We start from the raw sequence: 115343 nt of genomic DNA, 5'->3' as shown, positions 1-115343 counted from the left end.
CGCAGAAATGTGGTGTGTCGACGCACAGCATTTAGCCAATCAGATGAGTGGTTTTGAAGTGGATGTGGCGTATTTAGATCCACCTTATAATCAGCATGCTTATAGCAGTAACTATCATGTATTGAATGCCTTGACCTTATGGGATCAAGTGGACTTGCCAAGCCCTGATACCAAAGGTTTTAAGAGTGGAATTGACCGCGCATGGCGTAAAGAGCGCCCGAGTCCGTACAATTCTTCTAAGTATGCCAAGGAAGCCTACGAAAAGTTATTGTCGACCATCAATGCACGCTATATTCTGACCAGCTATTCGACTGATGGTAATATTGAAGCCGCTGATTTGCTTAAAGCCAATCTTGAGCGTGGACGTGTCACGTTGTTAACCCAAGATGTCCCACGTTATCGCGTGAGTAAGCAACGCCAGTCGGAACGTGCACGTGTATTGGAGTTTATTGTGATTACCGATACTCATGCGAAGCCAGGTCCGCCATTACGTCAGTTACTCGGTCAACTGTATCATTTCGCAGAATTGGGTGGCGTCGATACCTCAGGTGTGAGTACCCAATTGGCATTGTGGTAAGTCCAAATTCAAAAAAAGAGAAAGATTATGTTTACAGGAATTATTGAAAGCCTTGGTCGAGTCGAAAGCTTGCAAAGTGTGGGTGGTGATGTACGTTTACGTATTCAAACGGATTTGGACATGTCAGATGTTCACTTAGGTGACTCAATTGCAACCAATGGGATTTGCTTAACAGTGATTGAATGGGGCGACAATTGGTACGCCGCAGATGTGTCACGTGAAAGTTTAAATCGAACGACGTTGGGTCACTGGAAGGTCGGACAACCTGTCAATGTAGAAAAAGCCATGTTGCCGACCACACGGTTTGGTGGACATATTGTTAGTGGTCATGTTGATGCTGTCGGTGAGATTACCTTGGTCCGTGAGGATGCGCGTTCACTTTATTTTGAAGTGACGGCACCTGTAGAAATTGCCAAATATTTGGCCGAGAAAGGGTCGGTGACAGTAGATGGTATCAGTTTAACGATTAACCATTTGCGCGGTAATATTATTAGCCTGAACTTAATTCCACATACGGCAGAACGTACCAATATTGGCACGTGGAAAGCGGGTTCGAAAGTGAATTTGGAAGTCGATGTTTTAGCACGTTATATAGAACGTTTATTGCTAGGTGATAAAGCAGCAGAGACCCAAGCACAGTCCAAAATCAGCATGGATTTCTTGGCGGAAAATGGCTTTTTAAAATAAAAAGTATATATCGCATTTGAAAACAGCCTAAAATATAAGGCTGTTTTCTTTTTATTCGAGTGAAATAAAGCACGTGATACTTAAATTGATTAGCCTAGACTTATGTAATGCTTGATTTTTTTCTGAATCTAGAACAAATGCTGCCGCTTTTACTGTCGCAGTATGGCATATGGATTTATGCCATTTTGTTTCTGGTGATTTTTGCAGAAACAGGCTTTGTCTTTATGTTTTTTCTGCCTGGCGATAGTTTATTGATCGCCGTAGGTGCTTTGTGCTCATCCTCTGCGATTATTCAGCTCCATAGTATGGGAATATTACTCATAATTGCCGCGATATTAGGTTATGCCGTAAATTATTATACGGGTAAAAAATTAGGCTTTAAGTATCTACATCGTCATTCACGTTGGATGAAGCCTGAATATCTGAGTAAAACCAATCATTACTTTGTTAAACATGGCGGCAAAACCATTATTCTGGCGCGTTTTATCCCTTTTGTGCGCTCATTTGCCCCTTTTGCGGCGGGTGCAGGAGAGATGAAGTTTTCTAGTTTTATGTGGTACAACACCATTGGAAGTTTAATCTGGATTGGCGTTTTACTCAGTATTGGTTATGGCGCGGGCAATATCTTTTTTGCAACCCTTGAGTTTATCGAGTGACTTGCTCAAACAAGTCACTCAACTTTGCGAAGCGAATATTTAAAGATTCATGGTCAATAATTAATGTTTAATAATCGTCACCACGGGTTCAGCATGGTAGCTTGCGTTGAGTCCTTGTGGGGAAATGCTGAAATGGCCTTTTTCTGACTCGCGGGAAAGAAAGATCGAAAGTGATTGAAAATCGGTGCGGCTGATCAGTAGTTTTTGAGCAGACACAATCCATTGTTCGCCTGAATCGAGAGCAGCAATGCGGTGAGAAACGTGGTTCAGTAGGTCCATTTTTTCTTCCTAATTTATTGATATGTCAATTTTTGGCGTCAACACTTTAAAGTGTTTATTTTAAAGTGATGACTATATTGTGACATTTATGTGTCATTTTCATGACACCCATCAAATTGAAGTAGAAAAATTAAACGGTTGGTTTTACATCAGAAAAATTAGAATTATGTAATATGTATTCAATTTCTTCTTGCGCTGCGGAACGTAATTTATTACGGAATTTACTCACAGCTTGTTCAATGTGAGCTTCGGCCTCGAGTTCTAAGCGTAAGCGCACAGTTTCTAATTCAGACAAAATTTGTTGATCTGAAACATGCACCATGCCTGGGGCAAAGTTCAGATTTTGGTGACTATCATTGACATGATAGCGTTCGGTATAGCGTAGCGTTTCTTGTTCAATATGCTGGCGCAAGCTGTCTAAAGTATGTGTTTGTTCAGCATATTGACGTTTTTCATCCTCAAATAACTGTTGGGCATATTGTTCAGTTGCAGCCCGCTTATTGGCTAAGGATTGTTCTAAAGCCAATTGACGACGAATTCGTGCTTCTTCTATCAGACGTGCTTTTAAATCTGCATAAGCTTGTTCTATAACCTGCTGTGCTCGTGCTTGAGCTTTCTGATCTGCTGCAAGCCAGAGTTGAGTCTGTGTCTCGGGTTGTAATAAATCACAAATATGATTCAGATCATCCATAAATGTCTGACGTACAGCTTCAGGCGCTTCTAGCCAGCGCTGTTTAAAATCTGGACCGACATTTAATGCCACCATATTTCTCCCTAAGGTTGAACAGTTAAAGCTTGAAAGTTTGAGGTTCAATGCCTAAACGTCGATATTGTTTAAATTTTTCACGACCGAGCTGTTTAGCAGAATCATTATTTTCAATAATTTCTATAATTTGGCTAAATTCATGAAATTGATCAAGTGCCTGATTGTTAAAATTAAACACAATCCAATCATTTTCTGTGGGTAAGCGTGCCGAGATGCAGACATTTGCATGTTCTTGGTCAATACCATGTCCAATAAAGCTGGTTGCATCGAAACTCCATAAACGTTCATCCAATTGCTGCTGTAATGCAGCATCGGGGCAATAGAGCCAAATCCGTTTGGGTTGACGCAGAATTTTACGACACAAACGGCAAGTACTTTCGACTTGCCGTTCTGGACTTTTTTCAAACAGATAAAAGCTAACTTTAGCCATTCGTATTAACACGGTTGGCTAAGAATTGCATTAACAACGGTACTGGACGGCCTGTTGCACCTTTGCTGCTGCCCGAAAGCCATGCAGTGCCTGCAATATCTAAATGTGCCCAACGGTATTCACGGGTAAAGCGTTGCAAGAAGCATGCAGCGGTTACTGCACCTGCTTTTGGACCACCAATGTTACCAATGTCAGCAAAAGGTGAATCAAGCTGCTCTTGATAATCATCAATCACAGGCATACGCCATACACGGTCAAAGCTGGTCTGACCTGCGGCATTTAATTCAGCAGCGAGTTCATCATCTGGGGTAAACATGCCTGTTAAGACAGAACCTAAAGCCACCACACATGCACCTGTTAAGGTCGCAATATCAATCACCAATTCAGGGTTAAAACGTTTGATGTAGGTTAGGGTATCACAGAGCACCAAACGGCCTTCAGCATCGGTATTCAAAATTTCAACCGTTTGACCACTCATACTGGTGACAATATCCCCTGGGCGGGTTGCATGACCAGAAGGCATATTTTCTGCGGCGGCAATTGCACCTACCACATGAATTGGTAACTTAGCTTCACATAAAGCACGTAAGGTGCCAAGTACAGAGGCGGCACCACACATATCGAATTTCATTTCGTCCATGCCTAGACCTGGTTTCAGTGAAATGCCACCTGTGTCGAAAGTGATGCCTTTGCCAACCAAAACGATAGGTGCTTGATCTGGCTGACCTTTATATTCGAGAGTAATAATACGACCTGGGCGGTCTGAACCACGGCTGACCGCTAAAAAGGCAAACATGCCCAGATCTGCCATTTCCTGTTCATTAATGATGGTGACTTTGAGTTGTTCTGGGTATTGTTGTGCCAAAGCCAAAGCTTGATCGGCTAAATATTCAGGGAAACAGATATTGCCCGGACGGTTGCCTAAGTCACGTGCATAATCCTGACCCGATTGAATGGCTTGAATCAGGCTTAATTGTGAATTATTTAAAGGACTTTGCGCAGCAATGAGTCCGATTTCATTGAGTAAAAATTCGTTCTTTTTCGATTTAAACTCATCATAACCATAAGCCGCTTGGGTCAGGCTTAAGGCAAATAAATAATGCAAGGCTTCAGGCAAAGCATTCAGATCAACTTGAATCTGCTGATATTTTTTTTGTGAAGATTTGATAATAGTTTGTGCAATTTTTGCTAATTTTGCAGGTTGCAAATCTTCAACTTTGTCGAGTCCAATCAGAGTGGCATGGGCAAATTCAGGAATCTTTGCCAAGAGTGGTAAAGTTTCGTTGAATCCAGCTTTAAATTGCGTAGCTTGTGCAATTTGCTCTAAGTCATTGATTTGATATGTTGATGCGATCTGAGCAAGCTGAGTATTGTCGGCTAAAATGAATAAAGCCTGATTGTTAGCGGGAGCGGGTAGAGCGGTATTCAAGCTGAGTTTCATAGGGGGTCTTCACGCCTTTGAGGGTTTTAAGTCATTCAGCCATTGAAACATTTTTATGGTTCGAGTTTCAATGCAGAAGCAGGGGAATAGGTTTTATATTTTTAACATTCGGGTAAACTAACGGTAGTTTTTACTCTTTTTGAAATTGGAAGAATCAATTTGATTATTCGGCGTTATTTAGTCAAGCAAGTGGTGTCTAATTCATTGGTTGTGATTGGCTTGTTGACCTTAATCATGATGGGTGGCCGATTAATCAAGTATTTCGGCGTAGCTGCTCAAGGTCGTTTAGATGCAGGCATTTTATTCAGCATCATCGGTTATCGTTTGCCTGAGTTTTTAACGCTGATTTTTCCCTTGGGTTTCTTCATTGGTCTCATGCTGGTGTTTGGTCGTTTATATGTCGACCATGAAATGGCTGTGCTAAATGGCAGTGGCGTTAGTAGACATCAATTGGCACGTATGCTTATTCCCTTGACCTTGGTGTTTATGCTGTTACAGGGTGTGTTAATGCTGTGGATGTCGCCTTGGGGCTTACGTCAATTTGAACAGCTCACCACCAGTCAGGCAGTTCGTACAGGTTTTGATTTGGTGCGCCCGAAAGAATTCATTTCTTCAGGCCCTTATACTATCTACGCTGGCGATTTATCAGAAGATCGGCGAAATCTAAAAGATATTTTCTTTTATCAGCGTGCAGAAAAAGAAGGTAAGCCTGATGTCATGATTTTGGCCAAAGAGGCAACACGGGTTGAAGTCGCGAATGACACTGCCAATGTGGTCGATTTGGTACAAGGTCGTCGTTATGAAATTTATCCAGGTCAGCCAAAATATACCCAAGCCGAATTTCAAAGTTATCGCTTACGTTTAGAAAATGATAAAGAAGCTAAATTCGAAAGCTCAGAAGTTGAGGCCTTAACCACGGGTAAGTTATGGCAAAACCGTAATGATCCAATTGTGGCCAGCGAGTTGGGTTGGCGGATGTTCGTTCCACTGGTCATGATTGTAGCATTAGGATTAGCCGTAGCTTTATCTGAAGTGAGTCCACGTCAGGGACGTTATTTAAAACTATTTCCTGCACTGTTAATTTTTGCCAGTTTAATTGTCGCGATGATGGCGATTAAAACGCGTGTCAGCAAACAGGAAATTGGAATTTGGGCCTACCCATTGGTGCTTTTTGTCTATGCAATTGCAGCCGCGATTTTCTCGCGTAAGCAAAAACTAGCTCCAAAAATTAAGAAGCAGATTCAGCGAGTGAGGTCTTAAAATGTTTGCACGTCGTATTGTCGCGAAACATGTGACTAAGACCACAGCCTATGCCATGTTGGGGGCGACAGCGGTCTTGTCGGTATTACAGATTCTATTTACCTATTTAGGCGAATTGAGTGAACTGAACGATACCTATACTGCTTGGCAGGCGCTGATTTATGTCTTATGGGGCGCACCACGGTACTTATATGAGATTTTGCCGATTGCTGCTTTGATTGGAGCAGTATTAGGTTTGGGAACAATGGCATCCAACAGTGAATTGATTGTGATGCGTTCCATCGGGATTAGCCTGTGGCGTATTGTCGGCTGGGTGATTCGTTCAGCTTTAATTTTAGTGATTTTATCCTTCGTCTTAAGTGAGTGGGTGATTCCTTATACCAATGAACAGGCCAAGAGTGTGAAAAGTCACCGTAGCGTTGCGGCGTTAGGTGAGGTCAAAGGCTATTGGACTCGAGAAGGGCAGCGCTTTATTTATATTGATTATGCCAACTCACAAGGTCAATTGCGGAATATTCAAGTGGTTGATTTTGACCAAGAATATCGTTTGAATAGCATACTGAATGCTGAACAGGGACAATTTGTTCAGGATGGTCGTTGGAATTTGCAAGATACCGAACAAATGGCAATTCAGGATGCGGGCAATGCAATCAAACGTGATGCAGCGCAACAACCTTTGGCTTTGGCATTGCAACCGAAATATGTCCACATGGTGACCATTGATCCTGAAGATTTATCACCAAGCCAACTGGTGAGTTTTATGCGGTATATGCATGAATATAGCCAAGTCCCAAAAACCTATCAGTTGGCATTCTGGCAAAAAGTCGGTTCGCCATTTGCTTTAATTGCACTGGTTTTAATCGCCTGTTCTTTTATTTTCGGACCTTTGCGCCAACAATCCATGGGTTTCCGTTTGGTGATTGCCTTATTTATTGGCTTAGGATTCTTCTATTTACAAGATTTTCTGGGTTATGCCAGTTTGGTCTATAGTCCATCGCCCGCTTGGTTCGTCTTTGTCCCGATTGTCATTATGTTTGTGGTTGGTGGTTATTTATTGCGCCGTGCTCGCTAGGAATTTGTACAGATTGACGAAAACAATCTGTACAAGTGAGTTTAAGCCTGTTGCATACATGGAGTCTTGCACGAAAATTCGGTAAGATATAGCGACCAATTTATAGACAAGAGTGTAAATCATGACGGATGCAATTGCTGGCAAAGTCCCCCACGTATTGGTAATTATGGATGGTATTGGACACCGTGAAGCGGTTAAAGATAATGCCTTCCTTGCAGCACAACGACCAAACTTGACTGCTATGCAACAAAAACATCCGCATGGATTAATCTCTGGTTCTGGTGAAGACGTTGGCTTGCCAGATGGACAAATGGGTAACTCTGAAGTCGGTCATATGAATTTGGGTGCTGGTCGTGTGTTGTATCAGGACTTTACTCGAATTACCAAAGATATTCGTACAGGCGCTTTCTTTGAACAGCAAGTTTTGATTGATGCGGTTGAAAAAGCCAAAGCCGCTCAAGGTGCAGTCCATATTATGGGTTTGCTCTCAGAAGGTGGTGTACATTCACACGAAGACCATATTGTCGCGATGGCAGAGCTTGCACTGAAACGTGGTGCGAAGGTGTATTTACACGCCTTCTTAGATGGTCGTGACACACCACCAAAAAGTGCACAACCTTCATTAGAAAAACTCGATGCTTTATTTGCGCAATATCCAAATCAAGGACGTATTGCCACCCTGATTGGTCGTTACTATGCCATGGACCGTGACAATCGCTGGGATCGCGTGGAACAAGCTTATCGTTTATTGACAGAAGGTGAGGCAGTTCGTACAGCAGCAACGGCAGTTGAAGGCTTAGAGCAAGCATATGCAGCCGATGAATCTGATGAATTTGTCAAAGCAACCCGCATTGGTGATGTGGCTAAAGTTCAAGACGGTGACAGCATTGTCTTTATGAATTTCCGTGCTGACCGTGCGCGTGAAATTACTAAAGCTTTTGTAGAGCAAGATTTTGCTGGTTTCGAACGTAAAGTTGTGCCGAACTTGTCAATGTTCGTCATGTTGACACGTTATCAAGCAACTATTGATGCCCCTGTGGCTTATATGCCTGAGGCATTACATAATTCATTGGGTGAATACCTTTCGACTTTAGGTAAAACACAGTTGCGTATTGCGGAAACTGAGAAATACGCGCATGTGACGTTCTTCTTTAGTGGTGGCCGTGAAGATGAATATCCAGGTGAAAAACGTATCCTAATTCCATCACCGAATGTGGCGACCTATGATTTAAAACCAGAAATGAGCGCTTATGAAGTGACTGATGAGCTGGTCGCAGCGATTAATTCGGGTGAATATGATCTGTTGGTAGTGAATTATGCCAATGGTGACATGGTCGGACATACAGGTGTATTCCAAGCAGCAGTGAAAGCTGTAGAAGCGGTGGATACCTGTTTAGGCCGTGTCTACGATGCAGTGATGGCCAAAAAAGGGCATATGTTGATTACTGCCGACCACGGTAATGTAGAGCAAATGCAGGATTACGTGAGCGGTCAAGTGCATACTCAACATACAACGGAATTGGTGCCGTTTATTTATGTGGGGCCAACGCAAGCTACAATCGCAGAAGGTGGTGTATTGGCTGACGTAGCACCAACCTTGTTAAACTTGATGCACTTACCCGTTCCAGCAGAAATGCAAGGTCGCAACCTTATTACCCTACAAGCCTAATTCGGCTTTTTATAGGTGAATCAATGACACAACACTTGAAATTTGCTATTTCCTTAACAGCGGTATTCATGTGTTGTGGACCTGCAATTGGGGCAGTGAATGAGACTGACACTGCTCCAGATTTTGATGAAGTCGAACAAAGTTATCCCGAAGTCCCTGTTGAATCGATTCAGCAATTTGTCCAGATTTATGGCATTGTCAAAGACAATTACGTCGATAATAAAAATGATGAACAACTTTTCCAGCAAGCCATTCAAGGTTTGGTGAGTGGTTTAGATCGCTATTCTCGTTATTTATCCCCCGAAGATTATAAGCAGTTGGTGCAATACACCGATGGTGACTTGGCTTCGGTTGATTTTAATTTAAGTTATGACAATCAGCGACAGTGGACCATTCAAGGACTCAAGCCAGAAGCCGATGCCTATAAGCAAGGCTTACGTAATGGCGTTTCCGTTTTCAAAATTGATGATCAAGAATTAAGAAAGTTGAACCGTGAACAGGTCAATGCGTTGTTGTATGGTTCGATTGGCTCGACTTTGAGTGTGCAATTGGGGCAGACCACCAAGCCAATTAGCTTGGTTCGGACCAAGAAAATTGAAACAGACATTGAGGCACAACTGCTACATAACCAAGTGCTACTGCTTAAAGTTCGGGTATTCCAACAAGATACAGCCAATGAAATTAAGCGTTTAATTGAAGAAAATAACCCATCTCGTCTTAAGGCCGTGCTAATTGATTTGCGAAATAACCCTGGTGGTTTATTGTCTGCAGCAGTGGAAACGGCAGACCTATTTTTAAATCAGGGCATTATTGTCACCACCAAAAGCCGTTCTGAAGGCAATCAACAATTTCAAGCCTTACCGAGTTCAGAATTCCAGAATTTAAAAGTGGGTGTGTTAATTAATGCCCGCTCAGCATCAGCAGCGGAAGTATTTACGGCGGCGATGAAAGAGCATCGTCGCGCGTGGGTGATTGGGGAAAAAAGTTATGGGAAAGGTGTGGTACAGAAACTGTTCCCATTGTCGAATGGTGCTGCGCTACAAATGACGGTATCGCATTATTACACCCCATCGGGCAAAATGATTGAAGGGATTGGCATTCAGCCCGATCAGCTATATCCCTTGCAACATGATATGAAAGAAGAGACTTATCTAGAGCATGTTGCAGAGATTATCGCGAATCGCCGTTAATTATTCATCTGTATCCAGCCCAAACTTTTTCAGGCGATAACGCAAAGAGCGGAAGGACATCCCTAGTTTTTTGGCTGCTAAAGTACGATTCCAATGGGTAATATTCAATGCATTGAGCAGAATCTCTTTCTCAATATTTTCTAGATAAAGTTCCAAACCTTCATCAGGCAGTTTCCGTGGCGCGAGCGTTAATTCTGAAGGTGCTGTCAACATTTGATCGATTGATAATACTGGGGTGTTGACGCTACGGCGCAACGGGGCACTTTGTAAATGCTGTACATCAATATAGTCATCATCACTTAAAGTAATGGCCCGCTCGATAATATTACGCAGTTCACGAACATTGCCTGGATAGTACTGTGCCAGTAAGAAATCTTTCGCACGTGTGGTGAGTGCTTTGACTTCAATTTCCCATTCACGGCAGACTTTCTGAATAAAATGCTGCGCGAGAATTAAAATATCCTGACCACGCTCGCGTAAAGGGGGTAGAACCAGATCCATCACATGGATGCGGAAAAACAGGTCTTGTCGGAATTTACCCTGTTGCACCAGTGATTCTAAGTCTTGATGGCTGGCACTGATCACTCGAAAATCGACATCAATTTCAGTATCTGAGCCAATTGGACGAATGGCTTTTTCTTGAACTGCACGGAGTAATTTGACCTGCATATTCAGTGGTAGTTCGGCAATTTCATCTAGAAATAAACTTCCGCCATGTGCCGATTGAATCAAACCTTGTTTGTCTTGAGTTGCACCTGTAAAGCTGCCTTTTTTGTGTCCAAACAACTCGCTTTCGAGTAGGTCAGAAGGAATCGCACCACAGTTAATGGCAATAAAAGGGCCTTCGTTGCGATTACTGAGGCGATGTACCAAGTTCGCCACAACTTCTTTGCCTGTACCAGATTCACCTGTAATAAACACGGGAGCTTGTGAGCGAGCGATTTTTTTTAAAGTCACGCGGAGTTGTTCGATGGGTGCAGACTGACCAATCAACATGCGTTGTTCAAGTGCATCTTCACTAGAAGCTTGTGGCTGTACAGGATTATTCAGAGCCTTTTGCAAGAGCTGTTCAAGATGAGTTTGTTTAATCGGCTTACTGACAAAGTCAAAAGCCCCCGCTTTGAGTGCGGCAATTGCAATATCCATATTGCCGTAGGCTGTCAGCACTGCGACAGGTAACTGTGGATATCGTTGAGAAATTTCTTCAACCAATTCCAAACCATTGCCGTCAGGAAGATTTAAATCCGTAAAACAAACATCATAATGATGTTCAGACAACATTTTTTTGGCCTGTGCTATACGATAAGCCACATGCGTTTCGATCCCCATACGGCTGAGCATCATTTGCATCAGTGTACATAGGTCTTCTTCGTCATCTACAAATAAAACGAGTGGTTGTTGCGCCACTATAACACCCCAGTAAAAATTGAATTATTAAGTCAGCTGTCGGCATTGAATGCGAAAGCAAGCTCCCTGTTGTTGTTCTACATAGCTTAAGAGGGCTTGATTAGCCTCACAAAAGCTATGTGATAGATATAATCCTAAACCTGTTCCTGTAATCGCAGTACTAAAGAACGGTTGAAACAGGTGGGCTTGATCCTGAATCGCCACGCCTTCCCCAAAATCACACACATCAATGTGAATGTTTTTATCCTGCGTATAGCAGTGGAGTTCTATTGTACTGCGTTCAGGTGAATTATGTCGGATTGCATTGCGAATTAAATTAATTAATACCTGTCTAAATTGTGCCTCATCAAAATTTAAGCTGAGTTGAGGAGCAATGTGACATAAAATTTTGGTTTTAAGATCCGGCAGATCTTCCTGAATAAAAAGAGGAATAAAATGATCAAGCTGAATGGTAATGGGTTGAGTGGCTTGATTACGCACCATACTTAAGGTGTCTTGCACAATTTTGTCAATGCGTTTGGTCTGCTTACTAATCATTTGGCTCAGCGTTTGCTGCTGATCAACCGTACTATGTGGCAAGAGCTCATTGGCCTGAACAATAGCGGCTAATGGATTACGAATTTCATGTGCAATACTGGCTGAGAGTTGTCCCAGTGCAGCCAATTTTAATTGTTGTACCTGCTGATTCATCTTCTGCCCATCTTGAATTACCAAAAGTGTCAGTATCTGCTGTGGGACAATCAGTTTCTGAACTTCAATATGCAAATGGTAGCGGCTAAGCTGAGATTCAAACTGAAATTTCTCCCCGTTTTGTACCTGAGCAAAATCCAGTAACTCAAACAAATCAGGTTGTAATTTATACAGTGGATATTTATCAAAGGCATAAAATGGTGCAATGCCCAATAAAGCACAGGCGGCAGGGTTACTTAAAACAATATGGCAGTTTTCATCTAAGACCAGATAGCCTGTTTCAATTTGTTCCAAGATATAACGATTAATATTTTGTAGGCGTTTTAATTCCTGTGATTGGGAAAAGTTGACATGATCGAGCAGTTGAAAACGTCGAACTGCAATTTGCCCACAAGCATAAAAGACAAAAAATAAAACCGCCAAGATCACACTATTCCCCAGATTCTGGAATGAGTGTTGGGTTAGAAAGCTGATCAAGAATTGTTGATAGATAACAGCAATCACCGCAATGAGGGTAATAATTAACGCTTTCTGTGTAGTGAGGAGTAATGACGCTGCAAAAATGGTGGTTAAGAACAGAATACTGATACTTAAACTTGGACCATTGGTGGCGATGGTGAGTAGACTTAAAGCTACAACATCGATAATGAAAATGAATGCAAACTGTTGTGGAATATGTTGTTTAAAATGTTTGAGATTAAAAAATTGTACGCAGTTAATGAAAAAATAGCCCCAGAGTACATAAAAATACAGTTGAGGAAATTCGTAGTTGGTTGCTAATTCATTTTGGGTCAGAATAAAAATCAGGACCAGACAACTGGTGATTAATAAGCGGTAAGCGGCATACCATAGCCCAAAAAAGTATTGATTTAATTCGAAATATTGGGAATTTTGCATGCTGCAAACCGATTATGAGATTGAAAGTTATAGTTTTATTTTAAGGTTTGATGAGACCGTAACGAATCGCTAGATGTGTGAGTTTTACATCGCTATCGATATTTAGTTTTTCAAAAATACGGTAACGATAGGTATTGACTGTTTTTACACTCACGAAAAGTTTATCTGCAATTTCTTGCGCGCTAATACAGTTTACCACCATCATGGCGACTTGCATTTCACGCTCAGACAGAGCGTCAAACGGTGATTGTTGCGTGTCGGATAAATAAGAGCTTGCGAGTTGCTCTGCAATATCGGCGCTGAAGTATTTGCCACCTTGCATGACTTTATTAATGGCACGGACCATTTCACTGACAGGAGCACCTTTGGTGATATAGCCTTTAGCACCCGCTTTAAGGAGTAAAGAAGGGTAAGGTTCTTCGGCTAGACCACTCACGGCCAAAACTTTAGTCTCAGGCGCAGTCTGTAACAAGCGGCGAGTAGTTTCTACGCCACCAATGCCAGGCATATTAACATCGAGTAAGACAACGTTGGGGTGATGTTGGCGAACCAGATTAATAGCTTCTTCACCAGATTCCGCCTGACCAATCACTTGTACATCGGCATGATCTTCTAGCATACGGCAAATACCAGTACGGACTAATTCATGGTCATCCACCACTAAAACTGTAATCACCGATTTCTCCCTCTGGCTAAAAAAATTACATCATTTTTGTTACATAAAGCAAAATAAGCTTGCAATGAAACGACAAAATTAGCAATCCTATTCTTATTCCGAAATTAAAAGTTTTGCACAATAGCGCGAACAGAAAATTCCCGTTGCTGTGTAAATGTAAGGCATATTTGAGGTAATACGCAAATGTATCTTACCTCCCTGAGTTGAGTAAACGATTGTGAAAAATTCTAAGAAGTCATTCATGCATGTGTTGAGTATGTCTATTCTACTCAGCCTGAGTTCAACCAGCTTTGCTGAACTCGTCATTAATCCTTCCTCGGGGAGTGTTGGTCAGGCTTCAATGAACTGGTCTTCAGAGGAAGCGAGTCAATTATTAAATAGTGATGTTTCTTCACTTGCTGAGGAAGTGTCTCCGCAAGGATCAACCAAAGTCACCACGACGGTTCGCAGCTCAAATGGGGTACCAACCTATTCTGCGCCGAAAACGGTTCATATTATTGATACCTCTGCGGGTTATAGCAGTCAACCTTCTGTAAGTGCCCGTGCAGCGCTGGTCATGGATGCGCAAACAGGTGAGGTGCTTTATAGTAAAAATACCAATGCTGCATTACCAATTGCTTCAATTACTAAATTAATGACAGCAGTTGTTATTGCTGATGCACGTTTAGACATGTCTGAGGAAATTACCTTACAGTCGGTCGATTTTGCAGGAGCAGGTGGTAAAAATTCGAGTTCAACGCTACGTGCAGGGGATAGCATGAACCGTGCAGAAGCGTTGCTTTTTGCTTTAATGAAATCGGAAAATCCAGCGGCAGCAGCGTTAGCGCGAACGTATCCAGGAGGACGTAGTGCTTTCATTGCGGCAATGAATGCCAAAGCGCGTGCATTGGGCATGAATTCAACCCATTATGTTGAATCTACAGGACTTGATCCACACAATGTCGCATCAGCACGTGATTTGGGAATTTTGGTGAGTACTGCATCGCAATATGGTTTAATTCGTCAGTTTTCAACCACGGCAAGTTACGATTTTAACTTGGGATATCGTGTCTTAAAATCAAACAATACCAATGCTTTAGTGCGTAACGGTGGTTGGAATATCAACCTGTCCAAAACAGGTTATATCAATGAGGCAGGGCGTTGTGTCGTGATGCATACCACCTTGAATTCTCGTCCAGCAGTTGTGGTGATTTTAGGCGCGAGTTCATCTCAAAGTCGAACTGAAGATGCAACCCGTTTAATGACGTGGGCAAGTCAGTTACCAAAACGAATTTAATTTCTATCTTTAAAAAGACTCTTCTTAATGAAGAGTTTTTTTATGCCTATGAACTGCGACACAGCTTGTCTTAAAGATGAGTTTTTGACTATTTTTTGTATGTAGAATGCGTATGATAGCGAAATAACAAGATCATGACTGAGTCTGACTATGAATGCGATGCAACATGCTCGAATTTCAGCGAAACGTTGGGGTGGTGAGCCAGAAGATTATTATGAATTACATGCATTTATTGATAGTACCAAAAGTTTATGTAGTGATGCTCGACATCGAATTTTACATACTCTGTGGGGAATAAATTCAGTTGTGATCCCGATATTTGGTCATAGTGTTCAGAACAGTGCGGGCAAATCGATTGATATAAAAGACCTATGTGAACGTGATCATTTATTGGTAGATTATCAGCAGCGCTTTATTCCTACTTTAAGTGACTTTGTTCACGCCATTGATACAAGCCGATTACCTCAAAATTTAGAACGACATTTAGAACAATTACATCAAGTCTACGCCCAAAACCCAATTGCATCCCAATTAATGCTTTCACCTTTGGCACAAACAGGGAAGTTGCATTCTTTACTTTTTACCCATAACAGTTGGTTTATTTACGATATTTTACCGCGAATAGGCGTATTACCGAATTTACAGAATATTGTCTATAGTCCAGATGACATCTTCCACGCGATGCACTTTGAACTGTGGATGGATAATGGCATGGCAATTCCGCAAAGTGCGCAAGCATTACATCAAAGAAAACAACAAAGCTTCGTTTAAGCGTAGCTAAAAAATCAGGAGATGGCTATGACCACCTACGTTATTCGTGCAAAATACTTCGGCTATAACGATGAAGTTTTTTATGTTGCAGGCAATCGTATTAGCAATGTTTTTCAAGATCAGGCTGAAGCCGAAGCGGCTTATCAGAAGCTGGAGGTTGAGGGTGCACGAGATTTTGCGCTATACGAAGTAGAATCTTTATTTGATGCAGATGAAGCCACGTTAAAACAATTGGATGAATTTGTTTTTTCACGTTGTGGTGAGCACATTTACCAAGATGGAGAGATTTCTCGAGATGTGCTACCAAGCAGTTTGAGTGATGCTGATACGTTTAGTTTTGTACAAATGGCTGAAATGCAAAAATTTCAATTGGTCCATTTTGATCATGAAGTGAAGTTTTATGGTTTGTGGTCGACCAAGAAACAGCAATGGCTTGAAGAGCATGACGAATTTTTTGCAGGGCTCATTTATGCTGAAAGCCCAGAATTACTCAAGGACAAAATTGAATCTATCTTTAAGGATTACGATTATTCAGATATTGAATTAGAGGGTTCATTGGAGTCCTTATCGGATCAGCCTATTTTGTTAAAAGCACTGATTCAGGCGGAGTATGCTTTAAGCTATGATGAAGATAAACAAATTTTGAATATCGGACTTTGGCAAAATGAGGCTTTATACGCAGTGAATGCATTGCTCAAACAACCTTTATTTGAGATTAAGCAAATTGAGTTAGAAGAAATTCAGCGTTTGGAAAAAGAACTCGCAAAAATGCATAGTTATGATGAAGATTATGAATATGATGAAGAATAATCTTTGACATGAAATAAAAAAACCAGTTGCGAGCAACTGGTTTTTTTAGTGCAAGTGGAAACTTACATATTTGAAAGAATCGAATCTTTTACTTGGCTCATTGTTGCATCAATTGACAACATAACTGCATCAGCACATTGTTTGATTGCAGTGTCAGGATCTTTCAAGCCATTACCCGTTACTGTACATACAATGACTGAACCTTCAGCAATTTTACCCGCTTTAATATCACGAATTGCACCACCGATAGAAGCAGCAGAAGCAGGCTCTACAAATACGCCCTCATACATAGAAAGCAAACGTTGTGCTTCTAGAATTTCAGCATCTTGTAGCTCATCGAACCAGCCTTTAGAGTCACGTACTACAGCTTTCGCATGGTTCCAGCTTTGTGGGTTACCAATACGAATTGCGGTTGCAACCGTTTCAGGATGTTCAACTGGCGCACCACGCAAGAATGGAGCAGCCCCCGCAGCTTGATAACCCACCATGGTTGGTAGGCCTTCAGGTTTCGGACCTGTGAATTGATCTGTCGCAGCATCATAAACCACTTGTTCAAACTGATCAGCAGGTTGGTTTGCTACGGCTTCGGTATAACCCATCCAGTGCGCAGTAATGTTGCCCGCGTTACCTACAGGTAAGCAGTGATAGTCTGGCGCACGGCCTAAAGCTTCAACGATTTCGTAAGCAATAGTTTTTTGACCTTGTAAACGATACGGGTTGATTGAGTTAACAATCGTCACAGGTGCTTGATCCGCAACTTCTTTCACTAGGCGCATACCATCGTCAAAGTTTCCGCGAATTTGCATGGTGATTGCACCATACATCATTGCTTGCGCCATTTTACCCATGGCAATTTTGCCTTCAGGAATTAACACAAATGCTTTGATGCCAGCACGCGCTGCATAGGCAGCAGCCGCAGCAGAAGTATTACCTGTAGATGCACAGATAATTGCTTTTGAACCGTCTTCAACCGCTTTGGTCACAGCCATAGTCATGCCGCGGTCTTTGAATGAGCCTGTCGGGTTCAAGCCTTCGTACTTCACATAAATTTCAACATCTTTACCAATAATACGTGGAATATTCTCCAACTTAATGAGCGGGGTATTACCTTCGCCTAAAGAGATTCCACGAGTAGTAGCAGACACTGGTAAACGGTCACGATAACGGTCAACTAAACCAGTATAACGATTGGCATTCGACATGATGATGTTCCAATTATGGGTAGAGCTTGGCAAGGGGGAATCGCCCCCTTGACCCGATTAATTATCAAGCGATTCTAAACGAATTCGCACAATTTCGCCATGAATAGCTGGCAAGGCTTGGATTTGCTTCAATGCTTCATCCATCTTCGATTCAACCACTGGATCGGTCAGAATCACGATTGGAATCAGGTCTTTTAAGCGTGATTGTTGCATGATGGCATCAATGCTGATACCTGCACGGCTTAAAATCGTGGTGACGTCAGCGAGCACACCAGTTTGATCTTCGGCATTCAAACGAATGTAGTATCCTGTGGTCATTTCTTCACGGCTTAAGATTGGCATATCGGTTAATGCTTCAAATGCCAATTGAGGAATAGTCCCTGCACCATCTTCGGTATAGGAAATATCGCGAACGATATCTACTACATCGGCAACAACAGCAGACGCTGTTGGACCTGCACCTGCACCCGCACCGTAATACAAGGTTGGACCTACGGCATTGGCTTGAACCAGAACGGCATTTTTTACACCATTCACATTGGCAATCAGTTCTTCGGCTGGAATAAGGGTCGGATGAACGCGTAGTTCAATGCCTTTTTCTGCACGACGTGCAATCCCCAAATGTTTGATGCGGAAACCGAGTTCTTCAGCATATTTGACATCTTGTGCGGTGACTTTACTGATGCCTTCGGTATAGACCTTGTCAAACTGTAAAGGAATACCAAATGCACAAGAAGCCAAAATCGTCAGTTTATGTGCGGCATCAATTCCTTCAACGTCGAAGGTTGGATCAGCTTCTGCATAACCTAATTCTTGCGCTTCTTGTAATACATCTTCAAAGGCACGACCTTTGTCACGCATTTCAGTCAGGATGAAGTTGCCTGTACCGTTAATGATGCCTGCCAACCAATCAATTTTATTGGCAGCCAAACCTTCACGAATAACTTTAATAATGGGAATACCGCCTGCAACGGCAGCTTCATAGGCGATTTGTACGGCATTGTCTTCTGCCGCTTTAAATAATTCATTGCCATGTTCAGCCAATAAAGCCTTGTTGGCGGTTACGACTTGTTTGCCATGCTTGATGGCTTCCATGATGACTTCATAGGCAGGATGAATCCCGCCCATAACCTCTACAACAACATCGACATCGGGTTGACGTACGATGTCCATCAGGTCTGCACTTTGTTTTACAGAAGCTGGAAGATCAAGGTCTGGACGCGGACGACGAGTACCGACATGGGTAATTTCAATTCCTCGACCGGTGCGACGTTTAATTTCAGCAGCGTTTTCTTTTAGTAGTTTAAGGGCACCACCACCCACAGTTCCAAGACCGAGGATTGCCAGACGAACTGGTTTCACGTCACACTCCATTTATTTCTTCAATTTTACGCGAATCTAGATCATAGCTAAAAAAACGCTCAGACTCTAGGGTGGAGAGAAGATAATCTCCACCTATAACTAATAGTAAAATAACAAATAAAAATTAGTTATTTAAACGCTGCTCTAATTCTTCAGGACTGAGGTATCCGCCTAAATAAACACCTTCGGTATTATAGATCGCAGGTGTACCATTCACGCCCATATTCAAGCCCAGTTGATATTGATCGCGGACAGGGTTTTTACAGGTAGCAGCAGGTAATTGAGCACCTGCAATCGCTTGGTCAAATGCTGCACGACGATCTGCACTACACCATACGCTTTCCATGGCAGGCATAAACTGTTCGCCACGTGGCCAAGCAATGTAACGGACTTCGATACCCTTAGCGGTAATTTCAGGAATATGTTCGTGCAATTTGTGGCAATACGGGCAGCTTGCATCGGTAAACACATAAACTACATGTTTCGTTTTACCTTGCGCTGGATAAACCAAGAGATCTTCTGTTTTTAAGCTGGCTAAATGCTTTTTATTGGCTGCGGCTTGCAAGTTCTCACTGACATTATGTAGCTTTTTATCACCTAAGCGAATGACATCGCCTTGAATTAAGAATTTACCGTCACTGGTGGCATAGACTGAACTCATACCTTCCAAGTTCACCCAATATAGATTAGGGACTTCGGTGGGTTTGATATCAATAATTTTGGCCTGAATACCCGCAGTTTTAAAATGTTGCTCTAAAGTTTTAATCAGGCGTTGTTGTGCATTGCGTTCAGAGAGATTTGATGCTTCTCCAGTGGCAGGTGCACTCGCTGTGAGCGTATTTTGCTTTTTGTCATCATTATTTGAATTTGAACATGCCGTGAGAGCTAAACTGCCTGCCAAGGTACATGCAATAAATAATTTTGTGCGGGTAAATGACATATAAAACCCTTTCTTTTAGGTATAAAAACAGGAAGCTAGCATAACAAAAAAATCTTTGTAGCGTGGTATTTCTTGGTGTGGACTCTGTGAGCGTATTTAATTTATGGTCTAGGCTCGTGGATGGAACTCGGCATGTAGTTGCTGCATACGAACTTGTGCCACATGGGTATAAATTTGTGTGGTCGATAAATCACTATGTCCCAATAATACTTGTACCACACGTAAATCCGCACCATGGTTGAGTAAATGGGTGGCAAATGCATGACGCATGGTATGCGGTGAAAGTTCTGCTTGAATGCCAGCCTGTAGGGCATAGCGCTTAATGGCATACCAGAAATTTTGCCGACTCATAATCCCACCTTGTTGGGTGAGGAACACATAGTCAGTTGCCGATTTATACAGACTTGGTCGGGCTTGTGCCAGATAGCGTTCAATCCATTCAGAAGCCACTTGTCCTAAAGGCACCAAACGTTCTTTGTTGCCTTTACCGACAATCCGTAGATAACCTTGTTTTAAATTGATCAGTTCTAAACGTAAATTTAACAATTCTGATACACGTAAGCCACAGGCGTATAAGACTTCAAACATAGCACGGTCGCGTAAGCCCAATGCAGTACTGGTATCTGGTGCAAGAATTAGGGCTTCTACGTCTTGTTCTGAAAGATCTTTAGGTAAGGCACGTCCAATTTTCGGGGTGCGATGACTAGCAACAGGGTTGTCACTTCGTAGTTTTTGTTCTCTTAAAAATTTAAAAAAAGAACGTAGGGCTGAAAGGCAACGGGCGATAGAACGCGGGCTTTTTCCTTGTTGAGTGAGGCTCAGCAATACATCTGCAATGTCTTCACTTTGCCAATCAATCAAGGCTTTGTTGTGGCATTCGCTGCATTGAATCAGGTCGGAAAGATAGGCATTGCGTGTATGGGGGCTAACGGTTTGTGCAATTAAATAGTCACGGAAACCCTGAAGAAAGCTGAGTTTTTCTGGAATTTGGATAGGTGTAGGTATTCTAGGTTTTTTATTTAACATTCGTGCTTAGAATTCAGGAAACCGATTTAGATTGTTTATCTTAACTAATTTTACAACATTTTTCTGAGTGGACCTTGTGGTATAAAGTGAATGCGAATAGGAATCTAACCTTATTTGGTAATTATTCTCATTTGCGTGTATACTACAGTAAAATATTTTAGGGTTTAGTGCGGTGCTTTTATCTGATTTGAAAGTCAAGCAAACGGCCATCATCCGGAATGTTAAACGTCATGTGGATGGCGATGCAGTTCAGACTGACCTGATAGCAAGTCGTTTAGAGACTTTAGGTTTTGTGCCTGGTACTTCCGTTCAGGTGGTGACAAAAGGTATTTTTGGTGGCGATCCGATTTTAATTCAGGTTGGATTTACCCGTTTCGCACTAAGAAAAGTTGAAGCTGCAAAAATTGAAGTTGAAATGGAAGGAGCACCTGCATGAGTGATGCGTTGCGTATTGCCCTTGTCGGGAATCCTAACTGTGGTAAAACCTCATTATTTAACCATTTAACAGGAACTCGTCAAAAGGTCGCGAACTATGCGGGCGTGACGGTTGAACGTAAAATGGGTCAGTTCTCTTTACCTTCAGGGAAAGCCGTTCGAGTCTTGGACTTGCCTGGAACTTACAGCTTAGATGCAACTAGCCCCGACGAAGCCATCACCCGTGATGTAGTACAAGGTAAAATTGTAGAAGAAGGGCATCAGGATGCATTTTTATGTGTGGTAGATGCCACCAACTTAAAACTGCATTTAGGTCTAGTTCTAGAAATGATTGAATTGGGCCGTCCAATTCTACTAGTTCTAAACATGATGGATGAAGCACGCCGTCGTGGCATGCAGATCAATACCCAGAAATTGTCTGAACGTTTGGGGATTCCTGTTGCTGAAACCGTTGCGGTGCGTAATGCAGGCATCGAAAACTTATTGAATGCTTTAGATCAGGCCAAATATGCCGTACCTCATACAGAATTGAGTGGTCTAAAAGGTTCACATCACCAAAAAATCGCCACAATTTTGCATGACGTCGTTCAGTATGCGGACCAAGAAGATAAACGTTCTGATTTCCTTGATCGTATTTTTTTACATCCCGTACTTGGCTTAGTCACACTTGCGGTGATGATGTTTGTGGTTTTCCAAGCGGTTTTTGCTTGGGCCGCTCCGTTTATGGATGGGATTGAAAGTTTATTTGGCTGGCTGGGTGAAGTGATTGGCGCATCCATCTCGCAACCTTTATTGCATAGTTTGGTGGTTGACGGAATTATTGCGGGTGCGGGCGGTGTCGTAGTGTTTTTGCCTCAGATTATTATTCTGTTCTTCTTTATTTTGGTCTTGGAAGAATCGGGCTATCTACCGCGTGCTGCATTTTTACTGGATAAATTAATGTTTAAAGCAGGCTTGAGTGGACGTGCATTTATTCCATTGCTGTCTAGCTTTGCCTGTGCAGTTCCTGGAATTATGGCAACCCGTAGTATCAGTGACCCACGTGATCGTTTAACCACAATTTTTGTGGCCCCACTAATGACCTGTTCGGCACGTCTACCTGTATATGCTTTATTAATTGCGGCATTTATTCCTGCGCAAACCGTGTGGGGAATTTTTAATTTGCAAGGCTTGGTGCTATTTGCTTTGTATATGGCGGGTATTTTCAGTGCGTTGGTTGTTTCATTTGTATTGAAATTTTTCCAAAAAGATAAATCGCAACATGCGTTGCTGATGGAGCTGCCAAGTTACCGTTTTCCTGACCTAAAAAGTGTCGGTATTGGTTTGTTGGATCGTACCAAAATCTTTATGAAACGTGTTGGTGGCATTATTTTCGCGCTTTCTATTTTGCTGTGGTTCTTGTGTACTTTCCCTCAGCCGCCTGCGGGCGCGACTCTGCCGGATATCGATTATTCCTTCGCAGGAATGTTGGGGCATATCATGCAGCCTATCTTTGCACCCTTGGGTTTTAACTGGCAGATTTGTATTGCCTTGATTCCAGCTATGGCGGCACGTGAGGTTGTCGTTGCGGCTTTGGGCACAGTCTATGCTTTATCTGCGGTGGATGATGATGCTATGTCGCAAGGATTGGCGGCAATCATTGGTGGTAATAGTGACTTAGGGTGGTCTTTGGCAACAGGTTTGTCTTTATTGGTCTGGTTTGTTTATGCGCCACATTGTTTAGCGACTTTAGCAACTGTACGTCGTGAAACAGGTTCATGGAAAACCGTGAGCTTTATGACCGCGTATTTATTTGGTTTAGCGTATTTGATGTCATTCCTGACTTTTCAAATTGCGTCGCACTATTTAGGTTAATCTGCAAGGAGACTCTGAACATGGTTGAAATTCTGATTGTTGCAGCCTTGGTGCTGTGGAGTACACTGGTGGTGTTTAAGAAAGTGTTTCCGAAAACGTCCAATAAAACCTTTGGCGTATTGGCAGAATTTACGCAAAAGCAGGGTTGGAACACGCTATCTAAATGGCTGAAGCCTGCGTCTGTTGCAGGTTGTGGTGGCGGTTGTGGCTGTAGCCAAGAGGATGCACCTAGTGCCAATAAAAATGTTGAGATTCAAGCCGTGAAGTGGAAATAAGCAAATTTCCCCTAATCACAAAAAAGCCGTCAAATTTGACGGCTTTTTTACGCACTGACACAAAAAAACAGAGAGAAAGTCAAAACAGAAAAAGCATTCAAAACAGCAAAGTGCTAACATTTTGTCAGTTTTACCAATCAACCAAAACATGGGGCAAAAATGTTAATACAGCGTGGTGGATTAAAAGTCGTTGCAGGACTTGGAATTTCAGGTGTTGCAGCAGTAAATTTCTTACATGAGAAGGGCTACCGCGTTGCAGTAACAGATTCACGAGCAACTCCACCAGGGCATGATCAAATTCCTGCCGAGGTACAAACCAGTTTTGGTCAATTAGATCGAGAACTTTTATTACAAGCTGAAGAAATTATTGTCAGTCCAGGGTTGGATTTGAAATTACCCGAATTACAAGCTGCGATTGCACATCAAATTCCAGTTGTCAGCGAAATTCAGGTATTACGCCGTGCCACGGACAAACCGATTGTGGCAATTACAGGTTCAAATGCAAAAAGTACCGTGACCACGTTATTTGGTCTCATGGCTCAAGAAGCAGGTAAGAAAGTTGCTGTAGGCGGTAATTTAGGACGACCAGCGCTAGATTTAACCAAGGATGATCCAGAACTGTATATTCTTGAATTATCGAGCTTTCAGCTTGAAACGACTTCGAACTTGAATGCAGCGGTTGCAGTAGTTCTGAATATGAGTGAAGACCATTTAGACCGTCATGGAGATATGTGGGGCTATCATCAAGCCAAACACCGTATTTTCCAAGGTGTGAAAAAAGTGGTGTACAACCGTGATGATTCGTTAACTCGTCCTTTGGTACCCGATGTGACGCCATTGCAAAGTTTTGGCTTAAATGCACCAGATCTGAATCAATACGGCATTTTAAAAGATGATGATGGTACCATCTGGTTGGCACGTGGTCGTGAGCGTTTATTGAGAAGTTCGGACATGTACATTCAAGGTACGCACAATGTCGCAAATGCCTTAGCATGTTTGGCTTTAGGTGAGGCGATTGGCTTACCACTTGAGTCGATGTTGAATACTTTGAAGCATTTTAAAGGTTTAGAACATCGCTGTGAATTTGTGAAAGAGGTGAGCCAAGTCCGATATTATAATGATTCTAAAGGCACCAATATTGGCGCAACTTTGGCTGCAATTGATGGATTAGGAGCTGCGATTGAAGCTCAGCAAGGTAAAGTAGCGATTATCTTGGGTGGACAAGGAAAAGGACAAGATTTTACTGCTTTGAAAGATTCACTAGTCAAATACGCTAAACTTGCGGTGTTGATCGGTGAAGATGCGAACCTGATCGAACACGCGATTGCAGGAACTACGACCATCTTGCATGCTGCAACATTAAAAGAAGCAGTAGCATTGTGCCAAGTACATACCCAGCCACATGATGTGGTGCTATTGTCTCCAGCATGTGCAAGTTTTGATATGTTTAAAAGTTATGGTGATCGTGGTCATCAGTTTGTCGATTGTGTGAATGCTCTAACTTAAAAGAATGATAAGGAGAGAGTTGTATGGCAGGTTTAGCTCAGACAACGATCAATAAATTTCAACAATTTTATGACCGTGTCAGTCCGCGAATTCCAGCGGAATTTACGGCAAGAAATGTGCTGATTTTTTGTGTGATTGCTTTGCTGTGTTTAGGTTCTATCATGGTGGCTTCGGCTTCCATGCCTTATGCAGATCGAATGTTGGAGAATCCATTCCATTATGTTGTACGCCATGCTATTTCCATTGTAGTGGCTGGCATTGCCGCATTTTTGGCTTATCGGGTTTCGCTGAACGTATGGTTCAATAATACTTTTTCGTTGTGGCTCATCACCATTGCCTTGCTCGCTGCTGTCTTGGTGATCGGGACAGAGGTGAATGGTTCCACACGATGGATTCGTATAGCTGGCTTTACCTTGCAAGCCACGGAAGTTGCTAAGGTCATGATGGCCATCTTTACAGCCGATTATGTTGTGCGCCGCGCTGCGGAAGTCAGGAACAACGTTAAAGGTTTGGTACGGCTTGCTGCAATCATGATTTTAACGGTTGGTTTGATTATTGCTGAACCCGATTTAGGTGCAACAGTGGTGATTGTGCTGATGATGTTGGGTGTGTTCTTTTTAGCAGGCGCACCCGTAATTCAGTTTGGTATTGCGCTTGGTGCGATTCTAACTGCATTCTTTTTCCTGATTGTATTTGAGCCTTACCGTTTTGAGCGTCTGATGTCGTTCTCTAACCCTTGGAACGATCCTTTGGGGGCAGGTTATCAGTTGTCGAACGCATTGATGGCCTTTGGTCGTGGTGAGTGGGTCGGTGTAGGTCTGGGTCACAGTATCCAAAAAATGTCGTATTTACCTGAAGCACATACCGACTTTATGTTGGCAGTGTTAGGAGAGGAATTCGGCTTTTTAGGCATTACTGTGGTATTGCTTTTGTCTTTTGGGATGTTGGTGTGCTGTATTAAAATTGGTCATCGTGCGCTACGCAATCAATACTTGCGCGCAGGTTATTTGGCTTATGGCATCAGCATTATTTTCTTGCTGCAAATTCTGGTCAATGCGGGTATGAATATGGGGATGTTACCGACCAAAGGTTTAACTTTGCCTTTTATTAGTTATGGTGGTTCATCTTTAATTATGTGTGCAGTGATGATCAGCTTAATTCTGAAAATTGATGCAACCACGCAAGACATTAACCCAAGTAAGGAAGAATCAAGTTTCTAAGCCTATTGGGTATGTGGCTAATTAAGCACATATATTCTATTTGAAAACCTCTTGTCTAATCAGATGAGAGGTTTTTTATTTTCTCTAGCATTAGAGATAGTGTCCTTCCAATTCGATACAGTGAGGAATGAGATCGGTATTCCACTGCGCCACAGCCTGTTGCAGCATGATTTCAGGTCGGTCTATATCTACTTCGGGTTGATGCAGAGCGTGTAGCGCCTGTTGTAATAGTTCAGGTGCTTGCTTCGGGTCTAAGGCTTTTGCAAGGTTTTGTTTCGAAAGTTTTTGTCCCTGATCATTCATGGCGAGTGGTAAATGCATGTAACTCAGGGTGGGGTAGCCCAAAAGTTGCGCCAGCCAAATTTGACGTTCAGTATTATCCAGCAGGTCTGCACCACGTACTACATGGGTGATGCCTTGTAAATAATCATCTACAACAACAGCGAGTTGATAATTGATAATGCCGTCTCGACGTTTGAGTACGAAGTCCCCCAAATCCTGTTTTAAATTGCAACAGTGTAGCCCTTGCAAGCGATCTTGAAAGCAAATACGTTGATCTTGCACCTTAACGCGAATGGCTTGATGTTCAAACGCCAGACCTAAATCACGACAAGTTCCTGCATAGATATGATTAGAGCCCAGCATTTTACGGGTACAGGCACAGGCATAGACTTGACCTATAGCATGTAACTGCTCAATGACTGTTTCATAAAGGGCTAGACGATCTTTCTGGAAGATAATCTCAGCATCGGGATAAAGTTGAAAGGCTTCTAGACATTGTAGAATATGCTGTTCACTGCCAGGATAAATACGCGGAATATCGGTATCTTCTACACGAACCAGCCATTGCCCTTGTTGTGCTTTGGCATCGCAATAACTCGCAACGGCGGTGAGTAAGGAGCCAAAATGCAAAGGGCCGGTTGGCGATGGAGCAAACCGACCCACATAAGCCATCCTATTGTCCCCTTCCTTCTGTAAGGCAAGGGTTAGGGGAGGATTATTGAATAACATGCTTAACCGTTATTTTGTTTCTCTTTGATTTCCGCCAAGGTTTTGCAATCAATACATAGAGTCGCAGTTGGACGTGCTTCTAAACGGCGTAAACCAATTTCGATACCACAAGTTTCACAGAAACCGTAATCATCATTTTTGATGGCTTCAATCGATTGTTCAATTTTACGAATCAACTTACGTTCACGGTCACGTGTTCTTAATTCAATTGCAAATTCTTCTTCTTGCGTTGCACGGTCATTTACGTCAGGCAATGCAGTATTTTCGTCTTGCATGGTGTTGAGGGTACGATCCACTTCAGACATGAGCTCTGCTTTCCATGCCAGTAAAATCTGACGGAAGTGCTCAAGCTGTCCTTCAGACATGTATTCTTCATTCTTTTTTGGCTGATAAGGTTCAATACCAAATAAGCTCGCAGTAGAACCACCTTCTGTTGCCTTCGGCTTTGCTTTACGTACGCGCTTGGTAGATTTGTCATCTACAACATCTGTATGTTCATCCAAGACTTGGATTTGGTTATCATTCGCCATATAGGGCATTCCTCATCATATACGTACATCTATACGCAAAAAATATGGTGATATGCAAGTGTTTTTATCTACCGCCCATGCGGAGATTGTTCCACAGGGGTCGTCATCATATAGACTTTTTTCAGTTCTGGATAGTCTTTGATGTTTCGATTTAAGCTATCACCTTTTATTTAGCAGCCATAACATAATGGAAATAAAATGAAATGAAAAGTTAGTAGCCTGTAATTTCAATATTTATTTTTTTTTGTATGGGCTGTGTGCGATGCACTTGAGTTGTAAACTCACCATTGGCTTTTAATTGTACGACGCGATAGCCAGGTGCTTCATCATCCAGCGCAAAATCATCACTATGTGGTTTAAATTGTACGCAGGTTGATGGGGTGGATAGGAAATGTATGCCATGCCATTGATTTTCCGAGGCTTGATGCACATGGCCACACAATACCAATTTGACATTCGAGTGTTTAGCCAAAACGTCGGTCAGGTGCTCAGTGTTTTTCAGAATATGTTGATCGATCCAACGGGACTGCATTTCAAAAGGGTGGTGGTGGCAGGCAATTAAAATGGATTGCTCAGCATGTAGGTTGAGAATTTGATCCAGTTGTTTGAGTTGTTCGGTATTAATCCAGCCATCAATTTTGCCTTTGACGGCACTATTGAGCAGCACTAAACACCAATTTCCTATAGGAATGGCATGGACTTTATTTTGCTGGTCATGAAATGGAAAGAATTCCTCACTATCATGGTTGCCAGGCACTTGGTAGTATTGAAAACCTGTGGTTTGCATAAAAGCAAGGTAGCGCTGATAGGTTTCAGACACAGGAACCTGCGCCAAATCACCCGTATGAATCAGCGCGTGGGCATGTGGATATTCATGTTGAATTTGCGCCATCACCCGATGAAAACTTTGCTCAGGATTCATATGCACAAATTCTAAATCATCCTGATTCATTAAATGTGTATCTGAAATTTGTATAATGGTCCAGCTTTGTGGCTGTTCATGTGGTTGTTTTAAAGTCATGTCCTTCCCCTTAGACATTCCTTATAGTTTTAATGTGTTGTTCTAACCATTGCAATGCCATGATGACAGGCGCATTTCTGAGCCGACCATTGGTCAGTAGATTATGTATGTCGGCATAATCAAGAATATGCAATTGAATATTCTCGCCTTCATCAGCAACTCCGAATATTCCACCTTGTTCAGGGAGTACTGCTTCTGCACTATATAGATGAAAAAGCTCTGCACATGCTCCGGCAGAAGGATAAAAACTGAATAGATGCTGCAAATCTTGCAACTCACAACCTGACTCTTCTAGGCTTTCTCGGCGGATACAGCTTTCAGGTGACTCATCACCATCGAGTACGCCAGCAATGACTTCCAGTTGCCATGGCGAGTCTTGATCATCCATTGCGCCAATACGAAACTGTTCAATTAAAGCGAATTTTTGTTGATGGTCATTATAAATTAAAACCCCTGCCGCTTCGGGACGCTGAATTAATTCCCGATGAATAATAGAGGTATATTCGCTTTGCTGAAATAAACGATGTTTGAGGCTGACTTTTTCAACCTGAATAAAGCCACGAAATAAATATTCTCGAGAAAGAATGTCTACTTCGTCGCTGTTATACGTTGCTCGTTTAATAATATTCATAAAGCTCGGTCAGGATGAAAATGACTATTTCATCCTAACGGAGTTTTTTCTGAACACCAATATTTTTTTAGCTAATTACACTTTATGGTACAATTTTTGACCATGTTCGTGGTAGACATTTTTCATTGCTTGTAGACCTGATTCTACATCTGAATCGACTTCTTCTGATGCTGACGCATTTTTCTGATTTTGCGCATAATCTCGAACATTCTGAGTAATTTTCATGGAGCAGAATTTTGGTCCGCACATTGAGCAGAAATGGGCAGATTTATGTGCTTCTTTTGGCATGGTTTCGTCATGCATGCTACGTGCTGTGTCAGGGTCTAAGGCCAAGTTGAATTGATCTTCCCAGCGGAATTCAAAACGTGCTTTAGACAAAGCATTATCACGAGCTTGGGCACCAGGATGACCTTTGGCCAAATCCGCAGCATGTGCAGCAATTTTATACGTGATAATGCCATCTTTAACATCTTTCTTATTTGGTAAGCCTAGATGTTCTTTCGGTGTGACATAACACAGCATGGCGGTGCCGTACCAACCAATCATGGCCGCACCAATTGCAGATGTAATGTGGTCATAACCCGGAGCGATATCAGTTGTTAAAGGCCCAAGTGTATAGAAAGGGGCTTCTTTACAGACTTCTAGTTGTAGATCCATATTTTCCTTGATCATATGCATCGGCACATGTCCCGGACCTTCAATCATCACCTGTACATCATGTTCCCAAGCGCGGTGTGTCAGTTCACCTAAAGTTTTCAGTTCACTGAACTGTGCTTCGTCATTGGCATCTTGCACACAACCTGGACGTAAACCATCGCCTAAACTGAATGAAACATCATAGGCTTTCATGATTTCGCAGATTTCATCAAAATGCGTATACAAGAAATTTTCTTGATGATGGGCTAGACACCACTGCGCCATGATTGAACCACCGCGCGACACAATACCCGTTAAACGATTGGCAGTCATTGGTACATAGCGTAGCAATACACCTGCGTGAATCGTGAAGTAGTCAACGCCTTGTTCGGCTTGTTCAATTAATGTGTCTTTGAAGATTTCCCAAGTGAGGTCTTCTGCAACACCATCAACTTTTTCCAGTGCTTGATAAATTGGTACGGTACCGATTGGAACAGGTGAGTTACGAATAATCCATTCACGTGTTTCATGAATATTTTTACCCGTTGATAAGTCCATGATGGTGTCAGCACCCCAACGGGTTGCCCATGTCATTTTTGCCACTTCTTCATCAATGCTAGAACCTAGTGCCGAGTTCCCAATATTGGCATTAATTTTCACCAAGAAATTACGTCCAATAATCATGGGTTCAATTTCAGGATGGTTAATATTGGCAGGAATAATGGCACGGCCTGCAGCAATTTCTTGACGGACAAACTCAGGGGTAATTTCACGTAAATTTTGTGCCCCGAAATTTTGACCTGCATGTTGACGCATATCCACGCCTTCACGTTGGCGTTGGTTTTCACGAATCGCAATATATTCCATTTCTGGGGTAATAATGCCTTGCTTGGCATAATGCATTTGCGTGACATTTTTACCCGCTTTAGCGCGACGTGGGTTTTGAATATGTGCAAAACGAATGTCAGCCGTGCGAATGTCTTTCAGGCGTTCTTGCCCAAATTTTGAAGTCAGACCTGTAAGGACTTCTGTGTCGTCACGTTCTTCAATCCAAGTTTGGCGTACCCAAGGTAAACCTTTGTTCAGATCAATCGAAACATTCGGGTCAGTATAAACCCCAGAGGTGTCATAGACACGTAAAGGCAGATTTTGTTCGCCACCTAAACCTGTTGGGGTATCAGTGAGGCTAATTTCACGGAAGGGTACACGAATATCAGGGCGTGAGCCTTCAATATAGACTTTGTTTGAAGCAGGTAAAATTCGAGTTAAATCTTTTGCATCTTGCTCATGTTGAGCTGAAACTTCAGCAGGGGAAAGATTCGTTAATTGGTTCATAGCATGATCCTTATGAATGACATCAACGAATCAAGCACGACCAAAACTTGGCTGGTCTTCTGGTTTAAATTTTAGGAATCAATTCACCAGATAGACGGAGGGCGGCAGTTTTTAGGGAGCGCTTGATTCCTACGCAGGTGTTAACCTGATCAGGTTCAACGGTACTTGTGCTCATGTTTAGAACTACACAATCTCAGCGAGGGATTACTCGCGCTCCGTCAAGCTAGGACAAATGGTAGCATGCAATCAGGGAAATGCCCATGTATATTTCATGACATTCGTTAGCAAAGAAAAAGGACTTATTGTTATTGTGGGTTGTATGAAAAAGAATGAAAAATGGTGCAGATTATTTTGCTGATGGAAGACAAATCGCATCACTGAAACAGTCACGAGGCGAACGTGTATTCAGCTCAGGTAGACCTAAAAATTGATCTAATTGTTTTAAAGTCAGTAGATTACTTTGCCCAGATTGTTTTTGCTGTGGACTGAGTTGCACCGGAATTTGGGTGTTACGTTGTTGTTCTGATAATTCTAAGAATTGCAAAAAACGTCGTGCTTGCCACGTCAGATGGGAATGTTGCAATTTTGCCAGTTTTTCAATCTCAAAGAGACTGCTACTGTTAATGGCATTTTGATCGCTATAACTTTCTGAGACTGGAGAGTTATTCATACCTTTAAATAAGAAATGCGTATACATCTCTAAGAGATACTCTGCGTCATTTCGATAGCTACTGCGTGGATATTGCTGTAAATAATTTTCCCAGAATAAGGCACGTGCCACAATGACTTGCGGGTCAATGGTCAAGGCGCCATCCAGAAATGGGGCTTGCATGTTTTGCTGTGCCAATTCAGTAATAAAGACTTTTTCAGCTTCAGGCATGTAGGGTGCAAACACAATTGCGAGATACTGTGGGCTACGGCGGTAAGCGAGCATTCCTTCGCCTTGGTCGATCAGTTCAATATAGGCCTGTCCCTGATGCTTAATCAGATATTGGTCACGCAGGGAAAATTGTTCAAAATGACTTTGTTGAATGGTGGGATGCTGTGCCATATCAAATGCATATTGCTCAAAAGCCAATTGTTGTTGTGGGGTGCGTTCAACTTGTAAAAAATTATCGTACATGATGCCAGAAAGTTTTAGTAAATCTTTCTGTTCAGCCAGTTTTACGAGTGGAAGACAGACTTTGAGATCTTGATTAATTTCTTCGAGGGCAAAGGTTGTACGTTGGTTATTAATTTCCAACATATTCTTTTTCAGGTTTTTGCACATTTCAGTTAAATCAACTGTAGTTTCTTGTTGTTGCTGTTTGGGAGGTTGTTCCTGAGCAACTTGAGATTCTGGTTGCTGGCAAGCACTCAGCAACATGCCACACAACAAGAGAAAACAGGGTTTTAATGAAAGCATAAACTTGAATTTCACAGCCGTTAAGAATGTAAACCTAAAAGATAAGCAGGAGCAGGGAGCAAGGCTTTATTTTAAGCTGAAATCTTGCAGTAGGTTTGTACTATTGTGAGGGAGTTTGGTTACTAAACCAGAGCTGTTTTAGTAGGTGATTATGGTTAAAACCCGTGCAAAATTGCACTGATCACGTTAATTTAGCAGAGTTTGTAGGGGCTTATGACGTTACATACAATATGAAACGGTTTGAATCAGGGATAAGAATGAAGAAACTTTGGTTGCTCGGTTTGTCTTTAAGTTTTCACATGGCTGAAGCACATGCTTTGGATTTGGTACAAGCCTATGCAAGGGCGCAACAGACAGATCCAAATTGGCAAGCAAATAAGCTGAAATACGAAGCAGACCAGCTCAATTTAGGTATTGCCAAAGGGAACTTATTGCCAACGATCACGGTTTCAGCCAGTAGCACCCGAAAATCACAGCAGAATTCAGATACATCACAATCTTCCTTAGAGATTCCTTCGGCCACCACGACTCATCAGGTTGCCGTCACTGCCCGACAGCCCTTGTTTCGTTGGGATGCATGGGAAGGTTTTAAACAAGTGGAGACTTCAGTCAACTTAAGTGAAGTGACCTTAAAATTACAGCAACAGCAGCATATTTTAACGGTAGCAGAAAGTTATTTTGATGTGTTGCGTCAGCAAAGTTTAACGCAAGCTTATTTACAGGAAGAACAAGCCCTGTTGCAGCAATTGAATATGATGAATGCCAAGTTACGAGAAGGTTTGGTGGCTAAAAGTGATGTCAGTGAAGCACAAGCGCAGTATCAGAATGCACGAGCAAACCGCATTGCAACCCAAGTGCAATTGTTATTGGCACAAGAGCAATTACAGCAGTTAATTGGTCCTTATCGCGACAAACTTGCGGTCATTCGGGATGATTTTGTCTATCAAAAGCCTCAACCTGCCCAATTGACAGCATGGGAAGATTTGGCCCGCAACCATAATTTAGAAATACAACAAGCACGATTACAACAACGCTATGCCGAAGATCAAAAACGGGTGGAAAAAGCGGCGCTCTATCCGCAGCTCGAAGCTGTCGGGACCTATGGTTATAATCAGCAGCAGCCTTCAAGTGTGCTGTCAAATGATGGTCAATTTGACCAGATTGGCATTGAAATGAATTGGAATGCTTTTACAGGTGGACGAACACAGCGTTCTATTCAAAAAGCAGCGGTGAATGTGCGTAAATCTGAAGCACAACTCGATGCTACCATTCGTAAAGCGCAAACTGAGGTGAAGAAAGCGTTTTATCAGGTGGAAACTGATCAAGCCAAACTCGAAGCCCGTCAGGCTGCCATGCAATCTTCCCAAGTGGTGTCAGAGGCTTCTCAGGCACAATATCAGGAAGGTTTAAAAACCATGGTCGACGTGTTGCTGGCACAGCGCAATGCATTTTCAACCAAGCAAGATTATGTAAATGCCAAATATGACTATGTTTTGAATGTGTTGCGTTTAAAAGCAGCCGTTGGTCAATTGAATGAACAAGCGTTACAGCAAATGAATGTTTGGTTGGTCGAAAAATAAAGTGAAATACTGGTATTGATTCTCTGTTGTCATCAAATATTCATAATAGGTATGCTTTAATATTGAGCGAAAGCGTTTGTCTTTAACCGCTGTTGTGGAGTGTTGATTTTGAGTCCAAGTAACCCTGTTTTAAACCATCATATTTCTTCGCAATTTAATGAAGATTTACAGGCTGTAAATACCAAATTTATGACCATGGGTGGTTTGGTTGAACAACAAGTGGCGAATGCAATCCACGCTTTACTCGATACTGATGCCAACTTAGCCATTGATGTGCAATATCAGGACAATACTGTCAATCGTTATGAGCGTGAAATTGACGAAGCGCTCACGTTAATTTTAGCGCGTCGTCATCCTGCGGCGATTGATTTACGTATGGTGATTGCCATGAGTAAAGCCAACACTGATTTAGAACGTATTGGTGATGAAGCAGCTAAAATTGCTCGCATTGCACAAAGTCTTTGTGAAGAAGGTGGTTCCCCACGTGGTTACATGGAAACCCGTCATATCGGCAATCAAGTCCGTGTCATGATTCATGATGCTTTAGATGCTTTTGCACGTCTAGATGTGGATCAGGCGCTACGAGTTATGTTGGCAGATGCGGATATTGACCGTGAATACCAGTCGGCAACCCGTACTTTAATGACTTATATGATTGAAGATCCACGTCATATTTCTCGTGTCATTAACGTGATGTGGGTTTTACGTTCATTGGAGCGTATTGGTGATCATGCCCGCAATATTTCCGAACAAGTCATCTATATGGTAAAAGGTTTGGATGTTCGACATACCAGCGTGGCTGAAATTGAAGAAAAAGTTCAAGAGCGTTAAGAATTACTTCATATTAGAACAATTCAAATGATTTGATTAAATGTTGCTAAAGACTTATGTAGAACCTACATAAGTCTTTTTTATTGTATTGAGAGTGACCGAAGTTGTAGAGCAAGTTAAAAAAAATCCCAGATTTTGGGGGAAATCTGGGAATAAAATAAATAGGGGGATATTATTTTAGTATTCAGAGATGTCTCCATCTCCTTAATTGTCATTATAGTGAGGTGCTGCACATGACTCATGTAGGATATTGTGTGCAAATGTAGTCTTATTTATGGATATGTAGCTTTTTATATCTCAAGCCTTGAAATTGAATTCACTACCCCAATGCTTGCCTTAAGCCAGATTTAGTTGAATAAAATTCAAAAACATACATAAAAAAAGACCAGCCTGTTTGACTGGTCTTTTCATTTTTAGCATTCAAACAAACTTAAGCTTCTGGTTTCCAACCTTCGGCAGTTTCAATACTGCTGTCATTGCTAAAAAACTTCTCACGTTGCTCTTCTAAAAATTTTTTTGATTCAGGTTCAAACACATTTAAACGCTTTTCATTGATCAGTGTGGTTTGGTGTTTTAACCATTCTTGCCAAGCTTGCTTAGAAATGTTGTTGAAGAACTCTTCGCCTTTGGCACCAGGGAATGGAGCAAAGTCTAAGCCTTCCATCTCTTTTTGATATTTACGGCAGAATACTTGTCGAGACATGGTGAAACCCCTTAAGCGTAAAGTTTTTCTAAACGAACATAGGCACGTGCAATAGCCGCTTCGACTTGTGCAGGTGCAGTACCACCAATGTGGTTACGTGCATTTACAGATGCTTCTAAAGTGAGTGCTTTTTCAAAAACATCGGCTTGAATCAAGTCAGAGAACTGTTGAAGTTGCTCAAGTGTTAGTTCAGATAAATCTTTTCCTTCTTGAACCCCGAGTGCAACGGCTTTACCAACAATTTCGTGTGCATCACGGAATGCCACACCATTCTTCACAAGGTAATCTGCCAAGTCAGTCGCGGTTGAGAAACCACGAAGTGCTGCTTCGCGCATAATTTCAATGTTTGGAACCAACGCAGGAATCATGTCGGCAAATGCCATAAGCGAACCACGTACAGTATCAATCGCGTCAAATAAAGGTTCTTTATCTTCTTGATTGTCCTTGTTGTATGCCAAGGGTTGACCTTTCATGAGGGTTAGTAAACTCATTAAGTCACCATAAACACGACCTGTTTTACCACGAACCAATTCAGGCACATCTGGGTTTTTCTTCTGCGGCATAATGGACGAGCCTGTACAGAAGCGGTCAGGAATATTGACGAATTTAAACTGTGCAGATGTCCATAGAATGAGTTCTTCAGACATACGAGATAGGTGCATCATAATCAGTGATGCTGCGGCATTGAATTCAATGCCGAAATCACGATCCGATACGGCATCGAGTGAGTTTTCAGAAACAGCTTCAAAACCAAGAAGCTCAGCTGTATAAGCACGGTCGATTGGGTAAGTTGTCCCTGCAAGGGCAGCAGAACCCAACGGCATACGATTCACACGTTTACGACAGTCAATTAAACGTTCAGAGTCACGCACCAGCATTTCAAACCATGCCAATAAGTGGTGACCAAAGGTTACAGGTTGAGCTGTTTGTAGGTGAGTAAAGCCCGGCATAATTGTGCCAGTATTCTTTGCTGCTAACGATAAAATGCCTTTTTGCAGTTTCGCCAAGAGTTCTAAAATGGCATCAATTTCATCACGTACATAGAGACGAATGTCCGTTGCGACTTGGTCATTACGGCTACGACCCGTATGTAATTTTTTACCTGCAATGCCGATACGTTGAGTCAAACGCGACTCAATGTTCATATGCACATCTTCTAAGTCGATACGCCATTCGAAATTACCTGCTTCAATTTCAGCCTGAATGGTGCGGAGACCTTCGGTAATGGCATCACGTTCAGATTCGGTTAGTACGCCAACTTTTGCTAACATAGTTGCATGGGCAATTGAGCCTGCAATATCTTGTTTATAAAAGCGTTGGTCAAATTGTACAGATGCGGTAAATTCTGCAACAAAAGCGTCAGTCGCTTCAGTAAAACGACCGCCCCACATGCCAGAAGTCTGGGCTTGTGACGGATTAGAGGAATTAGAAGATGTGGTCATGTCGGCTCAGTAAAATAAAAAATCGGCAAATTAAACAGAGTATAGCAAATTCAAAAGCAGTTGCCGAAGCCCCAGCATCCTATTCTTATTTTTTTAGTAATGTGGGACGGTGGCAAAATTTAGTCGAGTTGTGTATTGCGGGCAATATTTTAGCCATTTTGTTGGCTTTGGCAGAAGCACATTCATGGCAAGCCCTGAGTGGAACACAAGTGCTGTTGTTTATGCTGTATATCAATTGGGTCTTGTTGTGTTTTACGGCAATTGTTGAGCGCCTACAGCCACGCCTAGAGCATTGGGGTTTGGTTTCGATGTTGCTGTTGGGCTTTGTGATCTTACAAAGCACCATTTTTTTTACCAGCTTGATTCTCAATATTTTTGTCTTTTTTGGGCAAAACTTTAGCTTTAAAGGTTTAGATCTTACGACTGCCTTGCAGGGTGTGGTATTGCATTTAAGTTATGGTGGTCTACTGGGGGCATTTTGTTTTCGATATCTCTATATCCGAGAACAATGGATGCGGCAGCAACACAGTGAACTGAATGCACGTATTCAGGCGATGCAAGCCCGAATTCATCCACATTTTTTATTCAATAGTTTAAATAGTGCCATCAGTTTAATTGTTGTTGATCCTGATAAAGCTGAACAAATGCTATTAGATTTATCGCGTTTATTTCGTGCCAGTTTCCAAGAGTTAAAGTTGGTGAAATTGCAAGATGAAATTGAATTGTGCCAACGTTATTTGGCGATTGAGCAGATTCGCCTAGGAAATCGGTTACAGGTTGAATGGAAATTTGTGCATCCTGAATTATTTTCACAGGCGCAAATTCCGTTGCTCACTTTGCAACCTTTACTAGAAAATAGTATTTTTCATGGGGTTGAGAAAAATTTATCAACCAGTATAGTGAGCGTATTGGTCGAAATTACACAACATCAAGTCAATATCGTCATTACAAACCCGTACACACAGGATAAAATAAATTTACGACAAGGACACGGTATTGCCATTGATAATGTAAAACAGCGTCTCATGGCGTATTATGGGCGCGCAGTCATCTTCCGAACTTTTGCTGGAGATGGGATGTATACCACTGTGGTGCAATACCCGTATAAATAAAACAGTGGCGGTTAACTTATAAAAATAATCCACGTTAACTGAACGAAGGAGGAATAATGGACATCCTGATTTGTGATGATGAGCCTCTTGCAGTAGAGCGTTTATCCAGATTGGTCACGCAAATGGGGCATCAGGTTATTGCAACGGCGGCTTATGGTCAGCAAGCAATTGAAATGGTGCAATTTTATCAACCCGATGTGGTGCTTTTAGATATACAAATGCCAGAAATGGATGGTTTAACCTGCGCGCAATATTTGCGTCAGTTGGAACCATCCCCAGCTATCGTATTTTGTACGGCTTACGACCAGCATGCCTTGGATGCGTTTAAATCGCATGCCGAGGGCTACTTGCTAAAACCGATTATGCAACAGGAATTGCAACAGGTTTTAGACCAACTGACCAAACTCACGCAAGCGCAAATGAGTAACTTAAAACAAAAAGAAGATATGGATAATCAAACACAACGTCATCAAATTGCTGCGAAGACCTATCGTGGGGTAGAACTGGTCCCTGTAGAAAATATTTATTATTTTTTAGCGGATCAAAAATATGTCACGGTACGTCATAAAAATGGCAGTGTACTCATTGATGAAACTTTAAAGGACTTAGAATTAGAATTTGGTGAGCGGTTTATTCGTATTCATCGCAATGCTTTGGTTTCAGTGGATTATCTTGAAGGGTTAGAGGTGATTAACTCTGGGCAATATCAAGTGCGTTGCCGTGAACTGGATGAACGTTTATCTGTGAGCCGACGACATTTACCCAATTTACGCGAGCGAATTCAGAAACTTTGAAGTCAAATGTATGATTTCATGTGGTGCGGTGTGAATTCTACTTGCATTTTAAAGTCAGCCAGTTAAGTTTAGAATAACTGACCTTATTCAATGTATTTAAAATTTATGAAAACTTTGAAGATCGCAACACGCCAAAGTCCCCTTGCTTTATGGCAGGCAGAATTTATTCGTTCCTGTCTGGAAGAACGCAATGCTGATTTAAAGGTGGAGTTGGTTACGTTTGTCACTCAAGGAGATAAAATTTTAGATACACCGTTGGCGAAAATTGGCGGTAAAGGTTTGTTTGTCAAAGAGCTGGAAGCTGCGTTGTTGGATGGTCGAGCTGATCTGGCTGTACATTCTATGAAGGATGTCCCTATGGCACTTCCAGAGGGTTTAAGCTTAGCGGTGATTTGTGAGCGTGAAGATCCATTTGATGCTTTTGTTTCAAACCACTATGCAAATTTTAACGATTTGCCACAGGGTGCTAAAGTGGGAACATCAAGCTTGCGTCGTAAATGCCAAATTCTGAAGCAACGCCCAGATCTTGAAATTATTGATTTACGCGGTAACGTCGGAACCCGCCTGTCAAAATTAGATGCAGGTTTATATGATGCCATTATTCTAGCGAGTGCAGGACTTAAGCGTTTAGGACTTTCAGAGCGTATTCGTCATACCTTACCAGCCAGTGTTAGTTTGCCAGCAGTTGGACAAGGGGCATTGGGGCTGGAATGCCGTGAAAATGATCAGCAGGTTTTAGATTTAATCCAACCTTTGTTGCATATGGAAACTTCGGCTTGTGTTCGTGCTGAACGTGCCTTTAATGCTTATTTGGAAGGTGGTTGTCAGGTGCCGATAGCAGGTTATGCCACTTTACATGCAGATGAGTTACACATTGAAGGACGTGTAGGCAGTGTCGATGGAGCAACTTTATTGGTCGCTGAATTGCGTGGACCAGTGGTGCAAGCAGAACAGCTAGGTGAAGCGTTGGCACAACAACTACTCGAATTAGGTGCAGGAGAGCTGCTCCAAGCCTTGCATTAATTCATGTTATTTATTAATACCCGCCCGAATACTCGTGCGAGCGAACTTAGTTTAAACATTCAACAAGCTGGTTTTCCAGTTTTGGATCTTCCATTGTTGGTGTTGGAGCCGTGTGCATGGTCATCTGAGTTGCAGGATTTGTATCAGCAGTTGCCGCGGGCGACCTGTATTGTGGTGGTCAGTCCTTCGGCTGTTGAATTTGGAATGCAGGGCTTAAAGCAAAGTGGTGTGTCGCTACAAGCCTTGAGCAAGGTGCAATGGGTTGCGGTAGGTGAAAAAACCGCACAAGCATTGGCTCAATATGGCATATCTAGCTATGTGCCTAAGGTTGAAACATCAGAGGGGATGTTGCAGATTCCCTTGTTGCAAGACCTGACCTCTTCCGCTTGTGTGGCTTTTTGGCGTGGTCAGGGTGGACGCCAATTTATGATGGAGACTTTGCAGCAGCAGGGGATCTCTGTTTTAAATTTTATTTTGTACCAACGACATTGCCCAGTACAGACGATTCAAAATTTTGATCAAGTTGTCGTACAGTTGCAACAACATCAGCACTATAGTGTGCTGATTAGCAGTGAAGCCAGTTGGCTAAACTGGTTGGAATTGATGCGAGCCCATAAGGGGTTGCTTACACGAGGACATTTTATGGTATTGGGTGAGCGGCTTTATCAATTGCTGTTAAATACACAGCGACAACAGCGTTTATCATTTCATCTCTATCAATTACCTGATTTAAATACAGCAACAATATTGCAATGCCTTCGAGCGATGCCGAGAAATGCATGAAAAAGTTTTTAATTGTTTTAATTTTGGTCTGTGTGGCATGGATTGCCAAATTAAGTTATGACATTTTTCAGTTCAATCAAAAGCAAGTTGCAATGCAGGATACGTTACAACGGCTTGAAGCCAATAGTGCCAATTTGAATGATCAAATTGTTGCTTTGCAGCGTCAAACCTCAACAGCATCTGAGCCAAGCACATCGAATGTGGCAGCTACGGGCACAAGTGTGCAGGCAACGACTACCCCAGTACAGATTAACCCTATGGTCTTGATCCGTCAGCAACTTGACTTAGTCGATTTTGCTTTGCAGCAACAGCAATACCATTTTGCTTTGGAAAAGTTAGCACAACTGAATATCAATATTGAGCAATATGCTTTGGCACCGAGTTTGAAACAAAGCTTGCATCAGGCGATGGGTAAAGATCAACAATTGATACAGCAAACTGTACAAGCGCGTACCGAGCAGCAGCAACAAATTCAACAACTATTACAACAAGTAGATGTGGTATTAACACAAGAAATTAAACAGGCTCAAAGGAAACCTGTCCGAGCAGAAGATCGTCCTTTCTGGCAGCGTTGGTTTGAGTTGCAGCCTGCTAAGCAACCTGCTACACAACTGATGCAGCGTGCAATCATTTTGAAAGAAGTACAGTTGCGTCTATTGGTTGCTCGAGAAGCATTGAATCATGGTCAGTATGTCGAATATCAAAAGGATTTGGCCGAGATTATGCAGATATTATCGACTTTGCCTGATGCACAAGCACAAAAACTGCGTAAGCAAGTGGAGAAGATTAAAGGATTTAGTATTATTCCGATGCCTGTTTTAAATACCCGTACATTGCTAGGGTCTTAATATGAAACAGATTCTTTTAGCCTATGCTTTTATATGCCTGCTTGTGATTGCTGTGATTAGTGTGTTGAGTTACGGTTTTGGTGCAGGCTATGTTTATGTGTATTGGCGTGAATGGCAGTTACAGAGTAATGTCTGGTTCATATTCGTTCTTTTGGCAGTGCTGGGCTTTATTTTTCAGTTAGTTTGGTTGTTACTGAAACGCTATTTTACGCGTGCACAACGAAAACAAATCGAAATCTACGACTTCAAGACCTTGCATCCTTATGAGCAGTTGGCTGTCATTTGGTTATTGGACGCGGGTCGGGAGCAACAACAATTTATTCAAAATGCATTTGCTCAGTCTGGGTTATTACGTGGTGTAATTGACTCAAGACTGTATTTGATGCAACAGGAATATCCACAAGCGTTATCTGTTTTAAATCATAGCCATGCTATGGCATTTGAATTGGCAGAAATTCAACGTATTCAGGTTTATCTGGCGCAGCAAGATGGTGAGCAAGCCCTGACGCATCTTGAGTTTTTAACTCAGCATGAATTATCACCTTGGCTAAAGGATGTACAAGTCGCCTATGAGCAACGTTTAACCGAACTGTGGGGTGAGTTTGCTGTGCAATTTCCTTGGTTATATTTGCGTTCTATGCAATATGGACATTTAGATGAAGCCACCAAGCAGGCATGGTTAGAGCAACTTTTGCAACAGTTTGATCATGCTAGTGCTGAAAATCTACAAGATTTGCAACAACGTTATCTAGATTTATCGACTGAAATTGAAACTCGCAGCTATCACATCAAAATGTTGTGGTTAAAACTATTGTCACGTTTACCTGATTTAAGTCAGCAACATGAAAATTTGGCCTTACATTTACTTGATCAACAGTTTAATGCGGAAGTATTTCATTTGTGGTTTCAGCAACAATTGTTGAAACAGGTTCCAAATTATAGTGATGTAGAGCAACATATTCAGGATTGGGAGGTGAAATATCCATCTTTACCTGTTTTGACTTTTGCTAAATGGCATGTCTACGAAGCGACTGATCGGTTAAATAAAGCAGATGCATTATTAACTTTATATCCAGATAATGTGCTCATGAGTTATTTAAGGGTTAAAGCAACGCTGAAAAATCGTGAAGATTTGATTCAGCAGTTAAATTTGATCTTTGAAAATAATGCGAATTTTATGAAAATCAAGATTTAAGGGAATATATGTCATTATTTAATGAATATCCAATTGTACATGAGCAAAATGTAGCATGGGGAGATATGGATGCTTTTGGACATGTAAATAATGTCATGTATTATCGATATATTGAAAGCGCACGTATTCAATATTTTGATGCGTTAAATATATTTGAGCAAAGTGTATTGACGGTTGTTGCATCAAATCAGTGCAAATATTTACGACCTGTATTTTATCCCGATCAATTAAAAGTAGCTGTTCGTGTTGATGAATTACGTAATAGTGCAATACGTATGAGTTACCTATTATTCAGTACTGCACAAAATGCGGTGGTTGCAATGGCAGAGGCGGTGATAGTTTGTGTTGATAAAGACAATATGCAAAAAACTGCAATCCCTGATGATATTCGTGAGAAGATTCTCAAAATGGAACGAGATGTTGGACATTTAATTTAATTTTTGATCATTATTTTAATTTTCGATTATTAAAACATATATTAACTGTTCGAATCTTGTAGCAATTTTAAATATAAGTGTTGAATAATCGAGTTAATAAAAATATGATAATCCTGTGTAAGAAATTAAATCGTATTTAATGGAGTTAATATGATGCCAGACATTAGTAATTTATCTGTAGAAGAGTTAAAGCGTTTACAAGTAGAAGCGGAAGCCTTAATCGTTTCTAAAAAAGATCAGGCAATTGAAGATGCATATACTCAGATTATGGATATTGCTGATAAAGTGGGTTTGAGTATTGAGCAAATCTTAGAGTTTGGCGCAACTAAACGTAAGAAAACGACTCGTAAATCTGTAGAACCACGTTATCGCAATAAATCAGATGCATCAGAAACTTGGACAGGCCGTGGTAAACAACCTCGCTGGCTAGTGGCTGAATTGGAAAAAGGTGCAAAACTTGAAGATTTTCTTATCTAATCTTCATTAGATTGTCATCCAATCTGATTAAATTATTTAAACCAAGCAAAACTGCTTGGTTTTTTTATAGTGATGAATTGGCGATGTGAAAAAAGTGTGCATAATGGGTGGCAAAGATAAAATATATATCCAAGGAAGAAAAATAGTGATGTTGGTTGTGTTGGGATGACGAAAAAGAATAAGCACCTTGCATGGTGGATTTTTGCGTTAAGTACATTTTTATTCTTTGTAGTGCTGCAAATTCCAGCAGCATGGCTTATTTCTAAATTTTATAAAAATAACCAAGTTTTACAGAATGTCAGTGGCAATATCTGGCAAGGGCAGGCGGACTGGCATCAAGGAGCTTTAAAAGGTTCATTGAATTGGAAGGTGCGTCCTTTGGATTTATTGTTGCTTCGTTTAGGTGCTGCGGTGGATATCCATAGTGGGCGGACCCAATTACAAGGTACTGTGGGCTATGGTTTGGGGCAGCGTTGGACTGTTAAAGCATTATCTGGGGAAATTGCCCCAGAAACATTAAAGCGGGTTGCTGATTGGCAATGGCCAAGTAATCCGATTCAAGTCCAAGATTTACAGTTTAAATATCAAAAAGAACAAGGTTTTCAACAAGCAGAAGGTACTGTGCAGTGGTTAGGTGGTGAACTGATATATCGCTTTGCACAACGTCAAGAGCAAATGAGTATTCCTTCCTTAAAAGGGAGTTTAAATGATCGAGATCAAGTATTGATGATTGATGTGCGGGATCAGCGCGACCAGAAAATGATTAATCTGCTTTTGGATAAAAACCTGATGCTTGATGTACAGATTACTCAGCGTATGTTGATGAATGTGCCTTCGTATCAAGGTAAAGCGGGTTTAGATACTTATGTCGTCAGCTCTCGTCAGCCCCTGTTACAAGGTGGTATGTAATGAGATTGGTCAAAGATAAGTTACAGCATTTGAACGGCGCTCAGTTCAACCGTTTTGCACCGTGGCTGTTGGTTGTGTTAGTGGCCTATTTAAGTTGGAAATTGGCCAGTATATTTTGGTTGTGGGTTGCTCCGCCAATGCCTATGCAATTAGAACGTGTAGAGTTAGGTTCACAGCAACCTCAAGTTCCCAATATATCGGCATTTTCTTTATTTCAGGAAAATAATGCTTCGGGTGGTGCGAACCTCGCCAATTTTGTTTTGCAAGGGGTAGTGGTGTCCTATCCGAGTCAATATTCCTCAGCAGTGATTAAAGTTAATGAAGTCACTGACCGTTATAAGGTTGGAGAAACATTGGCGGGTACAGTTTATCAATTGGCCGAGGTGTATTGGGATCATGTGGTGTTACGAGACTCTACAGGACAAAGCCAGCAAGTTGCATTTAATCGAATTGCCAATGGTCTAAATCAACCGATTGTTCCACCTGCGGATGCGGCTTCATTACCAACAGGGAATATATCGCAATCGACTCAAAATGCTTTGGGGCAGGCAGTACAACAAATGCATCAAAATCGTGACCAGTTTCTGGCCGATATGGGGGTTGGTGCGGCGACGGGTGAAGGGTATGAAGTCACCAGTAAAACACCTTCTGCTTTACGGAATACACTTGGATTACAACCTGGAGACCGAATTTTGTCCTTAAATGGTCAAGGTGTGGGGCAGGGACAAAATGATGCACAATTACTTGAACAAGCTAAACAAGCAGGCCAAGTCAAACTTGAAATAAAACGTGGTGATCAGGTGATGACCATACAACAAAATTTTTAAATGATGAGAAATCGCCCGTAGGGTTAGGAAACACAGAAGTATATGGCTTTATTTCATAATAATCGTCCAGTTTGGGCTTTGCTCGCAAGTGCACCTCTGATTGCTGCCGTGAGTAGCAGTACCTATGCGCAAACATGGAAAATCAATTTACGTGATGCGGACTTAACGGCGTTTATTAATGAAGTGGCCGATATTACAGGGAAAAATTTTGCAGTTGATCCGCGCGTACGTGGCAATGTGACGGTTATTTCCAATAAGCCGCTTAATAAAAGTGAAGTTTACGATTTATTTTTAGGCGTGCTCAATGTGAATGGGGTGGTGGCTATTCCTTCGGGCAATACTGTGAAAATTGTTCCAGACAGCAATGTAAAAAGTTCAGGCATTCCCTATGATGCTAAAAATCGTGCTACAGGTGATCAAATTGTTACGCGCGTGATTTGGCTGGAAAATACCAATGCCAATGATCTAATTCCTGCCTTACGCCCACTCATGCCGCAGTTTGCAAATTTGTCGGCAGTACCCGGGGCGAATGCGCTGATTGTGTCAGATCGTGCCAGTAATATTTATCAACTGGAAACCATCATTCGTAATTTAGATGGTACTGATCAGCACGATATTGAGGCGATTACGTTGCAATCTAGTCAAGCCGAAGAAATGATTGGCTTATTAGATTCTATGACGGCGACTGGGGCTGCCAAAGATTTAAAAGGTGCACGAGTACGTGTGATTGCGGATAATCGCACCAATCGCATTTTAATTAAAGGCGATACGGCAACACGTAAACGGTTGCGTCAATTGATTGAAATGTTGGATGTACCTGCGGCAGACCGTCTGGGTGGTTTGAAGGTCTTTCGTTTAAAGTATGCCAGTGCAAAAAACTTGGCCGAAATTTTACAAGGTCTGGTCACAGGGCAGACAGTTTCAGGGGCTGATGGTCGCGCGAACAATACATCCAATGCCAGCAATAATATGATGGGAAGTGCGAATACGACGACAAACAATGGTTCATCCTCAAGTATTTCGACACCAGCAATTAATTTAGGGGGTAGTTCTACTGGGAATAATCAGAACAACATCACCAGTTTTAATGCCAACGGGATCAGTATCATTGCCGATAGTTCACAAAATGCATTGGTGGTCAAAGCAGATCCACAGCTGATGCGAGAAATTGAGTCTGCGATTCAACAACTTGATGTTCGCCGCGAACAAGTGTTAATCGAGGCTGCAATTATTGAAGTTGAAGGTTCTGATGCAGATCAATTGGGTGTGCAATGGGCTTTGGGTGATATTAGCAGTGGTGTCGGTTTAATCAGTTTTGATAACGTAGGTTCAAGCCTAGCCAGCCTCGCTGCGGGTTATTTGAGTGGCGGGGCTTCAGGTCTGGGGCAGGCCTTGACGGGTGCGGGTAGCTCAGTGGTGTTGGGTGATTATAAAGAGGGCAGTGATGGTTCACGTCGACTTTATGGTGCATTGATTCAGGCACTTAAAGAAAATACCAAATCTAATTTGCTTTCAACACCTTCGATTGTCACGATGGACAATGAAGAAGCCTACATTGTGGTCGGTGAAAACGTTCCTTTTGTGACAGGATCGGTGAGTACCAACAATGGCACAGTAAATCCTTATACCACCATTGAACGCAAAGATGTCGGTGTGACGCTAAAGGTGATTCCACACATTGGTGAAAATGGTACGGTTCGCTTGGAGGTTGAGCAGGAAGTTTCTGGGGTTAAAAACAGTAAAGGTCAGGCGTCAGATCTGGTCACCAGTAAACGTGCCATTAAAACAGCTATTTTGGCAGAGCATGGACAAACTGTAGTTCTCGGTGGCTTAATTTCAGATAACTCGATTTATAGTCGTCAATCGGTTCCAGGTCTTGGTGCAATCCCAGGTCTAGGGCGCTTATTTAGATCGGATGCAAAGACGAATCAGAAGCGCAATTTATTGGTCTTTATTCATCCAACGATCGTGGGTGGTGGCGATGATGTTCGTCGTTTATCTCAACAGCGTTATAGTCAGTTATATAGTTTGCAATTGGCGCTCGATAAAGATGGCGGTTTTGCTAAATTGCCTGAGCAGGTGGATGATGTTTACATGCAGCGTTTACCTGTGCAACCGGGTGCGCCACGGACTAGCCCTTATCAAGCTGTACCTTCTGCGGCGCAGTCATCCAATGCTGCGGTTGTGACTACGCCTGTAGCGATTGAGCCACCAATCAGCAGTACACCATTTCCAAAATCGGAAGTGGAAAAAACCAAAAATACAGTAACCACCATTCGTGTGCGTCCAGCTTCGTAATGCTAAAGTAGCCAAATTGAAATCTATAAGTTGCATGGTATGATGAAGCAAAATCATAAAGAGATAATGTGATGACTTGGAAGATACAGGCAATTACAGGCGAATTTACGGGGCAAGAGATCAGTGTTGACCGTGATATGTTGGTTGGGCGCCATCAAGATGCAGATGTATTGTTGCAATCTGCAGAAGTGTCACGTAAACACGCAGCGCTGTTGTTAAAAGAGCAAGCGTTATGGGTGCAAGATTTAAATTCATCGAATGGCACTTTTGTGAACGACTTGAAAATTGTAGATGAAAGCCAACTGAAGGATGGCGATATTGTTCAGTTTGCAAGCTTTAAATTTACAGTCTTTGCTCCAGCTCCTTTGGCAAATACAGTTGAGGAAGATGTAGTTGATGTTCAACAGCCTGCTGAAGCCGTTGCTCCGTCTGAAACAGAAGCAGAGAAATCGGCAGCGCATCATATGAATGAACAGGGGATGCCAAGCCTGACTGAGCGTGATAGCAGTGTTCAGTTAAGTCGTGATGGGATGCCACAGAATGTATCTATTCCTAAGCCCGCACCAATTCCTGAAGGTGTAGATGTATCTAAAGCTACGCCAAACCCAGCCCCGATTCCAGTTGAGCAACCTGTTTCTCGTGTTGAAGAAGAACGAACTCAACAGAAGAATGCTTCACTGGGTTTAATCACCATTATAGTCTTGGTTATTTTGTCTATCCTTGCTTGGGTGATGTTTAAATAATCTGGGAGTTGCCTAGAATAAGGGCATGCTCTGGCATGCCTTTTTTATATCTGAATAATGCGAGTTGCTTATGAATATTGCACAATTAGATCGCCGTGAATTAATGCTGTTTGATTTGGATGGAACTTTAGTCGATTCAGCGACTGATTTATATCGTGCCATGAATATGAGTCTTAATGTCTTGCAACTCCCTTTGGTGACTGAACAGCAAGTACGTGTTTGGGTGGGCAAGGGAACATCTATCTTTTGTCATAGTACCTTGCAATATCTTACAGGTGAGGTTGACCCTGCGCAGCACAAACAACTGCTCGATACTTTTTTAGAAATTTACAATGCGGAACCTTGTATTGAAACCCGACCATTTCATGGCATTCTTGAGTTTCTAGAATGGGGTTTGCAGCACAACAAGAAAATGGTGTGTGTCACCAATAAGCCTGAACAGCCTGCTCGCTTAATTGTTGAAGCCTTGGATATGTCTAAATACTTTATTGATGTGATTGGCGGTGACCGTTTCGAAGAACGTAAACCACATCCGCGTCAGTTACTGCACTGTGTTGAGGAATATCAGATTGAAAAATCCCAGACCTTAATGTTTGGTGATTCGAGTAATGATGTGGAGGCAGCACGACGTGCGGGTATTGATTGTATTGTCGTTAGCTATGGTTATAATCATGGTGAAGACATACAGGATTGCCAACCACAGCAAGTGGTTGATGATTTAAGAGAATTAATCAAAACATAATTTGCAGATAAGGAATCATGACACATGAGTCGTTGTAAAGCTTTTCGATGGCGTCGCTCAGTCTGATGTAGCGAAAAATTGAATTGACCCCAATCGAAAATTTAGAGAGAACCTCATGACGACTCAAGTGCAATACGAGCAATTAAAAGCCCAAGGCTATAACCTGATTCCTGTTTATCGACAACGTCTGGCAGATACAGAAACGCCACTTTCAGTTTTTGCACGATTAAAAGACCATCAACAAGCCTATTTATTTGAATCGGTAGAAGGTGGAGAAAATTGGGCGCGCTATTCCATCATTGGTTTGGGGGAATCTACCGTATTTTCTTGTAATGCGGGCAAGCTCACCATTCAACATGTAGATGGCACGCATGAACAGAAAGATTGTGCCGATCCTTTTGAATATATTCGAACCTTCTTGGCGCAGTTTAAAGTTCCGACACAAGCAGATTTACCAGACTTGCCTAGCTTTACTGGCGGATTGGTGGGGTATTTTGGTTATGATGCTGTACGTTATATTGAACCACGTTTAAACAATGTGCCAGAAGCAGATCCAGTCGGTTTACCTGATATCTGGATGATGCTATCTAAAACAGTGATTGTATTTGACAATTTAAAAGATACTTTATTCTTGATTGTGCACGCCGATGTCAACGATGCAGAGGCGTATTTTAACGCACAGCTCCAGTTAGATGCTTTGGAGCAGTTACTTGCTACACCAGTGAGTTTACAAGCAAAAAAACACAGTGCACCGCATTTTGAGTCACTCACGGGCAAACAGAAATTCCTAGAGTCAATTGAAACGGTTAAAGAATATATCCGTGCAGGAGATGTGATGCAGGTGGTTCCTGGGCATCGTATGGTTTCTGATTTTGATGGAGAAGCGTTACAGGTTTATCGTGCCTTACGTCATTTAAATCCATCGCCGTATTTATTCTTGGTACAAGGTCAAACTTTGCAAGATCAAAAACCTTTTCATATTGTGGGATCATCTCCAGAAATCTTGTCGCGTTTAGAAAATGGCATTGCTACGGTGCGCCCTTTGGCGGGTACACGTCCTCGTGGCAAAACTAAAGAAGAAGATTTGGCCTTAGAAAAAGATTTACTTTCAGATGAAAAAGAAATTGCCGAACATTTAATGCTGATTGATTTAGGACGCAATGATGTGGGGCGCGTTTCTAAAATTGGCAAAGTGCAAGTGACTGATCAAATGGTGATCGAACGTTATTCGCATGTGATGCATATTGTCTCCAATGTGCAAGGCGAAGTTCGTGATGATGTAGATGCTTTGGATGTTTTTAAAGCAACTTTTCCAGCAGGTACTTTATCTGGAGCCCCAAAAATCCGCGCTATGGAAATTATTGATGAGGTAGAGCCTGTAAAACGTGGTGTTTTTGGTGGTGCTGTTGGTTATTTAGGCTGGCATGGCGAAATGGACATGTCGATTGCGATTCGAACCTGTGTTATTCGTGAAAATAAGGTCTTTGTTCAGGCTGGTGCGGGTCTCGTTGTGGACTCAAATCCTGAATCTGAGTGGAATGAAACCCAAATAAAAGCTCGCGCAGTGATTAAAGCGGTTGAATTATCATCAAATGGATTGATTTTATGAGTTTTTAGCGTTTTTTTTGAAAAAAACACTTGCATGGATTTCAAGTTTTGCTAAACTGCACACCGTTCCGATACGAAACGTATGAAACACTAAGAAAGAGCCGGCATAGCTCAGTTGGTAGAGCAACTGACTTGTAATCAGTAGGTCCACAGTTCGAATCCGTGTGCCGGCACCATCTTAAAGGTGTGTAGTTGTGAAGTAAAGAACAACACTGAAATAAGTGTGAAATGGTGAGGTTCCCGAGCGGTCAAAGGGGGCGGACTGTAACTCCGCTACGAAAGTTTCGAAGGTTCGAATCCTTCCCTCACCACCATTAACTTCGATTGAAGTGGTTAATTACCAACATTAAGCGGGAGTAGCTCAGTTGGTAGAGCGGTAGCCTTCCAAGCTACATGTCGCGAGTTCGACCCTCGTCTCCCGCTCCATCGAAGATGATTGCTCTTATAGCTCAGTGGTAGAGCACTCCCTTGGTAAGGGAGAGGTCTCGAGTTCAAATCTCGATAAGAGCTCCAGATACAGTTTAGTAGATGTTCTACAAAGATTTTAAAAAGCAGGCTTATTAGTCTGCTTTTCAAGTATTGGGTGTCTGCTTTTTTAGGCGATATGTCGATGCTGAGCTTTTCTCAGAATTGTGTTCGACGTAAACGAGGAATATAAACATGGCTAAGGCTAAGTTTGAACGTAATAAGCCACACGTAAACGTGGGCACAATCGGTCACGTTGACCATGGTAAAACTACTTTAACTGCTGCGATTGCAACTATTTGTGCAAAAACTTACGGCGGTGAAGCGAAAGATTACTCACAAATCGACTCTGCTCCTGAAGAAAAAGCACGTGGTATTACAATTAATACTTCACACGTAGAATACGATTCTCCAATCCGTCACTACGCTCACGTAGACTGCCCGGGCCACGCCGATTATGTTAAAAACATGATTACTGGTGCTGCTCAGATGGACGGCGCGATCCTTGTATGTGCTGCGACTGATGGTCCAATGCCACAGACTCGTGAACACATCCTTCTTTCACGTCAGGTTGGTGTACCTTACATCATCGTATTCTTAAACAAATGCGACCTTGTTGACGACGAAGAATTACTTGAATTAGTAGAAATGGAAGTTCGTGAACTTCTTTCTACTTATGACTTCCCAGGCGATGACACTCCAGTTATCCGTGGTTCTGCTCTTGCTGCGCTTAATGGCGACGCTGGTCAGTATGGTGAGTCTTCAGTTCTTGCTCTTGTTGAAGCGCTTGACACTTACATTCCAGAACCAGAACGTGCTATCGACAAAGCATTCTTGATGCCAATCGAAGACGTATTCTCTATCTCAGGCCGTGGTACAGTAGTAACAGGTCGTGTAGAAGCTGGTATCGTGAAAGTAGGCGAAGAAGTTGAAATCGTTGGTATCAAAGATACAGTTAAAACAACTGTAACTGGTGTTGAAATGTTCCGTAAACTTCTTGACGAAGGCCGTGCGGGCGAGAACTGTGGTATTCTTCTACGTGGTACTAAGCGTGAAGACGTACAACGTGGTCAAGTACTTGCTAAACCAGGTACAATCAAGCCGCACACTAAATTCGACGCAGAAGTATACGTACTTTCTAAAGAAGAAGGTGGTCGTCATACTCCATTCCTTAACGGTTACCGTCCACAATTCTATTTCCGTACGACTGATGTAACTGGCGCAATCCAATTACAAGAAGGCGTTGAAATGGTAATGCCAGGTGACAACGTTGAAATGTCAGTAGAATTAATCCACCCAATCGCAATGGACCCAGGTCTACGTTTTGCGATCCGTGAAGGTGGTCGTACAGTAGGTGCTGGTGTTGTTGCGAAAGTAACTGCATAATTAAGTACATGAATTTTAAGTCGAGAATTTCGGTTTTCGACTTAACTCTGCAGGCTAGTAGTTCAATTGGTAGAGCGTCGGTCTCCAAAACCGAATGTTGGGGGTTCGAGTCCCTCCTGGCCTGCCACTTTTTTCGTAAAAGAGCTTGATGCTGGCTAAACTAGTCATATAATAAATCGCGAATTCTACGACGAGTAAAAAAATGTCGAATGATAAATCGCGTGACGCATTAAGCGACGCGCCTATCCCTCAAAGAAATACCTCTGCTGAAGTTGTCGGTTCTGGCTCACCATTAGATGTTGTGCTATGGATTATTGCATTGATTTTAATCATTGGTGCAACCATGGTAAATCAGCACTTGCCAGCATATTGGGCACCAGCGAATGATATTTGGGTGCGTGTTGGTGTAATTTTGTCTTGTATCATTGTGGCTTTAGGTTTATTATACGCCACCCATCAAGGCAAAGGCTTTGTTCGTTTGCTAAAAGATGCGCGTATTGAATTGCGTCGTGTCACATGGCCAACCAAGCAAGAGACTGTGACCACCTCGTGGCAGGTTCTTGCTGTAGTCGTTGTAGCATCCATTTTATTGTGGTGTTTTGACTATATTTTAGGCTGGTTTATGAAGTTTATTATCGGGTAAGAGAGCTATGAAACGTTGGTACATTATTCATGCCTACTCAGGCTATGAAAAACAGGTGATGCGTTCACTTAATGATCGAATCCAGCGTAGCGCTGTAGCCGATAGCTTTGGTGAAGTCCTTGTTCCTACCGAAGAAGTGGTAGAAATGAAGGATGGTAAGAAACGTAAGTCTGAGCGTAAGTTCTTTCCTGGCTATGTGTTAGTTGAAATGGAAATGAATGATGAAACTTGGCACATTGTAAAAGAGTGTCCTAAAGTTTTAGGTTTTATCGGTGGTACAGCAGAAAAACCTGCACCGATTACGCAAAAAGAAGCAGATGCGATTCTTGCTCGTGTACGCAATACTGGTGAAGCACCTCGTCCGAAGACGATGTTTGAACCAGGCGAAGAATTACTCGTAATTGACGGTCCATTCACCGACTTTAAAGGCGTGGTGGAAGAAGTTCTATACGATAAGTCACGTTTAACGTTGACGATTAATGTATTTAATCGACCAACTCAAGTTGAATTGGAATTTCGCCAAGTCGAAAAAACAATTTAATCTGGATTGGTTAAAAACGCCCGATTTATTCAATCGGGCATTGTTGTTGTAGTGATTGTCACTGCATGAAATATTGGGGAGCTGTAAAAGGCGTTTGTACCCAGAGGTAATTTGAAATGGCTAAGAAGATTGACGGCTATATCAAGCTGCAAGTTCCAGCTGGTAAAGCGAATCCATCTCCACCGATTGGTCCAGCACTAGGTCAACGTGGTGTTAACATCATGGCATTCTGTAAAGAATTCAATGCTGCTACACAAAAAGTTGAACCAGGTCTTCCAATTCCTGTAGTGATCACTGTGTACAACGACAAGTCGTTCACATTTATCATGAAAACTCCACCTGCATCTATTCTTCTTAAGAAAGCTGCTGGTATTCAAAAGGGTTCATCTGTACCTAACAAAACTAAAGTTGGTAAGTTGACTCGTGCTCAATTAGAAGAAATTGCGACTACTAAAGAACCAGATTTAACTGGTGCTGATTTAGACGCACGTGTTCGTACCATTGCTGGTTCTGCACGTTCTATGGGCTTGGAAGTGGAGCTATAAGACATGGCAAAGTTAACTAAACGTCAAAAAGCCATCGCTGCTGCTATTGAAGCTAACAAAGTTTACACTTTGGAAGAAGCAGTTGCTGTTCTAGCTGGTCTTCCTGCTGCGAAATTCAAAGAATCTTTGGATGTTGCGGTAAACCTAGGTGTTGACCCTCGTAAATCTGACCAAGTTGTTCGTGGTGCGACTACACTTCCTGCAGGTACTGGTAAAACTGTACGTGTTGCTGTGTTTGCTCAAGGCGCGGCTGCTGAAGCTGCTAAAGCTGAAGGCGCTGACATCGTTGGTTTTGATGACTTAGCTGAAAGCATCCAACAAGGTAACCTTGACTTTGACGTAGTAATTGCTGCTCCAGATGCAATGCGCGTTGTAGGTAAGTTAGGTACAATCCTTGGTCCACGCGGTTTGATGCCAAACCCTAAAGTGGGTACTGTAACTCCAGACGTTGCTGGTGCAGTTAAAAATGCGAAAGCTGGTCAAGCACGCTACCGTGTTGACAAAGCGGGTATTATCCACGCTGCGATCGGTCAAGTAGACTTCTCTGCTGAAGCTGTTCGTCAAAACGTTGAAACTTTGATTGCAGACTTGAAAAAGTTAAAGCCTGCAACTTCTAAAGGTGTATACATCAAAAAGATCACTTTGAGCTCAACTATGGGTCCTGGTCTTACTATTGATGTAAACAACGTTTCTAACTAAGTTTTACTTAGACAGAATTTTAAAGCCCTGAGTAATATTTGAAGCACTGCTTTAAATATTACGTAAGAGAGACCGGTTTCGGATTACTTGCGAACTTAGGCAAACTTTGAATTGATAAATGTATATTTATCAGCGTCAAAGACCTCAGGCGAGGGGAGTTTTATGCTTCTCTCTTAATAACCCAGTCTGAGTAGACGCGGTGGTGTGATTTATTTCCTCCTCCGCGTGTAAGCTTGAAAGGGCTTACGAATTGGGGTGTACCTGTTAGGTGCATAAATCACCGTTAGGAGGTTTTACAATGGCTCTTCTTATCGAAGACAAAAAACAGATTGTTGCTGAAGTAAGCGAAGTTGCTGCTAAAGCGTTTTCTGTTGTTGTGGCTAACTATCAAGGTTCAAGCGTAGAGCAATTAACACAACTTCGTGTTGAAGCTCGTAAGTTGGGTGTTACTACACGTATCGTGCGTAATACTTTGGCTAAACGCGCTCTTCAAGATACTCAATTCGACATCTTGAACGACGACCTTGTTGGCCCAACTATTCTCGGTTTCTCAACTTCTGAAGACGACATGGGTGCAGCTGCACGCTTGTTCGAAGAATTTGCAAAAACTAATAAAGCATTTGAACTTAAAGCTGCTGCCTTTGATGGCAAAGTTTATCAAGGTGCTGAAGTTAGCGTTATCGCAAACCTTCCGAACCAAGAAAAAGCGCTTACTATGCTTGCATCTGTTCTTCAAGCTCCTATTTCGAAATTGGGTCGCCTTATTACAGCGCTCAAAGAGAAAAACGAGTCAGAAGCGGCTTAATCCTATTTCCACACCATTCAATATCCATTTGGAGTTATTCTCATGGCTTTAACTAACGAAGAAATCTTAAACGCAGTTGCTGAAAAAACAGTTCTTGAACTTGTTGAATTAATCTCTGCTTTCGAAGAAAAATTTAACGTATCTGCTGCTGCTGTAGCTGTAGCTGCTGCTCCTGGCGCTGCTGCTGCTGCTGAAGAACAAACTGAATTCAACGTAGAGTTGACTTCTTTCGGTGCTAACAAAGTTGCTGTAATTAAAGCAGTTCGTGAAGCTACTGGTCTTGGTCTTAAAGAAGCTAAAGATATGGTTGAAGGCGCTCCTGCTGTTCTTAAAGAAGGCGTGTCTAAAGAAGAAGGCGAAGAACTTAAGAAGAAACTTGAAGAAGCTGGTGCTACAGTTACTCTTAAGTAATCTTAAGAGGAGTCGATTTTTTATAATCGGCTCCACAAAATGGCTGATGGCTCTTGGGTCATCAGCCTTTTTGCGTTACAATAATCGGCTCGACTCCAATTTGACTGATTTAAAAATCATCAAATTTAAACAATAAAGACAAACTTTAAACGCTTACCAATATTTTTCTATTCAAAAAATATTGTTAAGCGTTTTAATACCACTAAAAATTGCAGCATTTGTAAACAGTGGTGGCCATATCGGCCTGCGTAATTCCTTCTAAACCCGTTCTGCAGGCGGGTTTAGTTTACTTTCCGAGGACTCCAGATGGCATACTCATATACCGAAAAGAAACGGATCCGTAAGAATTTTGGTAAATTGCCTAGTGTTATGGATGCTCCGTACTTGCTCGCGATTCAAGTCGACTCGTACAGAACGTTCTTGCAAGATGGCAAATCACCAAAAAACCGCGAAGATATCGGTCTCCAAGCCGCATTTCGTTCAGTTTTTCCTATAGAAAGTTATTCTGGCAATGCTGCTCTAGAATTTGTTGAGTATAGCCTTGGTAAGCCGGAGTTTGATGTTCGCGAATGTATTCTTCGTGGCTCAACTTATGCGGCACCAATGCGTGTAAAAATTCGTTTGATCATTAAAGATCGTGAAACGAAATCAATCAAAGACGTGCGTGAGCAAGAAGTGTACATGGGTGAAATGCCACTCATGACGGATAACGGGACATTCGTTATTAATGGTACTGAGCGTGTAATCGTATCTCAGTTACACCGTTCGCCAGGCGTGTTCTTTGATCATGATAAGGGTAAAACTCACTCAAGCGGTAAAGTGCTTTATTCGGCACGTATTATTCCTTACCGTGGTTCATGGTTAGACTTTGAATTTGATGCAAAAGATTTAGTTTATGTCCGTATTGACCGTCGTCGTAAATTGCTTGCGACTGTGGTTTTACGTGCATTGGATTACAGCAATGAACAAATTCTAGATTTGTTCTACGAGAAAGTACCTGTCTATTTAGACATGGGTAGCTACCAAATTGACCTTGTACCAGAACGCCTGCGTGGCGAAATGGCTCAATTCGACATTACCGATAATGACGGTAAAGTGATTGTTGAACAAGGTAAGCGTATTAACGCGCGTCATGTACGTCAAATGGAAGCTTCAGGCTTAACTAAGCTTTCTGTTCCAGACGAATATTTATATGAGCGTATTACTGCCCAGGATATCACTTTACGTGATGGCGAAGTGATTCCTGCGAATACCTTGCTAAGCCATGAAGTGATGGTGAAGCTGGCTGAAGGTGGCGTGAAGCAGTTTAATATTCTGTTTACGAATGACATCGATCGTGGTTCGTTCATTGCGGATTCTCTACGTGCAGATACAACAACAGGTCGTGAAGAAGCGCTTGTTGAAATCTACAAAGTAATGCGTCCAGGTGAGCCACCAACAAAAGAAGCAGCTGAAAACTTATTTAATAACTTATTCTTCTCTTCTGAGCGTTACGATTTATCGCCAGTGGGTCGTATGAAGTTTAACCGTCGTTTGGGTCGTCCTTACGAAGTCGGTACTGATCAGAAGTCACGTGAAGTTGAAGGTATTCTTTCGAACAGCGATATTACTGATGTATTAAAAACATTGGTTGAAATTCGTAATGGTAAAGGCGAAGTGGACGATATTGACCACTTGGGTAACCGTCGTGTTCGTTCTGTTGGTGAAATGACAGAAAACCAATTCCGTGTTGGTTTGGTTCGTGTTGAGCGTGCTGTAAAAGAGCGTTTAAGCCAAGCAGAAGCAGATAACTTGTCTCCGCAAGATTTAATCAATGCGAAACCAGTTGCAGCGGCAATCAAAGAATTCTTTGGTTCAAGCCAGTTATCTCAGTTCATGGATCAAAACAACCCATTGTCTGAGATTACACACAAACGTCGTGTATCTGCACTTGGTCCTGGTGGTTTAACACGTGAACGTGCGGGCTTTGAAGTACGTGACGTACATCAAACTCACTATGGTCGTGTATGTCCGATTGAAACGCCTGAAGGTCCAAACATTGGTTTGATCAACTCGCTATCTGTTTATGCAAAATGTAATAACTTCGGTTTCTTGGAAACTCCATACCGTAAAGTTGTTGATGGACGTGTAACGGATGAAGTTGAATACTTATCTGCGATTGAAGAAGTAGGCACTGTCATTGCACAAGCCGACTCTGCAGTCGATGCAGACAATCACTTGACGGAAGAGTTTGTTTCTGTACGTCACCAAGGTGATTTCGTGCGTATGCCACCTGAAAAAGTGACGCATATGGATGTATCTGCTCAACAGGTTGTATCTGTTGCAGCGTCATTGATTCCGTTCCTTGAACACGATGATGCGAACCGTGCATTAATGGGTTCGAACATGCAACGTCAGGCTGTTCCGACATTATTGGCGGATAAACCGCTTGTTGGTACAGGGATGGAAGCAAATGTAGCACGTGATTCTGGTGTGTGTGTCATTGCAAACCGTGGTGGTGCGATTGAATACGTAGATGCTTCTCGTATCGTGATTCGTGTAAACGAAGAAGAGATGGTAGCAGGTGAAGCGGGTGTAGATATCTACAATCTGATCAAATATACACGTTCTAACCAAAATACATGTATCAACCAAAACGTTGTAGTTCGCATGGGTGACAAAGTTGCTCGTGGTGATGTATTGGCTGATGGTCCATCGACTGATGGTGGTGAACTTGCGCTTGGTCAAAACATGCGCGTCGCGTTCATGACTTGGAACGGTTATAACTACGAAGACTCGATCTTACTTTCTGAGCGTGTTCTTCAAGAAGACCGTTTAACTTCGATCCATATCCAAGAGTTATCGTGTGTTGCACGTGATACTAAATTGGGTGCTGAAGAAATTACTGCGGATATCCCGAACGTGGGTGAAGCTGCACTTTCTAAGCTTGATGAATCAGGTATCGTGTATATCGGTGCTGAAGTTGCTGCGGGCGACATCCTTGTTGGTAAAGTAACGCCTAAAGGTGAAACGCAATTAACACCAGAAGAAAAACTGCTTCGTGCAATTTTTGGTGAAAAAGCAGCTGACGTTAAAGATTCTTCTTTACGTGTTCCATCTGGTACCAAAGGTACAGTAATTGACGTTCAAGTGTTTACACGTGATGGTCTTGAAAAAGACGAACGTGCGCAAGCAATTGAAAAAGCGCAATTAGATGCTTACCGTAAAGACTTGAAAGAAGAATATAAAATCTTCGAAGAAGCAGCACGTGAACGTATTGTTCGCTTGTTGAGCGGTCAAGAATCGAATGGCGGTGGCGGCACGAAGCGTGGTGACAAACTTTCAGAAGATATGTTGTCTGGCTTAGAGTTGGTTGATTTACTTGAAATCCAGCCAAGTGATGAAGCGATTGCTGAACGTTTAACCCAAATTCAAGTGTTCTTGAAAGAGAAGAGCTTTGAAATTGACGAGAAATTTGCTGAGAAAAAACGCAAACTTTCTACAGGTGATGAACTAACAACTGGCGTATTGAAAGTTGTGAAGGTTTACCTTGCAGTTAAACGTCGTATCCAGCCTGGTGATAAGATGGCGGGTCGTCACGGTAACAAAGGTGTTGTGTCTAACATCCTACCAGTCGAAGACATGCCGCATGATGCCAATGGTGTTCCAGTCGATATCGTATTGAACCCGTTGGGTGTACCGTCACGTATGAACGTGGGGCAGATTCTTGAAACTCACTTGGGTATGGCTGCGAAAGGTTTGGGTGAGCAAATTGATAAGATGCTCAAACAACAGCGTGAAATTGCTGAACTACGTGTTTTCCTAGACAAAATCTACAACAAAGTGGGCGGTCAGCAAGAAGATTTAGACAGCTTAACAGATGATGAAATCTTGGTGTTGGCAGGTAACTTACGTGCAGGTGTACCTTTAGCAACTCCTGTATTTGATGGTGCTGAAGAAAGCCAAATCAAAGAGTTACTAGAGCTGGCTGAAATTCCACGTTCGGGTCAAACCGTATTGTATGATGGACGTACAGGTGAACGTTTCGACCGTCCTGTAACTGTAGGCTATATGTACATGCTTAAGTTGAACCACTTGGTTGACGACAAGATGCATGCCCGTTCTACAGGTTCTTACTCATTAGTAACGCAACAACCATTGGGTGGTAAAGCTCAGTTCGGTGGTCAGCGTTTCGGTGAGATGGAGGTCTGGGCACTTGAAGCCTATGGCGCAGCTTATACACTTCAAGAAATGCTCACTGTGAAGTCGGATGACGTTGAAGGTCGTACTCGTATCTATAAGAATATTGTAGATGGTAACCATTATATGGACCCAGGTATGCCTGAATCGTTCAACGTATTGACCAAAGAGATCCGTTCTTTAGGTATCAACATTGAACTGAAAAATGGTGACTAAGTAATCCCCCTAACCCCCTTTGTAAAAGGGGGGAAGCTCCCTCTTTTTTAAAGAGGGACTAGGGGAGATTCCCAAATTTCAGTTAAGAAACAATATTTGTGACCCAGTCGAGAAGTGAAAATCTCCTCGACACACGGAGAAAAAAATTGAAAGACTTGCTCGATATCATGCGCAAAAAGACGGACTCAGACGGTCATGCTCCAGTTGAGTTTGATCGCATCCGTATTGGTCTTGCGTCACCAGAAATGATTAAGTCATGGTCTCACGGTGAAGTTAAAAAGCCTGAGACAATTAACTATCGTACGTTCAAGCCAGAACGTGATGGTTTATTCTGTGCCAAAATTTTTGGTCCAGTCAAAGATTACGAATGCTTGTGTGGCAAATACAAGCGTATGAAATACAAAGGCGTCATTTGTGAAAAATGTGGCGTTGAAGTAACAACTGCGAAAGTTCGTCGTGAGCGTATGGGTCACATCGAATTGGCTTCTCCAGTTGCACACATCTGGTTTTTGAAATCATTACCAAGCCGTATCGGTTTGCTTCTTGATATGACGCTACGTGATATCGAACGCGTATTGTATTTCGAATCTTATGTAGTAACTGACCCAGGTATGACTCCATTTGAGAAATACCAACTTCTTAACGATGAAGAATACTTCAATGCGTTAGAAGAACACGGTGATGAATTCACTGCGAAAATGGGTGCGGAAGCGGTTCAAGACTTGCTGAAAGATATCGATCTTGAAGCTGAGATTTCTCGTCTTCGTGAAGAGATTCCACAAACAACTTCTGAAACGAAGTTGAAAAAAGCGTCTAAGCGCTTGAAGTTGATGGAAGCATTCAAAGAGTCGAACAACAAGCCAGAATGGATGGTGATGAATGTACTTCCAGTACTTCCACCAGATCTTCGTCCGTTGGTTCCACTGGAAGGTGGTCGTTTCGCGACTTCTGACTTGAACGATCTTTATCGTCGTGTAATCAACCGTAACAACCGTTTGAAGCGTCTTCTTGATCTTGCTGCGCCAGATATTATCGTACGTAACGAAAAACGTATGTTACAAGAGTCTGTAGATGCGTTGCTTGATAATGGTCGTCGTGGTCGTGCAATTACTGGTTCGAACAAACGTCCATTAAAATCTTTGGCAGACATGATCAAAGGTAAACAAGGTCGTTTCCGTCAAAACTTACTTGGTAAGCGTGTTGACTACTCGGGTCGTTCGGTAATTACGGTAGGTCCTAACTTACGTTTACATCAATGTGGTCTTCCGAAGAAAATGGCACTTGAATTATTCAAGCCGTTTATTTTCGCGAAATTACAAGCATCTGGTCAGGCAACAACCATTAAAGCTGCGAAGAAAATGGTTGAGCGTGAAACTCCAGAAGTTTGGGACGTTCTTGCATCGGTAATTCGTCAACATCCAGTGATGTTGAACCGTGCGCCAACACTTCACCGTTTGGGTCTTCAAGCATTTGAACCGATCCTGATTGAAGGTAAGGCAATCCGTTTACACCCGCTCGTCTGTGCTGCGTTTAACGCCGACTTCGACGGTGACCAAATGGCGGTTCACGTACCATTAACACTTGAAGCTCAATTAGAAGCTCGTGCGTTAATGATGTCGACCAACAACATCTTGTCACCTGCAAATGGTGAACCAATCATCGTTCCTTCTCAGGACGTTGTATTGGGCTTGTATTACATCACACGTGATGCAATCAATGCCAAAGGTGAAGGCATGGTGTTTGCGGATACGCATGAAGTTAACCGTGCATTGGCGACAGGTCAGGTTGCATTACACGCTCGCGTTAAAGCTCGTGTACACCAAACTGTGATTGATGAAAATGGTAACCGTGAACAGCAAACCATCGTTGTAGATACTACACCGGGTCGTTGCTTACTTTGGGAAGTTGTTCCTGAAGGTATGGATTTCCAACAAATTAACGTTGAGATGACCAAGAAAAACATCTCGAAGTTAATCAACTCTTGCTACCGTAAATTGGGTCTAAAAGATACAGTTATCTTTGCTGACCAATTGATGTACCTTGGTTTCCGTCAAGCGACACGTTCAGGCGTATCGGTAGGTATGGAAGACATGGTTATTCCGCCGACTAAGCAAGTGATTATTGACAAAGCAGAAACTGAAGTTCGTGAAATTGAACAACAGTTCGAACAAGGCTTTGTAACTGCGGGCGAGCGTTATAACAAAGTTGTCGATATCTGGGCACGTACCAATGACCAAGTTGCGAAAGCGATGATGGACAACTTGTCTTACACCACTGTGAAAAACAAACAGGGTGAAGATGAGAAGCAAAAATCATTCAACAGTATCTACATGATGTCTGACTCTGGTGCCCGTGGTAGTGCGGCACAGATTCGTCAGCTTGCAGGTATGCGTGGTTTGATGGCAAAGCCAGATGGCTCGATCATTGAAACGCCAATTAAGGCGAACTTCCGTGAAGGCTTAACGGTACTTCAGTACTTTATTTCGACGCACGGTGCACGTAAAGGTTTGGCCGATACTGCATTGAAAACAGCGAACTCTGGTTACTTAACACGTCGTCTGGTAGACGTAGCACAAGACTTGGTGATCACTGAGCCTGATTGTGGCACTTTAGGTGGCTTAGTCATGACTCCGTTCATTCAGGGCGGTGATGTCATCGAGAACTTAGGTACTCGAGTATTGGGTCGTGTAGTTGCAGAAGATGTGAAGAAAGCGGGTTCTGACGAAGTTATTCTTCCACGTAACACTTTAATTGATGAAAAACTTGCAAACTTCCTTGAAGAAGCAGGTGTCGATGAAGTTAAAGTTCGTTCAGTTGTAAACTGTGAATCTACATTTGGCGTGTGTGCGAAATGTTATGGCCGTGACTTGGCACGTGGTCACTTGGTGAACCCAGGTGAATCTGTGGGTGTAATGGCTGCTCAATCGATTGGTGAGCCAGGTACACAGTTAACGATGCGTACCTTCCACGTGGGTGGTGCTGCGAGCCGAACTTCTGCTGCAAACAGTGTACAAGTACGCAACAAAGGTACTGTACGTTTCCACAACGTGAAAACTGTACAACATGCCAAAGGTCACTTAGTTTCTGTTTCACGTTCAGGTGAAATCGGTATTGCAGATGACTTAGGTCGTGAGCGTGAACGTTATAAACTGCCATACGGTGCGTCAATCTTATTGAAAGATGGCGAAGCTGTTGAAGCAGGCGGTATCGTAGCGACTTGGGATCCGCATACACATCCACTCGTTACCGAAGTTGCAGGTAAAATCCGTTTCAGCCAAATCGCTGACGGTGTGACGGCAACTTCTAAAACTGATGATGCAACAGGTATGACAACTGTTGAAATCTTACCTGTAACAGCACGTCCTGCTTCTGGTAAAGATTTACGTCCTGCGGTGGTATTAGATACAGCTGATGGCGGCGAACAGTTCTACTTCTTGCCACAAAACACAATTCTTTCTGTCCGTGATGGCGAAACAATTGGTGTGGGTGATGTTATTGGTCGTGTACCACAAGAATCTTCACGTACTCGTGATATTACCGGTGGTCTTCCACGCGTTGCGGACTTGTTCGAAGCTCGTAAACCGAAAGAACATGCAATCTTGGCAGAAGTGTCAGGTATCGTAAGCTTCGGTAAAGAGACCAAAGGTAAGAACCGTTTAGTCATTACTCCAGATGATGGTTCTGAAATTTACGAAGAATTGATTCCTAAGTGGCGTCAAATCAACGTGTTTGAAGGTGAGCATGTGAACCGTGGCGAAACCATTTCTGATGGTCCACAAAACCCACATGACATTTTACGCTTGAAAGGTGAAGTTGCATTAACTAACTACATCGTGAACGAAGTTCAAGACGTTTACCGTCTGCAAGGTGTAAAAATCAACGACAAACACATTGAAGTCATTGTGCGTCAGATGTTACGTAAAGTAGACATCACTGATGGTGGCGATACCAGCTTCATCAAAGGCGAACAAGTGGATTACATTCGCGTTGTAGGTGAAAACCAAGCTGTGCTTGCACAAAACAAGTTCCCAGCGAAGTTTGAACGTCAGTTGATGGGTATTACCAAAGCGTCACTTTCTACTGACTCGTTCATCTCCGCTGCATCGTTCCAGGAAACAACACGTGTGTTAACTGAAGCGGCTGTAACAGGTAAAGAAGATGATTTACGTGGCTTGAAAGAGAACGTAGTAGTAGGTCGTTTGATTCCTGCAGGTACAGGTTTGGCTTACCATTTAGAACGTCGTCGTCAAGAAGCAGAAGCTGCAGAGCTTGAGCTTCATAATGACTTCTCTGATGTAGACCAAGCGCTTAGCCAAGCATTTAGTGATGAGTTTAATGGTCTTTAATTAGTCCTTAAATCATGATGAAAAGCCACCTTCGGGTGGCTTTTTTACATTCTGAAGCAGAACGACTAAAAAAAATCACATAATTAAATGGATAAAGTTCTATGCTTAAACGTAAATCCATAATTAAATATAAGGTATTAAGAATATGAATTTTAACAATAAATTAATTTTAAGTGTATTGGGGATGCTGGCAGCAGGTTCTGTATTCGCAGCGCCCATGCCCAATGCTATCGTGATTGAAGATAAAGCAGTGGTACCTATTGTAAAAACTCAAGTGATTCGAACTATGCCGGGTAGAGAGCCTGTTCGCACCGTGAATGCCACCATTTTTGAAGTGACAAACAAAGGTAAGGATGTCGTTGCACGTGATGTCGTGATTGTGGATGACAAAGCCCAATTTTCTGATGAAAAAATGAAAGCACCTATGGTGCAAAAGGGTAGTGTAATTGTGCCGACTTCAAAAATTGAAGTAGATTCAAAAGTGACCAGAGATGGTGAGGTCGTTGCTGAAGGAAAGCAATTAGACGCTTCTGGAGTTGAGTTTAAGAAAGGGCAGGATCCTGTACAGAAAAATTTGAAGATTAATCAAATTCAAAATCATGAACATAGTAAAAGTGCAACCCATGCTGTCATTCAAAATGATGGTAAAACAACTAAAGATGTGGTGGTGATTAAAGATGAGTGAGATGTAGTTAGTTAATGTAGTCTTTCAGGTTACAAAATTCTCGTAATTTTATTGGGATTTTTACATAAAACTTCATCTTCGCTCCTTAATACTTTTATAGAGTTGCTACTGGGACAATGGGAAATGGAGATACACTCATGAAAAAGTTAATGAATTTAGCCATTATTGCGACAGTTTCTGCACTCGTTTTCACTGGATGTAGCAATATGTCTGCATCAGAGCAGCGTGTGGGCGCAGCAGCCTTGGGTGGTGCAGTCGGTGGTAGCGTTGGTAGCCGTGTAGGTGGCAGTACGGGTGCTGCTCTTGGTGCAGGTGCAGGTGCCGCGGTAGGAAGTAAATCTCAAAGTGGTTCGACCAAGAATGCAACGTATAGTGGTGTAGGTGCAGGTGTAGGTGCTGTTATTGGTAAGTCGGTATTTGGTGGCGATGCAGGTGCTGCAATTGGTGGGGCAATTGGTGGTGGTGCTGGGGCTGCAATAGAAAACAATAATCGTTAAATCTCTGTTGCATTACATTTGAGATTTTAAGGATTGAAAAAAGGCGCTAAATATAGCGTCTTTTTTATTTTAAATCAGGTTTCGCTTTTTTACGTCGAATGTAGACCGTTTTTTCTACTTCAGCAATGCGCACCCCAGCCTCATCATAAATACTTAACTGATAAATACGATTTACTGGAGAATAGTCCTCTGCCAAGGTTTTAATTTGTTTAATTTCTGCGGCATCAATTCGAATATCTGCATAGACAGTACCTCGCCCAGGAGATAAAAACTGAATCTTGGCAGCTTTGTCCCAGACGATGTATTTTGAGCCAAGGTGATGCATCAGCAACAACATGTAGAATGGATCGATCATCGAATAGAGACTGCCGCCAAAATGTACCCCAACAATATTTTGGTTCTTGCGTGTCAGGGGCATTTTGACCCGAATATGGTAGTTGGGAAAGTCAATCTTTTCGACCTGAATGCCTGCACCGCGGTATGGGGCATAACGATTCAGAATAAATTTGGTGATGGTAGGAACGCTTTGTAATCTTTCGAGAATACTCATGATGCAAAATATTTTTATAAGAGCTTGATCTCATCTTAACCTGACACCCAGAAAATGCAAATCAAGCAGCGGTAGTTCGTCTGATTGTAGAAAAAATACGATAAAACAAAAAGGAAACATAATATGCAAGTCCAAACTCAATGGGTGACCACCACCGATCAGCAGCGCCTTTATGTCAAAGCGTGGGGAGAGGTGCAGAATCCTGCCTTAGTCTTGGTACATGGTTATCCAGATAATCAGGAAGTCTGGGAACCTGTAATTCGTTTATTAGCCAACCAGTTTTATATCATTACCTATGATGTCCGTGGAGCAGGTCAATCTTCTGTACCGAAATCCATTCAAGCTTACGCATTGTCACAACTTTCAGCAGATTTGCAGGCGGTGGTCGATGCGGTACTTCCAGAACGTGAATTTCATCTGGCTGCGCATGATTGGGGATCTATACAATCTTGGGAGTCGGTTACGGATCAGCACTTTGGGCAGCGGATTTTGTCCTATACCACCATTTCTGGTCCGTGTTTAGATCACGCTGCATTTTGGATGCGTGAGCAATTTAAGACACAACCACAACAGTTTTTGAAACAGCTTGGTAAGTCATGGTACATCATGGCATTTCATCTACCACTCGTGGCGCCTACGGTTTGGCGTTTCTTTAAGCCTCAGTATTGGGGACGCGTGCTACAAAAGTTGGAACAGGCGCAAGATTTACCTTTAAATACGCATATTGCTAAAGATGGTCAGTATGGTGTGGGGCTGTATCGGGCGAACTTTCTGCCTAGACTGACTCAGCCACGACAACGTTTTGCCCAATGTGCAGTACAAGCCATTGTGTTGAAGAAAGATAATTTTGTCAGTCCTGCATTGATTGATGAAATACCAAAATGGAGTCCTGATTTTCAGCGGGTCGATTTAGAAGCAAACCATTGGGCAATATTAAGTCAGCCTGAGGCCATTGCGCAGTTAATCGCGAATTTTGCTCGCACATAGAACAGGCTAGAGAACTCGTTGGTTGTGACAAGAAGACAGACAACGAGTTCGATGTTTGTAGTTCCTTTCAATCGAGAATTGAGTCCTGAGAAACCCGATCAAATTACAGTTTCAATGTATCGAATCTGCTAAGATAGCGCTTTTTTTTATCATCTTCAGTTTTTCATGAATGCAGTAGTAATTGCGATTGCCGTGATGTTTCTTTTGTCACTGGCACGAGTTTCTGTTGTTCTGACTTTGGTCATTTCAGCAATTATTGGTGGCTTGGTTGCAGGGCTCAGTTTGTCCGATACCGTAAGTGCATTTAATGCAGGTTTAGGGGATGGGGCTGAAGTTGCCTTAGCCTATGCGGTGTTGGGAGCTTTTGCATTAGCACTGTCTAAGTCCGGTTTACCAGACCTATTGGCACATAAACTGATTGGTTTATTAGGAGCCGAAGTTTCACATCAGCGAGCACGTAAGGTGAAATATTTGCTGTTGAGTATTTTACTGGTCGCGGCAATTTGTTCACAAAACCTAATTCCAGTTCATATCGCATTTATTCCTGTTTTGGTTCCACCTTTATTAAAAGTCATGAATCACTTAAATTTGGACCGCCGTGCTGCGGCTTGTGTCCTAACTTTAGGTTTGGTGGGAACATATATTTTCTTGCCTGTGGGTTTTGGTGCAATTTTCTTAGAACAAATTTTGATGGGTAATATCAACAAGATTGGTGCTGCATATCATTTACATGTTGATCGTTGGATGATGCCAGTCGGTATGGCTATTCCAGTGGTAGGGATGGTGCTTGGGACATTAGTAGCCGTCTTTGTCAGCTACCGCAAGCCACGTCATTATGTTGATCGTGAAGTGGTACGTGTCACCACGATTGATTTGGATAAACCAATTCGTGCAGGTGAAGTGAATTTCGAGCAAGATGCCGAAGAGCTGAAACGTGAAGCGGAGAATGTACCTGTAATTGCGAAAAAGACTATCTTTATGGCACTTTTAGCGATTATTTTGACCCTCATTGCACAATTATATTCGGGTTCGATGATCTTGGGTGGTTTGGTTGGTTTCTCCGTGTTATCCGCAGCAGGTATTTTCAAATGGCAAGAAGCAGATGATGTTTTTGTACAAGGCATGCGCATGATGGCTTTAGTTGGATTCATTATGATTTCGGCGGCAGGTTTTGCTTCGGTGATGACACATACAGGTGATATTAATCAGTTAGTGAATGGTGTAGTGCATCTGATCGGTGACAACCGCGCATTGGCAGCATTCTTGATGTTGTTTATTGGTCTATTTGTAACGATTGGAATTGGTTCATCTTTTTCAAGTGTGCCTGTTTTGGCCGTTATTTATGTTCCGCTTTGTGTACAGTTCGGCTTTTCTCCTTTGGCGACAGTGGCTTTAATTGGTACGGCTGCTGCACTTGGTGACGCAGGTTCACCTGCATCAGATTCAACTTTGGGTCCAACTGCTGGTTTGGGTGTAGATGGACAGCACGATCATATATGGGATACGGTTGTACCAACATTTATTCATTTTAATATTCCCTTATTGGTCTTTGGTTGGATTGCGGCCATGGTCCTTTAATATAATTTTGAGTGTTTTAATATATTTTATATTTCAATTTTATAATATAAAATATATTTAAAATATACTTTATATTAAACCTGAGTAATATACTCTGAATATAATAATAAATATCTGATTAATATGGTTGGTTTTAAATACCAACCGTATTGGTCAAATTAAAATAAATAACTATATTAATCATGTATTTAAAAATAAATTAAATTTATATTAATTAATGGGTATTGCATATTAATAATGGTCTTGTTTAATATTAATTAAGTGTTAAGTTTCTTATTATAAAAGGTTGTTTAATATGTTGAAACAAGCTGCTCTTATTGCATTATTAGGGGTTTCTGCATCTGCGATGGCAGGTGGCTGGCAGGTCAAAGTCGGTGGATCTACAATTGCTCCAACTCAAGACACAACAGTTGCTGGTGTTGGTGTTGTAAAAGCAGAAAGTGAATTGGCATTTACCCCTTCTGTAGAGTATTTCTTTGGTGATTCTCCTATTTCTGCTGAATTATTATTAGCTGCTCCAGTCAACCATGATGTGTCAATCAATGGTGAGAATGCAGTTAAAATTAAGCATTTGCCACCAACATTAACTGTTAAATATAATTTTAAAAATTCAACCCGTTTTACACCATACATTGGGGTAGGTGGAACAGCATTTATTGCTTGGGATGAGGAAACTAAAGGTGCTCTTTCTGGTGCATCGGTTAAAGTTAAAGAAGATTATGGTTTTGCGGGTCAAGTTGGTTTTAATTTCCAACCGGCAGATGCGAAAAACTGGGGTGTATTTGTAGATGCACGTTATGCACAACTTAGCCCAGAAGTGCGTGTAGAGAATACACCAATTAAATTTGATCTAGATATTGACCCAATGGTTTATACCATCGGCTATAGCTATAAATTCTAAGTAATAAAAATAACAATAATAATAACAGCGCTAAAACCTCATCCTTGGATGGGGTTTTTTTATGTTCTTTGTTTGAGTATCTGCAACAATCTTTCACTATGCAGACGCAAAAGATTACACTTTATCCTACTGATTTTGTTTAAATTGAACAAAAAATAGAGTGTTTAAACATGAGAATTTTAAAAATAACTTTATTAATAGTGTCTTCATTCACTGCAATGGGAAGCTATGCTGCCAGTTTTGATTGTGCGCGTGCAGTAACTGTCACTGAACATAAGATCTGTAACCAGCTTGGCTTGAATGATGCCGATGTGAAAATGGCAACAAGTTATAATATTTTAAAACGGTTGGTGCCTATGGGAACGCGTTCAGTGATTCAGGATGAGCAAGTGAAATGGCTGCGTTTACGTGATCAATGTCGGGATAATCTACGTTGTTTAAACGATGTATATGTCATGCGGCAGCAACGAATAGATTTATATTTACAGCAAATTTATCAACGTGGACCGTATTAAAAAACATAAATGATTAAAAAAAGAACAATTGCTATTGAAAAATCATCGAGTCACTCCAATTCATTAAGCATCTGATAAAAACACTGTGTGAATGAATTCGAGGAAGGTTGTATGAGCGAACACAATACACAAAAACATAGCTTTCAGGCTGAAGTGGCACAATTACTCCATTTGGTGACTCACTCACTTTATTCAAACCCAGAGATCTTTTTGCGTGAGTTAATTTCGAATGCTTCTGATGCCTGCGATAAACTGCGTTTTGAAGGTATTAATCATCCTGAATTTTATGAGAATGACCCGAATTTACATGTACGGATTATTTTAGATAAAGAACAAAAAACACTGACTATTTCTGATAATGGTATTGGTCTGACGCAACAAGAAGCAATTGATAACCTTGGAACGATTGCCAAGTCGGGTACCAAGGACTTTATGTCGAAATTGACAGGTGATCAAAAAGCCGATGCACAGTTGATTGGTCAGTTTGGTGTAGGTTTTTATTCGGGCTTTATTGTCGCGGATAAGATTACAGTAGAATCACGTCATGCAGGTGTGCCTGAGCAGGAAGCGGTACGCTGGATTAGTGGTGGTACAGGGGACTTTGAAGTTGAGCAAATTGAAAAAGTAACCCGTGGTACAGACATTATTCTGCACTTACGTGAAGATGCTTTAGATTATTTAGAAAGCTATAAAGTTAAGCAAATTGTCAATAAATATTCTGACCATATTAGCTTGCCAATTGAAATGCAAAAAGAGGTTTGGCAGGAAGAAGAAGTAGCCGAAGGTGAAACACCGAAAGGCGGTCAGATGGTCAAAACGGATGAATGGGAAGCAATTAACTCTGCCAGTGCTTTATGGACACGCAGTAAAAATGAAGTCACTGAAGAGCAATACATCGAGTTTTATAAGAACTTGAGTCATGATTTTGACGCTCCATTGGCATGGGCACATAACCGTGTCGAAGGTAGTACCGAATATACGCAATTACTGTACATCCCAAGCAAGGCACCGCACGATATTTTCACGCGTGAGGCTAAAGCAGGGATCAAGCTGTATGTGAAGCGCGTGTTTATTATGGATGATGCGGATAATTTAATTCCGAACTATCTACGCTTTGTGCAAGGTGTAGTGGATAGTGCAGATTTACCGCTGAATGTTAGCCGTGAACTGTTACAAGAAAGCCGTGATGTCCGTACCATTCGTGAAGGTAATGCACGCCGTATTTTGACCGTGTTGGATAGTTTGGCGAAATCGGAAGATGAAAAAGACCAAGAGAAATTCAAAACTTTCTATGCTGAATTTGGTTCGGTCTTGAAAGAAGGCTTAGGTGAAGACTTTGGTAATCGTGAGCGTATCTTAAAGTTATTACGTTTTGCGACTTCTACTCATGAGGAGATCAGTACCTCTTTAGCAGACTACAAAGCACGCATGAAAGAAGGGCAAAAAGCCATTTACTATGTGACTGCGGAAAGTTTGAATGCTGCGAAGAACTCACCACAATTAGAGTTGTTCAAGAAAAAAGGTATTGAAGTGTTATTAATGGCTGACCGAGTAGATGAGTGGGCAATGAATTTTGTTCAGGACTTCGATGGTACGCCAATGCAAAACGTGTCTAAAGGTGCAGTGGATTTAGGCGACTTGCAAGATGCGGAAGAGAAGAAAGCCCTTGAAGCTGCTGCCGAACAATTTAAACCTGTCGTGGATAAATTGTCGGATGCCTTAAAAGCAAAAACCAAAGAAGTTCGCGTGACTACGCGTTTAGTAGATTCACCAGCGTGCTTGGTAACCAGTGAAGGTGAACTTTCACCACAACTCATCCGTATGTTGAAACAAGCAGGTCAGGCAGTGCCTGAGAGCAAGCCAATTCTGGAAATCAACCCTGAGCATCCATTGGTGAAAAAGTTGGATGGTAGTACCCATTTTGAAGATCTTGCTAATGTGATCTTTGATCAGGCGGTGATTGCAGAAGGAGGTTTACCTGAAAATCCAGCTGAATATGTGAAGCGTATTAATCAGTTGCTACTTAAATAAAACCTGAACTGATGTAAAAAAGGCAACCCGTAACAGGTTGCCTTTTTTATTGAGCATTTTTGTGGATAACACAAAAGTTATCCACAAAAAACTTAGAATAAGGCTTCTAAGCGTAATAAAGTACTTAGATAGTGACTGCGGTCTGCACGATGATCATTGTAATAATTGATATCAGTTTGCACATAGAACCATTCACGCCATAAAGGCTGCCGCCATGAAATAAATGGTCCCCAACTATTCAGACGTAAATCTGAATTGTCCAAATAACCACCTGTGTAGAGCCCATAGTTAAACTGGTTGCCCTGAAAGAATTGATGTTGGCGGAAAGCATAGTTGTCCCAATTTAAATCATCTTTTTGTGCATCGGCATAGGTTAAGCTGAATTGGTCACTTAAGAAAGCTTCATTAGGACGTGCATGAGTCAACTCTAAGTTGGTCCGCAAGTAATTTTCACTGTCGACCCCGTAACGGTAAATTTGTTCCGCGTGAAAGAAAAAGTCATTTTCTAGCGCCCAATCTTTTTTCGCTTTTAAACGTAGATAGATATCATCGCCTGAACGAACCCCGATATCAAAGTCGGTTTCAAATGGTAAGCGTTTGGAAATATCTGACCACCGCAAAGCCAATGAACTGTTGGCATCTCGGTTTTGACGCCGATCATAGGCTTTGTCATTGTCTGGGCTTGGCGGGTTCTCATTGGTGATGGCGACGTTGTTGGCCAATTCGTTATCCAGTGAGTCATCACCAAAGACCAGACTGAGTTTTCTTTCTAAATTGGGCAAACTGATCTTACCGCGGATACGCGGCTTAATATCGTATTCATCATGTTTATTCCAACGGTTATCAATCAGGACCCTTAAGGTTGCAGAAGCTGGGGTTTCAGTATTTCGATCCCCAAACCAGCTATCAATATCCTGTGAAGTGTCATCCGCCCAATTGCGAATTTGCTTTTGCTTACGGTCAATCCAAGTCTGGTTTTCAGTGACCACCGTTGAGGGCACAATTTGCTCATCGGATTGTTCAGGCAGAACCGTTGGGGCTGAATCAATCCAGCGTGGAATAGTATAGAACAAGCTATCTTCTGGAGTAGGAGCTTGCTCGACGGTATAAGGGGGCGAAGCTGGAGTAGCTTCTTGGGGGTCACTCGTATTTGCCCAGCTTGAGGTGTGGACCATCCCCAAGGCAACCATCAACGCAAGTGGCTGGGTAAAAGTTTTTCTCATTGTAGGCATTATCATGATCTTTTATTCTAAATTTACATCTCAAGTTTGGTAAATTTTAGGGATGAAAATCAAGCTTTTGCTACAAAATAAAATAAATTAACTGCCAATGTATATTTGAATGGCATCATACAATTTTGATGCTGAAATGGGTTGTGGGAGAGTTTGAATAATCTTTTGAATCAACTGCCACGATACCCCTTGATGGCGGTCTAAGAGAATATAAGGATAAGCTGTTTCTTCGCGTGATAACTGTAGTCGAGACTGACCATGAATGACACGAATTTTCTGCCGTTCTTTGAGTAAGATAATTGGGGTTCTGTAGTTGACTGAAGTTTCTTCAAATGCAATTAATTTATGCTTTTGAATGCAGTTTGCAGGAATAAATGGTTGATAACTTTCAGTGTTCCAGACTAATTCGGCTTGTTCACTATACAGTTCGAAAAATTGCTGTGCGTTTTTACATTGCTTAAGTAATTGCTCATTTGGTAGTAATTTGAGTGCCACGAGTTCGTAAGCATAATGTTGGCTGACAATATTACCAAGCCGTATGGCATGTAACTGATCTTCTGTACCTAAAATCACGATATATTTGACAAAGCGTCCTTGAGCATTAATTTGTTCAGCTAAATACACAGGCTGATTGTTATATTGTTGTAGTTGACTTGCTGAAACAATGATTTCCAATAAAGGCATTAACTCGGAAACATTGTCCAACGTTAAGTGGCAAAGCTCTAATTCTTGTGCTTGTGGAAATTGTAATGCGGCTAAACGACATTTCCACTCGCCCAGTTCAACAATTTGTGGAAGTAAAGAATTGGGTTCAAGTGCTGCAGTTGCTGTTTTGAGAAGTAATCCACTTGTTGTTTGGGGTTCAGCGGAAGCTAACGAGGGTTTTGTATCCTCTTGTTTAGGGCTTAGCGAAAGACTTTCCATTGAAAGAGCTGCTGCATCCCAATCTGTATTTTGCGTTGATGTGCCTTGTGGTATCAGCGATTCAAAAGAAAATGGACGATTTATGCTATGAGATTCTGGAATCGATTGACTTGAATTCTGCAAAGGAACCACACTGTTTCGGCTCATTTTAAAAGTTTTGCCTGTTTCTAAGGTTTCTTGGTTTAGTTCGGTATCGGTTTTTAATGCTGCATAAATTTCTTGTTGTTCTAACATCCATGCATAATTTTTTTCCAGTCCATCCCAGTCACTCAACAGTGCGGTACGATTCGGGGCTGGAATATACCAGATTTGAAAGCCTAAATTAGCACGATGTAGAATTGCCCAACCCATTTCAGGGTGTTGCTCAAGCGCCTGCTCCAAGGCTAAATCTTGCTTAAATACGCCTCGAAAAGTTTGTACATATAATGAATGTTGAGCAAATTCCTGCGCGGCAAGTTCAGGTTGCATATGCGATTTAAAATTTAAAATTTGTTTTTTAAAAATCGGTTCATCACAATGAATAAAAATTTCTTTCAGACGGCATTTGGATTTGGCAATTTCATAAAATGACAAAGACCGTTGGTCTAAGCTATGAATAAGACCTTGTAATTCCTTGGCTAAATGGGCTTTTTCTAAAACATTCATAGGCTGTCTTTAAAGATGCTGTTGTGCCTTTTCCAAATAACTGGCCAAAACAATATTGGCGGCTATTTCTAATAATTTATATTCAGTTGAAGTGTGTTGCGGATAGCGTTCAGCCATCACAATCAATTCATCCAGATTGATGGTTTGAGGTGCAACTTTTCCTTGAATGAGCGCTTGAATATCTTGCATCTGCATGAAATTTAACTCTTGATTCAATGATCTAGATGATTCAATTATATGGATTTATAAGAAAAAAACATGAAATTTTTTGTCATATTTGACGCATTTTTATATGAATATGACATTTATTTAAAGTTTTTTGATTAAAAATATTCGTAACAATCTATTTTTAATGCAACTTAACGACAACCGTTATTGAAAATAACAGATTGCTACCACGTTTTGATTGTTGGTTTTTGTGTTACAGCAATTACACCACCATAAAAAACAGCCCGATTGAGGGCTGTTTTTATTCTGCAAGAATTATGCTTTAAGCTGCATCTTTTGCAGAAGCTGATGCATCTTGAGCAATATGTTCAGTTGGGGTCGCAGTTGAAGTTTGGGCTTTCACCTCTTTTTTCACTGGGAAATTTGGTACATAAACGACTTGTGCAGAAACTTGAGCAGAAATAGCAAATGCAGCAATAGCCAAAATAGATTTCATGATTGACATAAAAATCACCTTGATAACAGAGAGAATATCCAAATTGGATAGGGAGAAAAAATAAGCAAATTAATAATATCAAAAAATGATCAAAATGGGGTGGATTTCAGCCCCAAAAAGAATGAACGCTCAGTCAAATTATTGTTTTAAATCAATATAATAGAGTTATTGCTCTAAGATTGCCTTAACAATTAAGACAATCTTATAGGGATGAAAAAACAATGAAAAATAAAACATTTAGAGCTGCTTAGACTGATGCTTTTGATACATTTTTGCACTCATAATTCCGATGACTGCACCTGAAAAAGGACTAAGTTTAGGAAGAAAACGCCCTGCAATTGCACCCATCACAGCACCTGCAAAAGCAGGTGAAACACGAGATTTCTTTTTGGTTTGGGTTGATCTAGCACGGGAAAAATCTTGCGTGGTTGGCGCGTCAGTAGTTTGATCGAGAATAGCTTGATATTTCATATGGACCTCATGTCAAAGTTAGCTGAGTAACTGTACTGTTCTAGCCTATCGCAAGGTTGTGTAACGATTGTCAGGTTCCTGTGTAGCCTAGGCTGACTTTATACAAGTGAATTGTTGTGATTGTTGGTTAAAATGTGGTCGCTGTATGAATTCGGTGATATCGCTTTGCAGGGTAATGTCTAAATTGTGTTGACAGAAAAAAACCTCCAAAGTTAGTACTCAGGAGGTTTAAAAATGATAGCAATTAAATTGTGAGGGACTTATTTCGGTTGTTCTGATACTGGATCACATTGTCCATTGACATCACATTGATTTGCGTCAGACGCTGGATCTGTATCATTTGCTGTTTCCATCGCTTTTTCTAAAACTTGTAAGAAAACTTCGCGTGGTTGTGCACCAGCTAAAGCAACGCGCTGATCAAACACAAAGAAAGGTACGCCCATAACTTTGAGTTGATCGCGTGCGACTTCCTGATCAAATTTAACAAAGTCGGCGTATTCATCTGAATTCAACACATCATCGACTTCGACAGGATTAAGTCCAATACGTGCAGCAACATCTTCAATGGTTTCACGCTCACCAATTGGCAAACCTTGGGTCATATAGCTGTAGAAAAAGGCTTCTTTCGCTTCAGAACCCAAGCCTTTACTTTGTGCCAAATGGATAATACGGTGTGCATTAAAGGTATTGCCAGAATTGGCATTTTCCCAATTAAACTCAATACCTTCTGCTGCGGCCATCGTTGCAATATTACGTTGCATGTCTTCAACTTCTGCAAGTGTACGACTATATTTTTGTGCTAAACGTTCAGAGTTTGAAATCTCTTGGCGTAGCGGTGCTTCAGGGTCAAGCTCAAAGCTGTGCCAATGCACTTCTAGTTCTACACCTGCATGCTCTGCCGCAGCTTCTAAACGTTTTTTTCCGATATAGCAAAATGGACAAACGACATCGGACCAGATATCAACACGCATGTGATTTCTCAAAAAGTAAAAATAGCAATAGAGCGAAAGATGGGGATGATTTATAGAATTTAAAGCGAATACGATGAAAAAAGCCTGTTGTTGGATGCTGTTGACATCGTGCTAATTCATCCATATTTGACCGCTTATCTGACAAATAAACTGGATGTGGCTGAAAAAATATACAATAAAGTCTGAACTATATAATACATAATCTTGTTGATATCTCTACTTTGGGGATGGTTTTATGAATTTGATGAAATATTTTCTAGCACTTTCTTTTATTGGGGTTTTACTGTCAACTTATGTTCAAGCCAACGGTGAAATCGTGAGTTTGCCGACATTTAAAGTCATGGCTGAGTCAGAACTTCGTGCAGAATCAGGAATCATTCCTTATCAGCAGGATGAAAATATTCGTAAGGCCTTACAGCATCGGATGATGCAATTACAGGATGATACCCAGTCTTTTGTTGTAGACCCCACTCTTGTTCATAATTTAGATATCTTGGCGCCTGCTGCAACCCCAGATTTAGATTCATTGCCTCCATTATTACGTGAGCATATATTAAATATTGCCGCAGGTTTACAGTCATCTGACCCAACTGAAGGCTTGTATATCATGTTGCAACCTTTTGGTATTGATCGGAATGCAAAAAATGTCCAGATTGTCCGTGAGCAAATTTCTATTGGACAAGTCGATTATAATTTTATGCAGGGTAATCAACCAAATACACAATTGCCACGCGCACCAAATACAAAATAAAACGTTCAGTGTTTTGAATATAACCCATTGTTAATTTAGCTAAATTTACAGTAGCGCATATTTTAAAAAATGTAAAAAATTGCTGAAATATTCAGCATGTTCTGATGTTTGCTATGATAGAAACAAAGAGGACTCGGAGCGGACTATGCCACGTATCTTTCTGATTTTAGGATTAGCGACCACTGTCGTGTTTGGTGGATTATTTTATCAATATTACGAGCAACAAAAAGAAGCAACTCAACTCGAACAATATCAAAAGGTACTCTACGAAAAAACTGATTTAATTTATGCCCAAGCCAAAGATTGGGATAACCCTATAAATGTCGATGTGACCGATGCACGCTTACAGGGTGATTATAAAGTGATGGCCAGTTTTGTTTTGAGCCAGATGATTCAAAGTGCCGAAGCACGTAATGCTTATTTACGTGAGTTAAAAGCGATTCATTGGGATGAATTTTTAAATATTGACCGTTTAAGCAAAGATAAAAAACAGGACTACAAAGAAACGGATTTAATGTTGCAGCAAGCACATGCCTTGGCAACGGAATATCAGGTCAAGATTGAACAAGCACAACAAAATGCCCTAGAGCAAGCGAAACAACTCCCGATTCAATCACGTTATCGCCATCAATTGGCAGAAAATTTGCGGGAAAGTGAAAAGCAAAATGAGGCTCTGACATTATTTGAAATAGAGAAACAGGTGCTTGAAAAAGCGGATCAAATTTTTTTGGTGTTAAAGAATAACCGTTGGCAGAGTAAAAATAATACCTTCATGTTTTATGATGATGCGGCCCTAAAACAATTTAATACGCTGTATCAGGACGTATTAAAACTGAATGCACAGATGCAACAGATTCAGCAGAAAAATCAACAAGCGCTTGAACAAAAGCATGAGTAAACGCTGGATCAGTGTCATATAACTTTAAAATGACTGCGTTAAGTTAGAACTGTTGAACACCTTTACGCATCAGATTTAAAGCAGGTACAGCAATGAAAACCATTCAGGTCTTTGATGATATTCAACAGGTATATGTAGAATTTTTACAAAATAAAGCCTATCCCAAACTGGAGAGTTTGAGTAATTGGGGTAAAAACCGTTTCTTCTTTAGTCAATATTTCCGTTTAATTGAAGACTGGCACCATACTGAACAAATTGTGATTGAGTTTAATCAGCAGTATTACAGTTTGGATACAGGCAATGCCCCTGATTTTATGGATCAAGAAAAATACATGGCATGGTTGATGGCAGAGCTACTGGCTTAACAGGTGACACGAGTTCTAGAAGTCCATCCATTCAGTTTGGACTTCTAGTTATTCATAATATTAATCAAAGATTTTTTCGGCTGCTTGGAATGGTAGGCTGACCACATCAATCGCTACAGCAAAAGGCAGTAACACCAGTTTTTCAAAAGGATTGAGTCCCGATTTTGATTTGTAACTTTCCTCTTGATAGGTATAAATGCTGACCTGATACGGCTTACTCAGTGCTTTTAACGATGCCAAATTATTTGCAGCAGGGTAGACCACACCAGCCAAAGCAATGTCGAAACAGAAGCGTTGAGCTTTCATGCGTTCATCACTATAAGTTGAACACTCTTTTGCACCATTTTCGATAAAGAATTCGAGGTCTTTTTTGCTGATGTCTTCTTTAAGTTTGACATAAGACAGTGGCAGTGTACCTGTGAAATGGCCATCATTTTTCTCTGAATAGAAACTGAGTTCTTTGGTCATTTGAATATTTTTCGGGTCTAGTTTGGTGATCAGCGTGACAAACTGTGCTCCACCTTGGGTCAAGATATAGCTATTTTTTTGTCCCGCAATCACTAGACTATTGGCTGGCAGGGTGTTGAGCGTTTGAGCGGGTTTACCGAATGCCACCACTTGGTCTTCGACTAAAGTGACTTTGTTAGAGCGAGTATAAGTTTTATTGTCTTTGGTCATCAGGGTTTTGGTGGCGCAACCTGTGAAAAGTGTCGCTATGATGCCTGCACTGATGATGGTTTTTACTGGTGATGAAAACATCAAGTTCTCCTGCTCATTTTATTGTTAAGCTTTAATAAAGTAATATTTACAAAATCTTGAGAGAACCATAATAAAAAATCCCCGCCAAAGCGAGGATTTTTATTCATCAAATTAGTGGATTAAACACGTTCGATAATTGTCGCGATACCTTGACCCAAACCGATACACATGGTCGCAAGACCAATTTGCGTATCTTGCTGTTCCATCACGTTTAACAATGTTGTTGTAATACGCGCACCAGAACAACCCAATGGGTGACCTAACGCAATCGCACCACCATTTAAGTTAATGATGTCTTGCTTGTCATACACACCTAAGCCTTTCATGACTGATAAGCCTTGAGCCGCAAATGCTTCGTTTAACTCGATCGTTTGGATATCCGCCATCGTTAAACCAGCACGTTTAAGTGCTTTTTGCGTTGCAGGAACAGGACCGTAACCCATAATCGCAGCATCACAACCTGCAACTGCCATAGAGCGAATTACAGCACGTGGCTTAAGACCTAAAGCAAGGGCACGTTCAGCAGACATCAATAACATTGCAGATGCACCGTCAGACAACGCTGAAGATGTAGCAGCAGTTACTGAACCGCCTTTCGGATCGAATACAGGACGTAGTGCTTTGAACGACTCAAGGTTTGCATCTGGGCGAATTACTTCGTCGATGTCACAAAGGATTTTAAAGCCATTTGCATCGTGACCTTCAACACCAACGATTTCGTTTTTGAAACGACCTTCTTGAGTTGCAGCCCAAGCACGGCGATGAGATTCAACACCAAACGCGTCTTGCTCTTCACGGCTAATGCCGTTCATGCGACCTAACATTTCAGCAGTTAAGCCCATCATGTTAGATGCTTTAGCATAGTGTTTAGATGCTTCTGGGTTTAGGTCGATGCCGTGCATCATGCCTACGTGCCCCATGTGCTCTACACCACCAATAATGAAGATATCACCTTGGTTAGTAGCAATCTGTGCAGCAGCCGTGTGAAGTGCTTGCATAGATGAACCACAAAGACGGTTAACCGTTTGACCTGCTACAGTTTTTGGAAGGTCAGCCAATAAGCCGATGTTACGACCAATGTTCATCCCTTGTTCTAGAGTCTGGTTTACACAGCCCCAGATCAGGTCTTCAACTTCATTGGTGTCAAACTGGTTACGAGCAACGAGTGCACGAACCAATTCAGCCGATAAGCTGTCGGCACGTACATTGCGGAACATACCGTTTTTGGTTTTACCCATTGCTGAACGTACGCCATCAACGATGACAACGTCACGTGGATTTAAAGTAGCCATTCACGTTGCTCCTTAACCGTAGAATTTTTTGTTGTTAGCAGCCATGTCACGCAACATTTGTGGCGCTTCATAAGCCTTACCTAAGTGTGCATATTTGTCGCAAAGTGCAACGTATTCAGCAACACCTGTTTGGTCGATGTAACGGCATGGACCACCACGGAATGGAGGGAAACCTACACCCATAATCATCGCCATATCTGCTTCAGACGCAGTCGCTACGATGTTGTCTTCTAGGCAACGAACAGTTTCGTTACAGAATGCAAGCATCATACGGTCAATGATTTCTTGAGCATCAAATTCATGTTTTTCCGCAGTCGCAACAGAAGCAACCAACTCGTATGCAGTTGGATCAACCACTTTGGCTTTTTTGCCTTTCTTGTCGAGTTCGTATTTATAGAAACCAACATCGTTCTTTTGACCAAGACGTTTGTTTTCGTACATGGTTAAAGTCGCGCCTTTGAAATCTGGCTTCATACGGTCAGGGAAACCTTCAGCCATGACTTCTGCACCATGAACGCCCGTGTCGATACCGACCACGTCGATAAGGTAAGCAGGACCCATAGGCCAGCCGAATTTTTCCATCACTTTGTCGACTTGTTGGAAATCAGCACCATCTTTAAGAAGAAGGTCGAATGCACCGAAGTAAGGGAACAATACACGGTTTACAAGGAAACCTGGACAGTCATTCACCACGATTGGTGTTTTACCCATTTTCTGAGCAAGTACGACAGTCGTTGCAATCGCTTCAGCAGAAGTCTTCTCACCACGAATCACTTCGACCAATGGCATCATGTGTACAGGGTTAAAGAAGTGCATCCCGACAAAGTTTTCAGGACGTTGTAGGTTTTCAGCCAAACGTGTGATTGAAATCGTAGAAGTATTTGATGCAATGATCGTATTTTCACGAACATTTTTCTCGGTTTCAGCCAGTACGATACCCTTCACTTTAGGGTTTTCAGTTACCGCTTCAATCACGATATCGACTTCTTTAAACTCGTCATAGCTTAAAGTAGGACGGATGCGCGCAAGAGTTTCACCCATTTGAGCAGGTTTCATCTTCTTACGTTCAACTTGTTTGGTCAGTAAGCCATTGGCTTCTTTCATACCCAAAGCAAGTTGCGGATTACCAATATCCTTCATGATGATTGGTGTGCCTTTGCTTGCCGCTTGATAAGCAATACCACCACCCATGATACCCGCGCCCAATACAGCCGCTTGGTTTACAGGATGTGCACCTTTTTCATATTTCTTCGAAGTTTTCTTTACCACTTGGTCATTGATGAATAAACCGATCAATGCACCTGCTTGTGGTGTAATCGCTGCTTTAGCAAAGCCCGCTGCTTCTGCTTTTAATGCATCATTACGTGGAAGGCCTGCACCTGCTTGTAATGAATCTAACATTAATTTTGGCGCTGGGTATTGTGCTGGGTTTGCTTTTGCAAGAACCGCACCTTTCGCCGTGTTGAACGCCATCATTTGTTCAAGTTGGTTGAGTTTTACTGGGTCAAGTTTTTCTTGACGTTTTGCTTTCCAATCTAGGCGGCCAGCAATGGCTTGTTTTACTAAGTCAATTGCCGCTTCTTGAAGTTTGTCCGCAGCCACAACCGCATCTACGGCACCGTCTTTCAATGCAGCAGCAGGTTTTTTCGGCGCAGCCATCGCCATCCATTCAACCGCATTGTCGATACCAATCACGCGGCTTAAACGAACTGTACCACCGAAACCAGGGAAGATCCCGAGTTTGATTTCTGGTAAACCGACTTGAGCTTGTTCAGACATGACACGGTAGTCACACACCAAACACATTTCAAAACCACCGCCCAATGCCATACCATTGATTGCAGCAACTTTAGGAATGTCTAAATCTTCAAAGCTGTTGAAGATGTCATGAACAGGCAGTGCCCAGTCGATAATCGCTTGTTCACCTTGCGCGAAGTTTTCACCAAATTCTGTGATGTCTGCACCAACGATGAATGTAGATTTACCCGAAGTAACGACCAAGCCTTTTACTGAGCTGTCTGCTTTTACAGCAGCAATGGCAGCTTTAAAATCTTCAATCGTTGCACGGTTAAATTTGTTGACCGACTCATCTTGTAAGTCAAAGCGGAATTCTGCAATTCCGTCCGAAAGCATTTGGACGGTAATGGCATTGCCAGCGTGGATCATGCCTGATCTCCTTTATTTTGGAGGACTTCTAAGTTGATGTTTTGAAGCGTGTTCGCTTGTTCTGCGCACGAAAATGCTTCGCTAATCTTACGATAACTATATCCAAAAAGAACATAACAAGTTGTATCAAGCAGTGACGCAATGGTCATCAATTTTAATTTCATTTACAGCAAAAATTATTGAAGTGAAACCTGTACTGAAAATTGTTCAATAAGATCCATCTGTTTTTTATAAAAAAAATGTACTGCTTATGCTTTTGTTGTACTTGATGGAGAATGAAAAATCACCATTCATCACTATGCAATTTGTGTCAAAAAAGTCAATTGAATTTTGGAAGTTTCCACTAATAATAAAGAAGACAACTTTATTTTATATGACTTGATTATCTGTTAAGAAAAGTTAAAATTTGTGCGGGTTTTATTTTAACAACCATTCAAAAAAGAAAATATCATGACTTTAAAAAATAAACATTTGTTGCTGTTACCTTTAATCTCATTGTTGCTCAGTGCTTGTGGAGGGGGTGGCGATGGCGCTAGTAACTTCAAACCTGCACCAGAAGATACTGCTAATGGCACAAAATATTATCGCATCCAGTATTATTTTGATGATAAAGGTGATGCGTTCACTGCTTCCCATTTTGAATTGCAAAATAGAAAAATTGTCACCGCTGACAGTCGTCAGCCATTGAATCAATATATTGTGACTCAACAAGCAGTGTATGAGCCATCTCAGCGCTATCAAGCTGACATTGATGTGCATTCAATGTCACACTGGACTTTAAATCTAATTGCCGATTTGAAAACAGACTGGAAATTCGAAAAGGTCGCGTTAAGTGGAAAAAACATCTTTGATACAGTCATGCCAGGCTATCGTGACTTACGTTTTGACACGCAAAGTCCATATGCCAATGCACGAATCTTTTTAGCTTCACATGGTGCAGAAAAATTCCCACAAGGCAGTACCTGTTACCGTTTGATCTCCACGAAGAATAATCAACCCTATTTTAGCTTTCAAACTAATCGTGCAGAAACACAAACCTTTGCTCAGGTTCAAGCACAAAACCAGTTGACCGCCAATTTGGCACAAAAACAGTGGCCTAAGCTGGGAATAGAACATGTTACGGGACAATGGGCAACTCGCTTAGATTGGAGCGTTGTTATTAGCAGTGTGACGGGACAGGAAATTTCAGGTTTAAGCAAAGTGCAATTCAATGATCAGGTTTATGCTGCCAATTTGAATAGTGCCAGTGAATGGATAGCAAAGAATCAAATTCAGTTTGAACAAGACAGCATTGCCTATGGTGTTTATCAAGATAATCCTGAACAACTCAGAAACTCTAAACTCACGATTGCCAATTTGGAACGAGGCTGTTTCATCTATAACCAAGTTGCAGCAGACAAATTAGCGACTTTAAGCTTTATTCGATAATGGCTTTGGCAGATTGCTTAGAGGGCAATCATCGGATACAGGCATGAATTTTTGAATTAAATTTGATAGAATTTCGCCAAAATTAATGTCTAGCCCCATGGTCACGTTGTAGGACGTGACCCTCAGAAGCAATGAAAAGAGTGCTGTATGATTAAGTGGATTATCTTGGCGATTTTTGTGATTTCTGCGTTATATATCCAAAATCGCGGTAAAGTGCGTCATTCTTTTTACCGTCAATTTTTTGACCATTCGACCTTATTGGCGCCCATCAACTTTTTAATGTACCTCTTTTCCAAGGTGCCTAATCAACCGTATATTGACACGCAATATTTTCATGATTTGAAAGTCTTGGATGAAAATTGGGAAATGATTCGAGATGAAGCACAAGCATTATATGCACGTGGTGGCATTAAAGCCTCAAGCAGTTATGATGACCTTGGTTTTAACTCTTTTTTCAAAACAGGTTGGAAGCGTTTTTATCTAAAATGGTATGACTCAGCGCATCCGTCCGCTGCCGAGCTATGCCCCAAAACCACCGAGTTATTAAAGACTTTACCCAGCATTAAAGCCGCAATGTTTACCGAGTTGGCACCTGACAGCCGTTTGGTAAGACACCGTGACCCTTATGCAGGTTCACTGCGTTATCATTTGGGTTTAATCACCCCGAATGATGACCGCTGTTTTATTGATGTTGATGGGCAACGTTATTCATGGCGTGATGGTGAAAGCGTCGTGTTCGATGAAACGTATATTCATTATGCCGAGAATAAAACGGAACAAAACCGCATTATTTTCTTTGCTGATGTTGAACGTCCTTTAAAGACGCGTTTGATGCAAAAGTTTAATCATTGGTTTGGTAAAAATGTCATGACAGCTGCCAGTTCACCCAATGAAACAGGTGATCAAACGGGTGGTTTGAATAAGGTTTTTGGAACAGTTTATCAAGGGCGGTTAAAGGCCAAAGCCTTAAAGAAAACCAATCGCAAATTGTACTATTTCTTAAAATGGTTCCTGATGTTAGGTATTTTTTTCCTGATCTTTTTACGTCCTTACATATTCTAAGCCTTGCTAAACCAGAACGTCCTGCGGGACGTTTTTTTAGGTCTGAAAGTCGTGGGCACTTGCTCTTACAGTTTGCTGTTTTTTGTGTAAGATAAGAGCAAATGGGGGAGAATATGCAAAAATTTCGTTCAAAAAAAGATTGGTGGATTCTCGGTTTCATTATTGCCATGACGGGCTTATTGCTTCAATTGTTATTGACCATGTATGCCAAAGGAAACATGGTGCAATATCCAGTGCATACTTTCATTTATGTGCTGACCATAGTGGTGTTGTGGTGGCCTGTATGGAGCACACAATATCGGATTGACGCAGAGCAATTGGTCATTACCAGTATGTTTTTGACTTGGAAAATTCCCTTGTCTGCTATCCAGAAAATTAGTCCTAGCAGTAATTCAGTTTCTTCACCTGCACTTTCTTTGGATCGTTTGCGAATTGATTATCAAAAACAGGGCAAAGCCAAATTCATTCTCATTTCACCTAAAGATAAGCAGGCTTTTACGCTAGCTTTACAACAGGCACAGCAGTCGATCAGTTAAATCGGTCGCTGGTTGAATTGCATAAAAGCCCGCTCTCATCAGTTAGACAGCGGGCTTTTTAGCATTTAAAAACCTTCAAGCACCAATTTACCTTGAGTCTTTTCTGATTCAATCGCATGGTGGGCTTGACGGATATTCTCCGCATTGATACTGCCCACGACCTGATTGAGGGTGGTTTTAATTTTCCCTGTTTCAATCAGTTGTGCGACCTGTTGCAGAAGATGGGATTGTGCTGTCATGTCAGGCGTTTGGAACATCGAGCGGGTAAACATAAACTCCCAATGTACTGAAATTGATTTACGTTTAAATAGATTAATATCTAACTGTTCAGGATCATCAATTAGACCAAACCGACCTTGTGGCGTAATCAGTTCGGCAATCTGGCTAAGATAATTGCCTGTGTGCGTGGTGGAAAATACGTAACGTGGAGCCGTTATATTTTGTGCCTGTAGTTGCTCAACCAAGGATTGACGATGGTCAAGTACAATGTCCGCACCCAACTGTTTCACCCATGCCTGTGTTTCTGCGCGAGATGCCGTGGCAATCACTTGCAATTGGGTTTTGGCTTTGAGCAGTTGAATGGCCATGGAGCCGACACCTCCTGCACCGCCAATAATCAAAATGGATTCATGAGGGTGATCATGCTGTTGCACTTGTAGACGGTCGAACAACATTTCCCAAGCAGTAATCGCTGTGAGCGGTAATGCCGCTGCTTCAGCAAAAGATAGATTTTGCGGTTTCAAACTGATAATTCGTTCGTCGACCACATGAAATTCGGCATTGGTGCCTGCTTTGGTTAAGTCGCCTGCATACCAGACCTGATCGCCCACTTTAAAGTGTTCTACTTCTGGACCAACGTCAACCACTTCACCTGCGGCATCCCAACCCAAAATCTTATATTGTCCCTGTTCGGGTGAAACGCGGGTGCGGATTTTACAATCGACAGGATTCACCGAAACAGCTTTGACTGCCACCAAGACTTCGCGGTTTTTTGGGGTTGGGGTTGGAAGTTCAATATCTTGTAATTGTTCGGCAGCACCAGCTTGTAAATATCCAACAGCTTTCATATTTTTAATCTCAAATTGGGTTTATGATTAAAATCTTAGCGTAGTTTTAAATTAAGTATATACGGTTAAATTCTGCATATAGTGTAGAAAAGGATACTATTAAAATGAGTAAAGCAAAGCACTCTCGCTTTAATTGCAGTCCAGGCTGTGCGGTTGAGGCTGCAATCGGCATTTTAGATGGCAAGTGGAAAAGTATCATTCTATGGCATTTGTTGACCGAGCATACCTTACGTTTTGGTGAAATTCGTAAACGGATTCCCAATGTCACCCAACGCATGTTGACCAATCAACTGCGTGAGCTGGAAGAGGACGGAATTATTCATCGCGAGGTTTATCCGCAAGTTCCACCAAAGGTGGAATATAGTTTGACGCCTTTGGGTATGAGCTTACGTGAAATTTTATTGGCGCTAAAAGCTTGGGGAGATGAGCACATGGATCTGTATGGACAAGTGATGCTACAACCTCAAGCTGTAGAGCCAACTTGAGATTTGTAACTTTAAGCCCACTGTATTGCTCTAAAATCATCAGAATAAAATTGTCGATCAAACGATTTGATTGACTGGCTTGAAAAAGCCCCTTTACACATCCACATCATTGAATAACTTTCCAAGGTTTAAACGCACTGTGAACGAAAACGCCCGCGAACATATCGAAAAGATTCTGGCCAATATGACCACCTTGCCCGGTGTTTATCGGATGTTGGGTAAAGAGGGGGAGTTACTGTATGTGGGCAAAGCCAAAAATCTGAAAAATCGGGTGTCGAGTTATTTTGTGAAAACCATTGAGCATCCTAAAACTCAGGCGCTGGTGGCACGGATTTATGATATTGAAACTTTGGTGGTTCGTTCTGAAACCGAAGCACTTCTGCTTGAGCAAAACCTGATTAAACTGCATCGTCCGCCGTACAATATTATGCTGCGCGATGATAAATCCTATGTCTATATCTTCATTTCGGCAGACAAACCTTATCCGCGCATTGCCAGTGGACGCGGGAAAGGGAAACATCAAATCGGCAAGTTTTTTGGACCTTATCCCAGTGCATATAATGCACGTGATACGCTGTTGGTGCTTCAGAAACTGTTCAATGTTCGGCAGTGTGAAAATAGCTATTTTTCGCAGCGTAAGCGTCCATGTTTGCAATATCAGATTAAGCGCTGTTCTGCCCCTTGTGTCGGCTTGATTAGTCCCGAGGATTATCAGGAAGATGTCAATAATTCTATCCGCTTTTTAAAGGGCGATACCAAAGAATTGAATCAGGAATTGATTCAGAAAATGGAAGCTGCGGCTGAAGCTTTAGAGTTTGAGAAAGCCGTATTTTATCGTGATCGTATGGCCTTATTATGTGATGTGCAGGCGCAGCAAGCCATTTATAAAATTAAGGGCGAAGCCGATATTTTGGCAATTGCCTATCAGGCGGGCGTGACCTGCGTGCAAATTATGCATGTCCGTAATGGCAAAATGCTAGGCGGAAAAGCTTATTTCCCCGATATGTTAGGCGATGATCTGGGTGAAATGCTGTCAGACTTTATGGCCAACTTCTATTTTCAGGTGGCGGATGAAGTGCCGAATGAATTGATTGTGAATGTCGAAATTCCCAATCGAAAAGAATTGGAACAGGCTTTACAGCAGCATTTTGAACAAAAAATCCAGATTAAACATAATGTACGTGAAACGCGTGCAGAATGGTTAGAGTTGGCACAGATGAATGTGCAACACGCCATTAAAGGAAAATTGGCCAATCATTTAGAACTCAATGAGCGTTTTCATCAACTCGAGCAGGTGGTCGGGCGTCCTGTTGATCGGATTGAATGTTTTGATATTTCACATACCATGGGTGAAGCTACGGTTGCTTCTTGCGTCGTGTTTGATGCAGGAGGCGCCCGAAAACGCGATTATCGTCAGTTTTCGATTCAGGATATTACCGAAGGCGATGATTATGCAGCGATGCGCCAAGCGCTAACTCGCCGTTATAAAAAAGCCATGCTGCCTGATTTATTACTCATTGATGGCGGGAAAGGGCAACTTCACATGGCGATGGATGTCATGCAAGAGCTTGGATTAGATGCTTTTATGGTGGGGGTATCGAAAGGTGAGGGGCGTAAACCTGGGCTAGAAACCTTGCATTTTATCGATGGCACTAAAATCCAATTGCCTGAAGATCACAAGGCTTTACATTTGATTCAGCAAGTACGTGATGAAGCACACCGTTTCGCTATTACCAAGCATCGTGCCAAACGTGATAAAAAACGAGGCTCTTCGATTTTAGAAGTGATTCCAGGGCTAGGACCAAAACGCCGTCGTGATTTACTCACGCATTTTGGGGGGATTCAAGGGGTACTGAAAGCTTCGGAAAATGAGCTCATGCTTGTGCCTGGTTTGGGTGAAGTCATGGCGCGCACCATTTATAAAATTCTACATGAATAACGATCCGTAAATAGCCAAAATGCTCAGTGACGCGTGAGTCATATGACATTCACAAATGCAGATACATGGTGAACAATATTTTTCAAAGGATAAAATAAGAGACAGGCATGACACTGTTAGCTGTGTATCAAGCACTTGAGCAGAATGAATGGATTGAAATACCGACAGGCTGGTTACAGGGGCGAACTATTTACGGTGGTATGGTTGCAGGTCTGATGATGCAAAAGGCGTTGCTCAGTATTGCCGATCGTTCCAAGCGATTATTGAGTACCAGTGTCACTTTTGTTGGACCAGTTCAACAGGGCTTGGCACGACTGACCGCCGAGATTTTACGTCAGGGTAAGTCTGTGACCACTATTGAGGTACGTTTATGGCAAGATGATGCTGTACAAAGTATTTTAATTGCCAGCTTTGGTGCTGCTCGATCTTCTGAAATTCAAGTGCGCCAAGAACGCACCGCACCAAATTATATCGCTCCTCAACAATTACAAAGCATGCAATTCAATACTCAATTTCCGCAATGTTATCAGCAGTTTGATGTGCGTTGGGCTGAAGGTGAAACACCATGTACTGGCAGCGTACAAAGTGACTTTGGTGGCTGGTGTCGGTTTCATCCCGAAAAGCATAGCGATCGGCCTTTTGAGGTTGCCGATTTAATGACGCTTTTTGATATTTGGCCACCGGGGGGTTTACCGCTATTTAAGACATTTGCACCCGCCAGCTCTTTAACCTGGCATGTGACTTATGTAAATCCATTACAGCAAAATTTGCATGATTGGTTTAAATATAAAGTATTTACGGACTACGCTGCGGAAGGCTATGCCACAGAATATGCACATTTATGGGATGCAGAAAATCGCTTAATTGCGATTTCCAGACAGACAGTTACCGTGTTTGCCTAGTGACACTCTATCTCAATTCGTATAAAGTGGCGCTAAATACGATGAGTTAGATGTGGTCGTTTGAACCATAGCATCATCGCTCACAAAGGGGAAAAGTTGGCGGTGTCTATGACAGCAGGTCGAATCCTGAACATTCCAAATATCTTGACCTTGGCGCGTATCGCCTTGATTCCTGTATTTTTATTAATTGCCTATTGGCCACCAGCCATTGGCGTTGCAGGACATGATGGGGGCTTTACGCGGCATCTTATTTTGACTGCTATTTTTGTCCTTGCCGCAGTGACAGATTGGTTTGATGGCTATTTAGCGCGAACTTTAAATCAGACATCTGCCTTTGGTCGTTTCCTTGATCCTGTTGCAGATAAGTTGATGGTCGCAGCAGCATTAATTGTTTTGGTGCAATGGCAACCGTCCATTTCAATGGCTTTTGCAGCTATTGTTATTATTTCGCGTGAGATTACGGTTTCTGCATTAAGAGAGTGGATGGCGGAGCTTGGAGCACGAACCAATGTAGCTGTTTCTACCGTGGGGAAATACAAAACAGCCTTTCAAATGATTGCAATTTCAGTGTTTTTACTCAATTGGCAACCTTTAGAAACTTTGGCTTATTTACTTTTGTACACGGCAGTCGTACTGACTTTATGGTCGATGTTCATTTATTTAAAAGCGGCATGGCCGTATTTAAAGCAGCCTTAATTGGTCCTAAAAAAACTCCAGATATGGAGTTTTTTTATGTCTTTAAATTGAAAATTGTAAGCCAAAAGGCTCTATAGATTAAAAAGCCCAAGACATTGCTTGAGCTTTTTAACTTTGAGGAGAATAGCGCATGCAATACGTCATGGAAACATAAAGCTGCTGAAGAACTATAATCATATTATGAGAATATGTTGATTTTATCAACCAGAAAAGCTAAATAGCTTTGTTCAATTCTTGTATACGTGACACCACTTACAATTCAGCGGGTACCGTCGATAAAGCAATAAATTGTTGTTCAATCAAGGCGGCATTGCTATGTAAGACTTCAATGAGTTTATCTAGGTTCACAAATTCAAAACGGTTTCTGGAGCCGAGTACGGTCAACGCCAAAGGAGGTTCTTTACTGGAAAACTTGATGGGAACAGACAATCCTGATACGTTTGGATCGACTTCACCATTTGAGAAATAATAGCCCTGTTTCTTTATTTTCTTCATTTTATTTAAGAAATCTTGATCATTCTGAGCAAAACCAACTTCCGCCAATTGGGCCGAAAAACGTCGGTAATAATCTAAAATACCTTGCTTGGGTAAATGCGAAATAATCGTTTTTGGAGAGGATCCCACATAGACTGGGCGAGGGCAGCCTCGACCATAGGATAATAATGTTACCCCTTTGGTGACTTCATGATGTAAGTCGATACAAGAATCATGATTTAAATGTGTTAAGAGGCAGCAAAATTCTGTTCGTTCAGCAATTTCTTTCATGAACGGAATACTGATTTGAATCAATGGATTAGATTTGTGTGAGATATAATCTAAAACGGCAATTTTTGAGCCAAGCGTATAGTCACCAGATGTACCACTTAGGCGCTGTAACAGTTCAGCAGAAACCAATTCTTTTAAATAGCGATAGCTGGTTGGTTTAGAAAGGCCAAGTTCTTCACTAATGATATCGACATTAATGATTGGGCGAGACACTGAAAACAGGTCTAAAACGGTGAGAATTTTACCAAAACTAGAAAGTGTCATAAGAAGCCACAACGTCAAAAAGAAAAAGACATTTAAAATGATGTTATAACAAATTGTTGTTGGTCATGCAGAGCTTTTGTAATAAAACAATAGCAGATTCTAAATTAAGAAACCGTCGATAATTTGATTAAATTTAACACCAATAATTTTATAAATATAAATCAAATTATCACAATAAGATATTTTGTTTGACTTTTATCGTAATTATTATGAAAATAACGCGATTGAACTTCTCATTGTAAATTTTGTTGTGCGAAATTTACGCTTGAATTGCAGCTGTGACGTTTTCCTAACGTCAAAACCTGCCCTCTTATTGCATGAATATCTTCTGTTACCGTAATTCTGCGGATAGGACAGCGTTTGCATATTAATATTGTCGACATTGGTGTGGCTTTGAAAAAGATGATCCTGTTCATTTCGTCTAAAGGATGGGGCGATGTTGTTAATTAAGCCGATTTTGGCCTTTCGTCCAAGTCGTATGGATATGGTTTTTGCCGTTAAAACCTTTATTGCGATGCTATTGGCCCTTTTTATTGCATTCTCACTCGACCTGACCTATCCCATGTGGGCGGCAGGCACAGTGATTATTGTGGCGCATCCGTATGCAGGTATGGTGTCGTCTAAGGCGGTTTACCGTATTTTGGGTACGCTAATCGGTGGGATTATTGCGATTGTATTGACTCCCCAATTTATTGATCTTCCTATCTTTTTTACACTGGTTTTAGCAGGGTGGGTGGGGCTGTGTCTGTATATCTCCTTATTGGATCGTACGCCACGTAGTTATGTCTTTATGTTGGCAGGTTATACCACGGTCATGGTAGTGTGCAGTTCAATTAATAGTATTAGTACCCATAGCGTGTTCGATATGGCTTTGGGGCGAATTTTAGAAATCTCGGTTGCTGTATTATGCAGTGCAGTGGTGTCGAGCACTCTATTTCCTGTACATTTAGGGGCTTTGGTACAAAAGCGGGTCCAAAAAACTTTGGATGATACCCGTCAAGTCTTTCACAGCATTTTAACCGATCCAGAACACAGCCATCGCTATACTCAATTGTTGGCAGCCATTACCCGTGATACCTCCGATATTCATGGTTTGGCGGTACATTTAAGTTATGAACGTGGCGCCCTACAAGGGATGACTAAGTCACTGCAAGAATTATTGCACCAAGTCAGCATGACGGTGGCTAATCTGGTGGCCATGTCTGAACGGGTTGCTCAGCTAGATCAAATAGATACCCGTTATCGGCAAGTTTTACCAGTGCTACATGAGCATGTATTACAGTTTTTACGCGCACAGCAACATGTGCAAGTTGATCAACTCAAACAACTACCAGAGAGCTTTGAGCAAGATTTTACTGCGTTATCAGAATTGGCGACGGCTGAGCAACAGATTATTTTGCATGCTTTGAAAATGGACATTCGCCATTTTGTAGAAAATGTAGTGACCATTAAATGTTTATGGGATTTGATTCAGCAAGGTGATAAGCGCATTCCAGGGCAGATTGTCACTTTAACTACCTCGTACCCAAGTTTGCATCGAGACCATGGTATGGCAGTTCGTAGTGCTGTCGCCGCCGTGATTGCGACGACGATTGCATTTTTGCTCTGGATTTATAGTGGTTGGCACGCGGGCTATATGATGGCGCAGTTGACCGCAGTTACGGTATGTATTTTGTCAGGCTTAGACAACCCTGTACCTGCGTTGCGCTTGTTTATTCGTGGTTCAGTCTATGCGGCAATCATTACCATGTTCTATGCTTTTGTGATTATGCCTGAAGTACATGAATTCTGGCAGTTGGCATTTGTATTGGCGCCGTTATCGTTGTACTTGCTGAGTATGTTGCCGAATCCGCCTTTAATGGGTTTGGCATTGCCAATGTTGATTAACTTCATCATGAGTTTAAATTTGCAAAATCGTTATAGCACCGATGCCGTCTTGCTCATTGATACCGCTTTAGCAGGGGTGATGGGTCCAATTATCTCGATTTTTGCTATTTATTTTATTCGAGCCATGTCGCCAGAAACCAGTGCTAGTCGAATTTTGTCGTTGCATTACCGAGCTATGCGTGAAGCTTTGTTTATTCCTTACGGGGTTCAATTTCGAGTCCATTTACGCAGTATGCTTGATCGTATTGGGGTGTTGAATACCAAATTGGTTCAATCTGAGCAGCTTAAGCAGGCTATGAATTTAGCATTGATTGAAACCAGTGCAGTCATCAATCTGAGTCGGTTGGCTGAATTTATCCAGAACCCGAACGTCAGTGTGAGCTTACAGCAGGCTTTTATTGCCTTACAACACAGTTTAGAACAAGCCTTTTTGGTGCAAGAAAAGCAACAGATTTTACCTGAAGGCTTAAAGCAGCAGGTTTTTGCTGAGTTGCAGCATGTAGAGCAGTGCTTAGCAGCTGAACCGAATGCGGATTTTTGTATGCGGGTAAAAATGAATATCAATAATATCCGCAGCAGTATTTTCCATGAGCCACCCTCAGCGGAAATGATACATGCGACAGAGACAGGAGCTTGAAATGGGCGAGTTAAATGCGTATGGAATTTATATTCCTGTTTTCTTGATTCAAGCAATTGTTGCATTTTTAGTCTTTAAAATGGTTTCAATCTTGACCAATCCATGGGTGGATAAAGGTTGGGTTGCATTACCGGGTATCTTCAATATCTGCCTCTATATCATTTTATTAATGGGCGTACATGAAGTGTTTTTACTGTTTTGGGGTATTTAGGCCATACAGATGAATGAATTAGAGAAGAGGAAACAGAAATGAATACCTTAGATACACGTAAAGTCATACGTCCTATTATCACTACTGTGATGTTATTGGCCGCAATCTACGTAGTGGTACATTTATGGAATTATTATAATTCAGCGCCTTGGACACGTGATGGTCGTGTTCGAGGGGATGTCATGCAAGTATCTTCGGACGTTTCTGGCTTAGTCACTCAGGTTTTGGTTCAAGATAACCAAACTGTTAAAAAAGGACAGGTACTGTTTAAAATCGATATCGCACGTCAGGCACTGGATGTAGAGCAGGCAAAATCAGATTTAGCAAAAGCCCATGCAGGTTTGGCAGAAGCAGAAGCTGCATTGGCCCAAGCGAAAGCCAACGTGATTAAGTCTCAAGCCAATGCCAATTTGGCAGATAAAAATGCCAGTCGTTTTGGCAATTTAATGGAGGGGGCAATTTCTAAACAAGAACAGGATCAAATGTTTGCAGCGCGTGATCAATCACATGCCGAACATGAACAAATGTTGGCAGCTATTGAACAGGCCAAAGCCAATATTGTGCAACAAAAAGCGTTAATTGAAGTGGCAAACAGTAATTTAAATTTAGCACAACTCAATTTGACTCGTTCCGCGGTAGTTGCTCCCGCGGATGGAAGTTTATCTAACTTTAGTTTACAGGTGGGTAATTATGTCAAAACTGGCGATGCTGTTGCTGCCTTAGTCAATCGTCAGCAATTGTATGTGGTGGGCTATTTTGAAGAAACCAAATTGAACCATATTCAAATTGGAGATCCTGCAACAGTTCAGTTGATGGGTGATGATCAGAAAATTAAAGGTCATGTGCAGGGGATTGCTTCGGGGATTGAAGATCGTGAACGTTCGAGTAGCTCTACTTTGTTGGCAAATGTCAATCCAACCTTTACTTGGGTGCGTTTGGCCCAGCGCGTACCTGTGAAAATTGTGTTAGATGAAATGCCGAAAAACCAATTGGCATTTGTTGCGGGACGAACAGCCACTATTCATATCCAGACCAAGCAGTAATAAATATGGAAAAGGATTATAAAGTTCCTTTTCCAGATCAAGCTTTAAGGCTGTACACCTTCGGGGTGACGATACCAACTTTCAATCAGTAGTGCGGCGGCAAGACTATCGGCAGAAAGTTTTTTTCCACGCCCTTGTGCTTGATAATGATCGAGTTCATCACGTGCTTCGCGGGTGGTTAGGCGCTCATCGACCATCAAGGTTTCGATATTAGTTTGATGGCGCAAACGACGAGCAAATTTGCGTGCACGGGTTGAAAGCTCCGATTCGCTATCATCCATATTCAAGGGTAAACCGACTAAAAATAAGTTCGGTTGATGCTGTTTGACCACTTTAAGTAAATTGTCCCAGTTGGGAATGCCATCTTTCATGGGGAACAAAGGCAATGGGTTGGCACTGGAAATGATAGATTGTCCTACAGCCATGCCCATCTTTTGTGTGCCAAAGTCAAATGCCATGATTAACTGCGACGGGGATAAATCAGGCATGACCAATCTCTGAAGATAACCAATTACGGTCGACGCCCATTTTTTTGTACGCTGCGTCCCAACGATCGCCATAAGGTAAATTGAAGATTAGGTCCATATCGGCATCGCAAATCAGCCAATCGCCACGAGTAATTTCATCTTCCAGTTGATGTTTAGCCCAACTGGCATAACCTAGAGCAATTTGATAACGTCCTACACCTTCGTTATGGGCAATCGCATCTAAAATATCTTTAGATGTGGTAATGCAGATATTTTCCCCGACGGCAATCGATGAATGCCAAGTCGGCTGTCCTGTATGTAATACAAAGCCTGCTTCTGGGCGTAACGGGCCACCTTGTAACACATCATGCGGATGTACATTATCTGCATCAATTTCTAGATCATTAAGTAATTCTTTTACAGAAATGCCAGAAGGTCGATTGATAATAATGCCTTGCGCACCTTCGTCATCATGTCGAGCCAAATAAATGACGGTATGAGCAAAAAACTCATCTTTCATTTCTGGCGGGGCAATCAGGCAACGATGCGTGAGATATTGTTTGGTCACCTAAGCATTTCTCCTTAAAAAAGTCATTTATGTGAAGACAACAGTCCATATGCTTTCAACTTACAAGACTTTGTGCTATTCACCAATCTTTTTTTACAGCTTCGACATTAAATTTATACGGGTTGAAATTTTAATTGTCTGAGTTGTTTTGCGTGCTGGAGCGTAGTTTCACTAATTTCTACACCACCTGTCATACGTGCCAATTCCAAAATTCGCTGCTGTTCTTCAAGTGAAATAATGGTGCTGCTTGCAGGGTCGGTTTGCTGTTTTTTCACCAGTAAATGCTGATCTGACTGTGCCGCCACTTGTGCCTGATGAGTAATACAGAGAATTTGCACATGTTGTGCTAAATCAGCCAGTAGACGACCCACAATTTCGGCAGTACCACCACTGATGCCTACATCAATTTCGTCAAAAACCAAAACTTCGGCTTCGGTTTTCTCTGCATTCATGACTTGCATCACGAGGGCAATACGAGACAACTCACCACCTGAAGCCACACGTGCCAAAGGCTGTGCAGGAATGCCTTTATTGGCCGTAAATAAAAGCTGGATAAAGCTTAGTCCATCGGCAGAAGCTTGTTCTAGCGGTTCAAACTTGAACTCAAAATGGGCTTCTGGCAGCGCCAGTTGTTTGACTTGCTCGGTCAATTGTTTGGCCAATGGCGTTGCGGCTGCACGTCGTATTTCATCCAAGTGTTGTGCTTTATTTAAAAAGTCCTGATGCGCCAGTTCGACTTGTTCGGCTAAAGTTTCAGGGTCTTCTAGGGCATGCAACTGTGCTAACTCTACTTGCCAGCCTTGGTATTCCTGATTTAAAGCTTCTGGTTGGGTGCGATATTTACGGGCAAAACGATGAAAAACTTCAAGTTGAGCATTTAATTCTTCCATGCGTTCAGGGTCATAGCTCTGACGGTCAATAAACTGACGTAAATTTGCCGTTGCATCTTCCAATTCGCTTTGCGCATTCAGAATCGAGTTATGTATTTCTGCCAATTGTTCGCTGCGTCCTGCATGAGACTCTAAGCGACGAATGAGCACAGACAATTCCTGATTAATGTTTTGCTCAGCTTCATCTAAAGTATTTAAGGTATAACTACAATCTTGCATGATGTGTTCATGATGACTGAGACGATCGAACTCCTGTTCAATCTCTTTATATTGCAGTTGTACTACTTCTTCTAATTCTTCAAGTTGTAACTCAAGCGTTTCAATACGTTGCTTGCGGCTAGCTTGTGCATCGAGTGCAGCCTGATGCTGACGAATGGTTTGCTGCCAATTTGAATAGGCTTCTTTGACCTGTTGTGCAGGTTGCGCAAAATTACTGTAACGATCAAGCCAGTGCTTCGGATAAGGTGGTTCTAAAAGTTGTTGCTGACTATGCTGGCTATAGAGTTGAACCAAAAGTCGCCCTAATTCTTTAAGTTCGGACAAGCTACTTGGGCGGCCATTAATCCAAGCTTTGCTGCGACCCGTTGCAAAAATGACACGTCTTAAATGAATTTCGCCTGAATCATCATCTAACTCATGTTGCTGTAACCAAGAGGCTTCAGGGCTATGCGGTTCATAGCTAAATACGGCAGTAATATCTGCCTTATCTGCACCATAGCGGACGTAATTGGTGTCTGTACGCTCGCCTAAGCTCGCCGAGAGCGCATCCAGTAATAAAGATTTTCCTGCGCCAGTTTCACCTGTAAGAACATTAAAACCTTGATCAATATCAATGGCTAAGTGATCAGCTAAGGCAAAATTGATGAGAGTTAAATGTGTCAGCATAAACGCGTCCAAGCTGCGAAAAGTTTGGTTTCTGTAAGATAGTCAAGTTTTTTAATTATCACAAGTTACAGACGATGCTGAAACTGTATTGGATTCTATATTAGCGTAATTTTTTCAATTGCATAGTAAAGATTTAAGACTAAAGCAATTTGAGTCTAAGACATCAATCAGATACACTTTTTCAGTTAAAATGGGGCTGTAAAAGTGTGACGCTAGGTTTTCTAGGAAAAATGCTGTTTACAGATAAACACCGATTGATTAGTTGCTATTGCCTATTTAAACTACATCAATCATTAAGATATTTATGCGCATCATCTGGAGAATACGCATGTCAGCTCAGTTTGATCATGTATCAGTTATCAAAAAATCGAACGTTTACTTTGGTGGGTTATGCATTAGCCATACCGTTCAATTTGAAGATGGAACCAAAAAAACCCTAGGCGTTATTCTTCCAACTGAACAAGCCTTAACGTTTGAAACACATGTGCCTGAGCGTATGGAAATTATTTCTGGTGAGTGCCGTGTAAAAATTGCGGATAGCGAAGAAAGTGAATTGTTCCGTGCAGGACAATCTTTTTATGTGCCAGGCAATAGCCGTTTTAAAATCGAAACAGATGAAGTCTTGGATTATGTTTGCCATTTAGAAGGCTAAGTCTAGGACGGATAAGCAAAGCTATTTTAACCAAAATCAGTTAAACTATAGCTTAAGTCAAAATCCTGTAAAGGCAACTTTGCAGGATTTTCTATTTGTATTTTCTCCCTGTCTTTCTGCTTACTTGAGGTTGTTCATGGCAAAACCTGAATATTATTATGGGGTTCATTCAGTAGAGTCGCTCTTAGAATTGGAGCCTGAACGTGTTCTAACTTTGTTCACCTTAAAAGGTCGTGATGATCAACGTTTAAAACGTGTACTTGAGTTGGCCGAGCCTTTTGGGATTAGCGTACAACAAACTGGTCGTGATCGATTGGAAAAAATGGCGGGTTTACCATTCCATCAAGGGGTTGTGGCTGCCGTACGTCCGCATCCAACTTTAAATGAAAAAGATCTCGAAGCCTTACTTAAACAATCACCAAATTGTTTGTTACTCGGTTTAGACCAAGTGACGGATCCACATAATCTAGGTGCATGTATCCGTACTGCAGCAGCAATGGGGGTTGAAGCCGTGATTGTGCCACGTGATCGTTCAGCAAGCTTAACCCCGACCGCACGTAAAGTGGCAGCGGGTGGTGCGGAGAAGGTGAAGTTTATCCAAGTGACCAATTTGGCACGAACTTTAGCGCAAATTAAAGATGAGTTTAATGTGCGTGTGGTGGGGACTATGCTTGATGAGAAAGCACTTCCATTACAACAGTTCGATTTTACTGGAACCGCGGTATGTGTGGTGATGGGTGCTGAAGATACAGGTCTACGCCCAATTACCCAGTCGCAATGTGATCAAACCGTGTATATTCCGATGGCGGGTAACCTGCAAAGTTTAAATGTGAGTGTCGCTACAGGCATGGCACTGTATGAAGCTTGTCGCCAACGCCAAAGTGTTTGATTCGCCGTTATTTTCTAAAATATTGTTTAAATCATGATTTCACACCGCTCCCAAGGTTATTTATTTGTTGCTATAACAATGTGCATTTGGGGCGGTTTTACTTTAACCTCCCGTTTAAGTGCGCAATGGCATATCAGTGCGTGGGATATCACTGCACTACGTTTTGCACTGGCGTTTTGTATTTTAATGCCGATTTTAATTTATAAGAAAGACACGGCATTTTTGTGGCATAAGCAACCTATTATTTTAGCGCTCATTGGTGGTGTGGCATATTGCTTAACGTCATATAGCGCATTTCATTATGTCCCAGCGGCACATGCCGCGATTTTCTTGAATGGCTGTTTACCACTATGCACGGCGATTGCAGCCTATGTACTGTTTAAACATCCTTTTGATCGCCATACATGGTTGAGTTTAGCTATTATGCTGACCGCAATTGGCTCAATGTCTTATCTGATGTATCAGGAAACAGGGGTTGCTTTTGGTTTTGGTGACTTATTGTTTCTGTTGAGTGCGATGTGGTGGGGGATTTTTACGGTTCTATTGAGGCAATGGAAACTTTCCGCTTGGCATTCTATGGCGAGTGTCGCGATTTGGTCTGCCATCATTTATTTACCGATTTATTTGTTATTTTTACCGAAACATCTGGATCAGCCTGAGCCTATACATTTGGTATTGCAAACATTATTTCATGGCATTTTTGTGGTGATTGTTGCAACGCTGACTTATGTGGAGGCAATTAAACGCTTAGGTGCGTTTAAAGCAGGCAGTATCGTGACTTTAGCACCATTTATTGCAGCGATTTTGGCAGTGCCTTTGTTACATGAACCGTTAAGTTTGGCAATTATCTGTGGTTTGTTAGGTATGGGATTTGGAGCTTTGCAGCCGTGGCGCTGGTTGCGTAAAGACACCTTACAAGCGCAACTCGATCAACAAAAGAAGTCATCTTAAAGCGACTTCTTTTGCTCTGCCATACTTAAATATTTTTGATGTAAAGGTTCAAGATGTGTATAAAGATGGCTGAGATGACCATCATTGAGCACAATATCATGCGCTAGCTGTTGCTTTTGCTTTCGAGGCATTTGTGCTTGAATAATCTGTCGAATCTGCTGAATACTTTGGCGATCTCTTTGGCTAGCACGTTCAATTTGTAAGTCTTCAGATGCATCAATCAACAAGACACGATCACTCAACTCATGTTGATTGGTCTCTAGCAGTAACGGAGAGACCAGAATCACATAAGGACTTGTGGCATCTTGCAGTTGCTGAATAATTGATTGTCGAATAGCAGGGTGGGTGATGCCTTCTAAAACTTTACGTGCATCGGCATGTTGAAAGATGTGTTCACGTAAGGCTTTACGATTGAGTGCGCCTGTTTTATCGAGTACCCAGTCACCAAAAGCAGCTTGAATGGCATGTAAGGCAGGCTGATCGGGTTCGACCACTTCACGCGCGACAATATCAGCATCGACCACTTGAATGCCTTGTGTTTCAAACCAATGGCTGGCAGCAGATTTCCCGCTACCAATTCCACCCGTAAGACCAAGAATGAATGGCGCTTGCATGCTCATTGTCCTAGATAAACTTTCATAATCTGTTCACCCCATAAAAAGGCAACCCAACCTGCAATGGCAATATAGGGGCCAAAAGCAAAAGGTTGATTCTCTTTACGGATTTTGAGAAGAATGATTCCAATGATTGCTCCAACCAAAGAAGACAGTAGTATGATCAATGGCAGCATCAAAGGACCCATCCACGCCCCTAAAGCAGCCAGTAATTTAAAGTCACCATAGCCCATGCCTTCTTTACCTGTAATAATTTTAAACAGGTAATACACAATCCAAAGACAAAGAAAACCAATGATATAGCCCCAGATGGCAACGCTTGGTGAGGTATAAATAGAATAGCTGTTAATTCCCAGTCCTAATGCTGCCAATGGCAAGGTATAACGATCAGGTAAAAGTTGGGTATCGAAATCAATAAATGTTAGTGCGATTAATGTATAGGTGAAAATTAATCCAAACAACATTTGTAAGGTGGGACCATAGACCGCGACGACTGTTAAAGCACAGATTGCAGTCAGCAATTCAACCAAAGGGTAGCGGATACTGATCGGGTTACTACAGGTTCCGCATTTACCACGCAATACTAACCAGCTAATGATAGGGATATTCTCATACCAACGAATAGGTTTCTTACATTTCGGGCAGGTTGAAGCGGGCTGGCTGAGACTGAGTTTTTTTTCATCCAAAATGGCTTGTTCAGGATGAAGGAGTAATTGACAGTCTTGACGCCACTCTTGTTCCATCATTTTGGGAGTACGATAGATGACAACGTTTAAAAAACTACCAATGCATAAACTAAAAATCCCAACTGCTATATAAAGTGCAGTTGGGTTTTGAATAAAATAATTAAGTAAATCTTGCATTAAACCACAGAACCCATTTGGAAGATTGGAAGGTACATAGCAACAACTAGCCCGCCTACAAGTACTCCAAGAATCGCCATGATTAAGGGTTCCATCATTGAAGTTAAGCCATCGACGGCATTATCGACTTCATTTTCATAGTGTGTGGCAACTTTATCTAACATAGCATCCAGTGCACCAGATTCTTCCCCAATGGCAACCATTTGTACTGCCATTGCAGGGAATTTATCAGTGACCCGCATAGCAAACTGCAATTGTTGACCAGTTGCAACATCATCTCGAATTTTAAGTACCGCTTGCTCATAGACTACGTTGTTGGTTGCCCCAGCAGTTGATTCTAAAGCATCAATCAGTGGAACACCGGCAGCAAAGGTGGTGGCTAAAGTGCGGCTGTAGCGCGCGATAATGGCTTTGTAAACCAGATCACCAAAAATAGGGGCTTTTAATGCTGCTTTATCCAAAAAGTCGCGGAATTTTTTACTCCGTTTTTTCGCTTCAAGAAATACAGCAATCAATACACCAATCGCAATAATCAGAATGAACCAGTATTTTTGCATCCACTCTGACATATTGACGACCATTTTGGTGAAAGCTGGAAGATCAGCGCCAAATGAGCTAAATAAATCTTGGAATACAGGAACAACCTTCACCATCAAAATGATGGTGACAATAACCGCCACCACAATCACTGTGGCAGGATATTTCATGGCTTTTTTGATTTTCTGCTTCAGAAGTTCACTTTTTTCCTTATAAATCGCGACGCGATCTAGCATGGTTTCAAGTGCACCAGATTGTTCACCAGATTCAACCAGCGAGCAAAATAAATTGTCAAAGTACTGTGGGTATTTTTTTAGCGCGCCAGCAAAGGTATTACCACCTTCGACTTCACCCTTAATTCCTAGGACGACTTCACGCATTGCTGGATTTTCTAAACCCTCAGCCACAATTTCAAAGCTTTGCACCAAGGGTACGCCAGCTTTCATCATGGTGGCCAATTGGCGTGTGAAAATGGTGATATCCAGTGTGCTGACTTTCTTTTTTAGCAAACCTTCAAGAATATTCTTGCGTTTTTCTCGAATGGTTTTAATCGCAACTCCTTGCTTACGTAAGGTGACTTTAGCTAAAGCCATATTCCGTGCAGGGAGTTCCCCTTTAATTTTTGCCCCTTTGCGGTCAACTCCTTCATAACTGAAGGTTGGCATCATCTGTGCTTTTTTGACAGCCATGCATTTATCCTTATTTTAAATACGTACTTTATTCGCTGGTCACGCGATTGACTTCTTGTAGTGAAGTTACCCCTTGCATGACCTTCTTTAAACCTGAAAGACGTAGATTATTAAACCCCAATTTTGCCGATGCTTCTGCAATTTGAATTGCATTGCCATCTTCCATAATAATCTTGGATATTTCAGGTGTAACTTTCATTACTTCATAAATCCCCACACGCCCTTTATAGCCGTCTCGACATTCTGAACAACCAACAGGCTGAAAAATTTTAAAGTCTGGTTGTTGTATCTCTTGCTCAGTGAAGCCCATTTCTAACAAGCTATTTTTTGGTATTTCAGCAGGTACTTTACATTGTGAACAGAGTCGACGAGCTAGTCGTTGCGCAATGACTAAGTTTACAGAGGTTGCAATGTTAAAGGAAGGGACGCCCATATTTCTTAAACGAGTCAATGTTTCTGGTGCGCTGTTGGTATGTAGGGTAGACATCACCATATGACCTGTTTGCGCGGCTTTAATCGCAATTTCAGCCGTTTCTAAATCTCGAATCTCACCGACCATAACAATGTCTGGATCTTGACGTAAGAAAGACTTTAATGCAGCAGAGAACGTCAAGCCAACTTTATTGTTAACGTTAACCTGATTAATCCCTTCTAAGTTAATTTCGACAGGATCTTCTGCGGTTGAAATATTGGTATCTTCTTTGTTCAGGATATTTAAGCCTGTATAGAGAGAAACCGTTTTACCAGAACCAGTCGGGCCTGTGATAAGTAGCATCCCTTGTGGCTTTTCCAGTGCTTCCATAAATAAGGCTTTTTGTTCAGGTTCATAACCTAGTGCATCAATCCCTAGCATTGCACTCGAAGGGTCTAAAATACGCAGTACAATTTTTTCCCCAAATAGGGTTGGTAGTGAGTTGACACGAAAATCAATCGCTTTGGATTTTGAAATTTTTAGCTTAATACGACCATCTTGTGGCACACGTTTTTCAGCGATGTCCATTTGTGACATGACTTTTAAGCGTGAAGCTAGACGGTTGGCTAACTGTAGAGGAGGAGTTGCAATCTGGCGTAAAACCCCATCGACACGATAGCGCACACGATAGACTTTTTCATAGGGTTCAAAATGTAAGTCGGATGCGCCCATACGAATCGCATCAATCAATAATTTATTGATATATTTGACAATTGGAGCTTCATCTTCTTGAGGTTGCTCATCATTGTCTTCTTGATCCGTAGGCTCTTCATGGACGTGCAATTCAAAGTCATCATCAAACTCGAAAGTGCTTTCTTCTGCATAATTTTGTTCAATAATTTTTTCTAATTTGTCATGTTCAACAATAATCGCTTCAATACTGAGTTTGCTGTTGAAGCGCATAGCATCCATGGCATCTATATGCGTTGGATTGCTGGTGGCTACAAAGAGTTGATGTCCACGTCGGAAAATCGGCAACACGCGGAATTTAGTAATCAATTTGTCTTCAACGACATCTCTTAAAATATGGGCAGAGTCATAAGTCGAAAGATCAAATAAGGGTTCACCAAATTCTTCTGAAATTTTTTCGGCAATGACAATCGGTTTGAGTTTTAGGTTTTCAATTAGATAAGGGACAATATCTTGGTTTGTTTTTCTTGCGCTGTTAACTGCAGCCTGCATGTTTTCAGTAGAAACAATCCCATCTTCGACCAAGCGGCGAATAAAACCTGTAAATCGTGGAGAACCTTGTAGTGCTGTCATTCGCTTAATGCCTACTTCAATTAAATTGTTTATAATTGGTATCGTAAAATTATACTTTTGTTGTATAAAAATACCATATCTGAAAGTGTCGTGTTTCGCCAACTATTCATGAAAAGCATGAACTAGTCTAATGAAACTGATTTTTTTTGCCATTTTAATGACTGAAAAAAATATAAAAAAGTGAAGTTAATACTAAACTGTCAAGAAAATTATCTTCTCAATCTGGAATTCCGTGTAGAATGTCGCCGTTTAAATCAATTGTTTTGTGAATGGGTTAAGTATGTCGGATTCGACGATCACGCCTTGGGTTGTAGGTAATTGGAAAATGAATCCAATGCAGGTGAATGCCAAACAACTTATAAATGAATTTAAAGAATTATTGAACAAGAATGAAATTTCTCAAGCGCAATGCCATTTAGCGGTTGCACCGATTTCAATCGCACTCCATTTAGTAAAAGACGAATTAAAACAAGCGAATCGTACTGTTCATGTGGTTGCACAAGATGTCTCTCGTATGGCAGGGACTGGTGCATATACGGGTGAGGTGAGTGCGGCTTTATTAAAAGATAGCGCGATTGAACATGTGTTGATTGGTCACTCTGAGCGACGTGAATTTTTTGGTGATCAGCCACACATCATTCGTGAAAAAGTAAAACATGCTTTGGCAGAAGGTCTAACGATCATTTATTGTGTCGGTGAAAGCCTTGAGCAGCGCGAGAATGGTCAAGCTGATCAAGTGGTATTACAACAGATTTGTGATATTGCAAGTTGTGTAACGGCAGAGCAGTGGCAGCAGATCGTGATTGCTTATGAACCAATTTGGGCGATTGGAACAGGTAAAACTGCATCACCAGAAGATGCACAAAGCATGCATGCTAAAATTCGTGAAGGTTTAAAACAGCTCACAACACTGGGTAGCACAATGCCAATTTTATATGGCGGTAGTGTTAAGCCAGAAAATGCAGTAGAGTTAGCGGCCTGTCCAGATATTAATGGCGCCTTAGTGGGTGGAGCATCTTTAAATGCTGCATCTTTTTATCAAATTGCTCAGGCCTTTGCGCATACAAAATAACGAGGAGTTCATCATGCATACTTTTGTGCTAGTGGTGCATATTATTCTTGCCGTATTAATGATTGGCTTGATTCTTGTACAGCATGGTAAGGGCGCAGATGCAGGTGCCTCTTTTGGTGGCGGTGGCGCTGCAACCGTTTTTGGTGCATCAGGTTCAGGTAACTTCTTAACCCGCTTAACCGCAATTTTGACAGCCTTATTCTTTATTACTAGTTTAACGCTAGCAGTATTTGCAAAACAGCAAACAACAGAAGCATATAGCTTAAAATCTGTACAGACAACGGCGCCAGCAACAACTAATTCGGGTGAAACTTCGCCAGCTGCACCTAAAACGAGCGAATAATTAGAATTAATCCTTTCTTTTTTGTGGCGATGCTACTAGAATGCGTCACAGCTGCGGTGGTGGTGGAATTGGTAGACACGCTACCTTGAGGTGGTAGTGCTTTCGGGCGTGGGGGTTCAAGTCCCCCCTTCCGCACCAACTTATGAATCCAGAAAATTAAGTTGGTGTATGCAGCAAATCTGTTGATGCGGGATGGAGCAGTCTGGTAGCTCGTCGGGCTCATAACCCGAAGGTCGTTGGTTCAAATCCAGCTCCCGCTACCAATCAACCTTGTTTTAGAAGCAAACTAAAATAAGTAATTTAAATTGTTAAATTAAGAAATTTTGCCTTTTGTTGCGGGATGGAGCAGTCTGGTAGCTCGTCGGGCTCATAACCCGAAGGTCGTTGGTTCAAATCCAGCTCCCGCTACCAATTTGATTTAGGTGCAACTAAATCAGTGCGAGTACGAAGTATTTAGATTGAAAAATATTTCATATTTGTATATAATTTTTGCACGTTGATGCGGGATGGAGCAGTCTGGTAGCTCGTCGGGCTCATAACCCGAAGGTCGTTGGTTCAAATCCAGCTCCCGCTACCAAGTTTCTAAAAGAGGCTCACAACAAAGTGGGCCTTTTTGCACAGTGGACATTGGTTTTCTGTGTAATAATTGGGGCGATTACGCCCTTTTTTATTGGCTATCGTGTAGTGTCGACATCAATTGGTCAAATAGTCATGCTTCACTATAGTAGGTCTGTTTCATCGGTCAACACGACTATTGAATCGCACAAAATGACGAGAGTAAATGAAGTTATCAAATAAAACCCAAGCACTCCAAGACTTAATTGCTCCTGCAGTGCAAGCTTGTAATGTAGATTTGTGGGGGATTGAATTTATCCCTCAAGGCAAACGTTCATTATTACGTATCTATATTGACAAAGCTGTTGATGAAAATGTAGAACCAACGATCAATGAAGACGGCGAGCCTGAGCTGGGCCGTGGTGTTGGCGTACAAGACTGTGTGCGTGTCACTCAACAAGTGGGTGCTATGCTTGATGTTCATGATCCAATTTCTGGTGAGTATGCACTTGAAGTGTCTTCTCCGGGTTGGGATCGTCCATTTTTCCAATTGGAGCAGATGCCGGCATATATTGGTCAACAAGTTGCTTTACGCCTGATCAGTGCTGTTGAAAATCGTCGCAAATTTCAAGCTAAATTGGTTGCAGTAGATCTGGAAAATGAAGTGATTCAGGTTGAAGTAGAAAAGCAACAAGTGCTTGAAATTGATAGCAACAATATCGACAAAGCAAATCTGGTTTATCAAGATTAATTTAATTTATAAGAATCTGAACGAATAGGTGGCTTATGGCACGTGAAATTCTTACCGTCGTTGAAACGGTTAGTAATGAAAAAGGTGTACCTCGTGAAGCGATTTTCGAAGCCTTAGAACAAGCGCTTGTTGCTGCGACGAAAAAGAAATTTTACGAAGGAACCAACTCTGAAGAAGCGCGTCTCCGTGTAGAGATTGATCGTAAAACTGGTGACTATCGTACTTTCCGCCAATGGGAAGTGGTTGCAGATGAAGATCATGAAATGCCTGCATGTCAAGATGCTATTTCTGATGTAGATCCAGCGAAATGGTCGATTGGTGACATTCGTGAGTTAGAAGTGGAATCTATTGATTTCGGTCGTATTGCAGCGCAAATTGCTAAGCAAGTGATCGTACAGAAGATTCGTGAAGCTGAACGTGCTTTAGTTGCTGATGCATATGAATCTAAAGTTGGTGAGCTTATTTACGGTGAAGTGAAAAAGCAAACCAAAGATGGTTTCATTATTGACCTTGGTGATAATGCTGAAGCGTATCTTGCGCGTGAAGAAATGATCGCGAAAGAAATTTTACGTCCAAAACAACGCATGAATGCGATTTTGTTTAACGTAAATCGTGAAGGTCGTGGCGCACAATTATTATTGTCACGTTCACGCCCTGAAATGCTCATGGCTCTGATGAAAAAAGAAATCCCTGAAATTTCTGAAGAAATCATTGAGATTAAAGCTGCTGCGCGTCAACCAGGTGTGCGTGCTAAAATTGCAGTGAAAACCAATGACCACCGTATTGATCCTGTAGGTGCTTGTATTGGTATGCGTGGTACGCGTATTCAAGCAGTTCAACAGGAATTGAATGGTGAGCGTATTGATGTAGTGGTATGGTCTGATGATCCTGCACAATACATTGCCAGCGCTTTAGAGCCTGCTGATGTATCTGGTATCGTGATTGATGAAGAAGAGCGTACTGCGGACATTATTTTCGCAACTAGCGATCAACTTGCACGTGCGATTGGTTCTCAAGGCCAAAACGTGCGTTTAGCTTCTGAATTGACTGGCTATAAATTAAACATGATGCTTGAAGAAGAGTATCATGCTCGTCAGCAAAATGAAGCGCAACAATATCTAGACTTATTTGTATCACGTTTAGACATTGAAGAAGATTTAGCAATGGCGTTGGTGGAGATGGGTTTTACTTCTCTAGAAGAAATTGCTTATGTCCCAGCTGAAACATTTGATGAAATTGAGTTGGATGCTGAAACTGTTGAGTTGTTGCAAAGTCGTGCCAAAGAAGTGGCATTGGCAGATGCATTACAACAACAAGAAAATATCCAAGATCCAAGTGCTGAACTTCTTGCAATGGAAGGAATGACACAGGAAATCGCGTATGCATTGGCTGCACGCGGAGTAGTGACTGTTGATGACTTGGCAGACCAAGCGACTGACGATATCTCGGATATTGAAGGTTTAGGGGCTGAGCAAGCGGGTCAATTGATTATGAAAGCGCGTGAATCATGGTTTAACTAGGAGGTAATATATGACGGACAAGTCGATTCAAGAGTTAGCACTCAGCGTAGGACGTCCTGTAGACAAGCTCCTAGAGCAGGTTCGCGATGCAGGTTTACCGCAACGTAAAGCTGACGACATAATTTCTACTGAACAACAAGATACCCTCGTTAACCATTTGAAGAAAGTTCATGGTCAAGACGTAGGGCAAGCAGGACAAATCACGTTGAAACGTAAAACTACAGGTACTGCTAAAGTGGCAAGTACCTCAGGTAAGGCAAAAACCATTAATGTAGAAGTTCGTAAGAAGCATACATTTACTAAGCCTGATCCTGAACAAATCAAAGCAGAAGCTTTAGCGAAAGCACAAGCTGAACAACAGACTCGTGCGGCTGTTGAACCTAAAGCAACAGCTGAAAGTCCAGTGGCAAATAAAGCAGCTGCAAACTTAGAAGCAATGCGTGCAGCAGCAAAGCAAGAAACCACTAAGCAAGAAACAGCAAAAGCGGCTGTTGTGGTGAAGCGTAAATCGACTAATAAGCCAGTAGTTAAAGCACAAGTTAAAGTGATTGAAACTCCTGAGCAGAAGAGAGCGCGTGAAGCACAAGCTGCACAATTAAAAGCGACTGAAGAAGCAGCACGTCGTAAAGCAGCTGAAGAAGCGCAGCAACGTACTCTTGAACAAATGCGTAAAATGGCGTCGAAATATTCTTCTGAAGATTCGACCACCACGATTCGCGTGATTGATGATTCTCCGTTAGCGGCTGGTCTAGTTGGTCAGGCTTATGAAGATTCATTTGCGAAAGAAGACCGTGATATCAAACGTGGAACCAATACGCCTGGTGCACGTGCACCGAAGAAAGGTGGTCGTCGTGGTGAAGAGCAATCTTTCCGTGACAACACACATAAACGCGGTTTGAAAACCAGTACAGCAAATAAACATGGTTTTGAAAAACCTGTTAAAAAGCAAGTTTATGATGTTGAAATTGGTTCAACGATTGTAGTTGCTGACTTAGCCGCAAAAATGGCGGTTAAGGTGCGTGAAGTGATTAAATCGCTCATGAAAATGGGTGAATTGGTTACGCAAAACCAAGCGATTGATCAAGAAATTGCAGCACTTGTAGTTGAAGAAATGGGGCATAACCCGGTTCTGGTATCAGATACACAAGCTGAAGATAACTTGCTTGAAGCAGCTGAAGAGGCACGTGGTGCTCAAACAACACGTCCACCAGTTGTTACAATTATGGGTCACGTTGACCATGGTAAAACATCATTGCTTGACCGCATTCGTCGCTCGAAAGTGGCGGCAGGTGAAGCTGGTGGTATTACTCAGCATATCGGTGCTTACCATGTGACAACGGACAAAGGTATTATTACTTTCTTAGACACTCCTGGACATGCTGCATTTACTGCAATGCGTTCACGTGGTGCGAAAGCGACTGATATCGTAGTCTTGGTTGTGGCGGCAGATGATGGTGTAATGCCACAAACTGCTGAAGCAATTGACCATGCGCGTGCAGCAGGTACACCTATTATTGTTGCAATCAACAAGATGGATAAAGAATCAGCTGATCCAGATCGCGTATTGAATGAATTAACTACCAAAGAAATCGTGCCTGAGCAATGGGGCGGTGACGTTCCAGTAGCAATGGTGTCAGCACATTCTGGTCAAGGTATTGATGAGCTTCTGGACTTGATTTCAATTCAAGCTGAAATGTTAGAGTTGAAAGCATCTGAAGAAGGTGCAGCACAAGGTGTAGTAATTGAAGCGCGTGTAGACAAAGGCCGTGGTGCAGTAACCTCTATCTTGGTACAAAATGGTACCTTGAAAGTGGGTGATCTTGTACTTGCTGGTTCATCTTATGGTCGCGTTCGTGCGATGGCTGATGAAAACGGTCAACGTATCAAATCGGCAGGTCCTTCGATTCCAGTTGAAATCTTGGGTCTTCCTGAAGCGCCAATGGCGGGTGATGAAGTTCTTGTTGTGAATGACGAGAAGAAAGCACGCGAAGTGGCCGATGCCCGTATGGATCGTGAACGTCAAAAACGTCTTGAGCGTCAAAGTGCAATGCGTTTAGAAAACATTATGGCATCAATGGGCAAGAAAGATGTGCCGATTGTGAATGTAGTGTTGAAAACTGACGTACGTGGTACTTTGGAAGCATTACATGTTGCGCTTGCTGAACTTGCAACAGATGAAGTGAAAGTTCGTATTATTGGTTCAGGCGTAGGTGCAATCACTGAGTCTGACGTAACATTGGCTGAATCTTCTGAAGCTGTATTGCTCGGCTTTAACGTCCGTGCAGACAACACCGCGCGTCAAAAAGCGGATGCAGATGGTATCGACATTCGTTACTACAGCGTGATCTATCAATTGATTGATGATGTGAAAGATGCCATGAGTGGTAAGCTTGCACCAGAACATCGTGAAACGATTCTGGGTGTGGCTGAAGTACGTGAAGTCTTCCATTCAAGCAAATTTGGTGCAGCAGCAGGCTGTATGGTTCTTGAAGGCATGTTACACCGTAATAAACCGATTCGCGTATTACGTGATGACGTGGTGGTATTCCAAGGTGAGCTTGAATCTCTTCGTCGCTATAAAGATGTGGTTGAAGAAGTTCGTGCTGGTATGGAATGTGGTCTTGCAGTGAAAGGTTATAAAGACATCAAAGTCCAAGATAAGATCGAAGTCTATGATGTTCAACTGATTAAACGGAGTCTTTAATGGCGGGTAGTCAGCGTCTGAAGCGAATGGCAGATACAGTTCAACGTGAGTTGTCTGAGTTAATCCGCCAAGAGCTGAAAGATCCACGCTTAGGTGGTCTTGTGACCATCTCGGCAGTGAAGGTCAGCCCAGATTTAGGCTATGCAGAAGTCTATGTCACCGTGATGGGACGTGAGCTTGGCGATGAGCAAAGTGCAGTGGCAAATAAAGAAACTTTGGATGTGCTGAATAAGGCATCAGGTTTCTTACGTCATGAACTCAGTCGTCGTATTAAGACACGTATTACGCCACGTTTACGTTTCCATTATGACAAGACCAATGCGTATGGTAACTATATGTTTGGTCTGATTGCAGAAGCAGTGAAGGATTTACCTGCTGCTGAAGCAAAACAAGATGACGAATAAGCTCAAGATTAAAATTGAGTGATATAAAAAGCCACCTTCGGGTGGCTTTTTTAATGCTTATGAGTTATTGGCGGCGACGCTGGCGTTGCCATGGTAATGGCCGATTTAATGCTTCGGGTACATCACCACTCCTCGAGCGTAAGCGCAGATGAAGTGCAGCTTGTGCCATGAGATTGGCTGATACAGGGGCTGTGATGAAGGCTAAGAGTGTGAGCAGAACCTCAGCAAAACCAATACGTCCCTGAAAAGCTGAAAAGATCATGGCAGCAATTAAAAAGCTTCCTAAACCTAAGGTGCTCGATTTGGTAGGTGCATGCAGACGCATAAATAAGTCGGGTAGACGTACCATGCCAATGCCTCCAACCAACATGAAGAATGCACCAATCAGCAAGAAAATAGAAACCAGTATTTCCATGAGTAATTGCATGTGATGGACTCCTTAATCGATGACATGACCAGAGGTGAAGTAGCGTGCCAAAGCGACAGTGGATACAAATCCAAGCATTGCCACCAGTAGTGCTCCTTCAAACAGTGACGTGGTGCTCCAATAGATGCCCAGTACCACAATGAGACAGGTCGCATTTAAGAACAAGGTATCTAAAGCCAACAACCGATCGACAATAGACGGTCCAACAATCAGGCGACCCAAGCACATCATCATTGAAAGTGTGATAGCAACCATACAGATACCTAAAGCATAAGGTAAAACGGTCATGTGGCATCTCCTGAGTTGACGTGGAAGATCTCCATTAGTGGTTTTTCATAACGGTTTTTGATGTCTTGAATATCAATTTCTGTATCGTCACTACTTAAGGCATGAACCAAAATATCACCACGATCCTGATCAATCCCAGCAGAAACTGTACCAGGAGTGGTGGTAATGATCATCGCCAGTAAGCTATTGACTTCATCGTGTTGT

At 41.9% G+C, this 115343-nt stretch carries 110 protein-coding genes, 9 tRNA genes and 1 riboswitch (2 of these 120 only partly in view); of the genes, 78 read left to right on the top strand and 41 right to left on the bottom strand.

What is annotated here, in order from left to right; all coding sequences use genetic code 11:
- The 3 genes from MP622_RS13070 to MP622_RS13060 form a co-directional block, all read left to right on the top strand.
- On the top strand, window positions 1–577 hold the final stretch of the coding sequence (locus tag MP622_RS13070; RefSeq protein ID WP_016168498.1) for a DNA adenine methylase. The gene continues 713 nt to the left of window position 1, outside the view; the window shows 577 of its 1290 coding nt (coding positions 714–1290); its start codon lies off the left edge, out of view; it ends in the stop codon at window positions 575–577.
- Between the two features lie 27 nt (window positions 578–604).
- Window positions 605–1264 carry a riboflavin synthase gene (locus MP622_RS13065; RefSeq protein WP_104441222.1) on the top strand — a complete coding sequence of 220 codons (660 nt, stop codon included), beginning with the start codon at window positions 605–607 and terminating at the stop codon, window positions 1262–1264.
- A 107-nt stretch (window positions 1265–1371) separates the two neighbouring features.
- Entirely contained in the window at window positions 1372–1920 is a 549-nt protein-coding gene (locus MP622_RS13060) for a VTT domain-containing protein (protein WP_243791303.1), read from the top strand.
- 60 nt (window positions 1921–1980) lie between these two features.
- Here the strand turns inward: MP622_RS13060 and MP622_RS13055 are convergent, their stop codons facing one another.
- From MP622_RS13055 to MP622_RS13040, 4 genes are all read right to left on the bottom strand, one after another.
- Complete coding sequence (locus MP622_RS13055) at window positions 1981–2199, bottom strand: hypothetical protein (RefSeq protein WP_016168495.1); 219 nt, start codon at window positions 2197–2199, stop codon at window positions 1981–1983.
- A 130-nt stretch (window positions 2200–2329) separates the two neighbouring features.
- On the bottom strand, window positions 2330–2965 hold the full coding sequence (locus MP622_RS13050; protein ID WP_016168494.1) for a hypothetical protein: 636 nt from the start codon (window positions 2963–2965) through the stop codon (window positions 2330–2332).
- Between the two features lie 22 nt (window positions 2966–2987).
- Complete coding sequence (locus MP622_RS13045) at window positions 2988–3395, bottom strand: DNA polymerase III subunit chi (RefSeq protein WP_243791301.1); 408 nt, start codon at window positions 3393–3395, stop codon at window positions 2988–2990.
- Window positions 3388–4836, bottom strand: a complete 1449-nt coding sequence (locus tag MP622_RS13040) for a leucyl aminopeptidase (protein WP_016168492.1) — start codon at window positions 4834–4836, stop codon at window positions 3388–3390. Before MP622_RS13040 ends, MP622_RS13045 begins: the two co-directional genes overlap by 8 nt.
- Before the next feature lie 159 nt (window positions 4837–4995).
- On the opposite strand from MP622_RS13040, the gene lptF reads away from it, so the two are divergent.
- From lptF to MP622_RS13020, 4 genes are all read left to right on the top strand, one after another.
- A complete protein-coding gene (lptF, locus tag MP622_RS13035; RefSeq protein WP_243791300.1) occupies window positions 4996–6096 on the top strand; it encodes an LPS export ABC transporter permease LptF in 1101 nt (366 codons plus the stop codon).
- 1 nt (window position 6097) lies between these two features.
- Window positions 6098–7168 (top strand): LPS export ABC transporter permease LptG, encoded by a 1071-nt coding sequence (gene lptG, locus MP622_RS13030; RefSeq protein WP_243791298.1) that lies wholly within the window; start codon window positions 6098–6100, stop codon window positions 7166–7168.
- Window positions 7169–7289: 121 nt separating this feature from the next.
- Window positions 7290–8837, top strand: a complete 1548-nt coding sequence (gpmI, locus tag MP622_RS13025) for a 2,3-bisphosphoglycerate-independent phosphoglycerate mutase (protein WP_016168489.1) — start codon at window positions 7290–7292, stop codon at window positions 8835–8837.
- 23 nt (window positions 8838–8860) lie between these two features.
- On the top strand, window positions 8861–10027 hold the full coding sequence (locus MP622_RS13020; protein WP_104441218.1) for a S41 family peptidase: 1167 nt from the start codon (window positions 8861–8863) through the stop codon (window positions 10025–10027).
- Here MP622_RS13020 and MP622_RS13015 read toward each other — a convergent pair whose 3' ends face one another.
- From MP622_RS13015 to MP622_RS13005, 3 genes are read right to left on the bottom strand one after another with little or no spacing between them, the layout of a single operon-like run.
- Window positions 10028–11437, bottom strand: coding sequence for a sigma-54 dependent transcriptional regulator (locus MP622_RS13015; RefSeq protein ID WP_243793532.1), 1410 nt, complete (start codon window positions 11435–11437; stop codon window positions 10028–10030).
- A 24-nt stretch (window positions 11438–11461) separates the two neighbouring features.
- Complete coding sequence (locus MP622_RS13010) at window positions 11462–13021, bottom strand: ATP-binding protein (RefSeq protein ID WP_243791296.1); 1560 nt, start codon at window positions 13019–13021, stop codon at window positions 11462–11464.
- Window positions 13022–13061: 40 nt separating this feature from the next.
- Entirely contained in the window at window positions 13062–13697 is a 636-nt protein-coding gene (locus MP622_RS13005) for a response regulator (RefSeq protein WP_016168485.1), read from the bottom strand.
- 217 nt (window positions 13698–13914) lie between these two features.
- On the opposite strand from MP622_RS13005, the gene pbpG reads away from it, so the two are divergent.
- The 3 genes from pbpG to MP622_RS12990 all read left to right on the top strand — a co-directional run bounded on the left by pbpG (window position 13915) and on the right by MP622_RS12990 (window position 16554).
- On the top strand, window positions 13915–14973 hold the full coding sequence (gene pbpG, locus MP622_RS13000; protein WP_104441215.1) for a D-alanyl-D-alanine endopeptidase PBP7/8: 1059 nt from the start codon (window positions 13915–13917) through the stop codon (window positions 14971–14973).
- 150 nt (window positions 14974–15123) lie between these two features.
- Window positions 15124–15744 carry a hypothetical protein gene (locus MP622_RS12995; protein ID WP_016168483.1) on the top strand — a complete coding sequence of 207 codons (621 nt, stop codon included), beginning with the start codon at window positions 15124–15126 and terminating at the stop codon, window positions 15742–15744.
- A 27-nt stretch (window positions 15745–15771) separates the two neighbouring features.
- A complete protein-coding gene (locus MP622_RS12990) occupies window positions 15772–16554 on the top strand; it encodes a hypothetical protein (protein WP_243791294.1) in 783 nt (260 codons plus the stop codon).
- A 62-nt stretch (window positions 16555–16616) separates the two neighbouring features.
- On the opposite strand, the gene thrC is transcribed toward MP622_RS12990, so the two are convergent.
- The 4 genes from thrC to xerD all read right to left on the bottom strand — a co-directional run bounded on the left by thrC (window position 16617) and on the right by xerD (window position 21084).
- Window positions 16617–17756 (bottom strand): threonine synthase, encoded by a 1140-nt coding sequence (gene thrC / locus MP622_RS12985; protein WP_016168481.1) that lies wholly within the window; start codon window positions 17754–17756, stop codon window positions 16617–16619.
- Window positions 17757–17813: 57 nt separating this feature from the next.
- On the bottom strand, window positions 17814–19118 hold the full coding sequence (locus MP622_RS12980; protein ID WP_016168480.1) for a homoserine dehydrogenase: 1305 nt from the start codon (window positions 19116–19118) through the stop codon (window positions 17814–17816).
- Between the two features lie 124 nt (window positions 19119–19242).
- On the bottom strand, window positions 19243–20058 hold the full coding sequence (locus MP622_RS12975) for a DsbC family protein (RefSeq protein WP_044738788.1): 816 nt from the start codon (window positions 20056–20058) through the stop codon (window positions 19243–19245).
- A gap of 108 nt (window positions 20059–20166) precedes the next feature.
- Window positions 20167–21084, bottom strand: a complete 918-nt coding sequence (gene xerD, locus MP622_RS12970; RefSeq protein WP_016168478.1) for a site-specific tyrosine recombinase XerD — start codon at window positions 21082–21084, stop codon at window positions 20167–20169.
- A 172-nt stretch (window positions 21085–21256) separates the two neighbouring features.
- Here xerD and MP622_RS12965 point away from each other — a divergent pair, with 172 nt between their 5' ends.
- From MP622_RS12965 to ftsW, 5 genes are all read left to right on the top strand, one after another.
- Complete coding sequence (locus MP622_RS12965) at window positions 21257–21520, top strand: FeoA family protein (RefSeq protein ID WP_016168477.1); 264 nt, start codon at window positions 21257–21259, stop codon at window positions 21518–21520.
- Window positions 21517–23373, top strand: a complete 1857-nt coding sequence (locus MP622_RS12960) for a ferrous iron transporter B (RefSeq protein WP_243791292.1) — start codon at window positions 21517–21519, stop codon at window positions 23371–23373. The genes MP622_RS12965 and MP622_RS12960 overlap by 4 nt, the downstream gene beginning before the upstream one ends.
- A gap of 20 nt (window positions 23374–23393) precedes the next feature.
- Window positions 23394–23648, top strand: a complete 255-nt coding sequence (locus MP622_RS12955; RefSeq protein ID WP_044738790.1) for a DUF6587 family protein — start codon at window positions 23394–23396, stop codon at window positions 23646–23648.
- Between the two features lie 159 nt (window positions 23649–23807).
- A complete protein-coding gene (gene murD / locus MP622_RS12950) occupies window positions 23808–25154 on the top strand; it encodes a UDP-N-acetylmuramoyl-L-alanine--D-glutamate ligase (protein ID WP_243791291.1) in 1347 nt (448 codons plus the stop codon).
- 23 nt (window positions 25155–25177) lie between these two features.
- A complete protein-coding gene (gene ftsW / locus MP622_RS12945; RefSeq protein ID WP_016168473.1) occupies window positions 25178–26374 on the top strand; it encodes a putative lipid II flippase FtsW in 1197 nt (398 codons plus the stop codon).
- Window positions 26375–26464: 90 nt separating this feature from the next.
- Here the strand turns inward: ftsW and gluQRS are convergent, their stop codons facing one another.
- The 6 genes from gluQRS to MP622_RS12915 form a co-directional block, all read right to left on the bottom strand.
- Window positions 26465–27385 carry a tRNA glutamyl-Q(34) synthetase GluQRS gene (gluQRS, locus tag MP622_RS12940; protein ID WP_016168472.1) on the bottom strand — a complete coding sequence of 307 codons (921 nt, stop codon included), beginning with the start codon at window positions 27383–27385 and terminating at the stop codon, window positions 26465–26467.
- Between the two features lie 2 nt (window positions 27386–27387).
- Window positions 27388–27915, bottom strand: a complete 528-nt coding sequence (dksA, locus tag MP622_RS12935) for an RNA polymerase-binding protein DksA (protein WP_243791289.1) — start codon at window positions 27913–27915, stop codon at window positions 27388–27390.
- Between the two features lie 211 nt (window positions 27916–28126).
- Window positions 28127–28936, bottom strand: coding sequence for a 3',5'-cyclic-AMP phosphodiesterase (gene cpdA, locus MP622_RS12930; RefSeq protein ID WP_016168470.1), 810 nt, complete (start codon window positions 28934–28936; stop codon window positions 28127–28129).
- A gap of 10 nt (window positions 28937–28946) precedes the next feature.
- Entirely contained in the window at window positions 28947–29567 is a 621-nt protein-coding gene (locus tag MP622_RS12925; RefSeq protein ID WP_243791287.1) for an NUDIX domain-containing protein, read from the bottom strand.
- Window positions 29568–29642: 75 nt separating this feature from the next.
- A complete protein-coding gene (gene thiC, locus MP622_RS12920) occupies window positions 29643–31538 on the bottom strand; it encodes a phosphomethylpyrimidine synthase ThiC (protein ID WP_243791285.1) in 1896 nt (631 codons plus the stop codon).
- 109 nt (window positions 31539–31647) lie between these two features.
- A riboswitch (TPP riboswitch) is annotated at window positions 31648–31766 on the bottom strand.
- Between the two features lie 118 nt (window positions 31767–31884).
- Window positions 31885–32943 carry a hypothetical protein gene (locus MP622_RS12915; RefSeq protein WP_243791283.1) on the bottom strand — a complete coding sequence of 353 codons (1059 nt, stop codon included), beginning with the start codon at window positions 32941–32943 and terminating at the stop codon, window positions 31885–31887.
- A 257-nt stretch (window positions 32944–33200) separates the two neighbouring features.
- Here MP622_RS12915 and MP622_RS12910 point away from each other — a divergent pair, with 257 nt between their 5' ends.
- Window positions 33201–34523: a TolC family outer membrane protein gene (locus MP622_RS12910; RefSeq protein ID WP_243791281.1), complete on the top strand. Its 1323-nt coding sequence runs from the start codon at window positions 33201–33203 to the stop codon at window positions 34521–34523.
- A 108-nt stretch (window positions 34524–34631) separates the two neighbouring features.
- Complete coding sequence (gene phoU / locus MP622_RS12905; protein WP_016168465.1) at window positions 34632–35354, top strand: phosphate signaling complex protein PhoU; 723 nt, start codon at window positions 34632–34634, stop codon at window positions 35352–35354.
- A 430-nt stretch (window positions 35355–35784) separates the two neighbouring features.
- Here the strand turns inward: phoU and MP622_RS12900 are convergent, their stop codons facing one another.
- On the bottom strand, window positions 35785–36057 hold the full coding sequence (locus tag MP622_RS12900; protein WP_016168464.1) for an oxidative damage protection protein: 273 nt from the start codon (window positions 36055–36057) through the stop codon (window positions 35785–35787).
- An 11-nt stretch (window positions 36058–36068) separates the two neighbouring features.
- Window positions 36069–37499, bottom strand: coding sequence for an argininosuccinate lyase (gene argH / locus MP622_RS12895; protein WP_026441110.1), 1431 nt, complete (start codon window positions 37497–37499; stop codon window positions 36069–36071).
- On the opposite strand from argH, the gene MP622_RS12890 reads away from it, so the two are divergent.
- The 30 genes from MP622_RS12890 to MP622_RS12745 all read left to right on the top strand — a co-directional run bounded on the left by MP622_RS12890 (window position 37490) and on the right by MP622_RS12745 (window position 66713).
- Window positions 37490–38611 (top strand): histidine kinase, encoded by a 1122-nt coding sequence (locus MP622_RS12890; RefSeq protein ID WP_243791279.1) that lies wholly within the window; start codon window positions 37490–37492, stop codon window positions 38609–38611. The two genes, argH and MP622_RS12890, sit on opposite strands and share 10 nt — an antisense overlap.
- Window positions 38612–38667: 56 nt before the next feature.
- Window positions 38668–39405, top strand: a complete 738-nt coding sequence (locus tag MP622_RS12885; protein WP_016168461.1) for a LytTR family DNA-binding domain-containing protein — start codon at window positions 38668–38670, stop codon at window positions 39403–39405.
- Window positions 39406–39510: 105 nt separating this feature from the next.
- On the top strand, window positions 39511–40428 hold the full coding sequence (hemC, locus tag MP622_RS12880) for a hydroxymethylbilane synthase (RefSeq protein WP_026441111.1): 918 nt from the start codon (window positions 39511–39513) through the stop codon (window positions 40426–40428).
- A 3-nt stretch (window positions 40429–40431) separates the two neighbouring features.
- The gene (locus MP622_RS12875) at window positions 40432–41211 is read left to right on the top strand and encodes a uroporphyrinogen-III synthase (RefSeq protein WP_016168459.1); all 780 of its coding nucleotides are present in this window, start codon (window positions 40432–40434) and stop codon (window positions 41209–41211) included.
- A complete protein-coding gene (locus tag MP622_RS12870) occupies window positions 41208–42059 on the top strand; it encodes a hypothetical protein (RefSeq protein ID WP_016168458.1) in 852 nt (283 codons plus the stop codon). Before MP622_RS12875 ends, MP622_RS12870 begins: the two co-directional genes overlap by 4 nt.
- A 1-nt stretch (window position 42060) precedes the next feature.
- Complete coding sequence (locus MP622_RS12865) at window positions 42061–43254, top strand: hypothetical protein (protein WP_016168457.1); 1194 nt, start codon at window positions 42061–42063, stop codon at window positions 43252–43254.
- 8 nt (window positions 43255–43262) lie between these two features.
- A complete protein-coding gene (locus tag MP622_RS12860) occupies window positions 43263–43691 on the top strand; it encodes a thioesterase family protein (RefSeq protein WP_016168456.1) in 429 nt (142 codons plus the stop codon).
- A gap of 150 nt (window positions 43692–43841) precedes the next feature.
- A complete protein-coding gene (locus MP622_RS12855; protein WP_016168455.1) occupies window positions 43842–44168 on the top strand; it encodes an H-NS histone family protein in 327 nt (108 codons plus the stop codon).
- Window positions 44169–44333: 165 nt separating this feature from the next.
- The gene (gspN, locus tag MP622_RS12850) at window positions 44334–45077 is read left to right on the top strand and encodes a type II secretion system protein N (protein ID WP_243791277.1); all 744 of its coding nucleotides are present in this window, start codon (window positions 44334–44336) and stop codon (window positions 45075–45077) included.
- The gene (locus MP622_RS12845) at window positions 45077–45904 is read left to right on the top strand and encodes a type II secretion system protein N (RefSeq protein WP_243791275.1); all 828 of its coding nucleotides are present in this window, start codon (window positions 45077–45079) and stop codon (window positions 45902–45904) included. Before gspN ends, MP622_RS12845 begins: the two co-directional genes overlap by 1 nt.
- Before the next feature lie 42 nt (window positions 45905–45946).
- On the top strand, window positions 45947–48202 hold the full coding sequence (gspD, locus tag MP622_RS12840; protein WP_243791273.1) for a type II secretion system secretin GspD: 2256 nt from the start codon (window positions 45947–45949) through the stop codon (window positions 48200–48202).
- Window positions 48203–48273: 71 nt separating this feature from the next.
- Window positions 48274–48945 (top strand): FHA domain-containing protein, encoded by a 672-nt coding sequence (locus MP622_RS12835; RefSeq protein WP_243791272.1) that lies wholly within the window; start codon window positions 48274–48276, stop codon window positions 48943–48945.
- A 70-nt stretch (window positions 48946–49015) separates the two neighbouring features.
- Window positions 49016–49687 (top strand): phosphoglycolate phosphatase, encoded by a 672-nt coding sequence (locus tag MP622_RS12830; protein WP_016168450.1) that lies wholly within the window; start codon window positions 49016–49018, stop codon window positions 49685–49687.
- Between the two features lie 115 nt (window positions 49688–49802).
- A complete protein-coding gene (gene trpE, locus MP622_RS12825; RefSeq protein WP_044738806.1) occupies window positions 49803–51296 on the top strand; it encodes an anthranilate synthase component I in 1494 nt (497 codons plus the stop codon).
- A 99-nt stretch (window positions 51297–51395) separates the two neighbouring features.
- Window positions 51396–51471 (top strand) — tRNA-Thr (locus tag MP622_RS12820).
- Between the two features lie 54 nt (window positions 51472–51525).
- Window positions 51526–51609, top strand: a tRNA-Tyr gene (locus MP622_RS12815).
- A gap of 36 nt (window positions 51610–51645) precedes the next feature.
- A tRNA-Gly gene (locus MP622_RS12810) sits at window positions 51646–51721 on the top strand.
- A gap of 12 nt (window positions 51722–51733) precedes the next feature.
- Window positions 51734–51808 (top strand) — tRNA-Thr (locus MP622_RS12805).
- Window positions 51809–51955: 147 nt separating this feature from the next.
- A complete protein-coding gene (gene tuf / locus MP622_RS12800) occupies window positions 51956–53146 on the top strand; it encodes an elongation factor Tu (RefSeq protein ID WP_016167280.1) in 1191 nt (396 codons plus the stop codon).
- A gap of 51 nt (window positions 53147–53197) precedes the next feature.
- Window positions 53198–53273: transfer RNA gene (locus tag MP622_RS12795), tRNA-Trp, on the top strand.
- Window positions 53274–53348: 75 nt separating this feature from the next.
- On the top strand, window positions 53349–53789 hold the full coding sequence (secE, locus tag MP622_RS12790) for a preprotein translocase subunit SecE (protein ID WP_044739157.1): 441 nt from the start codon (window positions 53349–53351) through the stop codon (window positions 53787–53789).
- A 7-nt stretch (window positions 53790–53796) separates the two neighbouring features.
- On the top strand, window positions 53797–54330 hold the full coding sequence (gene nusG, locus MP622_RS12785; protein ID WP_016168447.1) for a transcription termination/antitermination protein NusG: 534 nt from the start codon (window positions 53797–53799) through the stop codon (window positions 54328–54330).
- A gap of 116 nt (window positions 54331–54446) precedes the next feature.
- On the top strand, window positions 54447–54875 hold the full coding sequence (gene rplK / locus MP622_RS12780; protein WP_001074682.1) for a 50S ribosomal protein L11: 429 nt from the start codon (window positions 54447–54449) through the stop codon (window positions 54873–54875).
- A gap of 3 nt (window positions 54876–54878) precedes the next feature.
- Window positions 54879–55574 carry a 50S ribosomal protein L1 gene (gene rplA, locus MP622_RS12775; protein ID WP_016168446.1) on the top strand — a complete coding sequence of 232 codons (696 nt, stop codon included), beginning with the start codon at window positions 54879–54881 and terminating at the stop codon, window positions 55572–55574.
- Window positions 55575–55872: 298 nt separating this feature from the next.
- Entirely contained in the window at window positions 55873–56379 is a 507-nt protein-coding gene (gene rplJ / locus MP622_RS12770) for a 50S ribosomal protein L10 (protein WP_016168445.1), read from the top strand.
- A 42-nt stretch (window positions 56380–56421) separates the two neighbouring features.
- A complete protein-coding gene (gene rplL, locus MP622_RS12765; protein ID WP_016168444.1) occupies window positions 56422–56790 on the top strand; it encodes a 50S ribosomal protein L7/L12 in 369 nt (122 codons plus the stop codon).
- A gap of 306 nt (window positions 56791–57096) precedes the next feature.
- Window positions 57097–61185 carry a DNA-directed RNA polymerase subunit beta gene (gene rpoB, locus MP622_RS12760; protein WP_016168443.1) on the top strand — a complete coding sequence of 1363 codons (4089 nt, stop codon included), beginning with the start codon at window positions 57097–57099 and terminating at the stop codon, window positions 61183–61185.
- 146 nt (window positions 61186–61331) lie between these two features.
- Entirely contained in the window at window positions 61332–65531 is a 4200-nt protein-coding gene (rpoC, locus tag MP622_RS12755; protein ID WP_016168442.1) for a DNA-directed RNA polymerase subunit beta', read from the top strand.
- Window positions 65532–65676: 145 nt separating this feature from the next.
- Entirely contained in the window at window positions 65677–66216 is a 540-nt protein-coding gene (locus MP622_RS12750) for a hypothetical protein (protein WP_243791270.1), read from the top strand.
- A gap of 137 nt (window positions 66217–66353) precedes the next feature.
- Window positions 66354–66713 (top strand): hypothetical protein, encoded by a 360-nt coding sequence (locus MP622_RS12745; protein ID WP_016168440.1) that lies wholly within the window; start codon window positions 66354–66356, stop codon window positions 66711–66713.
- A gap of 64 nt (window positions 66714–66777) precedes the next feature.
- Here MP622_RS12745 and MP622_RS12740 read toward each other — a convergent pair whose 3' ends face one another.
- Entirely contained in the window at window positions 66778–67263 is a 486-nt protein-coding gene (locus tag MP622_RS12740; protein WP_243791268.1) for a DUF4442 domain-containing protein, read from the bottom strand.
- Window positions 67264–67386: 123 nt separating this feature from the next.
- On the opposite strand from MP622_RS12740, the gene MP622_RS12735 reads away from it, so the two are divergent.
- The 5 genes from MP622_RS12735 (at window position 67387) to htpG (ending at window position 73275) form a co-directional block, all read left to right on the top strand.
- Window positions 67387–68250 (top strand): alpha/beta fold hydrolase, encoded by an 864-nt coding sequence (locus MP622_RS12735; RefSeq protein WP_243791267.1) that lies wholly within the window; start codon window positions 67387–67389, stop codon window positions 68248–68250.
- A 165-nt stretch (window positions 68251–68415) separates the two neighbouring features.
- Entirely contained in the window at window positions 68416–69828 is a 1413-nt protein-coding gene (locus MP622_RS12730) for a Na+/H+ antiporter family protein (RefSeq protein ID WP_016168437.1), read from the top strand.
- Window positions 69829–70123: 295 nt separating this feature from the next.
- Window positions 70124–70729, top strand: coding sequence for an OmpW family outer membrane protein (locus MP622_RS12725; RefSeq protein WP_016168436.1), 606 nt, complete (start codon window positions 70124–70126; stop codon window positions 70727–70729).
- A 170-nt stretch (window positions 70730–70899) separates the two neighbouring features.
- Window positions 70900–71244 carry a hypothetical protein gene (locus MP622_RS12720; protein ID WP_243791265.1) on the top strand — a complete coding sequence of 115 codons (345 nt, stop codon included), beginning with the start codon at window positions 70900–70902 and terminating at the stop codon, window positions 71242–71244.
- A gap of 111 nt (window positions 71245–71355) precedes the next feature.
- Window positions 71356–73275: a molecular chaperone HtpG gene (htpG, locus tag MP622_RS12715; RefSeq protein ID WP_243791263.1), complete on the top strand. Its 1920-nt coding sequence runs from the start codon at window positions 71356–71358 to the stop codon at window positions 73273–73275.
- Between the two features lie 92 nt (window positions 73276–73367).
- Here the strand turns inward: htpG and MP622_RS12710 are convergent, their stop codons facing one another.
- From MP622_RS12710 to MP622_RS12685, 6 genes are all read right to left on the bottom strand, one after another.
- Window positions 73368–74507: a hypothetical protein gene (locus MP622_RS12710; RefSeq protein WP_243791261.1), complete on the bottom strand. Its 1140-nt coding sequence runs from the start codon at window positions 74505–74507 to the stop codon at window positions 73368–73370.
- Window positions 74508–74594: 87 nt separating this feature from the next.
- The gene (locus MP622_RS12705) at window positions 74595–76076 is read right to left on the bottom strand and encodes a hypothetical protein (RefSeq protein WP_243791260.1); all 1482 of its coding nucleotides are present in this window, start codon (window positions 76074–76076) and stop codon (window positions 74595–74597) included.
- 9 nt (window positions 76077–76085) lie between these two features.
- Complete coding sequence (locus MP622_RS12700; protein ID WP_026440885.1) at window positions 76086–76265, bottom strand: hypothetical protein; 180 nt, start codon at window positions 76263–76265, stop codon at window positions 76086–76088.
- A 301-nt stretch (window positions 76266–76566) separates the two neighbouring features.
- Window positions 76567–76749: a hypothetical protein gene (locus tag MP622_RS12695; protein ID WP_044739165.1), complete on the bottom strand. Its 183-nt coding sequence runs from the start codon at window positions 76747–76749 to the stop codon at window positions 76567–76569.
- Between the two features lie 228 nt (window positions 76750–76977).
- Entirely contained in the window at window positions 76978–77211 is a 234-nt protein-coding gene (locus MP622_RS12690) for a hypothetical protein (protein ID WP_243791258.1), read from the bottom strand.
- Window positions 77212–77471: 260 nt separating this feature from the next.
- Window positions 77472–78182 carry a DsbA family oxidoreductase gene (locus tag MP622_RS12685; RefSeq protein WP_243791256.1) on the bottom strand — a complete coding sequence of 237 codons (711 nt, stop codon included), beginning with the start codon at window positions 78180–78182 and terminating at the stop codon, window positions 77472–77474.
- 235 nt (window positions 78183–78417) lie between these two features.
- On the opposite strand from MP622_RS12685, the gene MP622_RS12680 reads away from it, so the two are divergent.
- From MP622_RS12680 to MP622_RS12670, 3 genes are all read left to right on the top strand, one after another.
- On the top strand, window positions 78418–78933 hold the full coding sequence (locus MP622_RS12680; RefSeq protein WP_243791254.1) for a hypothetical protein: 516 nt from the start codon (window positions 78418–78420) through the stop codon (window positions 78931–78933).
- A 145-nt stretch (window positions 78934–79078) separates the two neighbouring features.
- Window positions 79079–79831, top strand: coding sequence for a hypothetical protein (locus MP622_RS12675; RefSeq protein WP_243791253.1), 753 nt, complete (start codon window positions 79079–79081; stop codon window positions 79829–79831).
- Window positions 79832–79923: 92 nt separating this feature from the next.
- The gene (locus tag MP622_RS12670; RefSeq protein ID WP_016168425.1) at window positions 79924–80196 is read left to right on the top strand and encodes a hypothetical protein; all 273 of its coding nucleotides are present in this window, start codon (window positions 79924–79926) and stop codon (window positions 80194–80196) included.
- Between the two features lie 60 nt (window positions 80197–80256).
- On the opposite strand, the gene MP622_RS12665 is transcribed toward MP622_RS12670, so the two are convergent.
- The 3 genes from MP622_RS12665 to fadB all read right to left on the bottom strand — a co-directional run bounded on the left by MP622_RS12665 (window position 80257) and on the right by fadB (window position 84413).
- Window positions 80257–80955, bottom strand: a complete 699-nt coding sequence (locus MP622_RS12665; RefSeq protein WP_044739169.1) for a hypothetical protein — start codon at window positions 80953–80955, stop codon at window positions 80257–80259.
- A 119-nt stretch (window positions 80956–81074) separates the two neighbouring features.
- Window positions 81075–82247 carry an acetyl-CoA C-acyltransferase FadA gene (gene fadA, locus MP622_RS12660; RefSeq protein ID WP_243791251.1) on the bottom strand — a complete coding sequence of 391 codons (1173 nt, stop codon included), beginning with the start codon at window positions 82245–82247 and terminating at the stop codon, window positions 81075–81077.
- 12 nt (window positions 82248–82259) lie between these two features.
- On the bottom strand, window positions 82260–84413 hold the full coding sequence (fadB, locus tag MP622_RS12655; protein WP_044739170.1) for a fatty acid oxidation complex subunit alpha FadB: 2154 nt from the start codon (window positions 84411–84413) through the stop codon (window positions 82260–82262).
- 450 nt (window positions 84414–84863) lie between these two features.
- Between fadB and MP622_RS12650 the strand changes: the two genes are divergently transcribed.
- The 3 genes from MP622_RS12650 to MP622_RS12640 all read left to right on the top strand — a co-directional run bounded on the left by MP622_RS12650 (window position 84864) and on the right by MP622_RS12640 (window position 87439).
- Window positions 84864–85841, top strand: a complete 978-nt coding sequence (locus tag MP622_RS12650; protein ID WP_243791249.1) for a hypothetical protein — start codon at window positions 84864–84866, stop codon at window positions 85839–85841.
- 147 nt (window positions 85842–85988) lie between these two features.
- Window positions 85989–86903: a lipid A hydroxylase LpxO gene (gene lpxO / locus MP622_RS12645; protein WP_243791247.1), complete on the top strand. Its 915-nt coding sequence runs from the start codon at window positions 85989–85991 to the stop codon at window positions 86901–86903.
- 113 nt (window positions 86904–87016) lie between these two features.
- Window positions 87017–87439 (top strand): PH domain-containing protein, encoded by a 423-nt coding sequence (locus MP622_RS12640; protein ID WP_243791245.1) that lies wholly within the window; start codon window positions 87017–87019, stop codon window positions 87437–87439.
- Window positions 87440–87504: 65 nt separating this feature from the next.
- On the opposite strand, the gene MP622_RS12635 is transcribed toward MP622_RS12640, so the two are convergent.
- The gene (locus tag MP622_RS12635; protein ID WP_243791244.1) at window positions 87505–88506 is read right to left on the bottom strand and encodes a zinc-binding alcohol dehydrogenase family protein; all 1002 of its coding nucleotides are present in this window, start codon (window positions 88504–88506) and stop codon (window positions 87505–87507) included.
- 104 nt (window positions 88507–88610) lie between these two features.
- On the opposite strand from MP622_RS12635, the gene MP622_RS12630 reads away from it, so the two are divergent.
- The 4 genes from MP622_RS12630 (at window position 88611) to pgsA (ending at window position 92528) form a co-directional block, all read left to right on the top strand.
- Window positions 88611–88991: a helix-turn-helix domain-containing protein gene (locus MP622_RS12630; RefSeq protein WP_243791242.1), complete on the top strand. Its 381-nt coding sequence runs from the start codon at window positions 88611–88613 to the stop codon at window positions 88989–88991.
- Between the two features lie 139 nt (window positions 88992–89130).
- Window positions 89131–90930, top strand: a complete 1800-nt coding sequence (gene uvrC, locus MP622_RS12625) for an excinuclease ABC subunit UvrC (protein WP_243791240.1) — start codon at window positions 89131–89133, stop codon at window positions 90928–90930.
- A 107-nt stretch (window positions 90931–91037) separates the two neighbouring features.
- Window positions 91038–91832 carry a thioesterase family protein gene (locus MP622_RS12620; protein ID WP_243791238.1) on the top strand — a complete coding sequence of 265 codons (795 nt, stop codon included), beginning with the start codon at window positions 91038–91040 and terminating at the stop codon, window positions 91830–91832.
- A 108-nt stretch (window positions 91833–91940) separates the two neighbouring features.
- Window positions 91941–92528 carry a CDP-diacylglycerol--glycerol-3-phosphate 3-phosphatidyltransferase gene (gene pgsA / locus MP622_RS12615; RefSeq protein ID WP_016168414.1) on the top strand — a complete coding sequence of 196 codons (588 nt, stop codon included), beginning with the start codon at window positions 91941–91943 and terminating at the stop codon, window positions 92526–92528.
- Between the two features lie 252 nt (window positions 92529–92780).
- Here pgsA and MP622_RS12610 read toward each other — a convergent pair whose 3' ends face one another.
- Window positions 92781–93557, bottom strand: coding sequence for an IclR family transcriptional regulator C-terminal domain-containing protein (locus MP622_RS12610; protein WP_243791236.1), 777 nt, complete (start codon window positions 93555–93557; stop codon window positions 92781–92783).
- A 436-nt stretch (window positions 93558–93993) separates the two neighbouring features.
- On the opposite strand from MP622_RS12610, the gene MP622_RS12605 reads away from it, so the two are divergent.
- From MP622_RS12605 to MP622_RS12595, 3 genes are read left to right on the top strand one after another with little or no spacing between them, the layout of a single operon-like run.
- Window positions 93994–96081: an FUSC family protein gene (locus MP622_RS12605; RefSeq protein WP_243791234.1), complete on the top strand. Its 2088-nt coding sequence runs from the start codon at window positions 93994–93996 to the stop codon at window positions 96079–96081.
- Window position 96082: 1 nt separating this feature from the next.
- Complete coding sequence (locus tag MP622_RS12600) at window positions 96083–96292, top strand: DUF1656 domain-containing protein (protein WP_044739178.1); 210 nt, start codon at window positions 96083–96085, stop codon at window positions 96290–96292.
- 38 nt (window positions 96293–96330) lie between these two features.
- Complete coding sequence (locus MP622_RS12595) at window positions 96331–97335, top strand: HlyD family secretion protein (RefSeq protein WP_243791232.1); 1005 nt, start codon at window positions 96331–96333, stop codon at window positions 97333–97335.
- A 44-nt stretch (window positions 97336–97379) separates the two neighbouring features.
- Here MP622_RS12595 and ruvX read toward each other — a convergent pair whose 3' ends face one another.
- The 3 genes from ruvX to recN form a co-directional block, all read right to left on the bottom strand.
- Window positions 97380–97823, bottom strand: a complete 444-nt coding sequence (ruvX, locus tag MP622_RS12590) for a Holliday junction resolvase RuvX (protein WP_016168408.1) — start codon at window positions 97821–97823, stop codon at window positions 97380–97382.
- Window positions 97816–98370 (bottom strand): YqgE/AlgH family protein, encoded by a 555-nt coding sequence (locus tag MP622_RS12585; RefSeq protein ID WP_016168407.1) that lies wholly within the window; start codon window positions 98368–98370, stop codon window positions 97816–97818. The genes ruvX and MP622_RS12585 overlap by 8 nt, the downstream gene beginning before the upstream one ends.
- Before the next feature lie 113 nt (window positions 98371–98483).
- Window positions 98484–100145, bottom strand: coding sequence for a DNA repair protein RecN (recN, locus tag MP622_RS12580; protein ID WP_243791231.1), 1662 nt, complete (start codon window positions 100143–100145; stop codon window positions 98484–98486).
- 328 nt (window positions 100146–100473) lie between these two features.
- Between recN and MP622_RS12575 the strand changes: the two genes are divergently transcribed.
- From MP622_RS12575 to MP622_RS12565, 3 genes are all read left to right on the top strand, one after another.
- Window positions 100474–100797 (top strand): pyrimidine/purine nucleoside phosphorylase, encoded by a 324-nt coding sequence (locus tag MP622_RS12575; protein ID WP_016168405.1) that lies wholly within the window; start codon window positions 100474–100476, stop codon window positions 100795–100797.
- Window positions 100798–100933: 136 nt separating this feature from the next.
- Window positions 100934–101686, top strand: a complete 753-nt coding sequence (gene rlmB, locus MP622_RS12570; protein WP_243791229.1) for a 23S rRNA (guanosine(2251)-2'-O)-methyltransferase RlmB — start codon at window positions 100934–100936, stop codon at window positions 101684–101686.
- A gap of 33 nt (window positions 101687–101719) precedes the next feature.
- Window positions 101720–102637: a DMT family transporter gene (locus MP622_RS12565; RefSeq protein ID WP_243791227.1), complete on the top strand. Its 918-nt coding sequence runs from the start codon at window positions 101720–101722 to the stop codon at window positions 102635–102637.
- Here the strand turns inward: MP622_RS12565 and coaE are convergent.
- Genes coaE through pilB form a run of 4 tightly spaced genes read right to left on the bottom strand, consistent with a single transcriptional unit; the run spans window position 102634 to window position 107075 of the window.
- The gene (gene coaE / locus MP622_RS12560) at window positions 102634–103251 is read right to left on the bottom strand and encodes a dephospho-CoA kinase (protein ID WP_243791225.1); all 618 of its coding nucleotides are present in this window, start codon (window positions 103249–103251) and stop codon (window positions 102634–102636) included. The genes MP622_RS12565 and coaE overlap by 4 nt on opposite strands.
- Window positions 103252–103253: 2 nt before the next feature.
- The gene (locus tag MP622_RS17410) at window positions 103254–104114 is read right to left on the bottom strand and encodes an A24 family peptidase (RefSeq protein WP_279577664.1); all 861 of its coding nucleotides are present in this window, start codon (window positions 104112–104114) and stop codon (window positions 103254–103256) included.
- Complete coding sequence (locus MP622_RS12545) at window positions 104114–105340, bottom strand: type II secretion system F family protein (RefSeq protein ID WP_243791224.1); 1227 nt, start codon at window positions 105338–105340, stop codon at window positions 104114–104116. Before MP622_RS12545 ends, MP622_RS17410 begins: the two co-directional genes overlap by 1 nt.
- A gap of 28 nt (window positions 105341–105368) precedes the next feature.
- Complete coding sequence (gene pilB, locus MP622_RS12540; RefSeq protein ID WP_016168399.1) at window positions 105369–107075, bottom strand: type IV-A pilus assembly ATPase PilB; 1707 nt, start codon at window positions 107073–107075, stop codon at window positions 105369–105371.
- A 280-nt stretch (window positions 107076–107355) separates the two neighbouring features.
- Here pilB and tpiA point away from each other — a divergent pair, with 280 nt between their 5' ends.
- The 10 genes from tpiA (at window position 107356) to MP622_RS12490 (ending at window position 114424) form a co-directional block, all read left to right on the top strand.
- Entirely contained in the window at window positions 107356–108147 is a 792-nt protein-coding gene (gene tpiA / locus MP622_RS12535; protein ID WP_243791222.1) for a triose-phosphate isomerase, read from the top strand.
- A gap of 13 nt (window positions 108148–108160) precedes the next feature.
- Window positions 108161–108490 (top strand): preprotein translocase subunit SecG, encoded by a 330-nt coding sequence (secG, locus tag MP622_RS12530; protein ID WP_016168397.1) that lies wholly within the window; start codon window positions 108161–108163, stop codon window positions 108488–108490.
- 53 nt (window positions 108491–108543) lie between these two features.
- A tRNA-Leu gene (locus tag MP622_RS12525) sits at window positions 108544–108628 on the top strand.
- Window positions 108629–108676: 48 nt separating this feature from the next.
- A tRNA-Met gene (locus MP622_RS12520) sits at window positions 108677–108753 on the top strand.
- A 71-nt stretch (window positions 108754–108824) separates the two neighbouring features.
- Window positions 108825–108901: transfer RNA gene (locus MP622_RS12515), tRNA-Met, on the top strand.
- Window positions 108902–108990: 89 nt separating this feature from the next.
- A tRNA-Met gene (locus MP622_RS12510) sits at window positions 108991–109067 on the top strand.
- Window positions 109068–109271: 204 nt separating this feature from the next.
- Window positions 109272–109796: a ribosome maturation factor RimP gene (gene rimP / locus MP622_RS12505; protein ID WP_104441190.1), complete on the top strand. Its 525-nt coding sequence runs from the start codon at window positions 109272–109274 to the stop codon at window positions 109794–109796.
- Between the two features lie 35 nt (window positions 109797–109831).
- Window positions 109832–111316: a transcription termination factor NusA gene (gene nusA, locus MP622_RS12500; protein ID WP_016168395.1), complete on the top strand. Its 1485-nt coding sequence runs from the start codon at window positions 109832–109834 to the stop codon at window positions 111314–111316.
- Between the two features lie 10 nt (window positions 111317–111326).
- Window positions 111327–114020, top strand: coding sequence for a translation initiation factor IF-2 (infB, locus tag MP622_RS12495; protein ID WP_016168394.1), 2694 nt, complete (start codon window positions 111327–111329; stop codon window positions 114018–114020).
- Window positions 114020–114424, top strand: a complete 405-nt coding sequence (locus tag MP622_RS12490) for a ribosome-binding factor A (RefSeq protein ID WP_016168393.1) — start codon at window positions 114020–114022, stop codon at window positions 114422–114424. Before infB ends, MP622_RS12490 begins: the two co-directional genes overlap by 1 nt.
- Window positions 114425–114488: 64 nt before the next feature.
- Here MP622_RS12490 and MP622_RS12485 read toward each other — a convergent pair whose 3' ends face one another.
- The 3 genes in view from MP622_RS12485 to MP622_RS12475 are tightly spaced (at most 12 nt apart) and all read right to left on the bottom strand, a layout consistent with a single transcriptional unit that may run on beyond the window.
- The gene (locus MP622_RS12485) at window positions 114489–114851 is read right to left on the bottom strand and encodes a Na+/H+ antiporter subunit G (RefSeq protein ID WP_016168392.1); all 363 of its coding nucleotides are present in this window, start codon (window positions 114849–114851) and stop codon (window positions 114489–114491) included.
- Between the two features lie 12 nt (window positions 114852–114863).
- Window positions 114864–115139 carry a monovalent cation/H+ antiporter subunit F gene (locus tag MP622_RS12480; protein WP_243791220.1) on the bottom strand — a complete coding sequence of 92 codons (276 nt, stop codon included), beginning with the start codon at window positions 115137–115139 and terminating at the stop codon, window positions 114864–114866.
- Window positions 115136–115343 carry the end of a Na+/H+ antiporter subunit E gene (locus MP622_RS12475; protein WP_243793529.1) on the bottom strand. Its footprint extends 314 nt past the window's final position, so 208 of the gene's 522 nt are visible here — the last part of the coding sequence; its start codon lies off the right edge, out of view — the gene reads right to left on this strand; its stop codon occupies window positions 115136–115138. Before MP622_RS12475 ends, MP622_RS12480 begins: the two co-directional genes overlap by 4 nt.

It is taken from the genome of Acinetobacter sp. PK01, assembly GCF_022819285.1.
In the GTDB taxonomy this organism is placed as follows: domain Bacteria; phylum Pseudomonadota; class Gammaproteobacteria; order Pseudomonadales; family Moraxellaceae; genus Acinetobacter; species Acinetobacter tandoii.
Note: the sequence above shows the minus strand (reverse complement) of the source record. Positions and strands in the feature narration are given on the sequence as shown.

What these genes read in the sequence shown, in the direction of transcription:
- MP622_RS13065 (WP_104441222.1), top strand. Translation starts at nt 605, where the DNA reads ATGTTTACAGGAATTATTGAAAGCCTTGGTCGAGTCGAAAGCTTGCAA.
- MP622_RS13060 (WP_243791303.1), top strand. Translation starts at nt 1,372, where the DNA reads ATGCTTGATTTTTTTCTGAATCTAGAACAAATGCTGCCGCTTTTACTG.
- MP622_RS13055 (WP_016168495.1), bottom strand. Translation starts at nt 2,199, where the DNA reads ATGGACCTACTGAACCACGTTTCTCACCGCATTGCTGCTCTCGATTCA.
- MP622_RS13050 (WP_016168494.1), bottom strand. Translation starts at nt 2,965, where the DNA reads ATGGTGGCATTAAATGTCGGTCCAGATTTTAAACAGCGCTGGCTAGAA.
- MP622_RS13045 (WP_243791301.1), bottom strand. Translation starts at nt 3,395, where the DNA reads ATGGCTAAAGTTAGCTTTTATCTGTTTGAAAAAAGTCCAGAACGGCAA.
- MP622_RS13040 (WP_016168492.1), bottom strand. Translation starts at nt 4,836, where the DNA reads ATGAAACTCAGCTTGAATACCGCTCTACCCGCTCCCGCTAACAATCAG.
- lptG (WP_243791298.1), top strand. Translation starts at nt 6,098, where the DNA reads ATGTTTGCACGTCGTATTGTCGCGAAACATGTGACTAAGACCACAGCC.
- gpmI (WP_016168489.1), top strand. Translation starts at nt 7,290, where the DNA reads ATGACGGATGCAATTGCTGGCAAAGTCCCCCACGTATTGGTAATTATG.
- MP622_RS13020 (WP_104441218.1), top strand. Translation starts at nt 8,861, where the DNA reads ATGACACAACACTTGAAATTTGCTATTTCCTTAACAGCGGTATTCATG.
- MP622_RS13010 (WP_243791296.1), bottom strand. Translation starts at nt 13,021, where the DNA reads ATGCAAAATTCCCAATATTTCGAATTAAATCAATACTTTTTTGGGCTA.
- MP622_RS12995 (WP_016168483.1), top strand. Translation starts at nt 15,124, where the DNA reads ATGAATGCGATGCAACATGCTCGAATTTCAGCGAAACGTTGGGGTGGT.
- MP622_RS12990 (WP_243791294.1), top strand. Translation starts at nt 15,772, where the DNA reads ATGACCACCTACGTTATTCGTGCAAAATACTTCGGCTATAACGATGAA.
- thrC (WP_016168481.1), bottom strand. Translation starts at nt 17,756, where the DNA reads ATGTCGAATGCCAATCGTTATACTGGTTTAGTTGACCGTTATCGTGAC.
- MP622_RS12975 (WP_044738788.1), bottom strand. Translation starts at nt 20,058, where the DNA reads ATGTCATTTACCCGCACAAAATTATTTATTGCATGTACCTTGGCAGGC.
- xerD (WP_016168478.1), bottom strand. Translation starts at nt 21,084, where the DNA reads ATGTTAAATAAAAAACCTAGAATACCTACACCTATCCAAATTCCAGAA.
- MP622_RS12960 (WP_243791292.1), top strand. Translation starts at nt 21,517, where the DNA reads ATGAGTGATGCGTTGCGTATTGCCCTTGTCGGGAATCCTAACTGTGGT.
- MP622_RS12955 (WP_044738790.1), top strand. Translation starts at nt 23,394, where the DNA reads ATGGTTGAAATTCTGATTGTTGCAGCCTTGGTGCTGTGGAGTACACTG.
- murD (WP_243791291.1), top strand. Translation starts at nt 23,808, where the DNA reads ATGTTAATACAGCGTGGTGGATTAAAAGTCGTTGCAGGACTTGGAATT.
- ftsW (WP_016168473.1), top strand. Translation starts at nt 25,178, where the DNA reads ATGGCAGGTTTAGCTCAGACAACGATCAATAAATTTCAACAATTTTAT.
- gluQRS (WP_016168472.1), bottom strand. Translation starts at nt 27,385, where the DNA reads ATGTTATTCAATAATCCTCCCCTAACCCTTGCCTTACAGAAGGAAGGG.
- dksA (WP_243791289.1), bottom strand. Translation starts at nt 27,915, where the DNA reads ATGGCGAATGATAACCAAATCCAAGTCTTGGATGAACATACAGATGTT.
- cpdA (WP_016168470.1), bottom strand. Translation starts at nt 28,936, where the DNA reads ATGACTTTAAAACAACCACATGAACAGCCACAAAGCTGGACCATTATA.
- MP622_RS12925 (WP_243791287.1), bottom strand. Translation starts at nt 29,567, where the DNA reads ATGAATATTATTAAACGAGCAACGTATAACAGCGACGAAGTAGACATT.
- thiC (WP_243791285.1), bottom strand. Translation starts at nt 31,538, where the DNA reads ATGAACCAATTAACGAATCTTTCCCCTGCTGAAGTTTCAGCTCAACAT.
- MP622_RS12915 (WP_243791283.1), bottom strand. Translation starts at nt 32,943, where the DNA reads ATGCTTTCATTAAAACCCTGTTTTCTCTTGTTGTGTGGCATGTTGCTG.
- MP622_RS12910 (WP_243791281.1), top strand. Translation starts at nt 33,201, where the DNA reads ATGAAGAAACTTTGGTTGCTCGGTTTGTCTTTAAGTTTTCACATGGCT.
- MP622_RS12900 (WP_016168464.1), bottom strand. Translation starts at nt 36,057, where the DNA reads ATGTCTCGACAAGTATTCTGCCGTAAATATCAAAAAGAGATGGAAGGC.
- MP622_RS12890 (WP_243791279.1), top strand. Translation starts at nt 37,490, where the DNA reads ATGTGGTCATGTCGGCTCAGTAAAATAAAAAATCGGCAAATTAAACAG.
- argH (WP_026441110.1), bottom strand. Translation starts at nt 37,499, where the DNA reads ATGACCACATCTTCTAATTCCTCTAATCCGTCACAAGCCCAGACTTCT.
- MP622_RS12885 (WP_016168461.1), top strand. Translation starts at nt 38,668, where the DNA reads ATGGACATCCTGATTTGTGATGATGAGCCTCTTGCAGTAGAGCGTTTA.
- hemC (WP_026441111.1), top strand. Translation starts at nt 39,511, where the DNA reads ATGAAAACTTTGAAGATCGCAACACGCCAAAGTCCCCTTGCTTTATGG.
- MP622_RS12875 (WP_016168459.1), top strand. Translation starts at nt 40,432, where the DNA reads ATGTTATTTATTAATACCCGCCCGAATACTCGTGCGAGCGAACTTAGT.
- MP622_RS12870 (WP_016168458.1), top strand. Translation starts at nt 41,208, where the DNA reads ATGAAAAAGTTTTTAATTGTTTTAATTTTGGTCTGTGTGGCATGGATT.
- MP622_RS12865 (WP_016168457.1), top strand. Translation starts at nt 42,061, where the DNA reads ATGAAACAGATTCTTTTAGCCTATGCTTTTATATGCCTGCTTGTGATT.
- MP622_RS12860 (WP_016168456.1), top strand. Translation starts at nt 43,263, where the DNA reads ATGTCATTATTTAATGAATATCCAATTGTACATGAGCAAAATGTAGCA.
- MP622_RS12855 (WP_016168455.1), top strand. Translation starts at nt 43,842, where the DNA reads ATGATGCCAGACATTAGTAATTTATCTGTAGAAGAGTTAAAGCGTTTA.
- gspN (WP_243791277.1), top strand. Translation starts at nt 44,334, where the DNA reads ATGACGAAAAAGAATAAGCACCTTGCATGGTGGATTTTTGCGTTAAGT.
- MP622_RS12845 (WP_243791275.1), top strand. Translation starts at nt 45,077, where the DNA reads ATGAGATTGGTCAAAGATAAGTTACAGCATTTGAACGGCGCTCAGTTC.
- gspD (WP_243791273.1), top strand. Translation starts at nt 45,947, where the DNA reads ATGGCTTTATTTCATAATAATCGTCCAGTTTGGGCTTTGCTCGCAAGT.
- MP622_RS12835 (WP_243791272.1), top strand. Translation starts at nt 48,274, where the DNA reads ATGACTTGGAAGATACAGGCAATTACAGGCGAATTTACGGGGCAAGAG.
- MP622_RS12830 (WP_016168450.1), top strand. Translation starts at nt 49,016, where the DNA reads ATGAATATTGCACAATTAGATCGCCGTGAATTAATGCTGTTTGATTTG.
- trpE (WP_044738806.1), top strand. Translation starts at nt 49,803, where the DNA reads ATGACGACTCAAGTGCAATACGAGCAATTAAAAGCCCAAGGCTATAAC.
- tuf (WP_016167280.1), top strand. Translation starts at nt 51,956, where the DNA reads ATGGCTAAGGCTAAGTTTGAACGTAATAAGCCACACGTAAACGTGGGC.
- secE (WP_044739157.1), top strand. Translation starts at nt 53,349, where the DNA reads ATGTCGAATGATAAATCGCGTGACGCATTAAGCGACGCGCCTATCCCT.
- nusG (WP_016168447.1), top strand. Translation starts at nt 53,797, where the DNA reads ATGAAACGTTGGTACATTATTCATGCCTACTCAGGCTATGAAAAACAG.
- rplK (WP_001074682.1), top strand. Translation starts at nt 54,447, where the DNA reads ATGGCTAAGAAGATTGACGGCTATATCAAGCTGCAAGTTCCAGCTGGT.
- rplA (WP_016168446.1), top strand. Translation starts at nt 54,879, where the DNA reads ATGGCAAAGTTAACTAAACGTCAAAAAGCCATCGCTGCTGCTATTGAA.
- rplJ (WP_016168445.1), top strand. Translation starts at nt 55,873, where the DNA reads ATGGCTCTTCTTATCGAAGACAAAAAACAGATTGTTGCTGAAGTAAGC.
- rplL (WP_016168444.1), top strand. Translation starts at nt 56,422, where the DNA reads ATGGCTTTAACTAACGAAGAAATCTTAAACGCAGTTGCTGAAAAAACA.
- rpoB (WP_016168443.1), top strand. Translation starts at nt 57,097, where the DNA reads ATGGCATACTCATATACCGAAAAGAAACGGATCCGTAAGAATTTTGGT.
- MP622_RS12750 (WP_243791270.1), top strand. Translation starts at nt 65,677, where the DNA reads ATGAATTTTAACAATAAATTAATTTTAAGTGTATTGGGGATGCTGGCA.
- MP622_RS12745 (WP_016168440.1), top strand. Translation starts at nt 66,354, where the DNA reads ATGAAAAAGTTAATGAATTTAGCCATTATTGCGACAGTTTCTGCACTC.
- MP622_RS12740 (WP_243791268.1), bottom strand. Translation starts at nt 67,263, where the DNA reads ATGAGTATTCTCGAAAGATTACAAAGCGTTCCTACCATCACCAAATTT.
- MP622_RS12735 (WP_243791267.1), top strand. Translation starts at nt 67,387, where the DNA reads ATGCAAGTCCAAACTCAATGGGTGACCACCACCGATCAGCAGCGCCTT.
- MP622_RS12730 (WP_016168437.1), top strand. Translation starts at nt 68,416, where the DNA reads ATGAATGCAGTAGTAATTGCGATTGCCGTGATGTTTCTTTTGTCACTG.
- MP622_RS12725 (WP_016168436.1), top strand. Translation starts at nt 70,124, where the DNA reads ATGTTGAAACAAGCTGCTCTTATTGCATTATTAGGGGTTTCTGCATCT.
- MP622_RS12720 (WP_243791265.1), top strand. Translation starts at nt 70,900, where the DNA reads ATGAGAATTTTAAAAATAACTTTATTAATAGTGTCTTCATTCACTGCA.
- htpG (WP_243791263.1), top strand. Translation starts at nt 71,356, where the DNA reads ATGAGCGAACACAATACACAAAAACATAGCTTTCAGGCTGAAGTGGCA.
- MP622_RS12710 (WP_243791261.1), bottom strand. Translation starts at nt 74,507, where the DNA reads ATGCCTACAATGAGAAAAACTTTTACCCAGCCACTTGCGTTGATGGTT.
- MP622_RS12705 (WP_243791260.1), bottom strand. Translation starts at nt 76,076, where the DNA reads ATGAATGTTTTAGAAAAAGCCCATTTAGCCAAGGAATTACAAGGTCTT.
- MP622_RS12700 (WP_026440885.1), bottom strand. Translation starts at nt 76,265, where the DNA reads ATGCAAGATATTCAAGCGCTCATTCAAGGAAAAGTTGCACCTCAAACC.
- MP622_RS12695 (WP_044739165.1), bottom strand. Translation starts at nt 76,749, where the DNA reads ATGTCAATCATGAAATCTATTTTGGCTATTGCTGCATTTGCTATTTCT.
- MP622_RS12690 (WP_243791258.1), bottom strand. Translation starts at nt 77,211, where the DNA reads ATGAAATATCAAGCTATTCTCGATCAAACTACTGACGCGCCAACCACG.
- MP622_RS12685 (WP_243791256.1), bottom strand. Translation starts at nt 78,182, where the DNA reads ATGCGTGTTGATATCTGGTCCGATGTCGTTTGTCCATTTTGCTATATC.
- MP622_RS12680 (WP_243791254.1), top strand. Translation starts at nt 78,418, where the DNA reads ATGAATTTGATGAAATATTTTCTAGCACTTTCTTTTATTGGGGTTTTA.
- MP622_RS12675 (WP_243791253.1), top strand. Translation starts at nt 79,079, where the DNA reads ATGCCACGTATCTTTCTGATTTTAGGATTAGCGACCACTGTCGTGTTT.
- MP622_RS12670 (WP_016168425.1), top strand. Translation starts at nt 79,924, where the DNA reads ATGAAAACCATTCAGGTCTTTGATGATATTCAACAGGTATATGTAGAA.
- MP622_RS12665 (WP_044739169.1), bottom strand. Translation starts at nt 80,955, where the DNA reads ATGTTTTCATCACCAGTAAAAACCATCATCAGTGCAGGCATCATAGCG.
- fadA (WP_243791251.1), bottom strand. Translation starts at nt 82,247, where the DNA reads ATGGCTACTTTAAATCCACGTGACGTTGTCATCGTTGATGGCGTACGT.
- fadB (WP_044739170.1), bottom strand. Translation starts at nt 84,413, where the DNA reads ATGATCCACGCTGGCAATGCCATTACCGTCCAAATGCTTTCGGACGGA.
- MP622_RS12650 (WP_243791249.1), top strand. Translation starts at nt 84,864, where the DNA reads ATGACTTTAAAAAATAAACATTTGTTGCTGTTACCTTTAATCTCATTG.
- lpxO (WP_243791247.1), top strand. Translation starts at nt 85,989, where the DNA reads ATGATTAAGTGGATTATCTTGGCGATTTTTGTGATTTCTGCGTTATAT.
- MP622_RS12640 (WP_243791245.1), top strand. Translation starts at nt 87,017, where the DNA reads ATGCAAAAATTTCGTTCAAAAAAAGATTGGTGGATTCTCGGTTTCATT.
- MP622_RS12635 (WP_243791244.1), bottom strand. Translation starts at nt 88,506, where the DNA reads ATGAAAGCTGTTGGATATTTACAAGCTGGTGCTGCCGAACAATTACAA.
- MP622_RS12630 (WP_243791242.1), top strand. Translation starts at nt 88,611, where the DNA reads ATGAGTAAAGCAAAGCACTCTCGCTTTAATTGCAGTCCAGGCTGTGCG.
- MP622_RS12620 (WP_243791238.1), top strand. Translation starts at nt 91,038, where the DNA reads ATGACACTGTTAGCTGTGTATCAAGCACTTGAGCAGAATGAATGGATT.
- pgsA (WP_016168414.1), top strand. Translation starts at nt 91,941, where the DNA reads ATGACAGCAGGTCGAATCCTGAACATTCCAAATATCTTGACCTTGGCG.
- MP622_RS12610 (WP_243791236.1), bottom strand. Translation starts at nt 93,557, where the DNA reads ATGACACTTTCTAGTTTTGGTAAAATTCTCACCGTTTTAGACCTGTTT.
- MP622_RS12605 (WP_243791234.1), top strand. Translation starts at nt 93,994, where the DNA reads ATGTTGTTAATTAAGCCGATTTTGGCCTTTCGTCCAAGTCGTATGGAT.
- MP622_RS12600 (WP_044739178.1), top strand. Translation starts at nt 96,083, where the DNA reads ATGGGCGAGTTAAATGCGTATGGAATTTATATTCCTGTTTTCTTGATT.
- MP622_RS12595 (WP_243791232.1), top strand. Translation starts at nt 96,331, where the DNA reads ATGAATACCTTAGATACACGTAAAGTCATACGTCCTATTATCACTACT.
- ruvX (WP_016168408.1), bottom strand. Translation starts at nt 97,823, where the DNA reads ATGCCTGATTTATCCCCGTCGCAGTTAATCATGGCATTTGACTTTGGC.
- recN (WP_243791231.1), bottom strand. Translation starts at nt 100,145, where the DNA reads ATGCTGACACATTTAACTCTCATCAATTTTGCCTTAGCTGATCACTTA.
- MP622_RS12575 (WP_016168405.1), top strand. Translation starts at nt 100,474, where the DNA reads ATGTCAGCTCAGTTTGATCATGTATCAGTTATCAAAAAATCGAACGTT.
- rlmB (WP_243791229.1), top strand. Translation starts at nt 100,934, where the DNA reads ATGGCAAAACCTGAATATTATTATGGGGTTCATTCAGTAGAGTCGCTC.
- MP622_RS12565 (WP_243791227.1), top strand. Translation starts at nt 101,720, where the DNA reads ATGATTTCACACCGCTCCCAAGGTTATTTATTTGTTGCTATAACAATG.
- coaE (WP_243791225.1), bottom strand. Translation starts at nt 103,251, where the DNA reads ATGCAAGCGCCATTCATTCTTGGTCTTACGGGTGGAATTGGTAGCGGG.
- MP622_RS17410 (WP_279577664.1), bottom strand. Translation starts at nt 104,114, where the DNA reads ATGCAAGATTTACTTAATTATTTTATTCAAAACCCAACTGCACTTTAT.
- MP622_RS12545 (WP_243791224.1), bottom strand. Translation starts at nt 105,340, where the DNA reads ATGGCTGTCAAAAAAGCACAGATGATGCCAACCTTCAGTTATGAAGGA.
- pilB (WP_016168399.1), bottom strand. Translation starts at nt 107,075, where the DNA reads ATGACAGCACTACAAGGTTCTCCACGATTTACAGGTTTTATTCGCCGC.
- tpiA (WP_243791222.1), top strand. Translation starts at nt 107,356, where the DNA reads ATGTCGGATTCGACGATCACGCCTTGGGTTGTAGGTAATTGGAAAATG.
- secG (WP_016168397.1), top strand. Translation starts at nt 108,161, where the DNA reads ATGCATACTTTTGTGCTAGTGGTGCATATTATTCTTGCCGTATTAATG.
- rimP (WP_104441190.1), top strand. Translation starts at nt 109,272, where the DNA reads ATGAAGTTATCAAATAAAACCCAAGCACTCCAAGACTTAATTGCTCCT.
- nusA (WP_016168395.1), top strand. Translation starts at nt 109,832, where the DNA reads ATGGCACGTGAAATTCTTACCGTCGTTGAAACGGTTAGTAATGAAAAA.
- infB (WP_016168394.1), top strand. Translation starts at nt 111,327, where the DNA reads ATGACGGACAAGTCGATTCAAGAGTTAGCACTCAGCGTAGGACGTCCT.
- MP622_RS12490 (WP_016168393.1), top strand. Translation starts at nt 114,020, where the DNA reads ATGGCGGGTAGTCAGCGTCTGAAGCGAATGGCAGATACAGTTCAACGT.
- MP622_RS12485 (WP_016168392.1), bottom strand. Translation starts at nt 114,851, where the DNA reads ATGCAATTACTCATGGAAATACTGGTTTCTATTTTCTTGCTGATTGGT.
- MP622_RS12480 (WP_243791220.1), bottom strand. Translation starts at nt 115,139, where the DNA reads ATGACCGTTTTACCTTATGCTTTAGGTATCTGTATGGTTGCTATCACA.